The sequence below is a fragment of the Bradyrhizobium sp. USDA 4506 genome (genome assembly GCF_054058795.1).
Genome location: NZ_JBSSBM010000002.1, coordinates 1,490,807 through 1,606,149, shown reverse-complemented (window position 1 = coordinate 1,606,149; position 115,343 = coordinate 1,490,807). Strand labels below are relative to the sequence as shown.

Annotated in this window: 98 protein-coding genes and 1 pseudogene (2 of these 99 running past the window's edge); 44 read left to right on the top strand and 55 right to left on the bottom strand. The window is 63.6% G+C overall.

Annotation, left to right across the window (positions count from 1 at the left end; genetic code table 11):
• The 8 genes from ACVIHF_RS09630 to ACVIHF_RS09595 all read right to left on the bottom strand — a co-directional run.
• Positions 1 to 2,612, bottom strand: partial view of a molybdopterin-dependent oxidoreductase gene (locus tag ACVIHF_RS09630; protein WP_456791977.1) — the 5' portion only. 331 nt of this gene lie to the left of the window's left edge; the window shows 2,612 of its 2,943 coding nt (coding positions 1-2,612); the start codon lies at positions 2,610 to 2,612; its stop codon lies off the left edge, out of view.
• 2 nt (positions 2,613 to 2,614) lie between these two features.
• The gene (locus ACVIHF_RS09625; protein ID WP_028334130.1) at positions 2,615 to 2,833 is read right to left on the bottom strand and encodes a twin-arginine translocation signal domain-containing protein; all 219 of its coding nucleotides are present in this window, start codon (positions 2,831 to 2,833) and stop codon (positions 2,615 to 2,617) included.
• A 29-nt stretch (positions 2,834 to 2,862) separates the two neighbouring features.
• The gene (locus ACVIHF_RS09620; protein WP_456791976.1) at positions 2,863 to 3,642 is read right to left on the bottom strand and encodes a Cro/CI family transcriptional regulator; all 780 of its coding nucleotides are present in this window, start codon (positions 3,640 to 3,642) and stop codon (positions 2,863 to 2,865) included.
• 129 nt (positions 3,643 to 3,771) lie between these two features.
• Entirely contained in the window at positions 3,772 to 4,392 is a 621-nt protein-coding gene (locus ACVIHF_RS09615) for a DUF3306 domain-containing protein (protein WP_456791975.1), read from the bottom strand.
• The gene (locus ACVIHF_RS09610) at positions 4,389 to 4,904 is read right to left on the bottom strand and encodes a DUF3305 domain-containing protein (RefSeq protein ID WP_456791974.1); all 516 of its coding nucleotides are present in this window, start codon (positions 4,902 to 4,904) and stop codon (positions 4,389 to 4,391) included. Before ACVIHF_RS09610 ends, ACVIHF_RS09615 begins: the two co-directional genes overlap by 4 nt.
• Positions 4,901 to 5,908 carry a DUF6352 family protein gene (locus ACVIHF_RS09605; protein WP_456791973.1) on the bottom strand — a complete coding sequence of 336 codons (1,008 nt, stop codon included), beginning with the start codon at positions 5,906 to 5,908 and terminating at the stop codon, positions 4,901 to 4,903. Before ACVIHF_RS09605 ends, ACVIHF_RS09610 begins: the two co-directional genes overlap by 4 nt.
• Positions 5,905 to 6,444: a DUF6505 family protein gene (locus ACVIHF_RS09600; protein ID WP_456791972.1), complete on the bottom strand. Its 540-nt coding sequence runs from the start codon at positions 6,442 to 6,444 to the stop codon at positions 5,905 to 5,907. The genes ACVIHF_RS09605 and ACVIHF_RS09600 overlap by 4 nt, the downstream gene beginning before the upstream one ends.
• Positions 6,441 to 7,196, bottom strand: a complete 756-nt coding sequence (locus ACVIHF_RS09595) for a biotin/lipoate--protein ligase family protein (protein WP_229189510.1) — start codon at positions 7,194 to 7,196, stop codon at positions 6,441 to 6,443. Before ACVIHF_RS09595 ends, ACVIHF_RS09600 begins: the two co-directional genes overlap by 4 nt.
• A 152-nt stretch (positions 7,197 to 7,348) precedes the next feature.
• Between ACVIHF_RS09595 and ACVIHF_RS09590 the strand changes: the two genes are divergently transcribed.
• Both ACVIHF_RS09590 and ACVIHF_RS09585 read left to right on the top strand, forming a co-directional pair.
• Positions 7,349 to 9,319 carry a 4Fe-4S binding protein gene (locus ACVIHF_RS09590; protein WP_456791971.1) on the top strand — a complete coding sequence of 657 codons (1,971 nt, stop codon included), beginning with the start codon at positions 7,349 to 7,351 and terminating at the stop codon, positions 9,317 to 9,319.
• Positions 9,320 to 9,323: 4 nt separating this feature from the next.
• The gene (locus ACVIHF_RS09585; RefSeq protein WP_456791970.1) at positions 9,324 to 9,617 is read left to right on the top strand and encodes a hypothetical protein; all 294 of its coding nucleotides are present in this window, start codon (positions 9,324 to 9,326) and stop codon (positions 9,615 to 9,617) included.
• Positions 9,618 to 9,681: 64 nt separating this feature from the next.
• Here ACVIHF_RS09585 and ACVIHF_RS09580 read toward each other — a convergent pair whose 3' ends face one another.
• Entirely contained in the window at positions 9,682 to 10,974 is a 1,293-nt protein-coding gene (locus ACVIHF_RS09580; RefSeq protein ID WP_456791969.1) for a c-type cytochrome, read from the bottom strand.
• A gap of 277 nt (positions 10,975 to 11,251) precedes the next feature.
• Here ACVIHF_RS09580 and ACVIHF_RS09575 point away from each other — a divergent pair, with 277 nt between their 5' ends.
• Complete coding sequence (locus ACVIHF_RS09575; RefSeq protein WP_057017128.1) at positions 11,252 to 11,491, top strand: hypothetical protein; 240 nt, start codon at positions 11,252 to 11,254, stop codon at positions 11,489 to 11,491.
• Between the two features lie 128 nt (positions 11,492 to 11,619).
• On the opposite strand, the gene ACVIHF_RS09570 is transcribed toward ACVIHF_RS09575, so the two are convergent.
• The 9 genes from ACVIHF_RS09570 to ACVIHF_RS09530 form a co-directional block, all read right to left on the bottom strand.
• The gene (locus ACVIHF_RS09570; RefSeq protein WP_456791968.1) at positions 11,620 to 11,808 is read right to left on the bottom strand and encodes a hypothetical protein; all 189 of its coding nucleotides are present in this window, start codon (positions 11,806 to 11,808) and stop codon (positions 11,620 to 11,622) included.
• A 135-nt stretch (positions 11,809 to 11,943) separates the two neighbouring features.
• Positions 11,944 to 13,248, bottom strand: a complete 1,305-nt coding sequence (locus ACVIHF_RS09565) for an acyl-CoA dehydrogenase family protein (protein WP_456791967.1) — start codon at positions 13,246 to 13,248, stop codon at positions 11,944 to 11,946.
• Between the two features lie 11 nt (positions 13,249 to 13,259).
• Positions 13,260 to 14,939: an AMP-binding protein gene (locus ACVIHF_RS09560; RefSeq protein ID WP_456791966.1), complete on the bottom strand. Its 1,680-nt coding sequence runs from the start codon at positions 14,937 to 14,939 to the stop codon at positions 13,260 to 13,262.
• Between the two features lie 111 nt (positions 14,940 to 15,050).
• The gene (locus tag ACVIHF_RS09555) at positions 15,051 to 15,710 is read right to left on the bottom strand and encodes a GntR family transcriptional regulator (protein WP_233285872.1); all 660 of its coding nucleotides are present in this window, start codon (positions 15,708 to 15,710) and stop codon (positions 15,051 to 15,053) included.
• A 145-nt stretch (positions 15,711 to 15,855) separates the two neighbouring features.
• The gene (locus ACVIHF_RS09550) at positions 15,856 to 17,397 is read right to left on the bottom strand and encodes a sugar ABC transporter ATP-binding protein (protein WP_456794077.1); all 1,542 of its coding nucleotides are present in this window, start codon (positions 17,395 to 17,397) and stop codon (positions 15,856 to 15,858) included.
• On the bottom strand, positions 17,394 to 18,446 hold the full coding sequence (locus ACVIHF_RS09545; protein ID WP_456791965.1) for an SMP-30/gluconolactonase/LRE family protein: 1,053 nt from the start codon (positions 18,444 to 18,446) through the stop codon (positions 17,394 to 17,396). Before ACVIHF_RS09545 ends, ACVIHF_RS09550 begins: the two co-directional genes overlap by 4 nt.
• Positions 18,447 to 18,515: 69 nt before the next feature.
• Positions 18,516 to 20,627: an ABC transporter permease gene (locus ACVIHF_RS09540; protein ID WP_456791964.1), complete on the bottom strand. Its 2,112-nt coding sequence runs from the start codon at positions 20,625 to 20,627 to the stop codon at positions 18,516 to 18,518.
• A gap of 115 nt (positions 20,628 to 20,742) precedes the next feature.
• Complete coding sequence (locus ACVIHF_RS09535) at positions 20,743 to 21,765, bottom strand: sugar ABC transporter substrate-binding protein (RefSeq protein WP_028334112.1); 1,023 nt, start codon at positions 21,763 to 21,765, stop codon at positions 20,743 to 20,745.
• 59 nt (positions 21,766 to 21,824) lie between these two features.
• Positions 21,825 to 22,811: an ABC transporter permease gene (locus ACVIHF_RS09530; RefSeq protein WP_456791963.1), complete on the bottom strand. Its 987-nt coding sequence runs from the start codon at positions 22,809 to 22,811 to the stop codon at positions 21,825 to 21,827.
• 509 nt (positions 22,812 to 23,320) lie between these two features.
• Here ACVIHF_RS09530 and ACVIHF_RS09525 point away from each other — a divergent pair.
• On the top strand, positions 23,321 to 23,914 hold the full coding sequence (locus tag ACVIHF_RS09525) for an alpha-ketoglutarate-dependent dioxygenase AlkB (RefSeq protein ID WP_456791962.1): 594 nt from the start codon (positions 23,321 to 23,323) through the stop codon (positions 23,912 to 23,914).
• Positions 23,915 to 24,128: 214 nt separating this feature from the next.
• Here ACVIHF_RS09525 and ACVIHF_RS09520 read toward each other — a convergent pair whose 3' ends face one another.
• Both ACVIHF_RS09520 and ACVIHF_RS09515 read right to left on the bottom strand, forming a co-directional pair.
• Positions 24,129 to 24,401 (bottom strand): DUF2312 domain-containing protein, encoded by a 273-nt coding sequence (locus tag ACVIHF_RS09520; RefSeq protein WP_016842183.1) that lies wholly within the window; start codon positions 24,399 to 24,401, stop codon positions 24,129 to 24,131.
• Positions 24,402 to 24,510: 109 nt separating this feature from the next.
• The gene (locus ACVIHF_RS09515; RefSeq protein WP_225646071.1) at positions 24,511 to 25,122 is read right to left on the bottom strand and encodes an exopolysaccharide biosynthesis protein; all 612 of its coding nucleotides are present in this window, start codon (positions 25,120 to 25,122) and stop codon (positions 24,511 to 24,513) included.
• Positions 25,123 to 25,188: 66 nt separating this feature from the next.
• On the opposite strand from ACVIHF_RS09515, the gene ACVIHF_RS09510 reads away from it, so the two are divergent.
• Positions 25,189 to 25,719 carry a hypothetical protein gene (locus ACVIHF_RS09510; protein ID WP_456791961.1) on the top strand — a complete coding sequence of 177 codons (531 nt, stop codon included), beginning with the start codon at positions 25,189 to 25,191 and terminating at the stop codon, positions 25,717 to 25,719.
• A gap of 8 nt (positions 25,720 to 25,727) precedes the next feature.
• Complete coding sequence (locus ACVIHF_RS09505; protein WP_253609283.1) at positions 25,728 to 26,090, top strand: hypothetical protein; 363 nt, start codon at positions 25,728 to 25,730, stop codon at positions 26,088 to 26,090.
• Positions 26,091 to 26,193: 103 nt separating this feature from the next.
• Here ACVIHF_RS09505 and ACVIHF_RS09500 read toward each other — a convergent pair whose 3' ends face one another.
• Entirely contained in the window at positions 26,194 to 27,114 is a 921-nt protein-coding gene (locus ACVIHF_RS09500) for a LysR substrate-binding domain-containing protein (RefSeq protein ID WP_456791960.1), read from the bottom strand.
• A gap of 100 nt (positions 27,115 to 27,214) precedes the next feature.
• Between ACVIHF_RS09500 and ACVIHF_RS09495 the strand changes: the two genes are divergently transcribed.
• The 21 genes from ACVIHF_RS09495 (at position 27,215) to ACVIHF_RS09395 (ending at position 51,299) form a co-directional block, all read left to right on the top strand.
• Positions 27,215 to 27,988: an ABC transporter ATP-binding protein gene (locus ACVIHF_RS09495; protein WP_253609284.1), complete on the top strand. Its 774-nt coding sequence runs from the start codon at positions 27,215 to 27,217 to the stop codon at positions 27,986 to 27,988.
• Positions 27,985 to 28,707: an ABC transporter ATP-binding protein gene (locus tag ACVIHF_RS09490; RefSeq protein ID WP_225159390.1), complete on the top strand. Its 723-nt coding sequence runs from the start codon at positions 27,985 to 27,987 to the stop codon at positions 28,705 to 28,707. The genes ACVIHF_RS09495 and ACVIHF_RS09490 overlap by 4 nt, the downstream gene beginning before the upstream one ends.
• Position 28,708: 1 nt before the next feature.
• Positions 28,709 to 29,623 (top strand): branched-chain amino acid ABC transporter permease, encoded by a 915-nt coding sequence (locus ACVIHF_RS09485; RefSeq protein ID WP_456791959.1) that lies wholly within the window; start codon positions 28,709 to 28,711, stop codon positions 29,621 to 29,623.
• A gap of 3 nt (positions 29,624 to 29,626) precedes the next feature.
• On the top strand, positions 29,627 to 30,700 hold the full coding sequence (locus ACVIHF_RS09480; RefSeq protein WP_253609285.1) for a branched-chain amino acid ABC transporter permease: 1,074 nt from the start codon (positions 29,627 to 29,629) through the stop codon (positions 30,698 to 30,700).
• A gap of 31 nt (positions 30,701 to 30,731) precedes the next feature.
• On the top strand, positions 30,732 to 31,919 hold the full coding sequence (locus tag ACVIHF_RS09475) for an ABC transporter substrate-binding protein (protein WP_456791958.1): 1,188 nt from the start codon (positions 30,732 to 30,734) through the stop codon (positions 31,917 to 31,919).
• A 90-nt stretch (positions 31,920 to 32,009) separates the two neighbouring features.
• Entirely contained in the window at positions 32,010 to 32,738 is a 729-nt protein-coding gene (gene pxpA, locus ACVIHF_RS09470; protein WP_028345053.1) for a 5-oxoprolinase subunit PxpA, read from the top strand.
• Positions 32,739 to 32,778: 40 nt separating this feature from the next.
• Complete coding sequence (locus ACVIHF_RS09465) at positions 32,779 to 33,021, top strand: acetyl-CoA carboxylase (protein WP_018270951.1); 243 nt, start codon at positions 32,779 to 32,781, stop codon at positions 33,019 to 33,021.
• 16 nt (positions 33,022 to 33,037) lie between these two features.
• Positions 33,038 to 34,438 carry an acetyl-CoA carboxylase biotin carboxylase subunit gene (locus tag ACVIHF_RS09460; RefSeq protein ID WP_456791957.1) on the top strand — a complete coding sequence of 467 codons (1,401 nt, stop codon included), beginning with the start codon at positions 33,038 to 33,040 and terminating at the stop codon, positions 34,436 to 34,438.
• A 42-nt stretch (positions 34,439 to 34,480) separates the two neighbouring features.
• Positions 34,481 to 35,356, top strand: coding sequence for a 5-oxoprolinase subunit B family protein (locus tag ACVIHF_RS09455; RefSeq protein WP_456791956.1), 876 nt, complete (start codon positions 34,481 to 34,483; stop codon positions 35,354 to 35,356).
• On the top strand, positions 35,346 to 36,323 hold the full coding sequence (locus ACVIHF_RS09450) for a 5-oxoprolinase subunit C family protein (protein ID WP_253609287.1): 978 nt from the start codon (positions 35,346 to 35,348) through the stop codon (positions 36,321 to 36,323). Before ACVIHF_RS09455 ends, ACVIHF_RS09450 begins: the two co-directional genes overlap by 11 nt.
• A gap of 218 nt (positions 36,324 to 36,541) precedes the next feature.
• Complete coding sequence (locus tag ACVIHF_RS09445; protein ID WP_253609288.1) at positions 36,542 to 37,507, top strand: LysR family transcriptional regulator; 966 nt, start codon at positions 36,542 to 36,544, stop codon at positions 37,505 to 37,507.
• A 105-nt stretch (positions 37,508 to 37,612) separates the two neighbouring features.
• A complete protein-coding gene (locus ACVIHF_RS09440; protein WP_057017110.1) occupies positions 37,613 to 38,572 on the top strand; it encodes an AraC-like ligand-binding domain-containing protein in 960 nt (319 codons plus the stop codon).
• A gap of 165 nt (positions 38,573 to 38,737) precedes the next feature.
• Positions 38,738 to 40,765, top strand: coding sequence for a hydantoinase/oxoprolinase family protein (locus tag ACVIHF_RS09435; RefSeq protein WP_456780926.1), 2,028 nt, complete (start codon positions 38,738 to 38,740; stop codon positions 40,763 to 40,765).
• 3 nt (positions 40,766 to 40,768) lie between these two features.
• The gene (locus tag ACVIHF_RS09430; RefSeq protein ID WP_253609290.1) at positions 40,769 to 42,730 is read left to right on the top strand and encodes a hydantoinase B/oxoprolinase family protein; all 1,962 of its coding nucleotides are present in this window, start codon (positions 40,769 to 40,771) and stop codon (positions 42,728 to 42,730) included.
• Positions 42,731 to 42,833: 103 nt separating this feature from the next.
• Positions 42,834 to 43,934 carry a TMAO reductase system periplasmic protein TorT gene (torT, locus tag ACVIHF_RS09425; RefSeq protein WP_057017107.1) on the top strand — a complete coding sequence of 367 codons (1,101 nt, stop codon included), beginning with the start codon at positions 42,834 to 42,836 and terminating at the stop codon, positions 43,932 to 43,934.
• Between the two features lie 72 nt (positions 43,935 to 44,006).
• Positions 44,007 to 45,545, top strand: a complete 1,539-nt coding sequence (locus ACVIHF_RS09420; protein ID WP_253609291.1) for a sugar ABC transporter ATP-binding protein — start codon at positions 44,007 to 44,009, stop codon at positions 45,543 to 45,545.
• The gene (locus ACVIHF_RS09415) at positions 45,542 to 46,558 is read left to right on the top strand and encodes an ABC transporter permease (RefSeq protein WP_456791955.1); all 1,017 of its coding nucleotides are present in this window, start codon (positions 45,542 to 45,544) and stop codon (positions 46,556 to 46,558) included. The genes ACVIHF_RS09420 and ACVIHF_RS09415 overlap by 4 nt, the downstream gene beginning before the upstream one ends.
• Positions 46,551 to 47,564, top strand: coding sequence for an ABC transporter permease (locus ACVIHF_RS09410; RefSeq protein WP_456791954.1), 1,014 nt, complete (start codon positions 46,551 to 46,553; stop codon positions 47,562 to 47,564). Before ACVIHF_RS09415 ends, ACVIHF_RS09410 begins: the two co-directional genes overlap by 8 nt.
• A complete protein-coding gene (locus ACVIHF_RS09405) occupies positions 47,561 to 48,448 on the top strand; it encodes an FAD binding domain-containing protein (RefSeq protein WP_456791953.1) in 888 nt (295 codons plus the stop codon). Before ACVIHF_RS09410 ends, ACVIHF_RS09405 begins: the two co-directional genes overlap by 4 nt.
• Before the next feature lie 16 nt (positions 48,449 to 48,464).
• Entirely contained in the window at positions 48,465 to 48,923 is a 459-nt protein-coding gene (locus ACVIHF_RS09400; RefSeq protein WP_456791951.1) for a (2Fe-2S)-binding protein, read from the top strand.
• Positions 48,924 to 48,938: 15 nt separating this feature from the next.
• Positions 48,939 to 51,299 (top strand): xanthine dehydrogenase family protein molybdopterin-binding subunit, encoded by a 2,361-nt coding sequence (locus ACVIHF_RS09395; protein ID WP_456791950.1) that lies wholly within the window; start codon positions 48,939 to 48,941, stop codon positions 51,297 to 51,299.
• A gap of 142 nt (positions 51,300 to 51,441) precedes the next feature.
• Here ACVIHF_RS09395 and ACVIHF_RS09390 read toward each other — a convergent pair whose 3' ends face one another.
• The 4 genes from ACVIHF_RS09390 to ACVIHF_RS09375 form a co-directional block, all read right to left on the bottom strand.
• The gene (locus tag ACVIHF_RS09390) at positions 51,442 to 52,329 is read right to left on the bottom strand and encodes a 2-hydroxy-3-oxopropionate reductase (protein WP_168856845.1); all 888 of its coding nucleotides are present in this window, start codon (positions 52,327 to 52,329) and stop codon (positions 51,442 to 51,444) included.
• A 125-nt stretch (positions 52,330 to 52,454) separates the two neighbouring features.
• Entirely contained in the window at positions 52,455 to 53,240 is a 786-nt protein-coding gene (gene hyi, locus ACVIHF_RS09385) for a hydroxypyruvate isomerase (RefSeq protein ID WP_057017099.1), read from the bottom strand.
• A 36-nt stretch (positions 53,241 to 53,276) separates the two neighbouring features.
• Positions 53,277 to 55,064, bottom strand: coding sequence for a glyoxylate carboligase (gene gcl / locus ACVIHF_RS09380; RefSeq protein WP_456791949.1), 1,788 nt, complete (start codon positions 55,062 to 55,064; stop codon positions 53,277 to 53,279).
• A gap of 181 nt (positions 55,065 to 55,245) precedes the next feature.
• Positions 55,246 to 56,094: an IclR family transcriptional regulator gene (locus ACVIHF_RS09375; RefSeq protein WP_253609298.1), complete on the bottom strand. Its 849-nt coding sequence runs from the start codon at positions 56,092 to 56,094 to the stop codon at positions 55,246 to 55,248.
• 238 nt (positions 56,095 to 56,332) lie between these two features.
• Here ACVIHF_RS09375 and ACVIHF_RS09370 point away from each other — a divergent pair, with 238 nt between their 5' ends.
• The 6 genes from ACVIHF_RS09370 to pyk all read left to right on the top strand — a co-directional run bounded on the left by ACVIHF_RS09370 (position 56,333) and on the right by pyk (position 62,808).
• Entirely contained in the window at positions 56,333 to 56,746 is a 414-nt protein-coding gene (locus ACVIHF_RS09370) for a CBS domain-containing protein (protein ID WP_253610049.1), read from the top strand.
• A gap of 85 nt (positions 56,747 to 56,831) precedes the next feature.
• Positions 56,832 to 57,851 carry a 2-dehydropantoate 2-reductase gene (locus tag ACVIHF_RS09365; protein WP_456791948.1) on the top strand — a complete coding sequence of 340 codons (1,020 nt, stop codon included), beginning with the start codon at positions 56,832 to 56,834 and terminating at the stop codon, positions 57,849 to 57,851.
• 5 nt (positions 57,852 to 57,856) lie between these two features.
• Positions 57,857 to 58,639 carry a fumarylacetoacetate hydrolase family protein gene (locus ACVIHF_RS09360; RefSeq protein WP_253609300.1) on the top strand — a complete coding sequence of 261 codons (783 nt, stop codon included), beginning with the start codon at positions 57,857 to 57,859 and terminating at the stop codon, positions 58,637 to 58,639.
• A gap of 65 nt (positions 58,640 to 58,704) precedes the next feature.
• Positions 58,705 to 60,063 (top strand): oxalate/formate MFS antiporter, encoded by a 1,359-nt coding sequence (gene oxlT, locus ACVIHF_RS09355; protein ID WP_456791947.1) that lies wholly within the window; start codon positions 58,705 to 58,707, stop codon positions 60,061 to 60,063.
• 30 nt (positions 60,064 to 60,093) lie between these two features.
• Positions 60,094 to 61,389 (top strand): glycerate kinase type-2 family protein, encoded by a 1,296-nt coding sequence (locus tag ACVIHF_RS09350; protein ID WP_253609302.1) that lies wholly within the window; start codon positions 60,094 to 60,096, stop codon positions 61,387 to 61,389.
• A 3-nt stretch (positions 61,390 to 61,392) separates the two neighbouring features.
• Complete coding sequence (gene pyk / locus ACVIHF_RS09345; protein WP_253609303.1) at positions 61,393 to 62,808, top strand: pyruvate kinase; 1,416 nt, start codon at positions 61,393 to 61,395, stop codon at positions 62,806 to 62,808.
• A gap of 81 nt (positions 62,809 to 62,889) precedes the next feature.
• Here the strand turns inward: pyk and ACVIHF_RS09340 are convergent, their stop codons facing one another.
• Both ACVIHF_RS09340 and dinB read right to left on the bottom strand, forming a co-directional pair.
• Positions 62,890 to 63,099: a hypothetical protein gene (locus ACVIHF_RS09340; protein ID WP_253609304.1), complete on the bottom strand. Its 210-nt coding sequence runs from the start codon at positions 63,097 to 63,099 to the stop codon at positions 62,890 to 62,892.
• A gap of 114 nt (positions 63,100 to 63,213) precedes the next feature.
• Positions 63,214 to 64,461 (bottom strand): DNA polymerase IV, encoded by a 1,248-nt coding sequence (gene dinB / locus ACVIHF_RS09335; protein ID WP_253609305.1) that lies wholly within the window; start codon positions 64,459 to 64,461, stop codon positions 63,214 to 63,216.
• A 33-nt stretch (positions 64,462 to 64,494) separates the two neighbouring features.
• Between dinB and ACVIHF_RS09330 the strand changes: the two are divergent.
• Positions 64,495 to 64,593: pseudogene (locus ACVIHF_RS09330) on the top strand (IS1 family transposase); the annotation flags it as partial.
• A 152-nt stretch (positions 64,594 to 64,745) separates the two neighbouring features.
• Here the strand turns inward: ACVIHF_RS09330 and ACVIHF_RS09325 are convergent.
• Positions 64,746 to 65,828 (bottom strand): IS630 family transposase, encoded by a 1,083-nt coding sequence (locus ACVIHF_RS09325; protein WP_253604297.1) that lies wholly within the window; start codon positions 65,826 to 65,828, stop codon positions 64,746 to 64,748.
• Between the two features lie 546 nt (positions 65,829 to 66,374).
• Between ACVIHF_RS09325 and ACVIHF_RS09320 the strand changes: the two genes are divergently transcribed.
• Together ACVIHF_RS09320 and ACVIHF_RS09315 are read left to right on the top strand one after the other, a co-directional pair.
• Positions 66,375 to 66,641, top strand: a complete 267-nt coding sequence (locus ACVIHF_RS09320; protein ID WP_016846025.1) for a hypothetical protein — start codon at positions 66,375 to 66,377, stop codon at positions 66,639 to 66,641.
• Between the two features lie 328 nt (positions 66,642 to 66,969).
• Positions 66,970 to 68,010: a hypothetical protein gene (locus tag ACVIHF_RS09315; RefSeq protein WP_456791946.1), complete on the top strand. Its 1,041-nt coding sequence runs from the start codon at positions 66,970 to 66,972 to the stop codon at positions 68,008 to 68,010.
• A 157-nt stretch (positions 68,011 to 68,167) separates the two neighbouring features.
• Here ACVIHF_RS09315 and ACVIHF_RS09310 read toward each other — a convergent pair whose 3' ends face one another.
• The 19 genes from ACVIHF_RS09310 to ACVIHF_RS09220 form a co-directional block, all read right to left on the bottom strand.
• Positions 68,168 to 68,734, bottom strand: coding sequence for a tetratricopeptide repeat protein (locus ACVIHF_RS09310; protein WP_456791945.1), 567 nt, complete (start codon positions 68,732 to 68,734; stop codon positions 68,168 to 68,170).
• 141 nt (positions 68,735 to 68,875) lie between these two features.
• Positions 68,876 to 69,277, bottom strand: coding sequence for a hypothetical protein (locus tag ACVIHF_RS09305; RefSeq protein WP_456791944.1), 402 nt, complete (start codon positions 69,275 to 69,277; stop codon positions 68,876 to 68,878).
• Positions 69,278 to 69,289: 12 nt separating this feature from the next.
• The gene (locus ACVIHF_RS09300) at positions 69,290 to 70,927 is read right to left on the bottom strand and encodes a type II and III secretion system protein family protein (protein WP_456791943.1); all 1,638 of its coding nucleotides are present in this window, start codon (positions 70,925 to 70,927) and stop codon (positions 69,290 to 69,292) included.
• 392 nt (positions 70,928 to 71,319) lie between these two features.
• Positions 71,320 to 71,730 (bottom strand): TadE/TadG family type IV pilus assembly protein, encoded by a 411-nt coding sequence (locus ACVIHF_RS09295; RefSeq protein ID WP_456791942.1) that lies wholly within the window; start codon positions 71,728 to 71,730, stop codon positions 71,320 to 71,322.
• Entirely contained in the window at positions 71,730 to 73,037 is a 1,308-nt protein-coding gene (locus ACVIHF_RS09290) for a pilus assembly protein TadG-related protein (RefSeq protein ID WP_456791941.1), read from the bottom strand. The genes ACVIHF_RS09295 and ACVIHF_RS09290 overlap by 1 nt, the downstream gene beginning before the upstream one ends.
• 9 nt (positions 73,038 to 73,046) lie before the next feature.
• On the bottom strand, positions 73,047 to 73,505 hold the full coding sequence (locus ACVIHF_RS09285; protein ID WP_456791940.1) for a hypothetical protein: 459 nt from the start codon (positions 73,503 to 73,505) through the stop codon (positions 73,047 to 73,049).
• Between the two features lie 6 nt (positions 73,506 to 73,511).
• On the bottom strand, positions 73,512 to 74,066 hold the full coding sequence (locus ACVIHF_RS09280; RefSeq protein ID WP_245311428.1) for a methyltransferase family protein: 555 nt from the start codon (positions 74,064 to 74,066) through the stop codon (positions 73,512 to 73,514).
• Between the two features lie 99 nt (positions 74,067 to 74,165).
• Complete coding sequence (locus tag ACVIHF_RS09275; protein WP_225159358.1) at positions 74,166 to 75,071, bottom strand: type II secretion system F family protein; 906 nt, start codon at positions 75,069 to 75,071, stop codon at positions 74,166 to 74,168.
• A complete protein-coding gene (locus tag ACVIHF_RS09270) occupies positions 75,068 to 75,994 on the bottom strand; it encodes a type II secretion system F family protein (protein WP_456791939.1) in 927 nt (308 codons plus the stop codon). The genes ACVIHF_RS09275 and ACVIHF_RS09270 overlap by 4 nt, the downstream gene beginning before the upstream one ends.
• On the bottom strand, positions 75,994 to 77,439 hold the full coding sequence (locus ACVIHF_RS09265; protein WP_456791938.1) for a CpaF family protein: 1,446 nt from the start codon (positions 77,437 to 77,439) through the stop codon (positions 75,994 to 75,996). Before ACVIHF_RS09265 ends, ACVIHF_RS09270 begins: the two co-directional genes overlap by 1 nt.
• Entirely contained in the window at positions 77,436 to 78,467 is a 1,032-nt protein-coding gene (locus ACVIHF_RS09260; RefSeq protein WP_456791937.1) for an AAA family ATPase, read from the bottom strand. The genes ACVIHF_RS09265 and ACVIHF_RS09260 overlap by 4 nt, the downstream gene beginning before the upstream one ends.
• Positions 78,468 to 78,637: 170 nt before the next feature.
• Positions 78,638 to 79,609 carry a Flp pilus assembly protein CpaB gene (cpaB, locus tag ACVIHF_RS09255; protein ID WP_283090314.1) on the bottom strand — a complete coding sequence of 324 codons (972 nt, stop codon included), beginning with the start codon at positions 79,607 to 79,609 and terminating at the stop codon, positions 78,638 to 78,640.
• Between the two features lies 1 nt (position 79,610).
• Positions 79,611 to 80,117, bottom strand: a complete 507-nt coding sequence (locus tag ACVIHF_RS09250; protein WP_456791936.1) for an A24 family peptidase — start codon at positions 80,115 to 80,117, stop codon at positions 79,611 to 79,613.
• A gap of 72 nt (positions 80,118 to 80,189) precedes the next feature.
• Positions 80,190 to 80,405 (bottom strand): Flp family type IVb pilin, encoded by a 216-nt coding sequence (locus tag ACVIHF_RS09245; RefSeq protein WP_050386273.1) that lies wholly within the window; start codon positions 80,403 to 80,405, stop codon positions 80,190 to 80,192.
• Positions 80,406 to 80,496: 91 nt separating this feature from the next.
• Positions 80,497 to 80,712: a Flp family type IVb pilin gene (locus tag ACVIHF_RS09240; RefSeq protein ID WP_028334082.1), complete on the bottom strand. Its 216-nt coding sequence runs from the start codon at positions 80,710 to 80,712 to the stop codon at positions 80,497 to 80,499.
• Positions 80,713 to 81,065: 353 nt separating this feature from the next.
• On the bottom strand, positions 81,066 to 81,617 hold the full coding sequence (locus ACVIHF_RS09235; RefSeq protein ID WP_456791935.1) for a hypothetical protein: 552 nt from the start codon (positions 81,615 to 81,617) through the stop codon (positions 81,066 to 81,068).
• A 251-nt stretch (positions 81,618 to 81,868) separates the two neighbouring features.
• Positions 81,869 to 83,230, bottom strand: a complete 1,362-nt coding sequence (locus ACVIHF_RS09230) for an HlyD family type I secretion periplasmic adaptor subunit (RefSeq protein ID WP_456791933.1) — start codon at positions 83,228 to 83,230, stop codon at positions 81,869 to 81,871.
• Positions 83,231 to 83,240: 10 nt separating this feature from the next.
• On the bottom strand, positions 83,241 to 84,953 hold the full coding sequence (locus ACVIHF_RS09225) for a type I secretion system permease/ATPase (protein WP_456791932.1): 1,713 nt from the start codon (positions 84,951 to 84,953) through the stop codon (positions 83,241 to 83,243).
• Between the two features lie 373 nt (positions 84,954 to 85,326).
• A complete protein-coding gene (locus tag ACVIHF_RS09220) occupies positions 85,327 to 89,274 on the bottom strand; it encodes a beta strand repeat-containing protein (RefSeq protein ID WP_456791931.1) in 3,948 nt (1,315 codons plus the stop codon).
• Between the two features lie 693 nt (positions 89,275 to 89,967).
• On the opposite strand from ACVIHF_RS09220, the gene ACVIHF_RS09215 reads away from it, so the two are divergent.
• The 6 genes from ACVIHF_RS09215 (at position 89,968) to ACVIHF_RS09190 (ending at position 97,976) form a co-directional block, all read left to right on the top strand.
• Positions 89,968 to 90,504 (top strand): LabA-like NYN domain-containing protein, encoded by a 537-nt coding sequence (locus tag ACVIHF_RS09215; protein WP_253609343.1) that lies wholly within the window; start codon positions 89,968 to 89,970, stop codon positions 90,502 to 90,504.
• 122 nt (positions 90,505 to 90,626) lie between these two features.
• On the top strand, positions 90,627 to 91,085 hold the full coding sequence (locus ACVIHF_RS09210) for a hypothetical protein (protein WP_456791930.1): 459 nt from the start codon (positions 90,627 to 90,629) through the stop codon (positions 91,083 to 91,085).
• Between the two features lie 270 nt (positions 91,086 to 91,355).
• On the top strand, positions 91,356 to 93,056 hold the full coding sequence (locus ACVIHF_RS09205) for a TolC family outer membrane protein (protein WP_456791929.1): 1,701 nt from the start codon (positions 91,356 to 91,358) through the stop codon (positions 93,054 to 93,056).
• A 294-nt stretch (positions 93,057 to 93,350) separates the two neighbouring features.
• Positions 93,351 to 95,477: a type I secretion system permease/ATPase gene (locus ACVIHF_RS09200; protein WP_456780975.1), complete on the top strand. Its 2,127-nt coding sequence runs from the start codon at positions 93,351 to 93,353 to the stop codon at positions 95,475 to 95,477.
• Positions 95,478 to 95,491: 14 nt separating this feature from the next.
• Positions 95,492 to 96,742, top strand: a complete 1,251-nt coding sequence (locus ACVIHF_RS09195; RefSeq protein WP_018270880.1) for an HlyD family type I secretion periplasmic adaptor subunit — start codon at positions 95,492 to 95,494, stop codon at positions 96,740 to 96,742.
• Between the two features lie 220 nt (positions 96,743 to 96,962).
• The gene (locus ACVIHF_RS09190) at positions 96,963 to 97,976 is read left to right on the top strand and encodes a transglutaminase-like cysteine peptidase (protein WP_253609347.1); all 1,014 of its coding nucleotides are present in this window, start codon (positions 96,963 to 96,965) and stop codon (positions 97,974 to 97,976) included.
• Between the two features lie 84 nt (positions 97,977 to 98,060).
• On the opposite strand, the gene ACVIHF_RS09185 is transcribed toward ACVIHF_RS09190, so the two are convergent.
• Positions 98,061 to 107,729 carry a DUF5801 repeats-in-toxin domain-containing protein gene (locus ACVIHF_RS09185; protein ID WP_456791928.1) on the bottom strand — a complete coding sequence of 3,223 codons (9,669 nt, stop codon included), beginning with the start codon at positions 107,727 to 107,729 and terminating at the stop codon, positions 98,061 to 98,063.
• A 174-nt stretch (positions 107,730 to 107,903) separates the two neighbouring features.
• Between ACVIHF_RS09185 and ACVIHF_RS09180 the strand changes: the two genes are divergently transcribed.
• Entirely contained in the window at positions 107,904 to 108,407 is a 504-nt protein-coding gene (locus ACVIHF_RS09180; RefSeq protein ID WP_253609349.1) for a hypothetical protein, read from the top strand.
• A 43-nt stretch (positions 108,408 to 108,450) separates the two neighbouring features.
• Here the strand turns inward: ACVIHF_RS09180 and ACVIHF_RS09175 are convergent, their stop codons facing one another.
• Together ACVIHF_RS09175 and ACVIHF_RS09170 are read right to left on the bottom strand one after the other, a co-directional pair.
• Positions 108,451 to 109,005, bottom strand: coding sequence for a DUF3617 domain-containing protein (locus ACVIHF_RS09175; RefSeq protein ID WP_253609350.1), 555 nt, complete (start codon positions 109,003 to 109,005; stop codon positions 108,451 to 108,453).
• A gap of 266 nt (positions 109,006 to 109,271) precedes the next feature.
• Positions 109,272 to 109,856, bottom strand: coding sequence for a DUF3617 family protein (locus ACVIHF_RS09170; RefSeq protein WP_253609351.1), 585 nt, complete (start codon positions 109,854 to 109,856; stop codon positions 109,272 to 109,274).
• 329 nt (positions 109,857 to 110,185) lie between these two features.
• Between ACVIHF_RS09170 and ACVIHF_RS09165 the strand changes: the two genes are divergently transcribed.
• Positions 110,186 to 110,560: a hypothetical protein gene (locus ACVIHF_RS09165; protein ID WP_456780980.1), complete on the top strand. Its 375-nt coding sequence runs from the start codon at positions 110,186 to 110,188 to the stop codon at positions 110,558 to 110,560.
• A 62-nt stretch (positions 110,561 to 110,622) separates the two neighbouring features.
• Here ACVIHF_RS09165 and ACVIHF_RS09160 read toward each other — a convergent pair whose 3' ends face one another.
• The 5 genes from ACVIHF_RS09160 to ACVIHF_RS09140 all read right to left on the bottom strand — a co-directional run.
• Positions 110,623 to 110,886: a hypothetical protein gene (locus ACVIHF_RS09160; RefSeq protein ID WP_076826182.1), complete on the bottom strand. Its 264-nt coding sequence runs from the start codon at positions 110,884 to 110,886 to the stop codon at positions 110,623 to 110,625.
• A 98-nt stretch (positions 110,887 to 110,984) separates the two neighbouring features.
• Positions 110,985 to 111,755 (bottom strand): SDR family NAD(P)-dependent oxidoreductase, encoded by a 771-nt coding sequence (locus ACVIHF_RS09155; RefSeq protein WP_456791927.1) that lies wholly within the window; start codon positions 111,753 to 111,755, stop codon positions 110,985 to 110,987.
• Positions 111,756 to 111,808: 53 nt separating this feature from the next.
• Positions 111,809 to 112,606: an SDR family oxidoreductase gene (locus ACVIHF_RS09150; protein ID WP_456791926.1), complete on the bottom strand. Its 798-nt coding sequence runs from the start codon at positions 112,604 to 112,606 to the stop codon at positions 111,809 to 111,811.
• Positions 112,606 to 113,994 (bottom strand): transaminase, encoded by a 1,389-nt coding sequence (locus ACVIHF_RS09145; RefSeq protein WP_456791925.1) that lies wholly within the window; start codon positions 113,992 to 113,994, stop codon positions 112,606 to 112,608. Before ACVIHF_RS09145 ends, ACVIHF_RS09150 begins: the two co-directional genes overlap by 1 nt.
• On the bottom strand, positions 113,991 to 115,343 hold the 3' portion of the coding sequence (locus ACVIHF_RS09140; protein ID WP_456791923.1) for an aldehyde dehydrogenase. Its footprint extends 132 nt past the window's final position; 1,353 of the gene's 1,485 nt are visible here — the last part of the coding sequence; its start codon lies beyond the right edge, outside the window; it ends in the stop codon at positions 113,991 to 113,993. The genes ACVIHF_RS09145 and ACVIHF_RS09140 overlap by 4 nt, the downstream gene beginning before the upstream one ends.

Genomic DNA, 115,343 nt, shown 5'->3' with positions numbered 1-115,343 from the left:
AACTCGGCGAGCCACGGGTTTGTGCGCGTCTCCTCGCCGCCGCCCTCATATTCGACCAGACGGCCGGACGAGAGGATGAGCGGAAACTGCTTTGCAATGCCCTTCTCCACCGCGGCCTTCTGCACCGAGAATCCGATATTGGGCATCCGGAACTGCTTGGCGTCGGGCAGCGTCGGGTATTTGGCGACGAGATCGACGCGTGGCGTATAGATCGGCTCGCGGTGAACGGGGATCGGATCCGGCAAGCCGAAGGCATTCATGCGCGCCTTGCCGTTGCCGTAGGGTACGCAGCCGTGCGCCAGCGCGACGCGCTGAATGCCGCCCGACAGATCGAGCGACCACGACACCGTGTCCGGATTGGCCGGATTGATCTTGTTGATCACGGCCATTTCCGCTTCGGTGAGCTCGGTGTCCCAGCCGAGCTTCTTCAGGCTCGCCAGCGTGAATTCCGGATAGCCGTCCTGGATTCCCGACCCCAACGAATACGAGCTGTCCGCGAGCAGGCTTACCTTCCGCGTCGTTCCGTCCGGCAGCTTCTCCTCGCGCTCGACGCCGAACCGCGGCCGGAACGTGCCGCCGCCGTCCATCACATGCAGATTGGTGTTGTAGAGCAGCGGCGTGCCGGGGTGCTTGACCTCGGGCGATCCCCAGCACGGCCAAGGCAGGCCGTAATAGTCGCCGCCAACCTCGGGATCGTCCTTCGGCGCCCGCATCGTCAGCATGTCGAACTTCGCCTGGTTCTTCATGTGCGCCTTGAGGCGCTCGGGCGATTGTCCGCAATAGCCGGTCGACCAGCTGCCGCGGTTCATCTCGCGCAGCACGTCCTCGGCCTCGGGCAGGTTGTTCTCGACCTTGATCTTCTTGAACATCTGGTCGGCGAAGCCGAGCTTCTTCGCCATCAGATAGATGATTTCGAGATCGTCCTTCGACTCGAAGATCGGCTTCACGATCTGCTCGCCCCATTGCAGCGAGCGGTTGGAAGCGACGCGCGACCCCTTGCATTCGAACTGGGTGGCGACCGGGAGAATGTAGACGCCTTCCGTGCGTCCCGCCTCGACCGCGAGCGAGGCCCAGGTCGTCGGATGCGGATCGGCGATGACGAGCAGCTCGAGCGCCTTCAGGCCGTTGAGGGATTCAGGGATACGCGTGATGCTGTTGGAGGCGTGTCCCTGCACGAACACCGCCTTCACGTTGTCCTTCTGGGCAACCTGCTCCTTCGGCAATGTCACCGCTTCGAACCAGCGGGTCAGCGGAATGCCGGGGGTTTCCATGATCTGCTTGGAATCGAACCGCGACTTCAGGAAGTCATAGTCGACCTCCCAGACCCGCGACCAGTGCTTCCAGGCGCCTTCGGCGAGACCGTAGTAGAACGGCAGCGTGACGATATCGAGCCCAACATCGGTCGCGCCCTGCACGTTGTCGTGGCCTCGGAAGATGTTGGCGCCGGCGCCGGCCTTGCCGACATTGCCGGTCATCAGCAGCGCGATGCAGCTCGCCCGCACATTGGCGGTGCCGACGGTCTTCTGCGTCTGGCCCATGGCCCAGATCAGCGTTGCCGGCTTCTCGGTGGCGAACATCTTGGCGACACGCTTGAGCTGCTCGCCGGGAATGCCGGTGACGCGCTCGACTTCCTCCGGAGGCCATTTCTCGACCTCCTTCTTGAGGTCGTCGAAACCGTAGACGCGCTGCCGGATGAACTCCTTGTCCTCCCAACCATTCTGGAGGATGTGCCACATCATGCCGTAGAGCACCGGAATGTCGGTACCCGGCCGCATCCGCACATATTCGGTCGCGTGCGCGGCGGTGCGCGTCAGGCGCGGGTCGATGACGATGAAGTTGGCCCTTTGCAGCTCCTTGCCCTCGAGCAGATGCTGCAGCGAGACCGGATGCGCCTCAGCCGGATTGCCGCCCAGGATGACCTGCGTCTTCGCATTGCGGATGTCATTGTAGCTGTTGGTCATCGCGCCGTAGCCCCAGGTGTTGGCGACGCCGGTGACGGTGGTTGAATGGCAGATGCGGGCCTGGTGATCGGTATTGTTGGTGCCCCAGAACGCGCCGAGCTTGCGGAACAGGTAGGCCCCTTCGTTGGTCATCTTGGCTGAGCCAAGCCAATATACGGAATCGGGACCCGACTTCTCACGAACAGCCTGAATCTTGTCGCCGATCTCATTGATCGCGGTGTCCCAGGAGACGCGGGTCCACTGCCCGCCCACCAGCTTCATCGGATAGCGCAGCCGCCGCTCGCTGTGCACGAGCTCACGCACGGAGGCGCCCTTGGCGCAATGCGAGCCGCGATTGATCGGAGAATCCCAGCTCGGCTCCTGGCCGATCCATACCCCGTTCAAGACCTCGGCCGTCACCGTGCACCCAACCGAGCAATGCGTGCAGATGCTCTTGCGCACGGTCGCTCCCGCCGTGAGCGGACCGGCCGCCGCGGCTTCCGCCTTGCGCACGCTGCCGAGCGGCAAGGTGCCGAATGCGGCAAGCGCGCCGCCGGCAAGACCGGATTTGCGCAGGAAGCTGCGGCGGTCGAGGCCACCGGCCTGATCTGCAAGGGAGCTGGCGGCGGAGCCTTGGCGCAGGGAACGCTGGTTTGTTCGCTTGATCAGCACGGTCAACCTCCCTTGGCCGGATAACGATTGACGCGGTAGAACGCCTTGACGTGATCGGTTTCCTTGTAGCGCGCCTTGCGCTTCTCATCGTTGGTTTCGCTGTCAGCCTGCGCAGAGCCGACCAGCGGCGTTGCCAGTGTCGCGCCGGCGCCCACCGTACCGACGCCGACCTTGCGCAGGAAATCGCGGCGCCCGACTGTGGTAGTCCTGTCTTCACTCATCGCATCTCTCCTGGACCCGCGGATGCAGGTCAGTTCGCGAACGTGAATGCTTCTGTCTCGATCTCGATAAAGGCGCGACCAAGCGCACCGACCGCACGATAGAAGACGGCGCTCTCCGCGCGCTCGATGTCGACGAACAGCCGCCCCATCCACGGCGCGACGTGTTTGCCGAAGAAGGCGCGCTGCGCGTCGAACGGCGCCGGGAAACGCCCTCCCGCGAAGCCTGCCATGATCTCGCACAGGATAGCCGCGTGATCTTCCGGCTCGGAATTGTTCGCGATGCGCTCGATCCCGGAGGCAGCGAGGTCGGCGCGCAGCCTCGACAGCGGCCGCTCGTTGAGAAAGCCGGTCAGATAGTAGGAGGCGTAGGGCAAGAGCTCGCCGCGGCCTAGACCTGTGAACAGATCGAAATATTCGCGTTCGACCGTCGCCGCGACTGCATTGGCGGCGGATTCGGCCAGCGCGGCATGCGCGCGCCCAAGCGGCGTGGCATCGGCGGTCAACGCGGCCAGTTGATCGAGCAGTTTCTTCGATGGTGCGGCGGACAACAGTGTCGCGAGCAGCAGATATTCCTGCGCACGCGCGACATCGACAGAATCAATCGGCGCTTCGGCATGAAGCGGCTCGCTGTACAGATCAGGCCGCAAATGATCGCGCGAGATGCCTGTGGCGGCTTCGACGGCGATCACCCGTTGCGCGGGCACCTTGTTCCAGTTCGAAACAGAGGGCTGGCTGATGCCGATTTTGCGCGCAAGCTCTGCAACGCCGCCGGCGGCGTCAATGGCTCGCTCAAGGCCAGCATCGCGCACGTGGACCTCCATCCAAGTCCCGGGTGCTGATTTTGCTTTTCTTACAAAGCGCTAGCGAAGCCTAGTCCCGGCCCAACGGGGGGTCAATCAGCTCGCATAGTCTGAGGCTATGGCCTTTCGTCGCGGTCCCTAGCGGGGCAGCGCACTGCCGTGCGTGCGGCGCTCAACCGGCACCTGTTCGCCGTCGGCGCTTTCCGCGACCGTTCGTTGCGTTGCAGCAGGATCAGGCGCGGATCCCGTGGTCGCGGCTTCTTCGGCCGCGATGCCCGGCAGTTCGACCTCGCGCAATTGCTGCGAAGAATCCGCGACTTCAACCGAACGCTCGGGCGGTGCCTCGGCCGGCTTGCCGAGGCCGCCGACGATCCTGTCGATGAGCGCGGCCAGTTCCGGCTCGGAGCAATCCAGCGGGCCAAAGCCCGGCATCGCGGTCGGGTCGTTGAAGTCCCAGGCGTTCTCGGCAAGCCCGACAAAGTCGCGGATGACGGGATCGGCGCTCCAGGCGCGACGAAGCGCCGCACGCGTCAGCTCCTGCGGAATTCCCTTGCGCAGGAACGCCGTGATGTCGGTCGCCGACGTAATCGAGTCAATCGAAGGCAGGCTCGAAAGGTCGAATTCCGTGTCATCATCGTTCACGGCAGGCGGCGGCATCGACTGCATGTCGTCGCGCATTGCCGGGTCCGGTGGCGTGGCGTTCGCCTTTGCCTCCTGCTTGCGACGGGACCAGCGTGTCAGGAACTTGTCCTCACTCATTCGTGTCCGCCTTCATGCTGCCGGCGCGCGAGCGCCTCCGGATCGGCCTGCCGTCGCTTGCGCTTGAAGAACTCACGTTCGACGTGGTGCTCGGCAATGAAGCTTTCAATCTGCTCACGCAGCATCTCCGGCATGGTGACAGCCTCGACCAGATTCGCACCGGCCTCCGTGAACGCCTCGCCCTCCGAAGGATCGGCGGTCGCGGCAGCCACCGAATAGGGCCAGGCGCCTTCCGCCGGCGACAAGACCGTCCAGATGGCCGGACTGCCCGAGGCGAGATTGTCGCGATAGCGCGCCGTCTCGGAACCATAGAGATCGACCGTGGCACTACCGGCATAAAACAGCGTCGTCCCGTTCTCTTCGCGAAGCACCGTCCAGGGTTTTGTGTCCGGCTCGTCGGGCAGCACGGCAACCGCGCGCCAGACAAAGTCGGTCCACGGCGAATCCGCCTGGTGCCGCTCCACCACGACGCCGACGGGAACGCGCACAAGCGGCAGCGCAGCCGGACTCATGTCGCCATCTCCAGATGTTTGACCGGCAGCCCCGTCAGCAAATTCTGCGGCTTCATCCGGAGCTTCTGGTCGGCGTTCATCGACAGAATGAGATAGACCGGCTCGCCCCGCATCTCGTCTGCGGCCACGCTGGCGTCCGCAAACGTCAGGCGGAACAATGAGAGCACGCGTCCGGCGCTGCGGTCGTCGAGCTGCTCGCCATGCCAGAGACGGTCGCCGAGCCTGGTCGCATCGGCGTCGAGCCCGACATACCAGGTGAGACGTGCATCACGCAGTTCGCGCAGCGGCTCAATGCTGACGTCGATCCCGAGCAGATGGGAGATCCAGCGCGCCATCGCCTGCGCCAGCGCCGCCGGCCCGCGGCCGCCTGCGGTGAGGTCGAATGCCATGTCGAATTGATCGCTCCGGCGCCAGTAATCGCCGGCATTGTCCTCGCGCAAGACGTCGAGCTCGGCATCGGTCAACGCCCCCAGCATCGACATCAGCGAGAGCACCGGGGGCGGAGTCTGTCCCCCGACGACCTCTTCATCACCGAGCAGCAGGGCCTGCTCCTGCGGCAGGATGCGCTGCGGGCGGAAGAACAGCTCGGCTGCGCGCAGCACGAACGGATCATCGCAGCCATCGAGCGCATTGCGCAGGATCACGTGCACGAGCTGATTGACGAACAGCGGCGGCAAATCGCTCGTCCCGGACCGGACGGTTGCAAGATAGGCCTGCTCCAGCGTCGGATGCCGCAGGAGGAGATCGCGGAAGGCAAGCACGAGCCGCCAGTTCTCCCGAGCATCCGCATCGACGATCGCGTCAATCTCTTCCGCGCCGACCGGCCTGCGGGGAGCCGCGAGCAGCGCGCGGTGCAGCCGCCGCTCGACCGGGCATGCTTCGTCCGGCGGAACCAGCTCCGGACGAGCAAAACAGGCCTTCAGGAACTCGTCGGTGACGCAAAGCCCCCCGCTCTCGTCGCGATCGAGCAGATGGTGGCCGCACGCGATCCAGAAATCATTCATCGGTGCCGCGACTCCCCATTCATATCGGCAAGCTTGAGATCACCGTCAGGCTCGACATCGTCTTCGACTTCCATGAACGAGAACGCCTTGCCGTGTCCCTGACCCTGACGCAGCTGCAGCCTGCGGAACGACTCCCGGACTTCGCCGTCGCTCACCGAACGGTGAACGGCAATGAGCGAGCTGACCGGATGGTTGCAGAGCGACTGCGCGAAGGCGACCTCCTCTTCCGCCGCCGTCCGCGCGGTCGCCAGATCCGGCGCTCCGAAACGATCGATCAATTGCCTGGCGAGGCGGTCGATCAGCGCGCTGCAATCGTTCTCGGTCGCAGGCACAATCTGCACCAGCGTCGACCAGCCCCAGGACTGCACGCCGAGGAAGCCACTGCGGAACGCGACGCGGGCCTTGCCGGTCAGCTTCGTCGGATCCTGATCGCAGAAGCGGAAGGCACCGGAGACGGCCCATTCGCCCGGCTCGGCCGCCACATCGAATACGAAGGTGTCGGAGGGATCGAGCGCGATGCTGCGGAGCAGTTTCACAGTCGCGGCCCTCCGAGCTTCGGATCGAACCAGGACGGCGTTCCGAGCGCCTTGACGAGTACGCTGCGTTCGATCCTGTCGGCGCCGACGCGGCGCGTGAGGAGATCGCCGCCGTCATCGATCCGCAGCACGGTTCGCCGCTCGCGGGGGATCCGGCTGAGATAGTCGCGCGCGAGGCTGCCAAAGCCATCGGTCTGCCAGCTATCGATCGCCCGCATCAGGTGCCGCGCAAAGCTCTCGGTCACCTGCACGGCTCCCGCTTCGCCAAACCCCTCCTCATCCAGCGCGGACGCGAGCGGATGGACGCCTGGTCCCTGATCGGCCATTGCGACCGTCCGGATCATGGCGCCGAACACCAGCCAAGCAGGCGGCTCGTCCTCGCGCGCAGACGTCGGCCATCCCATCCGTCCGCCGCCCACCAGCCCACCGTCGATCGCGACGGTGTCGGGCCAGCCGATCGCGACCGTCTTGTGCGGCGGCGCATAGGCGCGCAGGGCGTCGGTGAGCGCGACCATGCCAGCATAGAAGGCGCGCCGTGCGGTGGCCAAGGGCTCGCCCGGCTCGAGCACCACGGCGAATTCGGCAAGATCGAACCGCCCGACATACACCAGCGTGCCGGCACCGCTTTTGGGTGCAATGCGGCAAGCGTGAGCAAAGGCGTCTCCGCTCTCACGCAACCGGACGAGCGTGAATGGCGGCGGCAGATGGATCGCTTCCGTCACGGAGACGCGGCTGGTCGGGGTCGACCGCAAGGGCCGTCCTCCACTTTCCTTTTCCTTCCGATAGTGAATATCTATACGAGGTGAAGGAATGGCGCGAGTCCGCAAGACGGCGCCGCACCCGCGGAGGGATCGACCTGGAGCAGCCAGCGAAGACCGTCCTGATCTGCTCGTGTGAAGACACGATGCGCCTTGACGTGGCCGCGATCCAGCGTGGATGTCCCAACTGCGAGATCAGGAGCCATCGTCATCTCTGCGGCGCCGAGCTCGAAGATTTCCGCAACGCCGCGAAAGCCGACGACCCGCTGACCGTCGCCTGCACGCAGCAGGCCGGCCAGTTCACCAATGAGATGGGCGAACGCGCCGGCCCGATCAGCTTCGTCAACATCCGCGAGACGGCGGGCTGGTCGCGCGATGGCGCGAAGGCGGGCCCGAAGATGGCGGCGCTGCTTGCAGCGGCGGCGGTTCCCGCGCCGGACTATCCGCTGGTCACATTGTCGAGCGATGGCATCATCCTGATCTATGGGCGCGACGAGACCGCGATCGAGGCTGGCCGGCTGCTGGCGGACCATCTCGACGTCACGGTCATGCTCAGGAAGCCGGCGGACGTCGTGCCGCCTGCCGCGGCCGTGTTCCCGATCGTGCAGGGCACGATCCGCAATGCGCGGGGGCACTTTGGCGGCTTCGAGCTCGCGATCGACGACTACGCGCAGCCACGCCCGTCCTCACGCGCCCGCTTCGAGTTCGAAGCCCCGCGCAACGGCGCGATCTCGCGCTGCGATCTCGTGCTCGACCTCTCCGGCGAGCCGCCTCTGTTTCCCGCACACGATCTGCGAGACGGCTATCTCCGCGCGGATCCGCGAGATCCCGCGGCCATGCTGCGTGCGGTGCTCGCCGCCCGCGATCTCGTCGGAAGCTTCGACAAGCCGAGATATGTCGACTTCACACCCAGCCTCTGCGCGCATTCCCGCTCGAAGCTGATCGGATGCCATCGCTGCCTCGATTTGTGCCCGACCGGCGCGATCACGCCGGACGGCGACCATGTCGCAGTCAACGCGGAGGTGTGCGCAGGCTGCGGGCAATGTGCGGCCGCCTGCCCCACCGGAGCGGCATCCTACGCGCTGCCACCCGCCGATACCCAGTTGCAGATCCTCCGCGCCATGTTGCGCGCCTATCGCGAGGCCGGCGGCACACATCCGGTCCTGCTGCTGCATGACAGCCAGCACGGCACGCCGCTGATCGATGCGCTCGCCCGCCATGGCGACGGATTGCCGGCCAATGTGCTTCCCCTCGCCGTCAACGAGCTGACGCAGGTCGGCCTGGAAGCCATCATCGGCGCCTTCGCCTATGGCGCGGCTGCCGTGCGGCTCCTGCTGCGCGCCAAGCCACGACACGACGTGACCGGATCGTTGCTGACGATCCGGATGGCCGAGACCATTCTCGCCGGACTCGGATTTGACGGCCGCCGCGTGAGCACGATCGAAACCGACGATCCCGACACTCTGGCCGAGCAACTGACGGGGATTGGCCCCCTCGCCGGCCTCGAAAATCCCGCGACTTTCCTGACGGTCGGCAAACGCGGCGATCTGCTTCGCTTCGGCTTGAGCGAACTGCATCGCCTCGCCCCCAAGCCGGTTGACGTGATCGCCTTGCCTGAGGGTGCACCTATCGGTGCGATCACCGTCGACGTCGCCGGTTGCACGCTGTGCCTGTCCTGTGTTTCGGCCTGCCCAACCGGCGCGCTCCGCGCCGATCCCGACCGCCCTGTCCTCAAATTCGTGGAGGACGCCTGCGTGCAGTGCGGTTTGTGTCAGAGCACCTGTCCTGAAAAAGTCATCAGGCTCACCCCGCAGATCGATTTCCGGGCAAGACGCGCGCCGGCGCGGGTGATCAAGGAAGAAGAACCTGCCCTGTGTATTCGCTGTGGCAGGCCGTTCGGCGTCAAGAGCACGATCGATCGGATCGCGACCAAACTCGAGGGACGGCATTGGATGTACCCTGCCGGGGACCGTCGGACCGAGGCCTTGCGGATGTGCGCCGATTGCCGGGTCATTGTCATGAGCGAACAGCAGTTCGATCCGATCCAGGACGTGCCGGAACGCGCGCCGCCACGAACGACGGATGACTACCTGCGTCAACGCGAGAACAAGGACTAGCCGCATGCCTCGATTCATGAAGGTTCTGTCGACGTGCCTTGTCACCACGGTCCTTGGCGGCACAGCCGTCGAGGCCGCCGCCCTTACCAAAGCGGAAAAGGTTGCACTCAAGCAGGCGGTCGTCGCCTGCAAGGCCGAGGCGAAGGGCAAGAAGATCAAGTGGCTGTCCGGCCGCAAATACGTCAACCAGTGCGTCGTGGCGGCGCTCAAGGAACATCCCAGCATTAGTATCGCCCGCATGCTCAAGGAGAACCCGGAGCTGACGAAAATTCCGGTGGAGCAATGGCCGGGGTATTAAAGTCTCATATCGCGGCTTGACGCCTTCGCTTGAGTATGCGCAAGGCGGCTAGCGCCAACGCGGGCTATTTCGACGTCGCACGCGCCAGGAAGTCTGTGAGCGCGCGGCGATCTTCGGCCGAGCCGATCTGCTGCTCCGGCATCTTCGTGCCGGGCGTATAGGCGTTCGGCCCGATCTCGAACAATTTTGAGACGGTCTCCGGCGTCCAGACGATGTCCATCGTCTTGAGTGCGTCGGAGAAGCGATAGCCCGGCAGCGAGGCGATCTTCCGACCGAACAGTCCGGCAAGGGTCGGACCGGCACGCTGCACCTCCGTCTCCGACAATGTGTGACAGGCGACGCAGGCCCTGAAGACTTCGGCACCGTGGTCGTCGGCATAGGCGGCGAGCGGGTCCCCCGGCGTGCCCACCACGTTCGATCCGATCGCCGCGCCGGTCAGTGCATTCCAGCGCCTGATCTTGCCGTCGGCGCCGCCGGTCAGGAGCGTCACGCCATCGGGCAGGAATGCAACCGACCAAACCGGCCCGCCCAGCCCGGCGAACGTGCGCAGCACGCTGCGCGCCTTGCGATCGACGATCGCCACCGTGCCGTCAATTGCCGCCGCGGCGATCAAGGCGCCGTCATGCGAGACCGCCAAGGCGACGACCGGCGTGGCGCCGGCGATGACCTCTCCGCTTGCCTTGCCGTCGGCCGTCATCATGCGCAGCTTGCCGTCCGCTGCGCCGGTGACGATTTCGCCGTCAGGCGAGATGGCCACGGCATTCAGCGGCAACGGCACCGTGACGACCTCGGCGCTGCCGTCCGGCAGGCGCCAGATCCGCACTGTCAGATCGTAGCCCACGCTTACCAGCGATTGTCCGTCGGGGGCAAAGGCCACGCCATTCACGTTTTGCGAGTGACCTTGCAGCACGCGCGAGCCCCCGTCGGACAACGACGAGAGCCGCACGGTATGGTCCCACGAGGCGGATGCGAGCTTGGATGCATCGGGCGAAACGGCGAGCCCGACGATGGGTCCCGTATGGTCCGCGAAAACCCGGTCCGGCTGCGGCCGGCCCGACGTCCAGATCGCAATCCGGCCATCCGCACCCGCCGTTGCCATTCTTCCATCGCCGAGGAAGGCGACCGCATTCACCGCACCCGAATGGAAACGAAGCACCTGCTCCGCCGACTCGGTTGCCAGCGACCATCGGATCGCCGCAGTGTCGAAGCTGCCCGACAGAACCGTCCTGCCGTCGCCTGAAACGGCGATCGCGCGGACAGGTCCGCCGTGTCCGGCCAATTGCGCTTGCGCGGGTTGCAGCGCAAGAAGCAACGATGCCGTCACAAGGAACGTGGCGAGGCGCAAAATCAAATCCATGGCCGTCGGAGACACTCGCAGCGAAGCCCCGGGCCATTCTGCCCGTTTTTGCTGCCCGGCCAAAGTGCTCCCTGGCGTCCATCGGCCCCGCCGGCGGTCATTCTGAAAATCTGGCGTGTCCATGGGCGACGGGCTTGGCCCCTGGCAACAACGTGCCCATTTCACCAGTAATCAACATGGGAGCTCGTATTCGGTTCGGGGTGCGACAAGCGGCGCCTTGAAGAGCGACCCACGCGGTCGCAGTCTTGGTAAAGGCGCCTCACAATCGAGGTCGAACATGCAAATACATCCGAAAGCATATCTGCAGTTCATCTCGCGCATTTGGCATTCTCGCGTGTTGCCGCCGCGGGATCGCAATCCCACCAGCCGGGACGCGTCGCCACTGCTGATCTACATCGCTGCGGTGTTGGCGCTGCTACTGGCAATTCTGATAGTCGATCGCCACGGTGCGCCGTTTCAATTCCCAGAACATGTCGGCGATCCCGCTGAGATCAACCCGATCTTCATGAGTTTTTGAAACACAGCGCGCGACGGGGGCTGCGCAAGCGAACAAGCCGTCCGACGCGTCGCGCTGTTCAACGCCAGACGATTTCCAGCCCGCTCATCCCGAACCGAATGCGTTCGGATGCGACGGCACCATTCTCTCTATTGCTGAGTTCCCCTCGGAAACACCAGCGATCGATCGTCGAAATCTTCAACCGGCAGCTTATCTTGCGCAGCGGGCATCCCTGCCACCGATGTGTGGCTCACGGACGATGGATGCGATCTCGGGACATTCGTCGCAGCCAGAAAAAGCGCGAGGGCGGTCAGGCTGGCGATCATCAGGAGCTTCATGCGAACCTCCGTTGGTTCTGAGAAATTCCTGACTAGTGCAGGACTCGACGTCCCCCTGTGAGATCGCTCACAACTCTCCTTTTGTTGATCAGCGCTGGAGCCGATGCCCTCGGCTCCAGCCCCCTCCCAACCCGCCTATGGCAAATCTTTCGGGCGCGGCCACAGGCCGCCTTCGGACCAGGATTCGGATTCATCGGGCGACAACGAATCCGCGCCACCGCCGGTTCGTGCGGGATCGACATTGAGCAATCGGCGCAATTCGAGCTTGCCGATCTGGTTGCGGTGGACCTCGTCGGGGCCGTCGGCCAGTCGCAACAAGCGAGTCGTCGCGAGCGCTGCCGAAAGGAAATGGTCGTTGTTGGTGCCGCCTCCCCCGAACGCCTGGATCGCCCAGTCAACAATGGTCTGCGCCATGTTCGGCGCAACGACCTTGATCATCGCGATTTCCTGCCGCGCTGCCTTGTTGCCGACCGTGTCCATCATGTAGGCAGCTCTGAGCGTCAGCAGCCGCGCCTGGTCGATCTTCATGCGCGCTTCGGCCACCCGCTCGAGCGTCACGGTTTGCTCGGCGAGAGGCTTGCCGAAGGCGACACGTTTCAGCGCGCGCCGGCACATGCGCTCGAGCACGCGCTCGGAGAGGCCGATCAACCGCATGCAATGATGAATGCGTCCGGGCCCGAGCCGACCCTGCGCGATCTCGAACCCACGCCCCTCGCCGAGCAGCATGTTGGCGGCCGGCACGCGTACATTGGTGAATATCACCTCGGATGCACGATCCGGTACGCCGTAGAAGCCGAGCACGGGCAGCGAACGGACGACATGCACGCCGGGCGTCTCCTTCGGCACGAGGATCATCGACTGACGCTTGTGACGATCCGGATTCTGCGGATCGGTCTGCCCCATGAAGATGATGATCTTGCATCGCGGATCGGTGGCGCCGGTGGTGTACCATTTGCGACCGTTGATCACGTAATCGTCGCCATCACGGACGATCGAGCTGGCCACATTGGTCGCGTCGGACGAGGCGACGTCGGGCTCCGTCATCGCAAAGGAAGAACGGATCTCGCCGGCCAGCAAGGGCTTCAGCCAGCGGTCCTTCTGCGCCTCCGTACCGTAGCGCAGGATGGTCTCCATGTTGCCCGTGTCAGGAGCACTGCAATTGAAGACCTCGGGAGCAAGATGCGAACGCCCCATGATCTCGCACAGCGGGGCATATTCGAGATTGGTCAGCCCGTCCTCGTGAGCGGGTAGAAACAGGTTCCACAGGCCGGCCTGTTGTGCGAGCGGCTTCAGTTCCTCGACAACCGGGTGCACAGCCCAGGGCCCGAGCCGCTCGGCCTCCTGATAGTATCGGCGCTCATTCGGATAGATGTGCTCCATCATGAAGCGCTGGAGACGCGCGGCCAGTTGCTGGCTGCGCTCGCTTTGGGTGATATCCATGTAGATTCTCCTTACCGGCCGCGTAGGCCGTCCCTGAGCGTGTTTCGGGTGATTTTTCCGGATTCCGTCTTCGGCAGATCGTCCAGCACGCGAATGTCGACCGGGCACTTGTAGGCCGCCAGTCGCTCGCGGCAGAAGCGCGAGAGCGCGGCAACATCGATCACGGTGCCGGGTTGAGCGGAGACGAAGGCGACCACCGTCTCGCCGCGATAGGGATCGGCGGCGCCGACGACGGCTGCTTCGCGCACGCCCGGAAAGCCATAGATCACGTCTTCGACTTCGCGCGGCCAGACCTTGAAGCCGGAGGCGGAGATCATGTCCTTCTTGCGGTCCACGAGGTAGAACCAGCCGCTCTCGTCAAAGAAGCCGACGTCGCCGCTATGCAGCCAGCCGTTGGTCAGCACCTCGTCGGTTTCCGCCGGCTTCCTCCAGTAACCGGCCATCACGCCTGAGCCACGCACAACCACCTCGCCATGCGCGCCGGGTCCGAGCGGGCGGCGCTCGTCGTCGACGACGATCGCATCGGCGCCCGAAGTCGGCCTGCCGATCGACAGCGCGCCTGAGTCGGGATCGACCGGAATCCGACCTTCGTTGGGCGCAAGATGGCTTGCAGAGGTCAGTTCGGTCATTCCATAGGAACTGCGGATCGCCCGTCCAAACCGTCTCGCAAAGGCATCGATGACCGAGGGCGCGATCGGCGCGCCGCCGGAATAGATATGTACGAAGCTCTCGAAATGCCGGCTCGTTGCGTCGGCCTGGTTCATCAGCGCGATGTATGCGGTGATGGCACCGACGATGAATGTCGGCCGCCATTCAAGGAAGGCATCGAGCGCGACCTGGGGCTGGAAGCGATAGGTCAGCACCATCGCCGCACGCGCGGCAAACGCCGCGACCATCTGGATTTCAAAGCCGGTGATGTGGAACAGCGGCGCGACCCCAAAGATGCGCGACATGCCGTTCAATTCGAAATGATCGCAACAGATCAACGCGGTCGCCACCAGATTGCGATGCGTGAGCACGGCGCCCTTTGGAACGCCCGTGGTTCCGGAGGTATACAAGAGAAGGGCGATGTCGTGGGAAGTCAGAACCGGCGCCGGTGGTGCGGCTGCATTTTCGGCGAAAACCGTCGCCAGCGCCCGGGCCGGCGGCGCTGCGCCCGGCACTGGCAGCACCCGGACATCGTTCCGCGTCTGGAATTCGCCAGCGCCGGTCCAGAACACCAGCTCGGAATCGACCGAACCGGCGGCCAGGAAAACGTTCTCCCATTGATCGTCGTGGCAGATCACCGCCTTCGGCTCGCAATCCCCGAACAGCTTGCGAAGCTCCGGCGTGCGGTACATCGGATTGAGGCTGACGACGATGGCCCCGACCTTCCAGGCCGCCACGCTGACGATGACGAACTGCGGCACATTCTGAAGAATGACGGCGACCCGATCGCCGCGCCCGACCCCTTTCTGCGCGAAGCGGGCAGCGAGCCGGTCGCTGAGCCGATCGATATCGGCATAGGTCTGCGTCGCATCGAAATAGAACACGGCCGGCGCCTCGCGCGGCGCGGCTTGAAACAGATCAAGCGCCGTCCGCCTTCCGGGATCGGGCGGAGCGACCGACGATTCCCCGAGCCGCGCGCGCTGCCGGCCCGCGGCTTCCTCGTAAGCGCGCGCACGCGACACAGAATCCAGGCCGAGCGTCATCGCCGCTTGCTACCAGTGTCGTAACGACGGCAGCCCCGTCCGGCCCGGCGGCCGCTATAGCCCGCCGCCATCTGGCGCCGCAGGAACCGTGGCAAAAGGCGTTCGCCGCCACTACTCATTGGCACTTTTTCCTCGATAGACCGAGCCGAGACGCGCATGCGGCAGCGCGGCACGGCTTGCAAGGGGCGGCTGGGCCGCCCCACTCTCTTTTGCTTGAATGACAACGCGCGTGCGCCGGATGTGGAGACGCACCAACACCTGTGCAGCTTCGACATCGCGCGCCCGGATCGCGTCCATGATCAGGACATGCTGGGGATCGGAGAACGGAAACCCGTCCTTGGCATAGGTCTCGCTCACAAACTGTCGCCGGAAATGCTGCGTGCTGTTCCAGAAGCGTTCGACCATCGCCAGCAGTTGCGGCATCCGCGCCCGCGAATAGGTCCGTAGATGAAACTCCCGATCAAGCTGGATGTATTCCTCGAGCGTGGTGACCTGCTCAAGTTCGCGCACAATGCGGTCAAGCGTCTCGATATCCTCGTCGGTCAGATTTGGAACGCTTTCGCCGATGGCAAGCGGCTCGACCGCTTCACGGATCTTGTAGATCTCGATCGATTCTTCCGAATTGACGTCCGCAATCCAGGCGCCACGGTTCGGCGCCATCACGACGAGCCCCTCGTTCTCGAGCTGCTTCAGCGCCTCGCGCACGGGAATGCGGCTGGCTCCGAAATGGGCCGCAAGAAGCTCCTGCCGAATCCGCGTGCCTGGCCGCATCTCGCCGCTCAGCACCGCGCTGCGAATCTCGCTTGCGATCCTCTCGCTCATCAGGCGACGGGACTCCGGATCGTCCTCATTGCCGTCCCGCGTCATGTCCTTCCAATGGGGAGGCCGCTGATAAGGACTCATGAAAGGCCCTCCTTCAATGAATGGCCGCGTACATGATCTTGTCCTCGGTCGCATCAGCCCGTGCCATTTCCTCGACGATACGTCCGCCGCGAGCGACCAGGATCCGATCCGAGATAGCCAGAATCTCCGGCAGATAGGAAGAAATAACGACAACCGCCTTGTTCTCGCGCGCCAGCCTGCGAATCGCCTCGTGAATTTGTGGAATGGCGCTCACATCGACACCACGCGTCGGTTCGTCGAAGATGACCACCGTAGGCTCCTGGGCCAGAGACTTTCCCACCACGACTTTCTGTTGGTTGCCGCCGGAATATTCGACAATCTTCAGCGTCCGCTTCAATGCAGAGATCGAGAGCGCCGAGATCCATTGATCGGCGATCCGTTTCATCTCGCGCGCGGAGTAAAGGAACCGCTTGACGCGCGGCGACGACAGATAGCCAAGATAGATATTCTGATCCACCGTCATCGTCTCGAAAAAACCGTCGACCTTGCGATCCTCGGTGATGTAGGCGATTCCGTCGCGCACCGCCTGCCGCGGCACCCGGTAGCGGACCGGCTTGTCCCGCAGATAGATCATCCCGCCGCGCAGGAAGTTGCGCTTGCGGGCGCCGCTGACGATCTGCGCGATCTCGGAGCGCCCTGCCCCGACCAGCCCGAAGATCCCGACGACTTCTCCGTTGAACACCGAGAACGACATATTCTTGACGATGCTGCCCATCGTCACGTTCTCGACCGAAAGCACCTTCTCACCGCGGGAGGCATGCGGCTTCGGCGCATCCGGATCAGCCCCGTGGGTCGCGTACTGCGCTGCGGTTTCCTCACGGCCAACCATCATCCGCACGAGCGCGTCCCGCGTGACGTCCTTCGCCGGTACGGTGGCGACCAGCTTGCCGTCGCGAAGCACGGTGATGCGATCGGCGATGTTCAATGCCTCTTCCAGCGCATGCGAGATGAAGATGATCCCGGCGCCCTTCTCCTTCAGGGTGTTGAGAAGATGGAACAGATGCTGCGTCTCTTCGGGGGTCAGCGATGCGGTCGGCTCATCAAAGATGAAGACCTGGGCGTTGTGGCGAACCGCACGCACGATCTCGACCATCTGCCGCTTGGCGGTTCCGAGATTCTCCACCAGCACCAGCGGGTCGACGTTGAAGTTCATCGATTGCAGCGACTGGGTCGCCGCGATGTTGATCTTGCTGTAGACCGTGACCCACTTCTCCATGCCGAGCTCAAGGTTCTGCGCCACCGTCATCGAGGGGACCAGGCTGGATTCCTGGTAGACCATCGCGACCCCACCCTCGAGCGCTTCCTTTGGCGACGCGAACGAAACCTTGCGTCCCTGGATCAGGTAGTCGCCGGAGGTCAGCACGATCGCACCGGCAATCGCCTTGCAGAGCGTCGATTTCCCCGCGCCGTTTTCTCCCAGCAGCGCGTGAATTTCGCCCGGCCGCAGATCGAAATTGACAGCATCGATCGCGTGCAGGCCGCCATAGACCTTGCTGCCATTGACGATCTGAAGCAGCGGGGTTCCTGCCTGTTGTTCGGCCGCCATGGCGTTCATCCTTCTTGCATGCCGCGACCAGGCGGCAGTTCGACGAGGCAATCGCGTCCCTTGGACACCGCCAGCACACGCGAGCCGACCGGGCGGACGGCGGTGATTCCATGAACCCGACCATCGACGCGACTGTGCAGCGTCTCGGTCGCCGTGCCCCTGTCGTCGAGCCGGGCGACGAGGCCATAGGAACGCGGCGGGGCCCACGGCTTCTGGATACCGAGTTTCTTGATGCGGCCGATCTGGGTCGGTTCGCGCGGATTGAGGCGGCCATCCAGCGCCGGCCCGATCCAAAGCTCAGGTGGCACCGTCCGCATCATCTCTTCGCAGAATGTCCGCTCGCGCAGGACGAATTCGGTCAATTGCGTGCGGAGCGCGAGGAAGGCCATCCAGACCTCACCATTCTCGCCTCGGGCAAGACGCGCCGGGTAGCCGGTATGATTCTTGACGATCACGCGCCTGTCGTCACCCGCACGTGAAAAAGCGGTCAGGCGGTGGGCCCAGGACTCGGCGACCCACACATCTTTGCCGTCACCGGATACGACCACGCCGAGCGGCCATGCGAGCTTGTCCGCACGCGCGCTCGCACCGCCGAGCGAGGAATTGCAGGCAATGAGCCGGCCCGACGGGGCGCGGTTCTGCATCAGGTCGGTCAGCCAATGCTCTGGCCGATTGTTTCGCGAACCGTCGGTCAGGTAGATCGCCCCGTCCGGCGCGACCGTCACCGACAACGGACAGGCAATCTTCTCACCACCGACGCTTTCGAGCTTGCCGGCGATCTCGCCAGTTGGCGAAAGCGCCACCAACCCCACGCCGGAGACGCAGGCGAGCAGCCGGCCGTCCGGCGTGCAGGCAAGCCCGCCGACCGGGCCGTCGAGCGTCGCGAACTCCGTGCGCGTGTTGAAGTCGTCTCCCGCGCAACGCAGAACGCGGTTGCCGGTCGAGACATAGAGCGCACCGTCCTGCCCGAGCGCGATGTCGTCCGGTCGCTCGATCTCGTCGCCGAGCTGGCGCGCCTGGTCGAGCCGCTGGTTCGGCGAGAAGGCGCCGTCGAGCACCGGAATGCCGTGAATTTCCCGGTTCGGGGACAGCACGCGATCGATGATATCGCCAAGCAGAGACATGGCTCAGGCCCTTCCCCAATAGGACTTGTGCGCTTCCCAGGTCGGGTCGGCGTCCTGCAGGCGGATGCGGCCGATGCGGTTGTTCTCCAGCCCCCCGATATAGAGATAGCCCTTGTGTTCACGGACCGACGTGATGGTCGGATGCGAAAGCCCGCCTGGATCCCAGAGCGATTCCGTCACCACGCCATTGTCGTCGAACTTGACCACGCAGCCGTAGTTGATGCCGGGGCACAGCCACTCGTCCGGCGGGATTTGCTTGACCATGCGGGTGCGGAAAACAGGGTTGCGCATCGCAAGGTCATAGACCGGCGTGCGCAGGCCGACGAAGGCGAGCCAGTACTTGCCGTCGGAGGCGCGGTTGATGTTGTCGCAATAGCCCGGAAGGTTGTCGATCAGGATTTCGCTGGTGCCCGCCTTCGGGCCGGCGATCCAGAAGCGGTTGATCTGGCATAGCCAGGTGCTGGCCCACAGCACCGACTGACCGTCATGCGAGATGCAGATGCCGTTCGGGAACGTCAGGTTCTTGAGGACTGTCCTGGTGGTGCCGGTCTTCGGATCGTGGCAGATCAGCCGGCCGTTGCCGCGTCCCTCAAAGCCGTCGAGCGCCCAGTCGGTCAGTTCATATCGGGTCGAAGCCTCGCTGAAATAGATCTTGCCGTCCGGCGCGACGTCGAGATCGTCAGCGAGATAGAGCCGTGAATCGTCCTTGAGGCGCGTACGCGTGCGCGTGGTGCGATCGGTGACCTTGAAGACCGAGCGATCGGGCTTCACGCCGTAAACGCCCATGCCCGCGATGCAGACGAGGAGGTTCTGATCCCGATCGAACGCCAACCCGAGCGGCCGGCCGCCGATGCGCGCGAATTCCTCGCGCACGGTATAGTCCGGTGCGAGAAAGCGGATGATCGAGCCGTTGCGGTTGACGGTGTAGAGGTTGTCCTTGCGGTCAAGGATGATGTCTTCCGGGCCCTCGATCATGTTGAGCGCGATCGCTTCCGCGTTCTTCAGGCGGTCGTTCTCCGCGAACGGCGTGCCGCTGCCCCGCTCGACCGACGGCGGCGGTTCGAAATCAACCCAGCTTGGGGTGACATAGACCTTTTGCAGCATCTTGCCCTTGTTCTTGACCCACTTCACGTTGAAGCCGACCGCAAGCAGCAGGATGATGCCGATGATGGCGGTTGTCAGGTTGCCGGAGATCCCGAGCCGGACCATGCCGCTGGTGAGCATGAAGATGATCGCCGCGCCCATGACGGCGCGCGCGATGGTACCGCGGCCGCCGGCCAGGCTGATGCCGCCGAGCACCACCGCGGCCAGCGCGTTGATCTCCCAGCCGACGCCGGTGTCGGTGCCCGAGCTGCTCTGCCGCGCGGCATAGAGGATCCCCGCCAGCGCCGCGATCGCGCCCGACATCACATAGGCGGAGAACAGCACGCGCTTGACGTTGACGCCGGCGTGGCGGGCCGCCTTGCGGCTCGACCCGACCGCCATGATGTGGACGCCGGGCTTGATGCGGGTGAGGAAGAAGTGGGTTCCGACCGCAAGCAGGATCAGCACCAGCATGTTGAAGGGAATGCCGAGAACCCTCCCCGAGCCCATGAAGTCCCACGTACTGGACCCGCTGTCGATGCTCGCGAGTTCGTTCGTGAACGCAACCGTCACCTTGTTGTAGGCGGCGCGGACGATGATGAGGACGACGAGCGTCGTCAGGAACGGCCGGGTCTTGCCGTAGGCAATCAGGCCGCCGTTGATCGCGCCCATCGCCGCACCGAACAGGACCACAAGCACGATCGTCACGGGCAGCGGCAGCCCGAGGATGAGATACAGATAGAGCGCGAGGAAGTTCGACATCGCGAACACCGCGCCGACCGACAGGTCGATGCCGCCCGACAGCACGGAGAAGGCCATCGCGACCGCGACCATGCCCTGCTCCGCGAAATTCCGCATCAGTTCCTGCAGGCTGCCCGCCGTCAGGTAGCGCGGGATCATGATCGCGAAGGCCAGGAAAACCGCGATCGTCAGCGTGAATGGAATGATCGGCTCCATCCAGCGCTTCTCAAGCAGTTCGCCCAGGAACAACTGGGGCGAATGGCGGTGCCAGGCTCGTTGCAGGCTCTTCATCAACAGACTCCGGCGGGCTCGGCGCAGCAGCAGCCGAACGGCGGGACGACACGGGGGATTTGGATCGACAGCTCCGGCCTGCCCGCGCCGCGGTGGGCGCGGGCGCCGGAACGACTTACTTCGCGCCCTTCGGGATGCTGAAGCAGTACATGCGATCGTCCTTCGACTTCACCCAGGCGGGGGTCGTGTAATAGGCGATGTTCTTCGCGCCCGGCTTGTCGCCGCTCTGCAACAGCGCAATCACCGCGTCGGCGATGGTCTGGCCCTGCACGTCGGCGCGATACGACAGGTTCGCGGAGAACGCGCCTTGCTCGAGCAGATCGCAATCCGCAGGTTGGCCGTCGCTGGCGACGAACACCTTCACCTTGTCGCCCATGTTGGCGGCCTTGATCGCCTGCGCCGCGCCCGCGGTTTGCGGTCCCCAGACGCTGAGGATCCCGCACAGCTTGGGATGCTGCTGCAACACGGTGGTCGTGATGTCGCCGGCCTTGTTGGCGTCCCAGCTGGTCGGCTGCGACGACACGACCTTGATCGACGGGTCGGTCTTGAACACCTCCATCGCGCCATTCTTCATGTCGAGCGAATAGGCCGCGGTCGCCTCACCTTCGAGGATCGCAACCTCGCCGGAGCCCTTGCCGCCGCCACACTGATTGATGACCTCGCGCGCGATCTTGGTGCCGAGATCCTTGGCATCGACGCCGACATAGGCGTCGGTCAGGGTGTTCGATGCCATGTTGACCTGCACGACATAGATGCCCGCGTCCATTGCACGCTTCAGCTCCTTGGCGAGCAGCGTGACGTTCGGATTTTGCACCACGATCACGTCGGGCTTGTCGTTGATATAGTCGCTGACGGTCTGAAGCTGGATGTCGGACTTCATGTTGGCGTCGCGGGTGACGAGCTTGATGCCGTAATCGTCGAAACGATCCTTCATCACGCGCGTCCATTCGGATTCCAGAACACCCATCCAGACCGGCGACCAGGCCACCGTCTTGCCCTTGAGCGACTTGTCGAATTTCTCGCGCAGCTGGTCGCGCGGCCCGGCCGCCTGCGATGGCGCAGCCACCAGCGCGGCGGTTGCCACCATCGCGGCCAGCCCGATGCCGGCAAACGCCCTCCTGTGCACAGCTTTCGTCATGTCAATTCCTCCCCTGTTATGTCGGCCGACTGTTGCGGCCCGTTGGTTGATGCAGAGCTTTAATCGCCCTGCTTCGACGTCTCCTCGTCGCGCGGATGCAGCCGGGAATCGAGCAGGATCGCGATCAGCAGCACGACACCCTTGACGATGTTCTGGGTCTGCACGTCCATGTCCATGATGGTCATGCCGTTCAGCAGCACGCCGATCAGCAGCGTTCCGGCGATGACGCTCATCACGTTGCCGCGGCCGCCGACGAGGCTGACGCCACCGAGCACCACAACCATGATGACGTCGAAAATGATCGTCGATTCCGCGACCTGGAGATGCATCAGCGCCGTCTGCGCGACCATCACGACACCGCCGACATACCCGATCGCGGCGCACAGCGCGTACTCGATCATGGTCAGCGGGCGGGTCGGCAGACCGGTCTGACGCGCGGTATCCGGATTGTCGCCATGGGCATAGACGAAGCGCCCGATCACGGTGCGCGACAGGAAAAGATGCACCACGACCGCGGTGGCCGCGAAGATCAGGATCGAGATCGGAACGCCGCCCCAGATGTTGCCGCCGAGCCGCAGGAATTCGTCATGCCCCTTGGAAAGATAGACGACATAGTGCTGCACCGCTGTGGTGCGCACGATCCCCAGCACCGCCAGGCTCGACGCCAGCGTCGTCAGCAGCGGCGGCATCTCGATCACCGAGATCAGAAACCCGTTCAGGATGCCGATGGCGATCGCCATCACGAAGCCGATCAGCAGCGCGACCGGCGTCGCGTAGCCCGAGTTCATCAGGATGATCGCGATCGCGGTGGAAGCGGCAAAGGAGGCGACTTGCGACAGATCCAGTCCACGCCCGATCACGACCACGGCCATGCCGAGCGCGAGAATGCCGAGTATCGAAATGTTGCGCGCCAGCGCGAACAGATTGCCCAGCGTCAGGAAGCCCTTCAGGAAGATCGAAAAAATGACGATCAGGACCGCGCACATCACCAGCACGGCCGTCGTCTGCGTCAATTTCGCCCCGCGCGCGCCCGAACTGCCGGTCACCGGGTCCTCCCAGGATTGATTTTATTGTGGGCGGAAATTGAACAGAATGTATCCAGAAGTCAACATCCGTATCCAAGATTTGGACAGCAGCTGGTTTGACCGGAGGATATATTCACACCTGACCCCCCCATAACTGTCTATATCTACATGGATATATGTATGTTCTGGCGATCCGCGATCGAAGCGCATTTTCCGAGTTCGACCGGTCCTTTTGAAGCCGACATTGCTATATTGGATACATTCGGCTTGAGAGCCTGTCCCTAAGGCCAACTGGTCCTCATAGCGCCGTCACCCGCGGCGACGGAACGAAGCCGACGACGTTGCGGCAATCGCTCCTGGCCAAGGCCTGAAGATCGTGGCGAAAGAGAATGCCGAGACCGAGCTTTGACGCCGCCTTTCGCCCATCGAAGCCGCGCCAGATGGAAGACCGAGCGACCTGACGGCCGGTTTAAATTCAGTCTCGGCGCGCCCATATGCGTGGCAGGTTCGCAATCACTGACGGCACCAGATTGTCCGAGCAACTGTCGATGTTCGATGCGCCCGCCGCAGGACCGGCGGGTCTGCGCTACGCGCCGGATTTCATCTCCAAAGCAACCGAGGGCGAGCTCATCCGCCACATCCGGGCACTTCCGCTTGCCCCCTTCCAGATCGGACAGTTCGAAGGCAAGCGCCGCGTGGCCTCGTTCGGTTACCGGTACGACTATGGGTCGCGCCGACTGGAATGTACCGAACCGATCCCCTCCTGGTTAAGCGACATCGTCGCCGCGATCCAATCCTTCGGCGGCGCGTCGACCGAGATCGGGCAGATCCTGTGCACCGAGTATGATCGCGGCGTCGGTATCGGCTGGCACCGCGACAAGCCGCATTTCGACAGGATTTTCGGACTGTCCCTGGGATCCGCATGCAAGTTCCGCTTCCGACGCCGGACGGAAAACGGGTGGGAGCGGTTCACGCTCGAGGCGGCGTCCCGATCACTCTATCTGATGGCCGGTGATGCACGGCAGATATGGGAGCACAGCATTCCGCCGGTCGAGGCCCCCAGATATTCGATCACTTTTCGAACCATGGTCGAAACGGCGCGGGGCGCCAAAGCGTCGCGATGACCTTGGATTGCCGGTTCCAGCGATCCGCTGCGCATCGCCGCATCAACCCTGATCGAGCGCTACTTCGATCCAATCGGAAGACGCAATCATGAGCGGAAGGTGCGACCAACGCCGCGCGAATGGTTGATGGGACGGGGGCGGACGAACTTGGGAAGTTCGTCCGCCGAGAGATCGCGCGTCCCCGGAGTCGATCGCGGGGAACGCACCGGGCTTCTCACGCCGCTTTCGCAGCAGCCTTGTCCGCCGGTGCCGTTTCCATGGCGCGCATATAGAGATCGAGCAGGGATTCGCGCTCGTCACGCTCATCCTGATCCTGCTTTCGCAGTTTGACGATCTCCTTGAGGATCTTCACGTCGAAACCCTCACCCTTGGCTTCCGAAAACACTTCCTTCTTCTGCTCGTTCAGTTCCTGCAGTTCAGCGTCCAGATTCTCGATCCGCTCGATGAAGGAACGAATTTTTCCGCCGGGAATGGTGATGTCAGACATGGTGCCTCTTTGTTGAATGAGGCGGTGAAAATGAAAGCAAAGTGATAACCAATGTCTTAAGCTTCATCGGTTCCTGTAGCGCATCTATCCCGCGGCTTGCCGCGGTATTTCAGACCGCGATCCAGCTGATCACGGCTGCGGCCGACGTCCAGAGTGTCCATCCAAGGCCAAGCAGGGACATCACCGCGGCCGCCATTGCTACGGCCAGCAGCAGACCATCTTCCTGCAGGTAAGCGATCGCGATCAGGACGACCACAATTCCGGGAATGACGTTGACCAGAGGCAGGGGCCAGCCCGCCAGCAGACCCAACAGGAACACGACCAAGCCAACAAGCCGGTCAGTCACGTCATGGCGCGCGTTCCAGCGCGGCCGGCTGATGTTCTCGATCGCGCGCAGCAGCGGACCCGCCCTGACGGTGAACCGCTTGAATCGCTTGAAGTCGAACGGCCGCTTCGACAGGAAGCGGGGAAAAGATGGAGCACTGTGCCCCAACATCATCTCGACCGCCGGAAACAGGAGGGCCAGCGTCGCAATTGTGGCCACGCCGGGGACGATCACGAGCAGCCCCAGCAACAGCAGGAGCAACCCGAACGAGCGCCTGTCCAGATGGCTGAGGAGCCATTCGAGGTCGACGGGGCCGTCAGGTGCTTGCGCGACGAGTTCTTCGAGGAGCTGGGAAGTACGGGTAGGCGCTGAGAGGGGAGCGGGCAAATGAAGCATTACCCGGTAACATGGTCGAACTCCGTATCGATTGCAACGAATGCCAGAGGCGCCTAGGAAGCATTGATGGACAACGATTCCGACCAGGCGTGGCACGGCCATGCGCCGAACAGCCCCCTGCCCGCCGGTCGCCGCCGCTGGCCATGGTTTCTTCTGATCGTCGTCGTCGCCCTTGTCGGCGCCGGCGGCGTCTACGCTTGGCCCGAAGTCGCGGCATTGGTCCCCGCCATAAGCCACGAATCGTCCGGCGGAGCGATGACGACGAGCGACAAGGAGGCGTTGCCAACTCTCCTCGCGGCCCAACAGAAGCTCGAGGAAGACCTCGCCGCACTCGATCGGTCAGTAGCCGACGGGCAGGCGCAGTTGAAGGCCATTACCGACCAGTTGGCGGTCCTGACCTCGAAGGTCGAAGAGTTGCAGCATCTGCCCCCGCCGACAGCGCCGCCGCCACCTGTTACGGCCGAGGCGCCGCGTGCCCCGATCCCGCCACCCGCCCCGCAGCCGAGAAAGCCGCCGCCTCGGGCCGTCAGGCCTTCAGGTCCCGTTTCGACTGGCGGCGCACCGCTCAATGTCGCGCCCGGCGGCATGGCCCGTTGAGTTCAGAAATGCCCCAAACCGTATTCCGATATTTGGCTTGGGGTTTGATCCTGGGCCTCTTCATCGTCACCGATACAACGCTGGCATTTCGTCCCCACACGTTGATATCGCCAAACGCCGATCGCTTTGCGGCGCTCTTCGTCGTCGGTGCCGTTTTTTCGCTCGCCTATCCGAAGCATGTCCTGCCGATCCTGCTGGCACTGCTCGCCGTCATCGTCGGCTTCGAACTCATTCAAAAGCTGCTCGCCGGCAGGCATGGCTACATAAAAGACATATTCGTCAAAGGTGCCGGCTGCTGCGCAGGCGTTGTCGCCGCCAATGCCCTGAGACGCGCGCTTTCAGCGATGTCCAAGCCGACAGGTACCTCCTGACATCCTGCGCCGCCTTTGCCCTGTTCGACGTTGGCGCAGAGGCACGTGTCGGCAACCTTCGGTCCAATCCATCATCAAACCTGCCTTGGCACGTGCAAGTCCGCTATTCAAATTGGACCGGCTCGGATCCGGGATAGGAATGAGCGACGAACTCGCAGAACGCGCGAGCCGCCGGAGAAAGCTTCGCCTTGTCCTTCCAGGCAAGCCCGACATCCATGGTGTGGACGGCGTCATCGAGCGTCTTGAGATCGATGCGATGTCCTTCGAGCGACCAGGGACGGTAGACCATGTCGGACAGGATTGTAATTCCCATGCCGGTTGCGACCATGCTGCGAACCGCTTCGACCGACAGGGTCCGGAAGATGACGTTCGGCACGTACGCCGTATGCTGCCAGTAACGCATCGCGGAGCGTTCGGCTTCATCGACGGTCAACATCAGATAGGGCTCGCTCACCAGGTCCGCCAGCTTGATGCTGTCCTTGCGAAGCAACGGATGATTGACGCAAGTCCACAAGCGACGCGGCGAGCGCAACAAGAGCCGCGAGCGAATGGAGTGCCGGTCATGCAAGTTCGCAACCAGCATGATGGCCGCATCGACGCTACCGCTGATCAAGCTCTGCTCGATCGCGTCACGCGGAAACTCGTGGAGACGCACCGTGATGCCCGGAAATGATCGCCAGAAGCGCGACAACAAGGGCGGCAGGAAATATCCGGCGATGGTGTAGCTGACGGCGACATCGACGGTGCCGTCCACCTGCATTCCCCAGCGATGCGGCCCGCGTATCGCATCCGATACGCTGGCCTCGATCGCGCGGGCACGCTGCAAGAACTCCCGTCCGTCAAAGGTCAGCGTCACGCCGTTCGAGTGACGGTCGAACAGCTTGTGGCCGAGCTCGGCCTCGAGCGCCTTGATGGACGCGGTGACCGCAGATTGCGTCACGCTGAGCGCCGCCGCGGCAGCCGAAACGCGCCCGGTCTCGGCGGTTGCGATGAAATGCCGAACCTGACGGAACGTCAGAGACATAAAAATTTCCGATATCAGCGAACGATATTTCGAATTTTACAATCCCCCGGCGGACCGGAAAAATCAATCCATCGGTTCGCGAGTGAGAGGCATTGAGGTCATGTCCGATGGTTTGGAGTTGGTCGCTCGCGATATCAGCGTCCAATTCGAAGGCCTGAAGGCGCTGTCCAACGTGACCTTGACCGTACCGCGGGGACGTATCGCCGGACTGATCGGTCCGAACGGAGCCGGCAAGACCACCCTTATTAATGTGCTGACGGGTTTCCAACCGGTTGGCGCCGGAACCGTGGAACTGGAAGGCGAGACGCTGAGTGGCATTGCAGCGCACAAGTTGCGCCGCAAAGGCGTGGCGCGAACCTTCCAGTCGGGCCGACTTTTCCGCGACCTGCCGGTGATGGACAACCTTGAGGTCACCGGCGTCGGCCTGGGCCAATCCCGTCCGGAGGCGATCGGTGAAGCCGAGCGCGTCATGGCCTGGCTCGGCATTTCGCATCTGTCCAACACCATCGCCGGCGCCCTGCCCTATACCGACGAGCGCCGCGTCGCGATCGGCCGCGCCATCATGTGCACACCGCGCTATCTGCTGCTCGACGAACCGGCGGCAGGAATGTCGGAGCATGAGAGCCACGAACTTGCCGCCATCATCCGGCGGATCGCGGGCGAGCTCAATGTGGGGGTGCTGCTGATCGAGCACAATATCGGCCTCGTGCTCGAGCTCTGCGAGCGCATCTACGTCCTCGATTCCGGCGAGGTCATCGAAGCCGGCCCGCCTGCTCAGATCCGTGACAGCGACGCGGTCAGGCACGCCTATATGGGCACGCAGCGCGACGAGCCGCTTCCGCCGGTCGGCGCCGAACAGGCCGTCGCGTCATGACGCTGCTTGCCGTCGACGACATCACCGTCAGCTATGGGCGCCTGACGGCTCTCCGCGGCCTGACGCTGAAGATCGATGAAGGCGAAATCCTGTTCGTGACCGGCCCGAACGGCGCTGGCAAGTCGACCTTGCTGAACGCCATCGCGGGCGTCGTGCCACCGGGCTCCGGGTCCATCATGATCGATGGCGCAAAGATCACGGGTGCCGCACCCGAAGACATCGCCCGGCGCGGATTCTCCCTGGTTCCGGAGGGACGCAATGTCTTTGGCGCGCTGACGATCGAGGAGAACCTGAAGGTCGGAACCGGCATGCGCGCCGACCGCAAGAAGATCGCCGACGACCTGGATCAGGTCTACGAGGAATTCCCGATGCTGGCCGAGCGCCGCCACACCCCGGCGGGCATGCTCTCCGGCGGCCAGCAGCAGATGCTCGTCATTGGCCGCGCCTTGATGGCCGCGCCCCGCATCATGGCGATCGACGAGCCGTCGCTCGGCCTTGCGCCAAAGATCATCGACCAGGTCTACGAGATCCTGGTGCGGCTGCGGACGCAGCGCAAGCTCACCCTCCTGATCGTCGAGCAGAGCTCGACACGCGCCATGATGACGGGCGGACGGATGGTCCTGATCCGCGGCGGCCGCATCGTGCTCGAGGGCCCTGCGGCCGATATGGTCAGGGATGATCGTCTGAAGCAGTCCTATTTCGGCTTCGGAGATCATTGAGATGCGCGAACTGCTCCAGATCATCTTCGATGCCCTCAGCCTCGGCAGCCTCTACGCCCTTGGCGCGCTCGGCATCGCCCTGATCTTCGGCGTGATGCGGCTCGTCAACTTCGCCCACGGCGATTTCATCGCATTTTGCGTCTTCGCCATGCTGTGGCCGTCGATCGATGCTGCGGCGATCGTCTTTGCCGGGCAGCTGCCGTTCCATCTGTTGATCCCGCTGCTGCTCTTGATCGGCGCCGCGCTGTCGATCCTGTCGGAGATCGTCGTCTTCCGCCGCTTCCGCAATGCCAATCCGGCGACGATGATGATCGCATCCTTCGCGCTCGGCTTCGTGATCCGGCATCTCCTGCTGATGCTGTTTTCCAGCCGGCCGAAGTCGATCACGCTGTGGCCGAGCCTTGGCCTGCCGGTCGAATTCCTCGGCGCTCACATCCCGATGCTCCAGGTCGTGACCATCATCATCACGCTGGCCGTGCTGGCGGTCCTCGTCCTGTTCCTCAAGCGCACGCGCTACGGGCTCGAGATGCGCGCGGCCGCCGACAATTTCACCATGGCGCGCATGCTCGGGGTCCGCGCCAACGGCGTGATCCTGCTGGCCTTCGCTATCAGCGGCATGCTGGCGGCGGCGATCGGCCTGATCCTGGCGACCAATTCCGGCACCGCCGACATCGGCATGGGCGCCAATGTGATGCTGATCGCGTTCATCGCGACCGTGATCGGCGGCCTCGGCAGCATTCCCGGCGCCGTTGCCGCCGGCTTCCTGATTGGTGCGGCCAGCGTCGTGTTCCAGGCGACCCTGCCGCATGACGCCAGGGTATTCCGCGACGCCTTCGTCTACGGCGCCGTCATCGTCGTCCTTCTGGTGCGGCCGCAGGGCCTGTTCGCACCGAAATCCGCCAAGCAGAGGGTCTGATCGATGTCGCAGCGGCCGTCCGTCATCCGGCAAACGATCATCACGCCGATCGTGCTGATCGTGGCGCTGCTCATCATGGCGGCCCTCTCCTATCAATTCGGCAGCCGGGCCTTCAACCGCACCGTGGTCGAGATGTTCATCAACATCATGGTGGTGGTCGGGCTCTACGTCTTCGTCGGCAATTCGGGCCTGCTGTCGTTCGGCCATATCAGCTTCATGTGCCTCGGCGCCTACATGACCGCCTGGCTCACGATTCCGCCGGTGATGAAGTCGATCACGCTCAAGGGCCTGCCGGCGTGGCTGCTCCACGCGCAACTGCCGATGTGGGTGGCGACGCCGATATCCGGACTGTTTGCGGCACTGTTCGCGCTGATCGTCGGCCGCGTCATCATGCGCCTGTCGGGCATCGCCGCCTCGATTGCGACCTTCGGCCTGCTCGGCGTCATCAACAATGTCTATTCGAACTGGGATTCGGTGACGGGCGGACAGGGTTCGATCGTCGGCATTCCGCCCACCATGACCGTCTGGACCGGATGGATCGGCGGCGCCGTGGCCATCGCGATCGCCTATCTCTACTCGATCTCGCGCTCCGGACTGGCACTTCGCGCCACGCGAGACGAAGCTGTCGCGGCCAGCGCCTCCGGCATCGACATCGTCCGCGAACGGTTGATCGCCTTCGTCGTCAGCGCGTTCATCATCGGGCTCGCCGGCGCGCTGTACGCGCATTTCCTGAGCATCGTCAATCCCGGCGCATTCTATCTGCGGACGACGTTCATCACGCTGTCGATGCTGGTGGTTGGCGGCATGTACAGCCTCAGCGGAGCCGTCTCGGGCGTGGTCGCGATCTCCGTGTTGATCGAGCTGTTCCGCAATCTCGAGAAGGGCATCAGCCTCGGCGGTCACACCGTCGGCCTGCCGAACGGTGTCCAGGAGATCGCGATCGGCATCATCACCATCGCGATCCTGATGTACTTGCCGACGGGACTGACCCGCAACCAGGAATTCTCCTGGCGTCGATGGCCGTTGCAGCGCCGCCTGACGCCACCGGTCCAGACCGCGCTGAAGGAACTGCACTGACGCTTGTTTGTACAATTGGAGGAGTGGGGATATGCGCTTTACGACATTACTCAGCATCTTGGCCGGAGCATCCGCGCTCTGGTTCACGCCGGCCCGGGCAGCCAACGAGATCGTTGTTGGGTTTGCGACCGCGGCATCCGGATTCATGCAAGCCTACGACAAGCCGGCGCAGGACGCGGCGCTGATCCGGATCGAGGAGATCAACAAGGCGGGCGGCCTGCTCGGCAAGAAGATCAAGCCCGTCTTTGCCGACACCAAGACCGATCAGGCCGAGGGTGCCAAGGCCGGCCTTGCGGTGCTCGACCAGGGTGCCGACCTCGTCATCGTCTCCTGCGACTATGATTTCGGCGCGCCCGCGGCGCTGCAGGCGCAGGCCGCCGGCAAGGTTTCCTTCTTCCTCTGTGCCGAATCGATCAAGGCCGGCATCCCCGGCGTCGGCCCGTTCTCGTTCTCGGCCTCGGTGCTGGCACCGGTGCAGGGAGCGACCATGTCCGAATGGGCTTACACCAAGAAGAACGCACGCAGCTTCTATCGGCTGCTCGACAGCTGGACCGTCTACAACAAGGGCATCTGCGACGGCTTCGACTGGATGCTGCCGCGCCTGAAGGAGGCCAAGCTGGTCGGCAGCGACACCTTCAAGAACGACGATGCCTCGATCGCCTCGCAGATCACGCGCATCAAGAGCCTGCCGAAGGAGCCTGACGCCATCATGCTCTGCACAATGATGCCGGGCGCTGTCTCCGCCATCAAGCAGATCCGTGCCGCCGGTATCAAGTCGATGATCCTCAACGGGTCGGGTGTCGACGGCAGCTACTGGATGAACGCCGTTCCTGATCTCTCGAACTTCTACGTCCCGGTGCAGGGCTCGGTCTATGGCGACGATCCGAACCCGAAGGTCAACGAGTTCAACAAGAAGTACAAGGAGGTCACCGGCGGTGACCCCTCCAGCCAGTACGTCTATCCGGGTTACGTCCTGATCGACGTCTGGGCCAAGGCGGTCGAACGCGCCAAATCGACCGATGCGGCAGCCGTCGTGGCCGAGCTCGAGAAGATGAACAACGAGTCCACGCTGTTCGGGCCGCGCACCTTCACCAAGGACATCCACCACCAGAACCAGGGTCGTTACCTGATCGTCGACACCGAGACCGGCAAGCCGCAGGTGATCGACCAGTGGACGATCTCGGAAAAGATTCCGCTCGACTATCTGGTGTCCAAGTAACCCGGCAATGCGCCGCCCTGGGTGCGCCAGTGATACCCCGGGGCGGCCTTCGCCGGTCATGTGCAAAGCCAGTTGGAAGGAAATCAGGAGATGGTCGTGATCAACTGCGACATGGGCGAGGCCTACGGCCTCTACAAGATGGGCGACGACAAGGCATTGATGCCTCATATCGACGTCGCGAACGTCGCCTGCGGCTTTCATGCCTCCGACTTCAATCACATGCGCAAGACCGTGCAGCTCGCCAAGCAATTTGGCGTCAAGGTCGGGGCGCACCCGTCGCTGCCCGATCTGCAGGGATTTGGTCGCCGGGAGATGAAGATCGACCGCGAAGAGCTGGCCAATTGCCTGCTCTATCAGATCGGCGCACTCAAGGCCTTCCTGGATGCCGAAGGCATGGCGCTCAATCACATCAAGCCGCACGGCGCACTCTACGGCATGGCATCGCGCAACGAGGAGATCGCCGAAGCCGTGGCTGATGCCGCCGACGTCTACAAGGTGCCGTTGCTCGGCATGAAGGGAACGTTGCACCAGAAGGTCTACGAGCGGCGCGGTCATGCCTTCGTCGCCGAATACTATGCCGACCTCGACTACAATGCCGACGGCAGCCTGATCATCACCCGCGAGCACGAGGCGAAGGATCCGGCCGACGCCGCCACCCGATGCGCAAGGGCGGTCAATGAAGGCAAGACGCGCACGGTGGCCGGAAACGACATCGTGGTCGGCTCCGATTCGATCTGCATCCACTCCGACACGCCGAACGCCGTCGCCATCGCCGAGGCCGTCCGCGAGGCGGTGCGCCCCTATCTCACCGCGCGCTGAACCGTCGCGGCAACGAACCAAAGACTCTCAAGAGGAAACAATGGCAACGCAGCAGATCTTCTCGCCGCTCCCAGGCATCTTTTATCGCAAGCCCGCACCCGACAAGCCGGTCTACAAGAACGACGGCGACGCCGTCGCCGAGAGCGACACGATCGGGCTTATCGAGGTGATGAAATCGTTCAACGAGGTGAAAGCCGGCATCGCTGGCAAGATCGTCCGCTTCCTGGCCGAGAATGAAGATGCCGTGATGGCCGGCCAGCCGATCGCCGAAATCGACGTTTAGGGCTCTTCGACCAGCCATGGCGATCAAGAAGCTCCTCATAGCCAATCGCGGCGAGATCGCGGTGCGCATCATCCGCGCAGCGCGCGATCTCGGCATTGCAACCGTGCAGGTCTACAGCAAGGCCGACCAGGCCTCGCTTGCGGTCAGGCTCGCCGACGAAGCGGTCGATATCGGTCCGCCGCAGGCGTCGAAATCCTATCTCAACCAGGCCGCGATCCTCGCCGCGGCGCGGAGCACCGGCGCCGACGCCATCCATCCCGGCTACGGCTTCCTCGCCGAGAACGCCGAGTTCGCCGCCGCAGTCGAAGCGGCGGGATTGATCTTTGTCGGTCCGACCGCGCAATCGATCCGGCTGATGGGCGACAAGGTCGCGGCACGCGAGGCCGCCGCCGCGGCCGGGGTGCCGACCGTCCCCGGCAGCCAGGGGCGGCTGGAGTCGGCGGACGCGGCCTTCGCGCTGGTCGAGAAAACCGGCTTCCCCGTGATGATCAAGGCCGCTGCCGGAGGCGGCGGACGCGGCATCCGCATTGCGCGGTCGCCCGAGGAGTTTCAGCATCTGATGCCGCAGGCACAGGCCGAGGCGCTCGCGGCCTTTGGCGACGGCGGGCTTTACGTCGAAAAGCTGATCGAAGGCGCGCGGCATATCGAGGTGCAGGTGCTCGGCGACGGACACGACGTGATCCATTGCTTCGAACGCGAATGCTCATTGCAGCGCCGCCGCCAGAAGGTCTGGGAAGAAGCCCCCTCGCCCTCGCTCACCCAGGCCGTGCGGGAGAGGCTCTGCACCTCGGCTGTGGCACTCGCCCGAGCGGTCAATTATCGCGGCGCCGGCACGCTCGAATATCTCTACGACGACGCCACCGGTGAATTCTACTTCCTGGAGATGAACACCCGCATCCAGGTCGAGCATCCGGTCACGGAAATGATCACGGGCATCGACCTCGTCCGCGAGATGATCCAGATCGCCGGCGGCGAGCGCTTGCGCATCAGCCAGAACGAGATGCGCGTCAGCGGCCATTCGATCGAAGTCCGTATCAACGCCGAGGATCCCGCCAGAAACTTCCTGCCGAACCCGGGCACGGTGAGCGCACTCAGCCTGCCCGTCGGCGACGGCGTTCGCTTCGACAGCATGCTCTATCAGGGCTACACGGTGCCTCCCTTCTACGACAGCCTGCTCGGCAAGCTGATCGTGCACGACAAGGATCGGCCGAGCGCCATGAAGAAACTCGAGCGCGCGCTTGCCGAGCTCACCGTCGAAGGCATTTTCACGACCAAACCCCTGCACCAGGCGCTGGCGCGCGACGCCGACGTCCAGGCTGGACGCTTCCATACGGCATGGCTCGAACCCTGGCTTGAGTCCCACGCCGCCACGCTTGCCACCGCTCAGCCGCCATCAGCTGCGAAGGTCGCCTCATGATGGCGAGAGAATCCGCCCCGTCAGCAACAGGAGGCCGCTAGCATGCAAACTCGATTTTCCTTCGGCGGCGATGAGCACATTTTCGCCGAGGTCGGCGAAGCGATGTCGCTCGAGGCCTTTTTCAAGAGCCTGTTCATCACCAATGCGGTGCGCGATGCCAGGATCAAGGGTGTCACCGAGATCTGTCCGGCGAACGCGTCCTATCAGGTCAAGTTCGATCCGGAGCGGATCAAGCCCGACGATCTCCTCGCCGAGCTGAAGCGGCTGGATTCCGCATCCGAGAAATCGGAACCGGTGATCAAGACGCGGATCATCGAGATTCCCGTGCTCTACAACGACCCCTGGACCCGTGAGACCTTGATGCGCTTCCGCAAGCGTCACCAGGATCCTGACGGCACCGACCTCGAATACGCCGCGCGGATCAACGGCCTCGACAGCGTCGATGCCTTCATCAAGGCGCATTCCAGCGCGCCCTGGTTCGTCTCGATGGTCGGCTTCGTCGCCGGCCTGCCTTTCCTCTACCAGATGGTCGAGCGCAAGCGGCAGCTTCAGGCCCCGAAATATCTGCGCCCGCGCACGGATACGCCAAAGCTCACCGTCGGACATGGCGGCTGTTTCAGCTGCATCTATTCGGTGCGCGGCGCCGGCGGTTACCAGATGTTCGGCATCACGCCGATGCCGATCTATGATCCCAATCAGACCATCAGCTATTTGCGCGACTTCATGTGCCTGTTCAAGCCGGGCGACATCGTGAAATGGAAACCGATCGACCGGGCAGCCTATGACGCCGCGGTCGCCGACGTCGACGCCGGCCGGTTTGCGCCTGTGATCCGCGACGTCTCATTCTCGCTGACCGAGTTCAACCGCGACATTGATGGCTACAACAGCAAGCTCGATGGAGTTCTCCATGGCCGTTAGGGTTTTGAAGCCGGGTCTTGCGACCACCGTCCAGGACCTCGGACGTCCCGGCTATTATCACATCGGCATCCCGCTCTCCGGCGGCATGGACCGTCACGCGCTGGTCGCCGCAAATCTGCTCGTCGGCAATGATGCGGGCGCAGCCGTGCTTGAAGCGGTGTTCATGGGGCCCGAGCTCGAATTCACCGAGGACGCCACGGTCGCCGTCACCGGCGCGGAGCTGCCGCCGAAACTCGACGGCGAGCCGCGCGAGACCTGGACCAGCTTCAAGGTAAAGCGTGGCCAGATCCTCTCCTTCGACTTCCTCAAGCGAGGCGCACGCGGCTACATCGCGGTCGCCGGTGGCATCGATGTGCCCGTGGTGCTCGGCTCGCGATCGACCTACGCACTCGGCGCGCTCGGCGGCTTCAAGGGCCGCAAGCTCGAGGCCGGCGACGAATTCCCGGTCGGCCGTGCCAGCGTGACGGTCAAGGACGGCCGCACCGTCGCCAACGATTTGCGCGGGCAACCGGCGGGAATGCCGACGGAGCTGCGCGCCATGCCCGGCCTCTATTGGCACCGCATCACCGAGGCCGCCGGCAGCGGGTTCTTCTCCGACACCTGGAAGGTCGCGCCGGAAGCGGACCGCATCGGCTACCGCTTCAAGGGTGGCAAGGCGCTCGAATTCGTTCCGCGCGAACCGCCGTTCGGCGCCGGCTCCGATCCGTCCAACATCACCGATGCCTGCTATCCCTACGGCTCGATCCAGGTTCCCGGCGGCACCGAACCGATCGTGCTGCATCGCGACGCCGTATCCGGCGGCGGCTACTTCATGGTCGGCACCGTGATCGCCGCGGACATGGATCTGATCGGTCAGCTTCAGCCCAACACGCCGGTGAAGTTCGTCAAGGTCGACATGGATCAGGCGCTTGCGGCACGCAAGAGCCGGACCGAGCTGCTGGGCAAGCTTCGCAGCGCCATGGCGTAATCGCGAGGGGGCCCACCGCATCTGCCAACGGACCTCGGCCGCGGGCGCCGGAGCGATCGCGCATGGTCAAGTCTAAACCTGTGGCTGTCGATTGCGCGCTCGCACATCTGAGGTCTGTGCCACGGTGTGCTGTCCGCCGGACGGCACGAGAGTTGCAGCGGACACATTCGGGCTGAGAAACACTGCTCATGAGTTGTGCAAACATCGGAACAACCGCGATGTCCGTTTCTCTGAAACAGATCCGCTACTTCGTCGCCGCCGCCGAGACCGGGCGGATCAGCCAGGCGGCCATCGATCTCAACGTCTCGCAATCAGCGGTCACCGCGGCGATCCAGCAGCTCGAGGCCACCGTCTGCGCCCGCTTGCTGGAGCGCACGCCGAACGGCGTAACCGTCACCATGGAGGGCAGCCGCTTCCTCTCCCAGGGCCGTCATATCCTCGCCGCCGTCGCCGAGGCGGTGCGCGACACGCAGATGTCCGCCGGCCCCCTGTTCGGGACGATCCGCGTCGGCGTCACCTACACCGTGTCGGGCTACTTCCTGCCGCGTCATCAGATGCGCTTCAAGGCGAGTTTCCCCGGGATCACGATCGAGCTGTTCGAGGCGCCGCGCGACGTGCTCGAGCGCGCACTCGTCGATGGTGCCCTCGACCTCGCGGTGATGCTGGTCTCGAACCTGCGCGACAACGCCATGCTCACCAGCGAGACCTTGCTGCGATCGCCGCGCCGGCTGTGGCTTGCGCCCGAGCATCCCCTGACCCGTGCCGAGCGGGTCCACCTCGCTGACATCGCGACCTATCCCTATGTCATGCTCACGGTCGACGAGGCCAAGCACACCTCGATGCGCTATTGGAACAACGCCTCACTCGAACCGAAGACGGTGTTCCGCACCTCCTCGGTCGAAGCCGTCCGCTCCATGGTCGCCGGCGGCATGGGGATCGCCATTCTGTCCGACCTGATCTACCGGCCCTGGTCGCTGGAAGGACAGCGGATCGAGACCCGCGTCATCGAGGACGAGGTGCCCAGCATGGACATCGGTCTTGCCTGGCGTCGCGACACCAAGCCATCGGAGGCTGCGATGGCTTTCCGCGATTTCATGCGCTTTGCGGTTGCCGGCGTCGGGCCGGCCCGGCCCCCCGTCAGCATCGATCACCGGCACCAGGCCGAGGAGGCCATCGAAATCTAGAATATCAGTTTCCGTTTTATTCGACTTGACGCCGTCCGGCTGTCCTCGCCAAACTTTGCCCGGGGACACGACGACCGGAGGCACAGCCGGCGGCGGGAGTGAGACATGCAAGTCACCTACACGACCAACGACATCCCGTTGCAGACCCGCCGCCAGTACTGGCAGGAGGTCGTCTCGAAGACCTATTACTCGCTCGACCTGCGTTTCCCGAGCACGCGCGACTTCAATGCGCGCCTTGGCGCCTGGTCGATGGGCCCTGTCTCGGTGTCCCGCAACATCGCCAACGGCCTGCTGTACAAGCGGCATGAGCGGCATCTCCTGAGCGAGCGGGAGGAATCCTTCCTGATCACGGTGCCCGAACTCGCCGAAATCCGTTTCGAGCAGGACGGCAAGGTGGTGCATTGCCGCCCGGGCGCGTTCCTGATCGAGCGCAGCCACCTACCCTACGAGTTCAGCCATCAGGATCCGACGGCGCTGTGGTGTCTGAAGATCCCGAGCGCGGTGCTGCGCGCCCGCATTTCCCGGCCCGAGCGCCTCGCGACGCTGCAATTCGACGCCAGCCGCAGCGTCGGCGCGCTGTTCGTCGACACGCTGCGCCTGTCCGGTGAACGGATCGAGGAAATGGACGAGACGGCGCGCACGATGATGGGCAAGCACCTAATCGAGCTGCTTGCGATGGCCATTGAATCCGACGACCGTGTGTTGACCGGTCACTCGTCCTCCGTGCGCAACGGCCATTTGCTGCGTTGCGAGCAATTCATCCGGGCCCGTCTCGACGATATGCGGCTCACGCCGCAGATGATTGCCGACGGCTGCGGCATCTCGCTGCGCTATTTGCACCAGATCTTCGAGGGCGAAGGTCTGACCGTCTGCGCCTACATCCGCAACCAGCGCCTTTCAATGTGCGACGCCCTGCTGCGCGATGCGAACTGCCGCAAGAGCATTTCGGAAATCGCCTATCAATGGGGCTTTGCCGACCAGGCGCAGTTCAGCCGCAATTATCGCGGCCGGTTCGGATGCACCCCGAGCGAGGCCCGCGCCATTTCGCGCACAGCCAACTCCTGAAGACTGGCCTGCTGATCGATTCTTAGGCACACCGCCGCCGGTCTGGGCATGCATGGGCACCGGCACGGTTCGCTCTCTCGCACAAATCTTCCTGCGCTCAGCGTCAAGAACGAAGGCCGCCGCTCTGCCTAAGATCGGCGAAACGCTCGTTCGAAAGGAAGAGGCATGGCGCAGAACCTTCGTGTGGCCGTCGATGTCGGTGGCACCTTCACCGACATCTGCATCATGGACGAGACGACCGGTCTCGTGCGCATCGAGAAGACCTCCTCCACGCGCGATCCGATCGAAGGGATCATGGGCGGCGTATCCAAGGCCGGCATCGACCTGTCCAAGGTGGCGCTGTTCTCGCACGGCACCACGATTGCCACCAACGCGCTGATCACCCGCCGCCTGCCGCGCACCGCGGTGGTCACGACCAAGGGGTTCCGCGACGTCATCGAGATCCGGCGCGCCAACAAGGAAGACCTCTGGGACACCTACAAGGACGTGGTCCGGCCCTATGTGCCACGGCGCGACCGCCTCACCGTGCCCGAACGCGTCGATGCTGCCGGCACAGTGATCGAGCCGCTCGACGTCGAAGCCGCGCGCAGCGTCGCCCGCATCCTCAAGCGTCGCGGCGTCGCCGCAGTCGCGGTGTGCTTCATGAACGCTTATCTCAACAGCGCCAATGAGCGCGCCATGCGCGATATTCTGCTGGCCGAGATGCCCGATATTCCGGTCTCGATCTCCTCGCAGGTGCTTCCCGAGATCTTCGAGCACGAGCGGTTCTCGACTACGGTCGCCAATGCCGTGGTGAGCCCGGTCGTCGTCAACTACACCAGCCGGCTCGGCGAACGCCTCTCGGACGAGGGCTACACCCGCGATCTTCTGCTGCTGCACACCGGCGGCGGCGTGATGACGCCGGCGAGCGTGAAGGATTTTGCGGCACGCCTTGCCGGCTCCGGCATCGCCGCCGGGGCCATCGCCAGCCGCCATATCGCCGGTCTTTGCGGTTTCCCCAATTCGATCGGCCTCGACATGGGCGGCACGTCGACCGACGTGTCGCTCGCCTATGAGGGCCAGTCGCGGATCACCAAGGACTGGCACATCGAGTTCGGCTATCCGATCCGCTTCGCATCGATCGAGGTGCTCACCATCGGTGCCGGCGGCGGCTCGCTGGCCTGGACCGATCCGGCCGGCTCGCTGCGCAACGGCCCGCAATCGGCCGGCGCCTATCCGGGACCGGCCTGCTACGGCAACGGCAATACGCAGCCGACCAACACCGATGCCAATGTGACGCTCGGCCGGCTTGGCACCGATCTCGCCGGTGGCAAGGTCAAGCTCGATCCCGAGCTGGCACGGCAAGCGGTCGAGGGCGGCGTCGCCAAGCCGTTCGGCCTCGGCCTGCATGAAGCCGCGGATGCAATCGTCAAGGTCGCCAACGCCAACATGTCGGATGCGGTGCGGCTGATCTCGATCAGTCGCGGCTACGATCCACGCGATTTTGCGCTGGTGGCGTTCGGCGGCGCCGGTGCCCTGCATGGGGTCGACGTCGCACGCGAGCTGGCGATTCCCGTCGTGATCGTACCGCCCAATCCCGGCGTGACCTCAGCGCTCGGTTGCCTGCTCGTCGACATGCAGCACGATTTTTCGCAAAGCTGCATGGTCGACGCCGCCGAGGCCGACGCCACCGAGATCGAGGCACAGTTCGCCGAGCTCGAGAAGGCTGCGCTCGCACGGTTGACCCATGAGGGCGTCGCGCAGCAGGACATCGTGCTGCAGCGCTCGATCGACATGATGTATCGCGGCCAGTGGCGTTCGCTTGCCGTCAACGCGCCGCGGCCGATCGGCGCGATCGCCGATCTGGTGCAGAGCTTCCATGCCGAGCATCAGCGCGAATACAATTTCCGCCGCGACAGCGCGCCGGTCAGCTTCTTCCGTCTCAATCTGAAGGCAGTGGGCGTGGTCCCCAAGGCCGAGTTTGCCGTCCACGAGCCGATCGGCGCTAGCCCCGAGCCGGTCAGCCGCCGCAGGGTCTGGTTCGAGGGCAGCGGGCTCGATACACCCGTCTATCGGCGCGACAACCTGCCCTGCGGCTTCTCCTTTCAAGGCCCCGCGATCATCGAGCAGGTCGATGCCACCACGGTCGTTCCGCCCGGCGCCGCCGCCGAGGTCGACAGATATCTCAACATCATCATCCGCGTGAAGGAGTGAACCATGGCCGGAGCTCTCCCGCTCGACCCCGTGACCTTCGAGGTTTTGAAGAACTCCTTCATCACCAGCGTCGACCAGATGGGCGAGCAGGTCCTGAGGACGTGCTACTCCTTCGTCATCTACAATCGCGATTTCTCGAGCGCGCTGCATGACGCCAACGGCGAATGCGCGGCGCAGGGCAACCAGGATATCGCCGTCCACGTCGGCACGCTGCATTTCACGTGCAAGGATGTCATGCGCCATTTCGAAGGCGACATACATGAGGGCGACGTTTTCGCCATCAACGATCCCTATGCCGGCGGCACGCACTTCTCCGATGTCCGCCTGATCCGTCCGATCTTCGCCGACGGCAGGATCATTGCCTTCAGCCAGTCCAACGGACACTGGTCGGACGTCGGCGGCAGCGTGCCGGGATCGTTCGACGTCGCCGCCCGGGAGATGTTCCGCGAGGGCCTACGCATCACGCCGGTCCGCCTGTTCGACAAAAATGGCCTGCGCAAGGACGTCGCGCATCTGATCGCCTCGAACACGCGCGACCCGGCCTCGATCATCGGCGACATCCAGGCACAGGCCGAAGCCACCGCCGTCTGCGAACGCGAGATCCTGCGCCTGGTCGGCAAATATGGCCGTGATACGGTCGAGACCGGGCTTGCCGCCGTCCAGGACTATGTGGAGCGTTCGGCGCGCCAGCGCATCGCGGCGCTCCCCGACGGCGAATGGGAAACCGTCGACTTCATCGACCGCGATCCGGCCGGCGGCGAAGGCATGATCCCGATCCGCATCAAGATGACGATCAAGGGCGATCGCGCAATCTACGACTTCACCGGCAGCCATCCAACCATCGGCTCGATCTACAATTCGGCGTTCGGTGCAACCTTCTCTGCCGTCGCCGCCGGCATGAAGACTTTCTTCCCCGACCTGCCACTCAATTCCGGTTTCTACCGCTGCTTCGAGATCATCGCCCCCGAAGGATCGATCGTCGACGCCAAATGGCCGATCGCGGTCACCGGCTTTCTGATGCCGTTCGAGAAGATCATGAACTCGATCTACGAAATGTGGTCGAAGCTGATGCCGGAGCGCGCGCTTGCTTGCGCGTTCAATCTCGAATATCTGCTCACCGGCGGGCTCGATGCCCGCAGCTCCGACAAGCCGATCTTCATGTTCTATGACTGGCTGCCCGGCGGCTGGGGCGGGCGCAACGGCAAGGATGGCAGCAATGTCACAACCGCCTGCTTCGGCACCGGCTTGATGTCGCAGCCGGTCGAAGGCCAGGAGCGCGCCAACCCGATCCTGACCACCGAATGCGAGATCCTCAAGGACTCGCCCGGCCCCGGCAAGTGGCGCGGCGGCGCCGGCGTGGTGAAGACGTCGCGGATGCTGCAGGCCGAGAAAACCGTGATCTCCTATATCTGCGACCGCGAGCGCGCGATCGTGTGGGGCATCGAGGGCGGCCTGCCGTCGATGCCGCACGGCCTGACCCTGAAGCGCGCCGGCAGCACGGCCGCGGAGCGGCTCGGCTCGATCTTCTCGGACGTCCCGATCGGCGAAGGCGACACTTTCTCGCGTCCGACCGCCGGCGGCGGCGGATTTGGCGATCCGCTGGAGCGCGATCCGAACCTCGTCGTCGAGGATATCAAGGACGACTATGTCTCGGTCGAGCGTGCCGCCAAGGACTATGGCGTCGTGGTGCACACCATCGACGCCGAGCTCTGTAACTACGAGGTCGACAAGGTCGCGACCGAGGCGCTCCGTGCGAAGATCCGCTCCGAGCGTGTCGCCAATGTCCGGCTCGATCCGGAGTTGGTGGCGCAACGCTATCGCAGCGGGGCAATCGACGCGCTCGACGCGATCCGCAAGCACGCGGTGATCCTCGATTGGGGCACCGGTGCCTTGCTTCCCGAATCCACGCGCCAGTTCCGCGAGGTGTTTGAGCGGCGCTCGGTCGCAACGTGGAAAGCAGGCTGAATGCCATCGCCGGCCGCGACGTCGGCAGACCGCACAGAGCGTTCACGAAAAACTGGATCCGACACCGCCCCTCCACTTTCATTCGAGCCATGAGGATTGTGCTATGACGAGTACGACGTGCCTTTCCCCCAATCGAGTTTGGCCAATCCGCCCCGCACTCGGCCTTGCCGCAGGCCTCGCCCTTGCCGCTGCGGTCGCGCCGGCTGCGGCCGAGACGCCGTGGTTTCCGATGAAGGTCTACGACGCGTCGTCCGGCACACCGAAGCCGGCCGAGTACACGCCGCTGCCGAAGGCCGAGAAGCCCTACAGGCTCTGCGTGCTGTTTCCGCACATGAAGGACAGTTTCTGGGTCGCCGTCGCCTATGGCATCGTCAAACAGGCCGAGGCGATGAACGTCAACATGAACCTCTACGAGGCCGGAGGTTACGAGAACCTGCCGAAACAGCTGTCGCAATTCGATGACTGCATGGCGAGCGGGCCGGACGCCATCATCGTCGGCGCCATCTCCGGCGCAGGCCTCAGCAAGAAGTTCGAGGAAGCCAAGGCCAAGGGCGTGCCGGTCGTCGGCGTCACCAACCCGCTTCCGCCGAACGCGCTGCCCGCGGCCAACTACGTCGACTTCGTCGCCATGGGCGAAGTCACCGGCGCCGGCCTGCTGGCGCAATCCAAGCCCGGCGACAAGCTCAACATCGTGACGTTCCCCGGTCCGGCCGGCTCTGGCTGGGCGGAGTCGTTCAACGAAGGCTTCAAGAAGGCCGTTGCCAAGAACCCGAATGCCAAGATTCTGGCTGAGAAATTCGGCGACTCCGGCGTCGCCGTGCAGCTTCAGCTCATTCAGGACGCCTTGCAGGCCTATCCCGGCATGAACGTGATCTGGGGTACCGCCCCCACCGCTGAAGCCGCCATCGGCGCCGTTGCCGAGGCCGGCCGAAGCGACCTGAAGATCGTATCGTCTTACGAAAACCAGGCCATGCTTGACGCGCTCAACCGCGGCGACATCCTCGCCTTCGCAACCCAGTATCCGGTCGGAGAAGGCGCCGTCGCGATCGATCAGGCGGTGCGTCTCATCGAGAAGAAGCCGGTCATGAGCCTTGTCCAGCCGATCGCCGCTGTCATCGACAAGACCACCGTACCGAAATTGCAGATGGACCTCGTGCTGGCTCCGGCGAGTTGGACACCGGTCTATTCGGTCAAGGCCAAGTAAGCCGCTCGCGAATGATGCCGGGTGGGAGCACCTGCTCCCACCCGTCTTGCTCACGGCCCAACGGAGACGCGGATGGATGTCGAGATTGACCCGAAGCCTGCCGAGCCTCTGCTTCGATTGCGGGGGATATCAAAGCGCTTCACCGGCGTTCGCGCGCTCGACCGGGTCGACCTCGACGTTCGTGCCGGCGAGCTTCATGTCCTGTTCGGCGAGAACGGTGCCGGCAAATCGACCCTGATCAATGTCGTCTCGGGAACGTTTCCGCCGGACGAGGGCACGTTCCATTTTGGCGACGAGGAGATCCATCATCTCACGCCGCAGCGGGCCCGCACGATCGGCATCAGCCCGGTCTTTCAGGAGTTCTCGCTGATCCCGAGCCTCACGGTGGAAGAGAACCTGTTCCTCGGCCGCGAGGTCACCCATGGCGGCGTGCTGCGCTCGCGCGAGATGCGCAAGCGCGCCAGAGCGCTGATCGACGAGCTCGGCTTCGATCTCGATCCGGCGCAGCGGATCGACGACCTTTCCCGCGCGCACCAGCAGATGGCCGAAATCGCCAAGGCCCTGCTCGGCCGCGTCCGTCTTTTGATCCTTGACGAGCCGACCGCCTCGTTGACCGAGCGCGAGACCGGACGGCTGTTCGAGCTGATCGCGCGTCTGAAGAGCCAGAATGTCGGGCTGATCTATGTCTCGCATCGCATGCGCGAAATCCGCGCCCTTGCCGACCGTGTGACGGTGCTGCGCGACGGCCGCCACATCCAGACCCTCGACGCCGCCGGCTCGACCGACGGCGAGCTGGTGGAGCTGATGACCGGCCGCAGGATCGACCTGCTGTTCCCGGCCATCGCCCACCGACCTGACAAGGTGATGGTCGACATCGAAAACCTGACGCTCGCGGACGGCAGCGTTCAGGAGGTGAATTTCCATGCCCGCGCCGGCGAGATCACCGGCATCGCCGGTCTCGTCGGCTGCGGCAAATCGGAGCTGATCCGCGCGGTCTACGGCATCGAGCCCGCGGCATCAGGCGTGATCCGGATCGACGGTCTGCCTTACGAATTCCCGACCCCGAGGCAAAGCCTCAAGCGCGGCATCGCCTATTTTCCTGCCAATCGGGTTGCCGAAGGGCTCGCGCTGTCCCGTCCGATCCGCGAGAACGCATCCATGACGGTGCTCGACCTGCCCGCGTTCGCGCGCTTCGGCGTGCTGCGGCAAGCCGCCGAACGCGCCACGATCGCGGACATCATGGAGCGGTTGCAACTGAGGCCGCCGAACATCGAACGGAGCGCCGGCGCGCTGTCCGGCGGCAACCGTCAAAAAGTGATGCTGGCACGCGCGCTCACGCGTGAGCTGACCGTGTTCCTGTTCGACGAGCCGAGCGTCGGGATCGACGTCGGCGCCAAGCTCGAGGTCTACCAGTTCATGAAGCGCCTGGTCGAGGCCGACGCCGCCGTGATCGTGGTGTCGTCGGAATTGCCGGAGGTTCTGGCGCTGTCGAACCGGCTCTACGTCATGCATCACGGCCGCGTCGCCGCCGAGCTGAGGGGCGCCGAGAAGACCGAGCAGAACGTGCTGTCGAGCTTCTTCCGCGACCATCTCGCCGCGGAGGTCGCGTGAACACCGCGCTGGTCACCGCAAACCCGCAAGGCGCGATCGGCCTGCGATCGATCGCAGGCCGTGTCGGGTTCCTGCCGGCCCTGCTGGTCTTGCTCGTCGCCGGCATGTCGGCGATCGATCCGCAGTTCTACGGCATCATCAACATCCTCAACATCCTGCGCAACGCTTCGCTGCTCGCGATCGTCGCCTGCGGTCAGGCGCTGGTCATCATCGCGGGCGGCTTCGATCTTTCAGTCGGTGCCGTCGTGGCGCTCGCGAGCGTCGTCACCGCCAAGACCATGGCCGCCGCAGCCACCGCGTTTCCCGGCAACAACGCCCTCATCATTGCCAGCGGGATGGCGGCCGGACTCGGCTCCGGGGCCGTGGTCGGGCTCGTCAACGGATTCTGCGTGGCGAAGCTCAAGGTATCCGGCTTCGTGGTGACCCTGGGCACGATGTCGGCGACTGCGGGCGTCGGCCTGATGATCACCAACGGAATCCCGGTTTACGGCATGCCCGATATCTTCGTGAAGGGCTTTGGGCGCGCCCAGGCGCTCGGCCTGCCGACCGCCGTCCACGTCGCGCTGGTCATCATCATCGTGATGGTGTTTGCGCAGCGGCGCACGCTGTTCGGCCGTTACGTCTACGCGATCGGCGGCAATGTCGATGCGGCCATCGTGTCGGGCGTATCGATCCAGCGTCACGTCGTCGGCACCTACGTTGTCTCGAGCATGCTCGCGGCATTGACCGGCATCCTGTTGACCGCGCAGGTCGGCTCCGGCCAGGCCAGCTTCGGCGGCGACCGGATGATGCTGCAATCGATCGCGGCCGCCGTGATCGGCGGCGTGAGCTTGCGCGGCGGCGTCGGGCGCATCGAAATCGTCGCCATCAGCGCCCTGTTCCTGACCATCCTGGGCAATGCGCTCAACCTCCTGCACGTCGACTCCCGGCTGCAGCCGGTCTTCCTCGGCGTCATCATGGTCGCTGCCGTGGCGCTGGACGAACTCAGCCGACGGAGCAAGGCTCGTGTCTGACCTCGAATTGTCCGTCGCCGCCAAGAACGCGGATCGCCCGAAATTGGCGCCGGGTCGCTGGCTCTGGAGCGCAGTGCTGCCGGTCGCGTTGGTGGTCCTGTTGCTCGGCTTCGCCGCGGTCGACCGCGGCGTGTTGTCGCCGGCCAACCTGCTCAACATCGCGCAGCAGACCAGCTATCTGGCCCTGTTCGCGATGGCCCAGACCGTGGTGATCCTGACGCGCGGCTTCGACCTCGCACTCGGCCCGACCGTATCGATGGTGAGCGTCGGCACCGCGCTGGCGATGGCCGGCGCGACGGCGTCGGGCCATGGTACAGGCGCCGTGCTGCTCGCCGGGCTTGCTGCCGGCTTCGTACTCGGCACCGCGTGCGGCCTCTTCAACGGCGTGGTTATTGCGCTGCTCGGGGTCAACCCCTTCGTCGCAACGCTCGGCAGCTACAATATCGCGATCGGGATTGCGACCACACTGTCGTCCGGACGGCCCGTGCAAGGCGTGCCGGCGCCGTTCTCGCAGATCTTCTACGGCGGCAGCGTCTTCGGAATTCCGGCGGCCATCGCGATCACGGTCGGGGTCGGCGCCGTGCTCCATTGGACCCTGACGCGGACCGTGTTCGGCCGTTCGCTTTACCTCATCGGCACCAACCCGCGCGCAGCGGCGGTCGCCGGCCTGCCGGTCAAGCGCACCCTGATCGCGACCTATGTGCTGTGCTCCGGGCTTGCGGCGCTCGGCGCGATCATGATGACGGCGCGGACCGGATCGGGCGAGCCGAACCTCGGCGGAGCGCTTTCACTGCAGGCGATTGCCGGCGCCGTGGTCGGCGGAACAAGCCTGGCAGGCGGGCGCGGTGGGGTCGGCACCGCGGTGCTCGGCGCCCTGTTCATCACCATTCTGTCCAACGGCATGAACCTCACCCGGATCGACGGGTACGTCCAGATGGTCGTGCTCGGCGCGATCGTCATCGTCGGCGTTCTGCTCGATCGCCTGCGACTGGAGCGACGCCAATGACGACGGGTTCTCCCATGCAGAGCGTCGCGGGCGAGACTGCACCTGCCTCGATCTACGTTGCGCCCTCGCTCGCTTCCGCACTCGACGCACTGAGCGAATTCGGCACGGCCGGCGCTGCCTTTGCCGGCGGCACGTGGATCATGCGGTCACCGATCCGCCATGAGCGGTTGAAGCCACATTATGTCGCGATCGGCAAGATCGCCGAGCTGACCACGGTTCGTATCGACAGCGATGCAATCGAGATCGGCGCGGCGGTTACGCATGCGGCACTCGCGGCGGCCCTGGCCCATCATGCGGAATTCGCGGTCCTGGTCGACGCCGCCGGCCGCTCCGCCAATCCCGCGATCCGCGCGATGGCGACGATCGGCGGCAACCTTGCGACGTCGGAATTCGCCGCCGCGGATTGCGTGCCGGCGCTGCTCTGCCTCGATGCCCAAGTTGAAATGTCGGCCCGCGACGGCCGCGAGCGCATCGGCCTGGCGCATTTCCTGAAGATCCGATCGTCCCTTCCCCCCGGTCATCTGGTGACGCGGATCATCTTGCCGCGGTCGGCGCGCAGAAGCGCCCATGCCCGCCTGCCGCTGCGTAAATCGGGTGACTACCCGGTCGCCATCGTCAGCCTGTCGGTCAGCATCGATGCAGCGGGCCGTGTCCAGGCGGCGCGCGTCGCGGTCGGTTCAGTCGAGCCGGTGGCGCGCCGCTGGGAGCGGCTCGAGGCAGCGCTGATCGGACGCCTGCTCGATGCGGCGGAGGCAGCGCAGAGTGCGGCCGCGTTGGCGGACGACTTCGTCGGCCGCGACAGCGTCGATGCCCCTGCCTGGTATCGGGTCAGCGTGCTACCCGGTCTCGTCCGCCGCGCTGCGATCGCAGCGCTTGGCTCCTGAACTGGAGGGGATCGACATGGGATTCAAGCTGACCGTAAACGGCGATCATCTTTCTTCCGCGGCCGATCCCGCCACTCCGCTGATCGACATTCTGCGTGAGGAGATGCATCTGACCGGCGCGAAACCGGTCTGTCGCGAAGGCTTTTGCGGTGCCTGCATGGTGCTGGTCGACGGCGAGCCGACGCCATCGTGCCTGCTGCCCGCCGCGCTGGCCGATGGCCGCGAGATCCGCACCGTCGAAGGCCTTGCGCCTCACGGCGAACTGAACCGCGTCCAGGCGGCCCTCGAGGCCGGTGATGCCGTCCAATGCGGCATGTGCTTTCCCGGCATGGTGGTGAGCCTGACGCATCTCTTGACGACCCGGCCCGACGCCACCCGTGACGATATCCGGGCGGCACTGACCGGGAACATCTGTCGCTGCACGGGATACGAACGCATCGTCGAGGCGACGCTGCTCGCCTTGGTCACGGCATAATCGGGAGGCGCAAGCATGTCCGACGTTTCCGCGACGATGGATCTGCGCCGGCGGGACGCCGCCGACAAGCTGCGTGGCCGCACGCGCTACACCATCGATCGATATCTGCCGGGCATGCTGCACGCCGCGGTGCTGCGCGCCGGCGTGCCCTCGGGGCGGATCATTCGTCTCGACACGTCGAGGGCTGCCCGCATGCCGGGGGTACGTGCGATCGTGACGGCAGAAGACGCGCCCGGCATGATCGGAATCGGCATCGCCGATCACCCGCTGTTCGCCCGCGATGTCATTCGCTACGACGGCGAACCGCTTGCCGCGGTCGCAGCTGTCACGTTGGCGCAGGCGCAGGCTGCGCTTGCGGCGATCGACGTGGAGATCGAGCAACTCCCCGCGGTGCTGACCATGGCGCAGGCGCTGGCACCAGATGCGCGGCTGGTTCATCCGGACTGGCGCGGCTATGAGGTCCTGGTCGAAGGCGGCGCGCGTGCGGGCAATGTCGCCTGGGAGGCGACCGTCGTTCGCGGCGACGTCGACGCCGCCTTTGCGCGGCCTGACGTCGAGATCGTCGAAAGTTTCTATCGCGTCGGCCGGCAGAACCACGTGGCCTTCGAGCCGCGTGCGGTCGTCGCAAGCTACGAGGACGTCCGCTTCCATATCGAGACGTCGACGCAGGTTCCCTGGAGCGTCCGCAATGCAACCGCGCGCGCGTTGGGCGTGCCGGCATCGCAAGTGCGCGTCACTGTGCCGCCGGTCGGCGGCGGCTTCGGTCTCAAATTCGATCTGGCGGTTGAGCCCTTCGCCGCCCTCCTCGCCCGCGCCAGCGGCCGGCCGGTTCGCCTCGTCAATTCCCGCGAGGACGAGATGCTGACCTGCCTGTTCCGCGAGAACGCCGATATTCGCATCCGCTCGGCGGTGACGCGCGACGGAGAAATCGTGGGCCGCGAGGCGGTCGTGCTGATGGACTGCGGCGCCTATGGCGGCGAACAGATCTTCCTGACCACCATGACCGCACACACGCTCGGCGGAAACTACAGGCTCGGCAGCGTGCGCATGGTCTCACGCGCGGTCTACACCAACACGGCGCCGAACGGTGCGTTCCGCTGCTGCAACGGCGTCTACAACACCTTCGCGCTCGAGCGGCACACCGACGAGATCGCAGCGCGGATCGGAATGAATCCGCTTGCTTTCCGGCGCCGCAACGTGCTCGGCGACAAGGATCTCGGCGCCACCGGCCAGGTATTCGAAGGCGATGTGCTCGGCCCGATGCTCGACCGGATGGATACGTTGCGCGACGCGGCAGCGCCGCTGCCGGCGCGCACCGACGGCAAGCTCCTTGGACGCGCGACCACCGTCGGCACCTGGTTCGTCTTCGTCGGCCCATCGGCCGCGACGGTGAACATGAATGCCGACGGCACGGCGACCCTGGTCACGTCGGGTGTCGAGATCGGATCCGGCTCGATGATGCAGAGCCTGCCGCAGATCGTTGCCAGCACGCTCGGCATCGCGCCCGAGCAAGTGATCGTCCGCGCCGCCGATACCGATGCGGCCGGTTATGATGTCGGCGTCGGTGGCGGCCGCACCACCGTCTCGCTCGGCGCCGCCAGCCTGTCGGCGGCACAGGAGGTCCGCACGAAGCTTTTGAGGATCGCCTCCGAGATGATCGAAGCCGCGCCCGGCGATCTCGTCATGCGCGATGGTCGGATCGAGATCGCGGGCGCGCCGGGCTCCGGCCGCACCGTCGCGGAGGTCGCGACCCGCGCTCAAGCGCTGGGCGGACCGGTCGCCGGCACCGGCGCCTTCACCGGCGCCGGCGTGCCGGCGATGCCCGGTTGCGTTGCCGGTCATTTCATCGACGCGATCGACATCCCCGTCTTCGCCGTCCACGACTGCGAGGTCGCCGTCGATCCGGAGACCGGGCATGTCGAGGTGCGAAGCTATCGCGTGGTCCAGGACGTCGGCCGTGCGCTGAATCCACGCGCAATCCACGGCCAGATCCAGGGCGGCGTCGTGCAGGGCCTGGGCTATGCCCTGCACGAGGAGGTGACGATCGGCAGCAATGGCCGTGTCGGTCAAAGCGGCTTCGAGACTTACCGCGTACCGCTTGCGCTCGACGTCGTACCGGTGGAGATCAGCCTCTATGAGGGCGCGCCGTCGGTGGGGCCGCTCGGCACCAAGGGCGCCGGCGAGGTGCCGATCCTCAATGTCGGCGCCACCGTCGCCTGCGCCGTTGCCAACGCGACAGGAAAGCGGGTGCAGGAATTACCCCTAACGCCGCCGCGCGTGCTCGAGCTTCTGCTCGAGCGCAAGCCGGGTCTGGCACTGTCTCACATTGCCGAGGTGTGGGCGGACAACCTTGTTCGTCCTCACCAGTGGCCCTAGGGACATCAGAGAATGCCCAGCAAACAATCCGAACGCTGAGCGACCGACTTGGGCGCCAGGCGCCTGATCCGTGGCAGGTAGGCGCTACCGTCCCCGCACCGACCAGGCCCACGATATTTTCGTCCATTCCCCTCCGCGGCGCTCAGGCAGCCGCGACCTCGTGGCCCGCCATGACCTCCAGCGCTCTCAGAATGCCGGAATGGTCCCAGCTTTTGCCGCCGAGGGCGGTACAGGCGTTGAACAGCTGCTGGGCTGCGGCAGTGCCTGGCAGCGACAAGCCGAGCGCGCGCGCCCCTTCCAGCGCGAGGTTGAGGTCCTTCTGATGCAGCTCAATGCGGAAGCCCGGATCAAAATTGCGCTTCAGCATGCGATCGCCGTGCACTTCGAGGATCCGGGACGACGCGAAGCCGCCCATCAACGCCTGGCGCACCAATGCGGGGTCGGCCCCGGCCTTGGAGGCGAACAGCAACGCCTCGCTCACCGCCTCGATGGTCAGCGCCACGATGATCTGGTTCGCAACCTTGGTGGTCTGGCCGTCGCCGTTGCCGCCGACATGCGTGACATTCTTCCCCATCGTTTCAAACAGGGGCTTCATCGCATTGAACGCCCGCTCCCGCCCGCCGACCATGATGGTCAGGCTGGCCGCCTTTGCACCAACTTCGCCGCCGGAGACCGGCGCGTCGAGATAATCGGCCCCGAGCGCATCGATCCAGCGTGCAAACTCCTTCGTCGCCAGCGGAGAGATCGAGCTCATATCCGTCACGATCATGCCTTTGGAGATGCCCTCCGCGACGCCGCCTTGACCGAACAGCACAGCTTCGACATGCGGAGTGTCCGGTACCATGATGATCACGGCGTCCGCCTCCTGCGCCACCTGCTTGGCGGACTCGCAAGCGATACCGCCGGCCGCGATCAACTCAGGCGCAACAGGTACGACGTCGTGCAGGAACAGGCGATAGCCGGCAGCCAGGAGGTGGCCGGCCATCGGACGTCCCATGGTGCCAAGTCCGATGAATCCGATGTCTTTCATTGTCGTTGCTCCCTGTCAGCCGGATGAAGGCGTTTTTCCGGCGAGCGACTCTCGGCTCGCGTGAAGAAACCGCGTTAAATAAAATTCCAGAGCTCCGTCCCGATTCAATCGCAACGGAACAGGCTCTAGGTCACGAAAGTCTGTGCGGCGTGCCAGCCCAGGCTCTCGAGCGTGGTCGTCCGCGGCTTGTATTCGCACCCGATCCAGCCCCGATACCCGATGCTGTCGAGATGCTTGAACAGATAGGAGTAGTTGATTTCGCCGGTTCCCGGTTCATAACGGCCCGGATTGTCGGCGAGCTGGACATGCGCGATCCGGCCGAGATGCTTCTGCAGGGTCCGCGCGATATCACCTTCCATGATCTGCATGTGATAGATGTCGTACTGGATGAACAGATTGGATGAGCCAACCTCGGAAATGAGCTGCACCGCCTGTTCCGTACGGCTCAGGAAGAAGCCGGGAATATCGAGCGTGTTGATCGGTTCGACCAGGAGCTTGATGCCATGCTGGGCGAGCGCGCCTGCGGCGAAGCGCAGGTTGGACACGAGGACTTCCTGCAGGTCTGCCCTATCCGTATCGGCTGGAGCGATGCCGACCAGGCAGTTCAGCTGCCGGCAATCCAGCGCCTTTGCGTAGTCGATCGCGCGCACCACGCCGTCGCGAAATTCGTCGACCCGATTGCGCAGGATCGCAATGCCACGCTCACCGGCGGCCCAGTTGCCGGCTGGAAGATTGTGCAGCACCTGGGTCAGCCCACAGCGCGCCAATTCCTCCCGCAACGCGCCCTTTTCGAAGTCATAAGGAAAAAGATACTCGACTGCGTTGAAGCCGGCCGCCTTGGCGGCCGCGAACCGATCGAGGAACGGCAGCTCGTTGAAGAGCATGGTGAGATTGGCGGCAAATTGAGGCACGGGTCGTATCTCCGCTTGAAGCGCTGAAAGATGTGGTCAGGCCGGCAACAGCGTGCCGGATCGTGACGCACTCGGCACGTCATCGAGCGGAAGATCGAGCACCTCCTCGAACTCGACGATGTTGTCGATCTCCGTTCCCATGGCGATATTGGTGACTCGCTCGAGAATGAACTCAACCACCACGGGCACGCGATGCTTCGTCATCAGCTCGCGTGCGGTCGCGAACGCCGCCTGCGCGTCATTCGGATCGGTGACCCGGATCGCCTTGCAGCCCAACCCCTCCGCGACGGTCACGTGGTCGACGCCGTAAACGCCGATCTCGGGCGCGTTGATGTTCTCGAACGAAAGCTGGACGTGATAGTCCATGTCGAAGCCGCGCTGCGCCTGCCGGATCAGGCCGAGATATGAATTGTTCACGACGACGTGGATGTAGGGCAGATTGAACTGCGCCCCGACCGCGAGCTCCTCGATCAGGAACTGGAAGTCGTAGTCACCCGACAGCGCGACGATGTCGCGGTCGGGATCGGCGGCACGCACACCAAGCGCGGCCGGCAGTGTCCAGCCGAGAGGACCGGCCTGCCCGGCGTTGATCCAGTTGCGCGCATTGTAGACGTTGAGGAACTGGGCCCCAGCGATCTGCGACAATCCGATCACGGTCACGTAGCAGGTGTCGCGGCCAAAGGCCTTGTTCATTTCCTCGTAGACGCGCTGGGGCTTGATCGGGATGTTTTCGAAGTGGCTCTTGCGCAGCATCGAACGCTTGCGGTCGCGACAGGCGGCGGGCCAGGCCTGCCGATCGCGCAGCCTCCCGGACTTCCGCCACTCCCTGGCGACGCTCACGAACATTTCCAGCGCGGCCTTGGCGTCGGAGACGATACCGAGGTCCGGATTGAAGACCCGTCCGATCTGCGTCGGCTCGATGTCGACATGCACGAATTTGCGGCCCTTCGTGTAGGTCTCGATCGAGCCGGTATGCCGGTTGGCCCAGCGATTTCCGATGCCAAGCACGAAATCGGATTCGAGCATCGTGGCGTTGGCGTAGCGATGGCTGGTCTGCAAGCCGACCATGCCTGCCATCAGCGCATGATCGTCAGGAATAGCGCCCCATGCCATCAGCGTCGGAACGACCGGAACGTTGACCGCTTCGGCGAAGGCGACCAGCAGCTCGGACGCATCGGCGTTGATCACGCCGCCGCCGGCCACGATCAGCGGCCGCTCCGCGGCGTTCAGCATCTCGAGCGCCTTCTCGATCTGCTTGCGCGTCGCCGTCGGCTTGTAGACCGGCAGCGGTGAATAGGTCTCGTCGTCGAACTCGATCTCGGCCAATTGCACATCGAGCGGAAGATCGATCAGCACCGGTCCCGGCCGCCCCGACCGCATGACATGGAAAGCCTGGCTGAACACGCGCGGCACCAGCGCCGGCTCGCGCACGGTGACGGCCCATTTCGTCACCGGCTTTGCGATCGACTCGATGTCGACGGCCTGGAAATCCTCCTTGTAGAGCCGCGCCCGCGGCGCCTGACCGGTGATGCAGAGGATCGGAATGGAATCCGCGATCGCCGAATAGAGGCCGGTGATCATGTCGGTGCCGGCCGGACCCGATGTGCCGATGCAAACGCCGATATTGCCCGCCTTCGCCCTGGTATAGCCTTCCGCCATATGCGAGGCGCCTTCGACGTGCCGTGCCAGGATATGACTGATCGATCCGTTGCGCTTCAGCGCGGAGTAAAGCGGATTGATCGCCGCGCCGGGAACGCCGAATGCGCACGTGATCCCTTCGCGTTGGAGAATGCGCACTGCTGCATCGACTGCTCGCATTTTCATGTGATGATCCCGCTTCGCTATGAGTTGGTCTGAGCAGGATCATCAGGCCCGCGAGCATCGATCTCAACGCAATCGATTGGAATTTCCGCGCTGTGGCAACGCTCGCGATTTCTTGCGCGTCTTCAAACGATTAGCGTCAGTGTAGAAATGGAAATTGTTGCGGACGGAATTGCAGCCCGCCCTACGCCTGCGTTTGCTGCGTGCGGTTCCCGCGAAGTTCGGCCGTGAGTTCGGCTGCGATCCGGTGCACGATCGTACCGATCTCGGGCAAGCGTTCGTTCGTCAGCCTGTCCGCCATGCCGGATACCGAGATCGCGGCATATGGCTCGTTGCAATCGTTGAAGACGACCGCGGCCACGCAGCGCAGCCCGAGGCGCGCCTCTTCATCATCCACCGCATAACCCTGACGCCGCACGCTCTCCAATTCCTTGAACAACTCGCCGGGCCGCACGATCGATTTTTCCGTCAGCCGCGGCATGCCCTGACGGCGAATGATCGCATTCACGTCGGCATCGGAATAGGTAGCCAGCACCGCCTTGCCCACTCCCGAGGCGATCATTGCGACGCGCCCGCCCACCTTGGTCAGCGAGCGCATGATCTCGCGGCTTTCGATGCGGGACACGACGATGATGGATTCGTCATCGACCACCGCAAGGTTGGCCGTTTCCCTGGTCTGGTCGCGCAGCTTGCGCAGATAAGGCAGCGCCTGCGCGGCAAAATTCCGCCGGCGCACGAAGGTAGAGCCGACCACGAAGCTTTGCGCGCCGATGTGCCACTTGGACTCCTCGCGGTCGAACTGCACGAACCTGCGGTTCTCGAGCGTGGTCAGCAGACGATGAACGGTCGAGGGCGACAGGCCGGTACGGATCGCCAGATCGGTCAGCCGATAGCCTTCATCATCCTCTGCAAGTGTCTCCAGGATTTGCATGGCGCGATCAACGGACTGAACACCGCCGTCGCGCGCGTCCGGCTCCGGCTGCGCGCGAAGATCGGGGTCGGACGGCTTGCGCCGGATCGGCTCTCTTTTCATCACGACTTGCCCCTAACCGGTTGCAGTTCAGAACGAAATTGCTCGTCGAGAACGAGTGCCACAATTGGCATATGGCATACCAAAAGACCCTGGAGTCAAGGCGACAATATTCGCGAATAGGTCAGTATTTTTGCCATTCTTCTTACCAAATGGCTCGATTCTTTTGTTTGACTTCTGGGATAATGTATACCACGATCATTTCACGACGATCCAAACAAACAACCGGGAGGACGATGCCATGTACGTCGGGGACATCCTTCGCGCCAACAATGCGCACGTGGTGACGATCGGCTCGAACGAAACCGTAAGCATTGCGGCGAACCTGATGTACGCGAGCAATGTCGGCGCCCTCGTGGTCAGGAACGCCTCGCGCAGCAAGGACGCCGCCGTGATCGGAATGTTCAGCGAGCGCGACGTCGTCGCTGTGATCGCCGAGCGCGGCACCAATGGACTTGCCATGAAAGTCGCGCAGTTCATCTCGCCGCGGCCGCTGCTATCCTGCAATTCGCAAGATGCGCTCACGGATGTCGAGCGCCTCATGGCCCGTCATGGGATCCGCCATGTCCCCGTCATCGACAACGGCCGGCTCGTCAGCGTCGTGAGCATGCGGGACATCACCCTTGCTTACGAGGAAGCCGCCTGCGCGGCCTGACGGACTTTCCCAAGGCCATTGCCACGCTACTCGGTTCGAGCCGCTGCGGCTCCTGCTGTGTCCCCACTCTGCTTGCGAGGATCGAATGAGAATCTGCATCTACGGCGCCGGCGCGATCGGCGGCTATCTCGGTGTCGAATTTGTGCGCGCTGGTGCCGACGTCAGCCTGGTCGCGCGGGGTGCGCATCTCGCCGCAATGCGGCAGAACGGCCTGAAGCTCCTGATCGGCGACGAGGAGCGCGTCGTGCATCCTCGCTGCACCGATAACCCCGCCGAACTCGGCGAGCAGGATTACGTCATCATTTGCCTCAAGGCGCATTCGATCACTGGCGTCATCGAGCCGATGCGGGCGCTGCTGGGCGATCGGACCCGCATCGTCACCGCCGTCAACGGCATTCCCTATTGGTATTTCCACAAGCACGGTGGTCGGCACGAAGGATCGACGCTCGAGAGCATCGATCCTGGCGGTCAGCAGTGGAACGAGCTCGGCCCCGAGCGCGCCATCGGCTGCGTGGTGTACCCCGCCACCGAAATCGAGGCGCCCGGCGTGATCCGCCATGTCTACGGCAACAACTTTCCGCTGGGCGAGCCCTCCGGCGAGATCACATCCGACGTCCAGAAACTTTCCGAGCTGTTCGTGGCCGCGGGCATGAAAGCTCCGGTCCTCGACCGTATCCGTGACGAGATCTGGCTCAAGCTGTGGGGCAACGTCTGTTTCAACCCGATCAGCGCCCTCACCCACGCGACGCTCGACGTGATCTGCAGCAATCCGGGCACGCGCGCGCTGTCCCGGGCGATCATGCTGGAGGCCCAGGCGATCGCGGAAAGCCTCGGCGTCAAGTTTCGGGTCGATGTCGAACGCCGCATCGAAGGTGCGCGCAAGGTCGGCGCGCACAAGACCTCGATGCTGCAGGATCTCGAGCGCGGACGTCCGGTCGAGATCGATCCGTTGATCACCGTGGTGCAGGAGATGGGCCGGATGACAGGAATCGCGACGCCCGCCCTCGATGCGGTGCTGGCCCTGGTCGCGCAGCGCACCAGGCTGGCCGGCCTCTATGACGGGGCGGCCGGCGCCGCAGCAGCAGAAACGCTGGCGGTGGCGTGATCCCGATGAGCAATGTTACGCGCTGGGTCCGCTTCCGCCACCATGCCGAAATCGGCTTCGGGCAACTCATTCCATCCGGCATCTCCGTGCACGAAGGGGACATGTTCGGCGACATGCGACCGACTGGACAAACGCTGGCGCTGGACAACGTCGAGCTGCTCGCCCCGACGCAACCGAGCAAGGTCATCGCGCTCTGGAACAATTTTCACGCGCTTGCGGAGAAGCTGAAATCACCTGAGCCTGCCGAACCGCTGTACCTGTTGAAGGCGCCGACCAGCGTCACCGCGCCTGGTGCCGTCATCAGGCGTCCCTTGGGCTATGATGGCAAGACGACCTACGAAGGTGAACTCGGCATCGTCATCGGCAAGAGCTGCACGGCGGTCGCGCCCGAGCAGGCCGACGCCTTCATCTTCGGCTACACCTGCACCAACGACGTCACCGCCGCGGACATCCTCAATCGCGACCCGACCTTCCCGCAATGGGCGCGGGCCAAGGGCTTCGATGGATACGGCCCGTTCGGCCCCGTGATTGCGTCAGGCCTCGACCCCGCACGCCTCGTGGTGCGCACCATTCTGAACGGCGTCGAGCGCCAGAACTACCCGATCGCGGACATGATCTTCAGCGCACAGACGCTGGTCAGCAAGATCTCGCACGACATGACGCTGTTGCCGGGCGACCTGATCTGCTGCGGGACATCGATTGGCGTCGGGGTGATGAAGGAGCCCGTCAACACGGTCACCGTCGCGATCGACGGAATCGGCGAGTTGACCAACGAATTCCGTCAGTAGGCTGCGGCGGGACGACAACCCGACGCAGCCGGCCCAAACGACGATTATCTGCCTTAGGAGCGTACATGATCTCCACGAACCCGGCATCATCGCCCGGCGGCTTCCGCTGGCTGCAACTGGCGATCGGCATCGTCTGCATGGCGATGATCGCCAACCTGCAATATGGCTGGACGCTGTTCGTTGATCCGATCGACGCGAAGTTTCACTGGGGCCGTCCGGCCATCCAGCTCGCCTTCACGATTTTCGTGATGACGGAGACTTGGCTTGTGCCGGTGGAGGCCTGGTTCGTGGACAAATACGGCCCCCGCATCGTCATCATGTTCGGCGGGCTGATGATCGGGTTGGCCTGGATCATGAACTCATACGCCTCCTCTCTCGTCACGCTTTATGCGGCAGCTGTCGTCGCGGGCATCGGTGCCGGCGCCGTCTACGGCACTTGCGTCGGCAATGCCCTGAAATGGTTTCCGGACCGGCGCGGCCTGGCCGCAGGAGCAACCGCCGCCGGGTTTGGCGCCGGTGCGGCCCTCACCGTCGTACCGATTGCCAACATGATTGCCGCCAGCGGCTACCAGAGCACCTTCCTGACCTTCGGGATCGGACAAGGCCTCATCGTCATCCTGCTGGCCTGGTTCGTCCGGCCACCGCATGGCGTCGAAGCACCCAGGAAAAAGCGTCTCAATCTGCCGCAGAGTGCGATCGACTACACTCCGCCCCAGGTGTTGCGCACCCCGGTCTTCTGGGTCATGTACGTGGTGTTCGTCATGGTGGCTTCCGGCGGCTTGATGACCGCCGCGCAAATCGGGCCGATCGCCCATGACTTCAAGATCGCGGACGCGCCGGTCACTCTGGCGGGCTTCCAGATGGCGGCACTGACGTTTGCCATCTCGCTCGATCGCGTCTTCGACGGTTTCGGCCGTCCGCTCTTTGGCTGGGTCTCCGACAATATCGGGCGCGAGCACACGATGTTCATCGCGTTCGCGACAGCGGCGCTGATGTTGCTGACGCTGTCCACCTACGGTCACATTCCGGTTGTCTTCGTGCTGGCCACGGCGATCTATTTCGGCGTCTTCGGCGAAATCTACAGCCTGTTTCCCGCGACGTCGGGCGACACGTTCGGCGCCAAATATGCAACCACCAACAACGGCATGCTCTACACGGCGAAGGGCACGGCGGCGCTGCTCGTGCCGCTCGCGAGCATCATCTCTTCCCAGCTCGGCTGGCAGGCCGTGTTCATCGTCGCGGTTGCACTCAATGCGACCGCTGCCCTCACCGCGTTGTTCCTGATCAAGCCGATGCGGCGCGCGTTCATTCTCGGCAGTGAAGCGACGGCAAGTGCCGCAATCGCTCGCGCAAAGGTCTTTCCCGGTGAAGGCGGTCGACTTGAGGCACCCATGTCTTACGACCGTCTCGAGAAGGCGCCATAACAAGAGACCTATCGGCCGGAGCGCAAGCGATTGAACGACAGATGGACGGATGTGCGGGCTCGGACCGCCCTGCGGCGAATCTTCGACGCCGCCATCGCCAGCGCCGATCCGAGGATCACGATTGCCGACGCCCTGCCGGCAAAGCCGAGGGGCAGATGCATCGTCGTCGGCGCGGGTAAGGCGTCGGCGGCAATGGCTGCGGGCCTCGACGCGGCATGGCCTGACGTCGCGCTTTCCGGCGTCGTCGTCACGCGCCACGGCCATTCGGTTCCAGCCGGCCGTATCGAAGTGCTCGAAGCGTCTCACCCCGTGCCGGATGACACGAGCAAGGCCGCGGCCCTTCGCATGCTGCACGCCGTCGAGGGGCTTTCAGCAGACGATCTCGTCATCGCCCTGATGTCCGGCGGTGGCTCGGCGCTGATGACCCTGCCAGCATCTCCGATGACTCTCGCCGACAAGCAGGCGGTCAACCGGGCACTCCTTGCAAGCGGCGCGACGATTGCCGAGATGAACGTCGTCCGCAAACATCTGTCCGCGATCAAGGGCGGTCGGCTGGCGCTGGCCGCCCGTCCCGCCCGCGTCACGACCCTTGTGATCTCAGACATTCCCGGCGACGATCCCGCGGCGATTGCCTCCGGTCCCTCGCTGCCGGACAGCAGCACAAAAGCCGCTGCGCTGGAGATCGTTGGCCGGTTTGCCATCGACCTGCCGGAAGCGGCGCGGCTTGTGCTTGAACAAGCTGACGAGACACCCAAGCCCGGCGAGATCGATGCCGACGTCCGCATCCTTGCCGCTCCATTTCATGCGCTTGACGCTGCGGCCAACGCCGCCCGGGACGAAGGCCTGACGCCGATCATCCTTGGAGACGCGATCGAGGGCGAGGCACGGGAACTCGGAACCGTGATGGCCGGCATCGCCCGGTCGGTCGCGGGGCATGCACAGCCGGGCCCTGCCCCCGCGGTGCTGCTGTCCGGAGGCGAGACGACGGTGACGATCGGGCGCGGTCCGGCGGGACGCGGCGGCCGCAACACCGAATTCCTGCTGGGGCTTGCCGTCGCCCTGTCCGGCGCATCCGATATCTGGGCCGTTGCGGGCGACAGCGATGGAATTGATGGAACGGAAGATGCGGCTGGCGCTTTGATCGGTCCGGATACGCTGCGGCGCGCCGCCGCGAATCTGCTTGACGCGCGGGCGCATCTGGCTGCCCATGACAGCTACACGTTCTTCGACCGCCTTGGAGACCTCGTGCGCACCGGGCCGACGCTTACGAACGTCAATGATATCCGTGCCGTGCTGATCGCAGCCGGCCAACCACCGACGAGGTGATCCATGCGTCGTCATCGACGAGCCAAGATCGTTGCAACCGTTGGTCCAGCAAGCAGTTCCCCCGAGATGCTCGAGGCGCTGCTGCTGGCTGGCGTCGATACGTTCCGCCTGAACTTCAGTCACGGAACGCAGAGCGATCACGCACGCATTCACGCAGCGATCCGAAAGCTGGAACAGGAGGTCGGCCGGCCGATCGGCATCCTGATGGACCTCCAGGGCCCGAAGATCCGCGTCGGCACCTTGCGCGATGGAAAGATCACCGCGGTGGCCGGAGAGACCATTCGGTTCGTCTTGTCCGGATCGGAAGGCGACCGAACCGCAATTCCCCTCCCGCATCGGGAGATCTTTGCCGCCGTTGCCCCCGGCCATGACCTTCTGATCGACGACGGCAGGGTCCGCGTTCGCGTTACCGGGCTCGGTGACGATTTCATCGAAGCCAAGGTGATCGTCGGTGGCACGATCTCGAATCACAAGGGCGTCAATCTGCCGGGGACGGTCCTCGATCTTTCACCGCTGACCGCGAAGGATCGCCTCGATCTGGAGTTCGGCCTGAAACTTGGCGTGGATTGGGTTGCCCTGTCGTTCGTGCAGAAGCCCTCGGATATCATCGAAGCGAGAGGCCTCGTTGGGGACCGCGCCGGTCTGATGGCCAAGATCGAGAAGCCGGCAGCGCTCGAACGGATCGACGATATCATCCAGTTGTGCGACGCCATCATGGTTGCGCGGGGAGATCTCGGCGTCGAAATCCCGCATGAGGACGTGCCGGGGCGCCAGAAGGAGTTGGTGCGGGCCTGCCGTCTCGCGGTGAAGCCCGTGATCGTCGCCACGCAAATGCTGGACTCGATGGTCGCCGCCCCGACGCCGACGCGTGCGGAAGTCTCCGACGTTGCGACCGCCATCTATGACGGCGCAGACGCAGTGATGCTGTCGGCGGAGTCCGCGACAGGCCGATATCCGCGCGAGGCGGTCGAGATGATGGACCGCATCATCCGCAGCACCGAACAACACAAGATGTACCGCTCGATCGTCGAGGCGACCCAGCCCGGCGAAGAGCAGACGCCACCGCATGCCGTGGCCACGGCAGCGGCCGATCTCGCCTCCGTCGTTCACGCCGCGGCCATTGTGGCCTACACCTCGAGCGGTACCACGGCCGCACGCGTCGCGCGCAAGCGGCCGAGCCGCCCCATCCTCGCCATCACCCCAAGCCGCGAAGTGTCCCGCCGCTTGTGCCTGCTTTGGGGCGCTCACAGCGTGCTTTCCGGCGACGTTCAGAGCTATGAGGAGATGGTCGAGCGTGCAACTGCATTCGCGCATGCAGAGCAGTTTGCATCGAGCCGCGATCTGCTGGTCGTTGTCGCCGGCATTCCCTTTGGACAAGCGGGAACAACCAACAATCTACGGGTCGTATCGCTGCCCTGAGAGTACCGTCGGCCCGAGCGATTGCATCATCAGCGCACAGTGCGGCAAGGCGAACGCGACGGTCGCGCGCATCCCGATCGCCTAGGTCAGCATCGAGATGATCGACTGAAGCTGATCGGATGCCGACGTCACGAGCCCGTCGAACGATGTCTGGCCGTGAGCTGCGGCTCGCAGGATGCATTCCGCAACAGCGGCCTTGAGACCGAACACGGATTGATCCGCCGGCACGCTTGCCATGACCGCATCCAACGCATTGCGCATCGTCTGGATCAGTTCGGCGCTGTGCTTCATGGCTGTCCCTCCGCAGGCTCAAAATAGGCCGGCCGTACGGGGTCGCCACTCACAAGCGCGCGATTCCAAATTGCCTTTTCTTAATGCAGTGACGGATACGTGAACCGGCGAGCGTTAAAGGTCTCTCTCGGCAAGCTTGCGAAACGCGTCGGGCACCGAATGAACCGCCTCCAGCGCGACTGAACCATATCCGATCGCCTCCCAGCCAAAGCGATCGCGGATCCTGTCGATCGCACGGTCCGCTGCCCAGCGGGCCATCCCTGTCGGACTTCCAGGCCGAAGCGCTTCGTCCTCCAGTCCGAGTGGAAGCTCCAATGCAAGATCCCAATGCTCCTCGAGATGCGAAACCGAGATCGCCAGCAGCGAGATGATCTTCTCGCCGGGATGGTCGGCAAGAGCAGCGCGCACGAGATTCTCGGCGAGCCGGGCCAGGACGATGGTCGTGCACACCGGCGCATCGAGCGTCATCGAGCGCGTCACCGACTTCAGGTCGGCGAAACGGACGCGCACCGTCACGGTTCGTCCAGGCCGTGATTTCGCCCGAAGCCGCGTGGCGACGCGGTCGGCGAGATGAAGCAGCGTGGGCCGGATGACTTGCTCGATCGCAGGCTTTCGGCCAAGCGCCGATTGTGCCCCCGCCGATCGCGCGCGCCGGTGTGGCTTGAGCTGTCGCGGATCGCGATTCCAAGCCAGCGCGGCGAGTTTCTCGCCCGCTGCCGGACCGAGCAAGTGGGTCAGCGACCGTTCCGACAATTTGGCGAGCTGACCGATCGTCGCAACGCCGATCGCGTCCAACCGGGTCTTGGTCACCGGCCCTACCCCCCACATCAACTCAACCGGCAATTCGTGAAGGAAGCTTAGCTCGGCGGCGGGATCAACGACGACGAGTCCGTCGGGCTTTGCGACCTGCGAGGCGATCTTCGCCAGATGCTTGGTGCGGGCGACGCCGACCGAGATCGGAAGGCCGAGCTCGCTGCGCACGCGCCACCGGATCGACGCGGCTATTTCGGCAGGCGTTCCGAACAGGTGAGTGCAGCCGGCAACATCCGCAAACGCCTCGTCGATCGAAATTCGCTCGACCAGCGGCGTGAAGTCGCCGATCACCTTGATGGCCGCGTCACCCAGCCGCTGGTAATCGCTGAAATGGCCGCCGACGAAAACGAGTTGCGGGCACAGTTGGCGCGCTTCCCGCCCCGACATGCCGCCATGCACCCCGAAGGCCTTGGCCTCATAGGACGCCGCCAGCACAACCCCGCCCCCGACCGCGATCGGCTTGCCGCGCAGCGAGGGCTCGAGCAGTTGCTCGACCGATGCGTAAAATGCATCCAGGTCCGCATGAAGGATGGTGGCTGCGGCTGCCATCTCGACCCCTCATCCCTGACCTGACCGAAGCCGCCGGTGGAAATGGCTGATATCGTGACGCTGATCGACAAGCGCGAAGGGGCACCGAAGAAGCGCGGCCCCTATAAAAAACATCTAACGACCACGAACTGAGGTGGTTTTGCCGCGAAGTCTCGCCAAAGCTCTCCTCGATCGGCGCAGTACAACTGTGCTTTGCGCAAGCACCCTATAGCTGTGTTCAAGCGACTCAAGCACGTATCGATCGGATCGGTCCCTAGTGTCCTGAACCAAAAGTTCATGGCATTTTATGCCTTGGCGGGCAGATTGTAAGCGCAGAAGCGTTCGATTGAGCCGAGAATGTCGTCAGCTGATTTGGTCCATCGGAACGGCATTGGGTCAGCGTTGTGATGGTCGATGAAGGAGGCAATCTCGGCCCGTAGCGCCGCCACACTGCGATAGATGCCGCGCCTAATCTTACGCTCGGTGATGAGTGCAAAGAAGCGTTCGACCTGATTGAGCCAGGATGAACTGGTTGGCGTCAGGTGGACGTGCCAGCGCGGCCTCTTTGCCAGCCAGTTGCGGATCAACGGCGTCTTGTGGGTTGCGTAATTGTCCATGACGAGGTGGACGTCCAGATCGTCTGGAACCGCAGCTTCGATCTCATCGAGAAACTTGCGGAACTCTTTGGCACGATGGCGTCCATAGCATTTGCCAATGACCCGGCCGGTTGCGACGTCGAGGGCGGCAAACAGCGAGGTGACGCCATGGCGTTTGTAGTCGTGACTACGGCGCGCCGGCTGGCCAGGTCGCATGGGCAGCATGGGCTGGCTGCGATCCAGCGCCTGGATTTGCGACTTCTCATCGACACACAGTACGATGGCGCGCTCGGGCGGAGCTACGTAAAGGCCGACGATGTCGCGAACCTTGGCGACAAAGTCGGGGTCGGTTGAGAGCTTGAAGGTCTCCAACCGATGCGGCTGCAAGCCGAAAGCGCGCCATATACGCTGTACTGTTGAGACTGACAGCCCGCTGGCCCGCGCCATGCTGCGCGAACTCCAGTGGGTGGCCCCGGGAGGCTGGGTCTCAAGGGTGCGAACGATCACCGCCTCGATCCGGGCATCCTCAATCGTGCGTGGCGTCCCCGATCGCGGCTCGTCCCAAAGACCTTCAAGCCGATGCTCGGAGAACCGCCGCCGCCATTTGCCGACCGTGTCGGGATCGACAGCCAAACGGGCCGCCACGACCTTGCTCTGCTCGCCCTCAGCACAGGCCAGGACGATCCGAGCCCGCAGCGCCAACGCCTGAGCAGTGCTTCGACGCGACGCCAACGATGTCAACTCAGCACGTTCCACCTCATCAAGCTCCAGCGGAGCAAAGCGCCGACCCATCGCCAATCCTCCCCAAATCAGGAGAGTCCGCTATCATCGAGTCGATTTGGAGTCCGCCGAACTTTTGATTCAGGACACTAGTATCGAGTTTTGCGCTACGGCAACGCTCAGCCAGTTCTAGGTATTCTTTCAGGACGTTCATGGAACGTGAAGCCAGCACGCGTCGGTTAGTTCCTAACTGACATTAGAACAAAATAGGAACATTCTGAAATCGTGTCAACCCACCAACGTCGTCGCGGCCGCTGGCGCCGCGAACGACGCCAGGTCGTCAACGCGCGTTGCGACCCGCGCGCGCGTACCGCGCCGCGATCTGCCGGCGCTTCGTTCAGCCGGGTTCGCCCCATCGCCCCCGATCTCGGCCCGCGAGAGATCGAAGTGGGAGTTGCTGCGAGGCATCGACGCGAGGCACATCCGTGGATCGTTCGAGAGCATGACGGCGGCTTCTGCGATGCACGACCGCACGCAGCTTGCGCGTATTGCCGCACCAGCTCACTCACCAGCCGGCTGACTTTGCCGCGCAGGGCTTTTTCGGGTAGATATTTTGCAATGACCGACCAATCCCATCAGGTGGACTTCCAAGCTGCGGCCCACCTTTACAAATGGCCTTCTCTCAACAACTCCAGGCGAGAGGATCGCGCGCCCTATATGGTCGTCAACGGAACGCTCGACCAATGCATTCGGGATTTCATGGGCAAGCCCGAGAAGACGCGACATCTTTACGAGATCCGGACCAAGTCGCAGCCTCCCCTCGTCCCCGACGTGCTGTCACCCGAGCATGTGATCGAGCTTTCCAGGCTTCGCGAGTTTCTCTGAGGCGCGCAACGAACGCGATCCCGACGCGTGTCGTTTGCGGGCCGACTTATCCATCTGTCGTAGGTCTGGTGCCGGATTGTTTGCCCCTCGGCGAGCCGGTACACTTGCTTGACTCCCTGACTGACCGACGTCCGCGCCGACATGATTGATCCGCTTCGACCCCGCTGAGGCTCGCACGTCGCCTGCACGGGAGCGGAACGGCGGCACGGCCGGTTGATGGGGTATCGCGAGGCGCCGCATGAGGTTCAATCTGGCGATCCTGAGTGTGCTGGCCGCAAGGCCCGGGCAGCGGATCGCGATCGACGAGGTCAGCCGCGAGGTCAAGCGCATGATCGCGGCCGGCGATGAAGCCACGCAGTCGAAGCGGCCGTCCGAGCTTGGCGACGCCGACGTCTTCCAATCGGGATGGGCATCGATCAACGACGCGGGCCTGCAGATCACCGATTCGGGGCTCTCGCTGTGGCGCTCGCTTGAAGCCGCCCGCATCGAACACGGACCCGATCGACAGGAAACGGAACGATTGGACGCCGCTGCGGCCGACACGCGCCATTACGTTGCGGATACTGCGATCGACCGTCCCGACGACGTTGATCTCGAGCTCCCCGGCATGACGCGCGAGGACCACGATGGCCGCCAGCCATCCGGCGAGGGCCGTTCGACTACTGCTCCCGACATTCCCTCGGCGCACTCTCCGATCGTCCCGGCGCCTGCATTCGGCTCCTTTCAAGAGGCGAACCGGGCGGTGGCTGCGCGGCTGTCCGGTCTGGTCAGCTTCCTCGGCACGATCAAGCCGAAATTCGCCGCCGCGCGGCAACGGCGATCCGCGGAGGATGTCCGGGATCGTCGTGCCGATCGTCGAGGCGGATTGACGGGGCTGGCGGTGGCTTGCCTCAGCCTGATCTCGGTCGTCGCTTGCGTTGCCGCCGCGATTGCGCTTGGTCAGCTTTCTTCGCTGAAGTCGGACATGGCCGCGTTGCGGCGGGAGATCGCGCCGCTGAGGGAACGCCTCACCAGACTCGAACAGGTCGAAGTCGCAAAACGCGAGGCTGCCCAGCAGCAAGATGCGCAAGACAAGGCCGAGGCGGAAAAGAAGCTGCCTGACGGCGCAGGCGAACAGGCCGCGCTCAGCCTCTCGCGTGAAGAGATTCAGTTGATAAGAGAGTACATCAAGGCCGCGCCTTCGGCCGGCGCAGCTGTCGCGCCGATCAATGTCGGTGATCCCATCACCGGCGGAATGATTCCGCTGCCTTCATCGCTGACGGAGAAGGTGCCGCGGCTTCTCGGTGCGAGATTCGCCACCCGCAACGGCGCCATCGTCATCAGCACACGAAACAGCCGCCGCGTCGATGCCGTGCTGATGCCGAACTAGATCGTGGCGAGGTCAAGTCGCAGGGGCGAGCTGCCAAAATATCGAAAACAACCCCATGCAAAGGAGCCGGCGGACCCGGCAACTCGACGCGCCGGGCAAAATTTGGTATTATCATACCCCTAAGAAATCATGCAGAGGCTCGTGAACCGCTGTCAACCTACGGCTGATTGTTCGGCGGCCGCTCGATGAAGCGCCGGCTGCCGTTGAGAAGCTCGAGGTTGTTGGCGATGACGGGGTTGCCCGGATCGAGCGAATACGCCTTCTCGAACTTCCGCCGCGCGCCGCTCAGATTGCCGCGCAGCATGAGGGAATAGCCCTGATCGTTGAGGATCTGGACGGTCTCGCCGCCAAGCCGGATCGCCTGCGCATAGGCCTGATCGGCAAGGTCGAAGCGGCGCAACTTGTCATAGCTCGCCGCGAGCCCGACCCAGGCCGTCACGTCCTTCGGCGCCTTCTCGACCGCTTCCTTGAAATAGCGCTGCGAGATTCCGTAATTGCCGCGGTTGTAGTGCTCGAGCCCCATCCGCACCGGTTCGTCGGAGGGATAGTATTTGACGTCGGTCGGCTCCTGCACCGGGTCGCCGCCCGGCGGATCCACGGGGGCGACGATCGCCGCCTCCCGCGTCGTGTAGTCACAGGCCCCAAGGCCGGTCGCCAAGCCGCAACAGATCAACGCCGGTGCGAGGCGATGCAATCCTCGCCCCGTTCCCCAAGTCCAGCGCATCCCCCGCACCATTCGAAGATCCATCGCAAAACTACCTACGAAAACAGACGGCACGATCGAAATACCGAGGTCCGCCGAAACCCAACGTCGCACTTCCCTTCCGAATCCCCGCCCCGGCACCTGGCCGACGCTGCAAGGACACTACCTGCCGCCTCCTCCGACCCCGACGGCCACCGATCCTCCGGTCCCTGCTCCCAATCCGGTCGTGTTGACGTTCTGAATCGTGGTGACCGGCGGTGCCTGGCCCATCGCCGTCGTCGGAGCGCCCATGTCGGGGAGCTGATCCAGCGGGCGTTGCTGAGTGCCATAGCGCTGCACGGCACCGTTTGTACGCCGCGCGTCATACGCGATCCTGCGATCGCCGACATAGGCCGGCCATGGGTGGATCGTGTGCGTAGCGGCGTTGACCTCTTTGGCGTTGCCGGCGCTCATCGTGATGGTGTCGGAACGCTGGACGTAGCGGTCCATCTCGTCATGCCCGTAAACGCCGTAGCAGCCGCCGAGCAGGAAGGGCGCGAGCAGAGCGAGGTATCTGACGGTCATCTCTCGCCTCCCCTAGTTCAAGGTCTTCACGACCGGCTGGTTCGCACCGACAGCCGGTGGCGGAGCCGGTACAACGGCGTTTGGCGCGATGATGTGACCATAGGGTCCCTTCACGTCGCCGCCGGAATTGACGTAGTCGTCGTAACGCTTGCGAACTTCCATCTGGCCATTGAGGAAGAAATCGACGTCGTTGGCCGGCAGGCGGGAATCGAGCGGCGACGCCAGTTGCTGGCCGGGCGCCGCCGGCGCGACGAGGCGCGGCGTCACGATGATGACGAGGTCAGTTTCCTGCTGCTGGTACGACTTGCTGCTGAACAGGGTTCCGATGACAGGCACCGAGCCGATCCACGGCAGTTGCGAGACGTCCTGCCGGTTGCGGGTTTGCAGCAGGCCGGCGATGGCAAAGCTCTGGCCGTCGCGCAATTCGACCGTGGTGCGTGCGTCACGGCGGGTCAGCGCCGGGATCGTCGTTCCAGCGATGCTCACCGCGTTGGTAAAATCAAGTTCGCTGACCGAGGGCTCGACGCGGAGATTGATCACTCCGCGCGACAGCACGGTCGGCACGAAGGCCAGTTCGACGCCGAACTTCTTGTAGTCGATGCTCACGGTTGGCAGTGCGCCCGGGACCGGCGACGAGGCGACCGGCACCGGGATCTCGCCACCCGCTAGGAATCGCGCAGCATCGCCCGACAGCGTGGTCAAGTTCGGCTCCGCCAGCCGGCGGGCCAGCCCCTTCGTTTCCAATGCGGTAATCAGAAGGTCCACCGAACTGCCATTGCTGGTTCGAAGAATGCTCGTCAACAGGCTTCCGAATGGGGGCGCAGCTACGCCGCCGGCGGAACCAACAAGCGTTCCGATCGTTCCGAGCAGCGGAAGACTGCCAGTGGGAGGAGCGCCGACGTTGCCGTTGACACCGCCAATGGGCGCCCGCCCTACGGCCCCCGGCACTGCCCCACCCAGCCCCGTGTTCGCAACATTGGTGCCGTTGGCGTTTGCTGCATAAAGATTCACGCCGAGGTCGCGCCCGGCTTCGCGGCTGACCTCGAGGAAGCGCACCTCGAGCATGACCTGCTGCGGCGCCGCAACGCTCATGGCATTGACGACGATGGCGTCCTTGGGAACGCTGCCCTGGGCAATCGTCATCGCCCGCTCGGCGGAGACGGCATCGGCGGCCATTCCGCTCAGCACCACCTGCCCTTCGGAGGCGGACACGCGAATCCCGCGTGTGCCGGTGCCGGCCTGGATGTTCTGCTGCAGATTGCCGATATCGAGCGTCACCTCGACATCGAGAATGCCGATCTGCTTCATCGAGCTGTCGAACAGGATGACGTTGGTGGTGCCGGTCTTCTTGCCCTGGACATAGATCAGGTGGTCGCTCAGCGACTTCACGTCGGCGATTTCGGGCGAGCCCGCGACGATCGACGAGAACGCCGTATCGACCCTGAAAGTGCGCGACTTGTTGACGGTCACCCTGACGCGCTGGACGTCGCTCATCTCGCTGACGAACACGCCGCTGGACGACGGCGCCCGCCGGTCGGCGGCGGCGGCGGGATCGGCGAAATGAAACAGGGCGATCGCAGCGCCAAACGCCATCGCGCTCAAGGCAACCAGCCCAAGTCCCGCATCAACCGAAACGCGACTTCCCATCATCCCAATCCCCTTCGCCGCGTCTCCGCGACGATCCCCGTAAATCTACGACCTCGGCGTCCCGATCACTCCCGTTCGTCCACCACGCCGTAGAGTTTACAGTCTGTCCGACTACAAATCGTTACTCGCGAAAATTCCCATTTCCCCGCGCACCGAGTACTCACCCGGGTCGCAAGGCCGCTAATGGCGGCTCAAAGATCATCCCCCGCCATGCACCTCGATTGCAAGAAGAGAGGTCCGCCCGGCTGCGGCAACGCCGGAGAAAACTCCCCGTTGTTGCCAGCGCGCACCACTTCCATAGCCCGCCCGGGCTATTTCCGGCCGCCCAACGGGCCGAGCCGCTCCGCCGGCCGCCAGGCCGGCGCCGCCGATCAGCCTCGCCGAATCGAGGCTCCTCAGAAAGGAATCGTGGTGGACGCGCTCGGCGCGTTCAAGGACGTGCCCCAGATCGGCATGATCATGGCGAAGCCCGACTGGGATGCCGTCACCGTCAGCGCCGAGGCGCCCGCCGTCGTGGTCACCGTCGGCGTGAGACTGGCGCCATACAGGAAGGGAGCAGCGTCCTGCTTTTCTGCGGCCGACAGGTAGTCACCGGTACAACCGGATGGCGATGTGCCCCCGACTACAGCAGGGTTGTAGCACCAGACGATGTTTGCCCGAGCGGCAGCAGCCGCAAGCATGCGTAACGATTGCATCGTGATTGCGTACCGTCCGAAATCAAAGATGGCGAAGATCAAAGTGAACAGAGGCACGGCGACCAGGCAAAATTCCAGTGCCGCCACGCCTCGCTGATCGAGCTTCCTCATCATGGCACCAAAAGAACAACTTGGGTTTTCGCAACTGTACCGGGAACGCAGCCGTTCGTGTTCAAATAAGCATTGCCTGTCATTGTCAGAGTGTTGGCTATGACCTGTGAACAAGTCGTATTCGCGTTCGCGCTTGTACCGCTCCAAGTCACATCCACATTTGGAAAGTACATGGCGCCACCAAGGTTGACGGTGGCACCATTGCCGTTGACGGTGACAGCATTGTTGCTCTTGTTCGGCGCCTGATCATCAATCAGAACTCCGGCGAGTGCCGGGTAAGTAGAGTTGCTGGAAGGGGCTGAAAGGCTAACCGAAGCGCCGCCGCTGATAGAGATTGACGAGTCCCCGAGCAATACAAGGGTTACGCCCGTGCCCGAGACGGTGCCGCCGTTCAGTTTGATCGTTGCGTTATAAAAGAAATAGGTTCCCGGGTTAAGCGTTACCGTATCCCCGGTCGTGCAGGTCAGATCGCCGTACAGATTGGCAGTGGTGTTCGGCGACAAAGAACCGCTACATGACAATTTGGTTGTTTTGCCTGTCGCAGAATTGAATGAAGCCGAATCCAGCGCCTGAAGTGGATTCATCGCAGTTGGCATGAAGTAGTTGTACGGGACACCGGGACTGCCACACTGATTGGCGTTCGGGAGGCAGCCTTTTGCGGCGTCGACGGCCCAACCCGTTCCGGTGAAAGTTGGAGCGCTCGAATATTTGACGGTGTCGTTGGACATCAATCCGCAACCATTTCCGGTGTTGGTGACATTGCCGCCGATTGTAAGCGCGCTGTTGTTCGGCCACCTGCCGAGGCCCAATGCGCACAGGTCTTTCGGGTTCTGCACTTGGGCAACGGCCGTCGCAGCTATGTTGACAGTGGACAAGCCGAGTACCGCCGCCAAGTATGCGCCCTGCTGCTGGCTTACGGTGGCCTGTACGAATTCTCCGCTGTTGCCCTTCCATGATGCAAGCGAAGCAATCGTGACGACCTGCGAGACGCCGGTCGGAAGGCTGGGCACACAAATGGAGCCCGGATACGACGTATCACCCGAGTTACAGAACGCGTTCTGCGCGGCGAATTGTTTGCCGCGATAATCCATTGTCTGCGTATCCGCGCACGTTAATGATCCAAGAGAACACGCCAGTCGCAAGGCGCCTGAATAGGCTGCCGCATCAGCGGCATTCTGCGCACGCTGCTTGATAACGTACCAAGATCCCGCCTCGGCGCCGAGCGCCATCACTCCGATCAGAGGTATCAAGGCGACGACCGTCGCGAACGCGACTGAACCTTTGCGGCAATGGAGCATGTTGCTCATCGAATACACCTATTGAAACCGTTCAGAATAAGACAGCGTGTACGTGCAGGAACTGCTGCAAAGCACCGATCTTAACACCATAGGCGCAAAGGTAATTGTCGTCGTATATGAGTAGTATTTGGGCGAGAGCGAAGCATCAGAACAGCCGGTCTGATTGTCGCCGCAAATGACGTTCGGATCGCTCATAGGATAACGCGGATCAGCACTTGCCCTCGAACGCACAGTTGTGAGCCAAGTCGACGTGCTCGTGACATCAGTCGGCTGATTGTATTGCAAATATTGTCCAAACCCACGTAATGCCGCGAACGCCTGGATATATTGAAAGCCCGCCAGCGCCAGGTCGGCAAGCGGCAGCAGAATAACCAGGAACAGGAAAGCGAAAACGAAGAGCATCTCGAACGCGACGGCGCCGCGTCGATCCGCGATCAGAGAACGCTTGCCGTTCACACGGATTTTCCAGCTTCGCATGGCCGCTCACCAGACATAGGGAATCAATCTCCAGCGCGACGCCTCGTAGCTGGAATATTCAGGAAGCGTGCGCCGAAGCACGTCCTCCTCGTAATGAATTCGCCAGACCTGGATGCAGATGTGCAGGATCAGCAGGCCTACGGTCATCCAGCTCAGATGCTGCAGCACGACACCAAGGAACACGATCTCTTCCGACAGATAGAGCGGATGCTTGATCCACCGGTACGGCCCGGTTTGCACCACCGAACGCGCCTGCGGCACCAGGCTGAACGACCGTCCGAGATGGCGGACGGTCACGAGGATCATGATCATGCCGGTCAGCACGCAAACCGCGGACAGCAAATTCGGCAATGCGCCCTCGGTCTTCTCGAAAAACGTGATCGTCCACGGCCAGTAGGTGCCGACGAACGCCGCAATCCTCGGCAGCAGGCCTTCGGCCTGCGCCTTTGCGGGACCGCGGATCAGGATCAGCAGCGCCAGCATCAGGTAAAACACCGCGACGAGAAAGTTCGAGACGAGCGACGGCCATGGCTGCCCCGTCTTCGCAAGATTGGTTGTCACGGCAAGTCCCAACAGCAGGAACCATGCGCTGCCCAAGAATCGGGTCGCCCGATCGTAGGCCAGGTTCGTCGAAAGACTCATTGCAGCTGCGCTCATGGCTCAATTGCCGAGGTTGGAGAATGTACGGATCAAATGAAGGAACGGGCTTCCGCCCAGAATGACGAACATCGCCGGAAGCAGAAACAGCACCATCGGAACGGTGAGCTTGGCGCCCAGTTTGTGCGCCCGCTCCTCGAGCTTGGTGATGCGTTCCCGGCGCAGGTCGACTGCGATGCTGCGCAGCGCCTGACTGAGCGGCGTGCCATATTGCAGGCTCTGGCTGACCATGGTGCCGAAGCGACGGAGGCCCTCCGACGTGGACGCGAGCTTCTCGAAGGCGTCGGCACGGTTCGGCAGGATCCGGAGATCATCGAGAAGACCGCGCAGCACGTGGGTGATAGCGGGATTGGTCTCCCGCATCTCCTCCGCCACACGCTCAATCGCGCTCTCCAGGCCCATGCCGGCTTCGCTGCAAACCACAAGCAGATCGATGGTGTCCGGCGTGCCGAGCCGGATCGCGGCATCGAAGCGTCGCTTCACGACCAGCAAGATCAGGCGCGGAATCATGATTCCAAACGCCAGGCCAAGCAGCGTGAAGATCATCACGTCGGTGAACGGCCGTCCGAGAATCTGCGAAACAGAGAAAGCCGCGATCGGAAACGCAAACGTGCTGACCGTCTTGAAGCCGATCCAGATGGGCAGGGTTCGATAGTGATTGAACCCTGCCGACTGAAGAACCATCCTCAGCTGGTCGAGATTCTCCTGGGCGTAGTAACGCCTGTAGCGCATGCCGACCGATGAAAGCCAACCGATCAGATCCTTCGAATTCGATCGATCGGAAATGCCCAGCACGGCATTCGAGACACGCGTGTCCAGGGTGCGCAGATGTATCTCGCGAATGACCAGCAGGAAGGTCGCGGCCGCGAGTGCGACGGCAAGCGTGGCAAAACCGAGAACAGCCGTCATAGGGTGGTTTCCCTTCTGACCATCCAACGGATCACGAAATGCCCGATCAGGACCGAGCACGCCGCATAAGCGAGCAGCACGTTTCCTTGTGGATCGAACAACAGCAGGTCGACCGACTGCGGATTGATCAGGTAAAGCATCCCGCCGATAACGACCGGCGCGCAGGTGAGCGCACGCGATGAAAAGATGACCTCTCCGGCCAAGGCCTTCGCACGCGCCGCCAGCGCAACCCGCTGACTCACGGTCTCACCCAACGTCTGCAGCGTTTCCGCCAGGCTGCCGCCGGTCTTCAATTGCACCGCGAGGGTTACCGCAAACATCGCATACTCCGACACCTGCGTTCGCTGATAGATCTCCTCGACGGCCTCCTCGGGCGACCTGCCCAGGTTCAATTCATTACAGACGATGGCAAATTGCCCGGATGTCGGTTGCGGCATCTCGCGGGCGATGGTGCGAAAAGCTTCGTGGACGGGCAATCCGGACCGGACAGTGCTCGTCACCAGCTGGACCGCATCGGGAAGCTGCTGGAAGAGCTGGTTTGCAAAGCGCTGTTGCTGCCATCCGAACAGGCCGCGCACGACCAGGATGGCGACGCCGGCAGCCGCAATGGCCCCATAGGAGCCAGGGAACCGCAGGAATCCATTGACGTAGAGAATTCCCGCCGCTGCCATTCCCCCTGCAAGCAGCACATAGACCGGCCGAACGACATACACCATATCAGGGCGGTAATTGGCGAAGCGCTGGAGCGCGCGCCAACGCGACGTCTTGGCCGCGCGACGGATGGACACCAAGGCTGCTGCTTCAGCCGTCGGCAGCGCAATCTCGAGCTGGCGCTCCATTCGTCTCTGTCGTGCGTCGAGCCAAAGGGTGTTGGCCCCAGCACACAACAGAAGCACCAGAACGATGATCAAGGGCGTCGACATCAGATGTGCCTCATCGCTTCTGCCCAGGCCCGATCGAGCCCGTAATAGACGAGGCGGCTCTTGAACTTCGGAACCGCATTGGTGGAGCGATAGGTGCCGGATATCCGCCCCTGGACATCCTCGTCCTTGTACTCGAACAGCGCGATGTCGTTGGTGGTGATCACCTCACCCTCGAGGCCGATCACCTCGCTGATCTGCACGATACGGCGCTGACCATCCCGCATGCGCTCGACTTGCACAATCAGATCCAGGGCGGCGACGATCTGGGAGCGGATTGCGCGCGACGGCAGATTGACCTGCCCCATCTGCACCATGTTCTCCACGCGCGTGAGCGCGTCGCGGGTACTGTTGGCGTGCACGGTGGAGATCGATCCATCATGGCCGGTGTTCATCGCCTGCAGCATGTCGAACGCCTCGGCGCCGCGCACCTCACCGACGACGATGCGGTCCGGACGCATACGAAGTGCGTTCCACAGAAGGTCGCGCTGCGTCACCTGGCCGGTGCCCTCGAGGCTGGCCGGACGGGTCTCCAGACTGATCACGTGCGGCTGCTGAAGCTGCAGCTCCGCCGCGTCCTCAATCGTGACGATGCGCTCACTATGGTCGATGAACTGACTCAAGGCGTTCAGCAGCGTCGTCTTGCCGGAACCGGTGCCTCCGGAGACCAAGACGTTAAGCCGGCAGCGGGAGGCGATCTCCAGCAGCTGTCCAAGCGCGGCGGTCATCGAGCCGTTTTCGATCATCCCGGCGATGTTCAGACGCCGGTTCGGAAATTTTCGGATCGAGATGCAGGGGCTATGAATAGCCAGCGGCGGCAGGATGATGTTGACACGGCTGCCGTCCGGCAGACGGCAGTCCACCATCGGGCTGGATTCATCCACCCGCCGGCCGACCTGCGAGGCGATCTTCTGTGCGACCGAGGCGATATGGTCATTGTCGCGAAACCGGACCGCGACCCGCTCCAGCTTGCCGGCCCGCTCGACATAGACGTTGCTCGGCCCGTTGATCATGATGTCGTTGATCGTCTCGTCGAGCAGAAGCGGACGCAGCGGCCCGTAGCCGGTCATGTCGTCGGCGATCTCCTCCGCCAGGAAGAGCTGCTCGCGGCCCGACAGCTCCAGCCGCTCCTGGTTGGCGATGCCGTGGATGATTTCCTCGATCTGCCGCCGCAGGACGTCGCGGGGAACGGTCGCGGCCACCGACGGCTCGATCTGCTCGATGACCCGTTCGCGCAGGGATGCCGACATCACCGGATGGTGGGTCGCAGGTTCTTCATGCTTCGGCGCCGATGCAAACAGGCTGGACGCCGGTGACGCCACGCTCGGTTCCACCGGCGGCAAGGGTGGCGGCGCCGGCCGCGCGCTTGGCGCCGCTGCCGGGGCGTCCGGCACCGCTGCGGGCATCCGCACTGGCATTTCGTCTGCGCGCCTGCCGAACTTTTTCATAGCCCGAGCCACCTCTTCCACCCGGCCCTTTTCTTGGCACCGACGCCGGTGATTTCCCGTACGATCGGGGCAAGGTGGCGCCGCAGACCGGATACGTGCTTCAGAGCCGGAACGCCGAGGTTGACCGCCTGGGTCATTCCCTTGCCGAGATCCGGGATCACCATGTCCGGCTCGGCGCCCAACGCCTTGACGATCGTCGCCCTCGGCAGACCGCCGGCGCGGTCGGCACGATTGAGCAGGGTAAACACCCGATCCTTGCCCGCGATGTTGGTGACGGCGTTGCGCAGCGCATGGGCATTGCGCAGGCCGGTTACTTCGGCCTCCAACAGCACCAGCACATGACGGGACATCTGAATGACCGGATAGATCGATGCCGGGAACGGCACCGGCACATCGACAACGACGTAGTTGAACCGCTGACGGAGCAGGCCCAGCACGTGCCGCACGCCGGCTTCGGCGATGTCGAGCTTGGCATCGAGCTCCTCGTCGCCGGAAATCAGGCAGACCCGATCGTTCACCTCGATCGCGGCCCGTTCGAGAAACAGCGTGTCGGCCCGCATCGGGTTTTCAAGGGCGATGCGGAGGCCGGGTCCAGGACGAACGCCCAGCATCACCGCGGTCTCGCCGCCCTGCAGATGCAAGTCGAGCAGCGCCACCTTCGCCTTGGTGGTTTCGGCCAGTTGCAGCGCGAGGTTGATCGCGACGCTGGTCGCTCCGGCGCCGCCCTGCGCACCGCAGATCGACACCACGTGCCCGCCGCGGTCGTTCTGGGCCGGCGCGACGTCCCCGATCAGCTTGGGACGTAGCTGGTCGAGCACCATATCCCTAGTGATCGGCGTCGGCAGGTATTCAGTAAGGCCGATCTCCATCAGCTCGCGGTAGAAGATGATCTCCCTGTTGTCGCCGATCAGGGCCACCTTCACATCGGGCGGACAGACACTGGCGAGGCGCTCCAGTTCAGTGAAGGGATCATCGATCCCGCTGATGTCGGTCACCAGCGCGTACAGATCGGTGTCGGTCTCGAGCATGCGTGTCGCATGACGGATCGTGCCGCGCCGGATCACCAGATTGCTGCCGTCGAGACCCTTGCGGAGGGCTGCCGCGCTCAGCTCGTCATTGACGAAGCAGACGATGCGGTTGCGCGCGACAAGAGACGTCGTCTCTTCGGGTTGTTCCACCACTGCCATGTTCGCACTCATCAACGTTTCTCCGGTCCCTTGCCGACGTCACTCGCTGCCGCTGTGGTCTGACGATCGAGTTCGGACGGCACGTCGCAGCCCGCGCGGGCGTCGTCGTCAAAATCCTGTCTCCTGACCGAGTATTGCTTGACCTCGCTGCCGGTATAGATCGCGACCGTCGTGCTCTGGCCGGCAACTGCACTCTGGCGCGCCAGTTCCGGCGATACGTCGCAGCTGGACGTTACGCTTGTGTCGGCCTTGTCCCACTGCTCGGCCGCAGCGCGGATGACGAGCGACAGCGTTCCGAGTTGCTTTGCGACGGCCACCTTCTTGACCTGATCCGGCTTGAGCTCCAGTGACACGGTCTGTGCCGTCTTGCCCGGGACGGCATTGGTGATCGGACGCCCGCCTTGCGCAATCTCCTGGTCGATCGCGATCACGCGCACATTGGACAGAACGGTTTCGCTGACGGCTCGCTTCACCGGCGCGGCCTTCTCGAACACCTGGGTCAGCACCACGTCGACATTGTCGCCCGGCCTGATCAGACCGGACACACCGGTCTCCTCGTCGACCTTGATGCTGATGGCGCGGCTGTCCGGCGCCAGGACGCTGGCAAGGAAGCCGCGATCCTTCGGACGCAGGATGTCGTCCAGTGTAATCGCGCTGCCGGCGTCGACGAACTTGCGAACCAGCGAACCGGGCAGCCCGGCCTTGGAGTCAGGCGTTTCGAGGATCGCCCCCGCGGGGACACGGTTCGGTGCCGTCTGGCGCACCGCGAAATCTTCGTCCCGCGCGAGCGTTCCCTTCGACAGCGGGCGTGTGGCGACAAAGTAGCCGACCGTCGCGGCCGCAGGCACAGGCGCAGGCTTCTCTTCGACTGCCTGCGCAACAACCGGATCTGCGGGGCGGTTCATGCTGTAGGCGATCATTCCAAGCGCCGTAGCCGCAAGCAGCAGCACCATGATGATCGAGACACGGAGAGCGGACGACATGTCAAATTCCTTTGCTCAAAATGGCCCAGATACCGCCGCATGCGATGGCGACCCCGTAGGGAAGCGGTGCATGTCGCAAATGACGCCAGCGCTCGACCGCGTAGACCCGGCGCATCAGCGATGATCCGGCGGGCGCCAGCTTCGGTTGGGGCAGACGGCGCATCATCAGATGCACCGCGGCCAGAACGCCGCCGGCCAGTGCAGTTGCCGTCAACAGTTCAATCACGCCGGTCAGCGGCAGACCGATCGCCAGGGCAACCAGCAACTTGACGTCGCCACCGCCGATCGCTCCGCGTTGGTAAATCACGAAGAGCGCCAGGAACAGGATTGCGGCAACGATCAGCGACTGGCCGATCTGCATCGGACTGGCCAATTGGCCGACGATCCCAAGGAACGCCAGCGCCAGACAAATTTCGTTTCGGATCAACCGTGTCGCGATATCGATCGTTGCGACATACAACAACAATGCGATTTCCAGACACAAGGTCGTGGACGCAATCCAATTCATGAAATAATCGCCTTAGAAAAATGGCGGGGGGCAAAAAATAATGCCCCCCTCCGGAGCGCCGTCCCTCTGGACTTAGGCGCTAACCGCGTTGGCAACCGCGGTGCCGATCGAAGTGAGCGAGGTGGTCAGAACACTGCCAATGCCACTCGCGGTACCCGTACCGAACGCTGCGGAAACGGCGGCGACGATACAGGCGGCGACGATCACGTACTCGAACGACACAACGCCGTCCTTGTCCGTGCGCAAACGCCTCAATACTTCTGTGACCTTGATATATGACTGCAACATAGGAGAAAGCCTCCTTAAGGCTCGCGCACATCGCAATCCGGTTGACCGCTGTTGACAGAAAGAATCTGCCAACAGCATTCAACATCCGGAGTTAAGCGGAGACTGCGGTGGCGACCTTGCTGGCGATCGTGGTGATGGAGGCGTTCAGAACCGAGCCGATGCCGCTGGCGGTACCCGTACCGAACGCAGCAGAGACGGCGGCCACGATGCAAGCGGCGACGATCACGTACTCGAACGACACAACGCCGTCCTTGTCCGAGCGGAGACGCTTGAAGGCTTCGGTGGTCTGGATGTACAGCTTCAACATAGGAAAATATCCCTTTTACGATGAAATTTACTCAATACGTTGGCGGGGGGCAAAATCCGGGTGCCAACTAGCATTTTCTTATAATGCGTCGCGAGAAAACTGTCGATTGGTAATCCTTTATTAACCCTACCGGCGTAGCGGCGCACACCTTCTCCTCGGCGAGGCGCTCCGACAACGATGCACGAAACCCCTTAAATTGTAGGACTTTCGACATTTCACACTATTTCAACTTCGCTGCTCCGTGCGAATACGGTGACAGCGTCGGACGTGATGCTGTCACGACAACGACCTCGGAGGTGACGGTGTCACGATCCGGTTCCATTCCCCGATGGCCGTTTGCAGGATTGCTCGTTTCAGTAGCAGGTCCCCGAATCCCCTCCGAGCCGGCCGCAACTCTCCCCATTGGATTGCCGCCACTGCGTGACGGCCAGCGGCGGCTTGCTCCCGTCCGCGGGCGCGGCCGATAGCCTGCTGCGCTCCTCTTCGAGGAGCTGCGAATGCAGCTTCTGGATCTGGATGTTGCGCTCGAGCAGGGACATCGTTCTTGTCTGAACCTGCTCGGCCAGCGCCTTGCGCAGGGCGTTCTCCCGGTCGAGCAGTTCGGGAAACGGCAGCAGCGGACGTACGAGGTCGGTCGCCTTGATCACGCAGGACGCCCGCGCCACGGCTTGCGCGATCTGATCCGGAAACGCGCTCCGGCATTCCGCGAGCGCGCCGCTCAGGTTGACCGTTGCCGCCGTCGGTGTCGGTACCGGTGTCGCCTCCGGTATCGTTGTCGCCGCTGGTGCCGGCTCTGTGGGCGCTGTTGCCGTCTCCGTTGTTGGCTCCGCTACCGGTCCCGCCTCCTTTTCGATGGCCTGGCGAGGGGCGCCGCAACAGGACAGCAGGATGCAGAGCGAAGCCACGAGTGTGCACCGAAAGGAGCCCCTTAGAGCTTGCAGGACCCTTGACCAGGTCACCCCACGTGTCATGGGCTCAGTTGGTGACGCCGAGCGCAACCGTCAGCCCGCTCAGCGCAACCACGAGAACGCAACCACTCCGCGTTGCCACGCCGGCGCCCCACGCCAAGCCATGTCGCGGCTGAGCCGCGAGCGGTGAACTGGCAGCCGCCACCCTGCCCCCGATCCAGCTCAATCATCGCAAACCCATGTCGCGGTCATTTCTGTCGGAACGAATGGTTGAACGACATGATGAGCGGCCCGACGATATACTCGAATGCGGTACGCTGGACGGTCGGGATCATGACGGTGGCCGGCATGCCTGGATAGAGGTGGATATTGGGCATGCTTGCGAGTTCGCTCTCATCGATCCGGACGAAGGCGACGTAATACGGATTGTTGGTCTTCGGGTCGGTAAGACGATCGGCCGAGACTTGTGTGACATCACCATGGATGATCGGCACGATTCGCTGCTTGTAGGCCGTCAGATGAACCTCGGCTCGCATGTTCGGGCGCACATCGCTGATGTCCTCGACCGCGATCTGCGCCTCGATTGTCAGGAGATCCTGATCAGGAACGATATCCAGGATCTTGTCGCCTCGCTGAATGACGCCGCCAACCGAGAATACCGAGAGGCCAACGACCCGGCCCGCGTAAGGAGCCCGGATTTCCATACGCCCGAGCACGGCCTTGGCGTTCATCGTCTTCGGGATCACCTCAAGGATCTTTGCCTGGGTATCGCGCAAATCCCTGGTGACGTCGGTCATGCGATCATTGTCAAGCTGCGCGATCTGTTGATCTTGTTCGGCAATCGCCTGGCGTGCTTTGGCAATGCTGGCGTTGGCGTCCGCGATCTGCCCCTCGAGACCAAATGCGGAGCGTTCAAGCTGCAGAATTCGCGGGCGTGCGATCAATCCACGCGCGACCAGTGGCGCGATGTCCTTGGCTTCCGCACGGACCGACGTGATCTGGTCGGTAAACGACTTGACCTGGGCTTCGGCGCCGGTGATCTGCGATCCAAGCTGGTTGATCTTTTCCCGGATGACGCTGCGCTGGCCCTCAAGGGCGGACCTGCGGCTTTCAAACTGGCTGACCTGCCCGTTCCAGACGCTCTTCAGATAGGGGTCGCCGGCACGCGCATTGAGGTCGTCAGGCATCGAGAGCATCGAACCGTGATCGAGCTCCGTGAGCAGGCGTACCTCAGTGGCCCGCAGCACGAGATATTGTTGGGAAAGCACATCGTACTCGGCCCGCGCCTGGGTCTCGTCAAGGACGATCAGCGTATCGCCAACGTGGACCTTGTCGCCCTCCTTGACGCGCAGCTCCTTGACGATGCCGCCATCGAGATGTTGTACGCTCTTGCGGTTGCCGTCGACCTTCACAACGGCGTTGCCGACGACCGCACCATTCAGCGGCGCGGTCACGGCCCATGTGCCGATGCCACCGAAAAAGACCGCAATGATGATCCAGCCGACCAGCGCGACCCCGCGGATGGAATCGCTCGGCGCAGAATCAGCAAGCTTTCTCGGAGGCGCTGGCGCCGCGGGAGCTCCCTGAACGTTGACATCCAAGATGGCCATGAGCTGCCCTTTAAATCGCCTTACCCTGGACCGCAGGGACCGGCACAGGACGCGTTAGACGCGCCAGGATCTCGGCTCGGGGACCGAACATCTCGGCGACGCCATCTCTCAGCACCAGGATCTTGTCCACAACCCCGATCGTGGCCGGCCGGTGAGACACGATGACAACCGATGTTCCCAGCTTCTTGAGCTGCAAGACACAGTCCGCAAGCGCCGCGTCCCCGTCCGCATCCAGGTTCGAACTTGGTTCGTCGAGCACCACGACGCTGGGATTTCCGAACACTGCGCGCGCCAGCCCAATCCGCTGGCGGTACCCACCCGAGAGGATCGATCCACCGTCGCCGACCTGCGTGTCATAGCCCTCGGGCAAATGCAGGATCATCTCATGCACGCCGGCCATTTGCGCCGCACGGATCGTCTCCCGATCCTGGCCTTCATGAAAGCGGCTGATGTTGGCGGCGATCGTATCCGCGAACAGCTCGATATCCTGCGGCAGGTAACCGATATGCTCGCCCAGCGAGGTTTTGACCCAGCTGGAGACCTCAGCGTCATCGATACGCACCGCGCCGGCAGTCGGCAGCAGGACGCCCACCAAATGCCGCGATAGCGTCGACTTGCCCGCACCCGACGGCCCGATAATGCCAAGCACCTCGCCCGGCTCGATCGCAAAGGTCACGCCTTTGAGGATCGGCTTGTTGGACCTTGGGGGGACAAAGGTCACGCCCTCGACCGACAATCTCCCTGTCGGCCGAGGCAGCGAAAGTCCGGGACCTTGGGCAGGACTGGCCGACAACAGGTCCCGGATCCGCAGAAAAGCGGCTCGTGCCGACACCAGATTGCGCCACGAGCCGACGAGCTGCTCCACCGGCTGCAGGGTGCGTCCCAACAAGATGCTGGCTGCAAACATCGAACCGGCGGTGGTCATCCGCTCGATGACGAGATAGGCGCCAAGGCCGAGGATCAGGGATTGCATCGCGAGCCTGAGAAAGCGGATCAGGCTCTGCATCGTTGCCGCGCGATCGCTCGCCACGACCTGTCGCTCGAGCATCCTGTCGCGATCGCGACGCCAACGCTGCAGCAGACCATCGGTCATGCCCATCGCGCGCACGACCTCGGTGTTTCGCAGACTCATCTCGGTAAAGCTATAGTTGCGCGCGGAGCTCTCGCCAGCCTCCATCAAGGGCAGCTTCACTCGCCATTCGTTGAGTACCGCCATCAGGATAAGCAAGCACGTGCAACCGAGCGCAAAAGCGCCAAGGAACGGGTGCAGCACGAAGATAACGGCAATGTAGATCGGTGCCCACGGCAAGTCGAAGACCGCGTTGATGCCGGGGCCGGTGATAAACTGCCTGAACGTATCGAGATCCCGGAGCAACTGGCTGCGCGCGCCGCCGGCATTGGCAGACCGATCAATGATCGCCGTCATGACGCGCGCGGCGACCTGCTGATCGAGCCGGACGCTCGCTCGGGTCAGCACGCGGGCACGGACGGCGTCCAGTCCGGCGAGCGCCATAAATGCCAGCAAGAGGGCTATCGTGAGCATCAGCAACGTGGTCTCGCTGGCGCTCGAGATCACACGATCGTAGATCTGCAGCATGTAGAGCGGGCCCGCCAGGTACAACAGGTTGATGGCGAGGCTGAACATACCGGCCGTCGCGAAATATCCCTGGCAAGTCTGCAGCAGGCGCCTAAGCTCGTCCGGCCTCTTGAAATGCGCGCTCACACAATCCGGCGGATCTCCGCCCCTCTTATCAAGATGACCGCCGGACCACCCGGCAAGGCTAAGAACCAATTGGCGATAGCTAAAGTTTTTGTGTAATTCGGCCCGTTGGTTAGCATGGGCATCGCTGGTCGAGAAAGCGATCCATGCTCGAAAGGTAAAGACGCCCGTAGAGCTACGGAGCTTCCCATCGCCGCAGCCTGCCCTCATTCTGCCTTGCGGGCCGATCGTTCGACCAGGTGGGTCGGAGCGCAAAGACGGCGTGCATCCAGCACCTACCCTGACGCGGTCTGCCGTCAGGTCCGGGATCTTTGCCAAAACAGGCACCGCATCGGTTGGATCGATACGGTGCCTGCATCTCTCGCGCTGACTATCGTCAGACCAGGTGCTCCTGGCTCAACGTATGCCAGAAATTGTCCGTGGCATTGGTATGAAGGTTTTCGAACGTGCCGTTGTTATTCCAGGCAACGTTCGCGCCATCCTGACTCACCACCAATTGCCCCTGATTGAACCACGCCAGCGCGTTCGCGATGTCCTGGCCGTTGACCATGATCGGTCCGCTCCCGTCCGCGGGGAAGACGGCCTTGTCGGATCCCCACGTTCCATTCCAGCTGCCGCCCCCGGCTCCAAGCACCACCTGGTTCTTGGAGACGGTAGCCTCCGAGTTCGAGAGCACATCGTCAGCGAGAATGCCGCCAGTGTCCTTTAGCCAAGTAATCGCTTCGACAACCAATTTCTGGGGTTCGAGGTCTGCAACGCCATATTTATTCCAGTCGTTGTTGATGTTGAGCTGCGTCGCGATCAGCTGGGCCAGCATGATAGCCCGCGGATCGCCGAGCTTGGCGGATGACTCGAGCGACTGCGCAAGCTTGAGATCGATCGTCAGATTCACGCCGTCGTCGGCGTTACCGTCGTGGTCGGTATCTCCCAGTATCAGCAGGTTGTTCTTGTTCGGGTTAGCCTCGGCCCCAACGTCTGAAGAACTTGTCGTCTTTCCGAGACCGTCCTTGCCATCCCAGGCGTCAGTGTGAGACCCCCAGTAGCCTTGGGTCAAAGTATAGGCCGGCTTGAACAGATAATTCGCGAAGTCGAGCCCGGTCTCGTCATGGCCCGATGTTCCAACGATGGTGTAACCATCCTGTCCAACGGTCTGCACATAGCCGCTCGGTAACACCTCGTAGACCGTCTTGCCCGCATAGCCGGGACCGAGATCATGGAACGACCATGTGCCATCGGCGGCTGTCGTCGTCCATTGATCGCCCTCGCCGGAATCCCATACGCCATTGTGGTTGGAGTCGGTCCAATTGAAGACCTTGTTGTCGTTCAGGTCGATGTAGATCTTGATCTTACCAAGCCCGACATCGTCTGCCGTGATCCCGTCACCGGTCTTGTCGAGGTACTTGGTGCCGGAGATGTCGAACTTCTCGAAGTTCGCGAAGTTGTTGCCGGTGCTGTCGGTTCCGCTGGTCGGCGTGATCGTGTAGCCGGCCGTGCCGTAGGTCTGCGTCCAGCCGTTCTCGCCGATCTCCTTCACATAATACTTCGCGCCGGCGGCAAGCGGACCGAGGTTGTCAAACGACCACGCACCCGTCGTGGCGTCCGTCTCCGTCGTATCCAGCTGCGTCAGCTCGCCGTCCTGGACCTGGCCGTCCCCGGTGTCGACCCACTTGTAGAGGTTGATCGTGAACGTCTGGCCCGGCGTGCCCGCATGATCGTCGCCGCCGAGCGCTGCATTGTTGTCGAGCCCGTCGACGTCGGTGTACTTGGTGCCGGAGATGTCGAACTTCTCGAAGTTCGCGAAGTTGTTGCCGGTGCTGTCGGTTCCGCTGGTCGGCGTGATCGTGTAGCCGGCCGTGCCGTAGGTCTGCGTCCAGCCGTTCTCGCCGATCTCCTTCACATAGTACTTCGCGCCGGCGGCAAGCGGACCGAGGTTGTCAAACGACCACGCACCCGTCGTGGCGTTCGTCTCCGTCGTATCCAGCTGCGTCAGCTCGCCGTCCTGGACCTGGCCGTCCCCGGTGTCGACCCATTTGTAGAGGTTGATCGTGAACGTCTGGCCCGGCGTGCCCGCATGATCGTCGCCGCCGAGCGCTGCATTGTTGTCGAGCCCGTCGACGTCGGTGTACTTGGTGCCGGAGATGTCGAACTTCTCGAAGTTCGCGAAGTTGTTGCCGGTGCTGTCGGTTCCGCTGGTCGGCGTGATCGTGTAGCCGGCCGTGCCGTAGGTCTGCGTCCAGCCGTTCTCGCCGATCTCCTTCACATAATACTTCGCGCCGGCGGCAAGCGGACCGAGCTTGTCAAACGACCACGCACCCGTCGTGGCGTCCGTCTCCGTCGTATCCAGCTGCGTCAGCTCGCCGTCCTGGACCTGGCCGTCCCCGGTGTCGACCCACTTGTAGAGGTTGATCGTGAACGTCTGGCCCGGCGTACCCGCATGATCGTCGCCGCCGAGCGCTGCATTGTTGTCGAGCCCGTCGACGTCGGTGTACTTGGTGCCGGAGATGTCGAACTTCTCGAAGTTCGCGAAGTTGTTGCCGGTGCTGTCGGTTCCGCTGGTCGGCGTGATCGTGTAGCCGGCCGTGCCGTAGGTCTGCGTCCAGCCGTTCTCGCCGATCTCCTTCACATAATACTTCGCGCCGGCGGCAAGCGGACCGAGGTTGTCAAACGACCACGCACCCGTCGTGGCGTCCGTCTCCGTCGTATCCAGCTGCGTCAGCTCGCCGTCCTGGACCTGGCCGTCCCCGGTGTCGACCCACTTGTAGAGGTTGATCGTGAACGTCTGGCCCGGCGTGCCCGCATGATCGTCGCCGCCGAGCGCTGCATTGTTGTCGAGCCCGTCGACGTCGGTGTACTTGGTGCCGGAGATGCTGAAGTTGTGGAAGTTGATGAAGTTGAGACCTGATTGCGTGCCATTGGCGGCCACGGTCACGGTAAATTCGTCGGGACTCAGCGGTGAGAGCTGGGTCCATCCCGACGGGAGATCTTCGCGGATCGTGTAAGTCCCTGCAGCAAGCCCCGTGAACGAAAAATTGCCGTTGGCATCTGTTGTCGTCGAGACTTCACCAGCGTCCAGTTGGTTGTTGTCGTTCCCGTCGATATAGATCGTCCAGCCGGCAAGATGGGTCTGGTCGCCGGTGGTCTGCAGGCTGCCGTCGGCGTCGACCAGCTTGGACCCTGAAATTGTCGCGGTGCCCGTGTTGATCTTCGCGACGCTCCATTCTTCGAACGTGCTGTCCTGCACGTAGCTAATGCCGTCGACTGTGCCCTGATAACCAAACGCCGAATACAACAGCACCTTCGACGTCGCGTCCGCCCCTGCGGCGGTGAAGTCAGAATTCGGGATCAACACCCGGTAATTGGTCTGGCCGTTGCCTGCATTCAGATCCTTGAGAGCTATCCATCTGTCGGCGCCCGCATCGAGATCGTAAACGAGGGTGCCGCCAGTCACCCCGGTCGAGGCCGTGCCGTCCTGTTGAAGCGGCCGGTCCACGCTCGAGACGGTCGCGAGGCCCGCACCACCGATGTAAACCTGAAGCGAATCCAGCGAAATATAGGCTTGGGCGTTGTCGCCATTGCCCGCTTCACCGAGATCCAGACGAAATTCCCGATATTGGATGCCGCCGACCGTCACGATCGGCACGTCGCTCAACGAAAGCGAGTGCGTGAAGGTCAGATTGTCGATGTCGTCCAGCGGCGCTTTCGGCGGGGTCCGATAGTCGGTGTTGAACCCCTCCTCCGTTGTTGACGAACCGTCAGTGTCATTCGGTGCGCCATTGATGCGAACGAAGGCGGTCACCGAGCCGCTGCCGGTGCCGCTACCTGTCACTTCCTGGAAGATCGCGTTGCCGACGTTCCCCTGGGAGCCGGCTGTCGTCAAAGTAAGCGCTGCAGGGTTCGCGTTCGGGGTGGCGAATTGGACGACGGGCGTATTGCCGTTACCGGCATCCGTGAACGTGGTCGTCGCAAGCAACCCCGCGGTCTGGTCCATCGCGCTGAGCACGAACGACTCTCCGGCCGCGTCCTGGCCGACCGCCCACGTCGTCTGGATCACCCCGTTTGCGACCCCATCGAGGTCCCCTGCTCCGCCATCGGTCACCGTCCAGGGCTGGCTCGTGCCGGAGACGTCCTTGCCGAGCGTGTCGCTCACATTGAAGGTGACGGTGTCTCCGATTCCGCTTTTCGCTGTGAAGTATGCGGTCGAACCTGGCGCGTAGTCGGGAAGATCTGTTGCAACCGAGAAGTTGGCTAGATCGGTGCCAAGAAGAGTCGAGTCATCGACGAGCACAAATGCGTTGGTGCTTGGGTCGTATTTGTAAACTGACATGACCAAAATCCTTTTGATACCAACACGACAATCCCAGGCACGTGTCGGCCGTAATCGGCTCGCTATCAGTGAGGGCGAAAAGTCCTATTGAGACGACAAAACAGACGTGCCGCCTTGCGTCACGCCTGTCGGTAGCAACAAACTGTCTAGGCAATCAGGACGCAAAACCGTCCTTCCTCTATGGCGAAAAGTTCGGCGACAATCGGCATCTGCAAAAGCACAAGAAAATCGCGTCGGCGCAAAATGGCACCGACACGGTGAAGTTGATTTTAGGTGTATTTCTGTTGGTGACGCAATAGTAACCATCAGTGGCCGCCCAATGTGGCCGCCCAGCACTGCTGCGGTGCACAATTCCCAGCACTGTCCCCGGCGGCGGCTTCCCTCTCCTGGTCTGCGGCATCATCGATCGCAAATGGCCGCCCCGAACGCGCTTCGCCGGCGCGAACTGCCGCATCCTTGGTCAACGACGACCGTTGCGTTTTGCCGGTCGCGTCCAGCCGCGCGCTTCGCGCTTATCAATAGGCGCACGACTGGTACGGCATGCGCCCGTGGTGGCGAAAATTTCCGCTTCTTCCCGGCCAAGCCCTTGCTCTAGGATTAGTCATTTCAGCTAGGGTGCTCACCCACGATGCGCCCGTGGAATTTCAGAACCACAGCATACAGTGACTGATCCGGGCGTCATGGGGATTTGAGATGGCCGATCGCATTGCACTTTTCATTGATGGTGCGAACCTCCACACCACGGTCAAGAACCTCGGCTTCGAAGTCGACTTCCGGCGACTGCTGTCGGAGTTCGGCAAGCATGGACAGATCGTCCGCGCCTACTTCTACACGGTCGTGAGAGACGACGACGAGTTCAGCAGCCTTCGGCCGCTGGTGGATTGGCTCGATTACAACGGATATGCGGTCAGGAGAAAGTTAGCCAAAACGCACGATGACGGCGAAGGGCGGCGGCGAATGAAGCGCAGCATCGGCATCGAGCTCGCGGTCGACGCATTGGAAATCGCGCACCGCATCGACCACGCGTACCTGTTCTCTGGCGACGGTGATCTGCGCGCCGTTGTCGAAGCCGTCAGGCGGGCTGGTGTCCGCGTGACGGTCGTTTCCAGCATCCGAACAAAGCCTCCCATGATCGCCGATGAGCTTCGCAGGCAAGCTGACGTCTTCCTCGAACTCGAAAGCCTCAGGGCATCGATCGAACGTCCAGCGCACCCGATCGCGCCCGAGTAAAATCGCGGGCGCCTCTTCCGGCGAGGAAGCAAAGCAGCTCTGTTTGTCCGTAAATCACCGAGTTGCGCGAGTCAGGCGCTGACATCACTATCCTCCAAACAACGAAACAGAGGGTAACACCCATGTGGAGGTCGGTTGGCTGCCTGTTGCTGTTCTTGGCGGCGACGAGCGCTGCGATCGCCGAACCTTCCCGGTTCACCTGCGACACGCCGCGGGGCAAACGGGTCGAGCTCGGCCCGTGCGGCAAAGGCGGCGACGCCCAGTGGATCGATGACGATCTCGATACGGTCCGGCCCGCCGTCGTGATCGATGGCGACACCTTCACGGTCACTTGGGGGACATCTGTCGCGGCAGAAGGCAAGGGAGGAGCCAAGCTCACGACCTACGTCTTTGCGGCCGCCCGCCGTACCGCCGCGTCGATCTTCGCGACCCGCACGGACGACACCACGGCCGAGATCTTCCGGTTCTATTTTGGCGACAAGTCGCTCTACAAACTAACGAGCCGACTGGGAGGCCCCTCCGCGGACACCAAGGCCGCGCCCTTCGTTGCAACCTACCTGGCGACCTGTCGCCAGCAGTAGCCGGCTGCCGCCAACCTTAAGATGGGCTTAACTGATCTTTCATGTTCCGGTCCCCGGTGTTGCGGCTCGGCACCAGTTCGCGCGATCACAGAACATCATATAAATCACTGAATTTTAATAAAAATGTTTAGATTTGCGCGCACCGGACCTCGGATGGTTCGGCCCCCACTTAGGCCGCCTGTGTGGCTGAAATGTCATAGGTCGCGGAACTGTCCTTTGTTACCCTTTGGAGGATTCTACATAATATTTTTGTGAGTAGGGGCTGAGATTATGAAGTCGGCATACACGGTCATAGCGTGCCTATGTCTGGCGGCAACGCCAGCATGTGCCGAGGTTTTTTCTATTAATGATGCTTTGCGCCAGGCCATGCAGACCAACCCGGGTATCGGCGAGGCTTCGGCGAACCGGCGGGCGACGGAAAGCGAGCTGCGGCAAACCCAAAGCACACTGCTGCCGCAGGTGCGCATTGACGCCAGCTACGGCCCGGAAAAATTCGATCAATCGCCGGGCTTCATCACCCCGAACATTCAGGCGGCGCCGACCGTGGGTTCAGGACCATGGCGCAATGGCAGCCAGGAATCGGTCGTGGTGCGCCAGCTGCTGTGGGACGGTTTTTCGTCGATCTATGACGTCTGGCGCCAGACCGCGCGGGTCAATGCCGCCGCCTCCCGCGTCAAGGAGAGAACCGAGCTGCTGGCCCTCGACGCCGCCGAAGGCTACATCGACGTCACGCGCTACATGCGGCTGGTCAGTCTTGCCCAGCAAAACGTCGCCAACCACGAAAAGATCTTTTCAAACGTGAACTCCCGCTTCTCGGGCGGCCGGGCGGGCGAAGGCGATCTGGAGCAAGCCCGCGAGCGCGTCGAGGCTGCCCGTGCGGCACTTGCCGAATTCCAGCGCAGCCTGGATGACGCCAGGGCGAAGTACCGCAAGACGGTTGGCCTCGAGCCGATCAATGTTCGCTTCCCCGCCCCTCTCGCGGGATTGCCGCACAGCCGCGACGAAGCGTTGGCGACCACGCTCCGGTTCAACTCGACGATCGCGGCGGCACAGTCCGACGCCGACGCCGCCAAGCACGCGTTCAAGGCCACCGACGGCACCTTCGGTCCGAAATTCTATCTCGAGGGACGGGCAACCCATTACGACAACTCCTACCCATACGTGGCGGCCCCGGGAACTCCCGCCATCACGCATGAGGACTACAGTGGGAAGGTTGTCATGTCGTGGGACATCTTCCGCGGCGGCCAGGACGCGTGGAATCGGTCAGAGAAGGCCGAGCGCTACACCGAAGCCACCATGCGCCACGCTCGCCTGCAACGCGACGCCTATGAGTCGATCGACAAGGCGTGGAATGCCCGTACGATTACGGCCACGCGCATCGGTGCTCTGACCCGTGAGCTGGAAGCAGCCAGGAAGACCATCACGGCCTACCAGAAGGAATACGAACTCGGTCAGCGCTCCCTGATCGATCTCTTGAACGCGCAGAACCAGTTCTTCAACACGTCGGTCTCGCTCACCTCAGCCCGCGGCGTCGTGGTCTTCGCGGACTACCAGCTGCTGGCCGCGATGGGGACCCTGATCGAGTACCTGAAGGCTCCGCCGCCGGTCGATGCTGCGCCGACGGACATGCTTTCGATTGGCCTGCCCCGCTACTCGTTCCCGACCCTTCGCGTGAACCTCCCGCAAACCGGGTCCGAGCCGCTGCGCGTCGCCGTTCCGGCGCCTGTCGCCCGTCCTGCCAAGACCTATGCGGCAGCCCAGCCGAAGGATGTTGGCTTTGCGGACCGCTTCACCGGTGCGACGACGACCGCAGCGGTGCCCGGTTCAGCGGAATGGATGCAGCAGCAAAAGACCGCTGCGGACGGCCCGAACGTCATTTACGCGGACCCTTCAGTCACGGCGAACGCGAGCTCCTATGCGTCGACCAAGCCCCACTGGCTGCTGTCGGCCTTCCCGAGTTCCGCTCGATAGCGACCGCCAACAAGCTCAGGACAGGACTGCCGGAAGGGCCCCAAGTCGGGGCCCTTTCGATTCCTTATTAATCGTTAAGATAAGTTTCGCTGAATTTGTTCGCTGTTTGTTGTAGTCTGCCCGAAATCTAATGCGATTGCTGCATTTCCATTTTGCTTGTCGAGGTTTCAGTTGTTGTTTCGAACCCCCAGCGCGGCGGCCGACGCCGTCCGCCCCTCGCCGGATGACTCAACCTCAAAGCCTGTCGCGATAAATGGGCCACGCGCGCTGGGCGACGATCCCCTCACCGCATCGTTGACTTATCTCGCCGCCCATCACGGCCGCGCGGTCAGCCGCGAAGCTCTGCTCGGCGGACTTCCGATCACGGACGGACGCTTGTCCGTTTCGCTCTATGACCGCGCGGCCAGGCGCGCCGGTCTGGAGACCGAGGCCGTCAAGCGCGACATTTCAGACATTCCCGCGCTGGTCCTGCCGGCCGTCCTCGTCATGAAGAACGGCTCTGCGCTGATCCTTCTGGGTGTGGACCCGGCGAACAGGTCGATCAAGGTCGTTGATCCGGCGACGCCGAACAGCCCGCGCGTCGCCGACATCGGCTCGCTCGCCACGGACTATACCGGCTATGCGTTCCTGGTGAGAAGCGCGCCGCAGGCCGATGCGCGCGCCGTCGCCGCAGGCGACATCCCCAAGAGCCACTGGTTCTGGTCGGTGGTGAAAACGCATTGGCGCAGCTACGGGCACATCGCGGTCGCGGCCTTTCTGACCAACATCCTCGCGCTGGCGACGCCGCTGTTCACGATGAGCGTCTATGACCGTGTCATCCCCAACGGGGCGATCCCCTCCCTGATCGCGCTCTCGATCGGCATGGGGCTCGGCATCGTATTCGATTTCATCTTCCGCATGGTCCGCAGCCGCATGATAGACGTGACCGGCAAGACGATCGACGTTGTGCTGGCCGCAAACATCTTCGAGCACGTGATGTCGGTGAAGATGGCGCAGCGGCCGACTTCGGTTGGCATCCTGGCCAATCAGCTCCGCGACTTCGACTCGGTGCGCGAGTTCTTCACCTCCGGAAGCGTGGTTTCGGCGACCGATCTGCTGTTCGCCATTCTCTTTGTTGGGGTGCTGTTCCTCATCGCCGGACCGCTGGCCTGGATCCCGCTGATCATGCTGCCGCTGGTCATGCTGATCGGCTTCTTGCTGCAGCGCCCGCTCGATCGCGCCATCAAGCGGCTGCAGGCCGAATCCGCCGCCCGGCACGGCGTGCTGGTCGAGTCGCTGTCCGGCCTCGAAACCGTCCGTGCAACCGGCGCCGAGGCCCGCATGCAGACCTTGTGGGAACGCTCGGTTGCCGCGACCGCCCGATCCGGCGAGGACGTTCACTTCTGGTCGTCGATGTCGCTGACGAGCGCGAGCACGGCCCAGCAGATCACGAGCCTGCTCCTCGTCATCGTCGGCATTTTCCTGATCCTCGACGGCAAGCTGAGCGTCGGCGCGCTGGTCGCCGCAAACATGCTCGCCGGGCGCGTCCTGGCGCCGATCGCCGGGATCGCCTCGGTGATCACCAAGGGTACGCAGACGATCACGGCCCTCAAGGCGATCGATCGCATCATGTCGATCGAGCGGGAACGCTCGCCGACCCGGTCCTACGTCGCAAGACGAATCGAAGACGGCAAGGTCGCCTTCGAGAACGTATCGTTCGCCTACCCCAACGCGCCGGGTAACGCGCTCGAAAAGGTCAGCTTCAAGATCGAGGGCGGAGAAAGGGTCGGCATCATCGGCAGGGTGGGCTCTGGCAAGACCACGGTCGGCAGGTTGCTGCTCGGATTTTACGAGCCGAAGGAAGGCCGCATCCTGGTCGATGGCGTCGACTCGCGCCAATACGATCCCTCGGACCTGCGCGCCGGCATCGGCTTTGCGATGCAGGATACCGACCTGTTCTTCGGCAAGCTGCGCGACAACATCGCCCTTGGCAAGCCGGAAGCAACCGACGAGGAAGTCCTGCTTGCCGCGCGGCTTTCGGGCGTCGAAAGCTTCATCGCCGGTCACCCGATGGGCTATGACATGCCCATCTCGGAAGGCGGCCGCAGCCTGTCGGGCGGCCAGAAGCAGGCCATCGGACTCGCGCGCGTTCTGATCCGCAAGCCTCGCGTGCTCTTTCTCGACGAGCCGACGGCGCACTTCGATATTCGCAGCGAACAGGAGTTCCTTGAGCGGCTCAAGGGCCTCAATGATGATCGCATGACCATCATCATTTCGACCCATCGCTTATCATTGCTGAATATGGTCGATCGCTTGCTGCTGTTCGACAATGGCCGCCTGGTTGCCGACGGCCCGCGCGACAAGGTGCTCGCTTTGCTCCAGGGCCGGCCGGCGTCCGCGGCCCCGTCGCCGGAGAATACGATTCAGCCGAAATCCGCATAACGAGCAAATACATTATGGCGTCTTCCGATTTCACATTTGCAAATGATATCCGGTCCGCGGCGCTGCTGCGCACGCCGCGCACCTCCCGCATGCTGCTGTGGACGTCGTGCGCGCTGCTTGCGACGTTCTTGATCTGGGCTCATTTTGCCGTGCTGGACGAGGTCAAGCGCGGCAGCGGCCGCGTCGTGCCGTCGCGGCAGATGCAGGTGGTTCAATCGCTCGAAGGCGGGATCGTCGGCGACATCCTGATCCGGGAAGGCGACATCGTTCAGCAGGGCCAGTCCCTGATGCGGATCGATGATACGAAATTCGCTTCCGAGTTCGGCGAAATCCGCGAGCGCCGCGCGGCGATGGCGGCGCGGGTGGCCCGCCTCGACGCCGAGGCGCGCGGCCGAGCCGAGATCACCTTCCCGGACGATCTCGACAAGATGGTTCCCGCCGCCGTCGCGACCGAGACCAGCGTGTTCAAGATGCGGGGTCAGAAGGTCGCGCAGGACATCGACGTCCTCAACCAGCAGGTCACTCGCCTCACCGGCTCCCTCAAGCTCCTCGAGCGCGAGCAGACCCTGACGCGCAGGCTGTATGAGCAGAAGGTGGTGCCCGAGATCGAGATGCTGCGACTTGATCGGCAGGCAACCGAAATGAAGGGACAGCTGGCCGAAGCGCAGTCGAAGATCGCGAACATCACCGCGTCGTTCCGTTCACAGGCCGACGAGGACCTGGCCAAATCGCGTGCCGACCTCGCCGTGCTCGACGAGAATATCAAGTCCGCCCAGGACCGGGTGCGCCGCACGGATCTGAAGGCGCCGGTCCACGGCATCGTCAACAAACTGAACATCAGCACCATCGGTGCCGTCGTGCAGCCGGGCGCCAACCTGATGGACATCGTGCCGCTGGACGACACGCTGCTGGTGGAGGGCCGGATTCGTCCCCAGGACATCGCGTTTATCCGTCCCGACCAGGACGCGGTGGTGAAGATCAGCGCCTATGATTCCTCGGTCTACGGATCGCTGAAGGGCAAGGTCGAACGCATCAGCGCCGACACCATCGTCGACGACAAGGCGGAAAAGACCGAACGCCAGGAGACCTTCTACCGGGTCATGGTGCGTACCGATAAGAACCATCTCGGCACCGAGCAGCATCCGCTGCCGATCATTCCGGGCATGGTGACCACGGTCGAGGTCTTGACCGGCGAGAAGTCCGTGCTGGACTACATCGTGAAGCCCGCCCGCCTGCTGCGTGACGAGGCCCTGCGCGAACGCTGATCGGGACCACGGATTCCGTGGTTAACCGATCGTGACCTCGGTTCGTTCAATTTCGAACGAACCGGCAAACCCCGGATTGACCGCCTTTTCGACATTCGAGGCGGCGCCCCCCTCCACTTAACTCCGCTTAAGCGGCCAAGGCGCCAGTTTGCGTCCCGATAACAGCGGGGACGCAGATCGACGCACAGACGTTGACGGTCCCCGACATTGGGGACGTCATATGAAGTCGCTGAACTTTGCTTCGTCGGCGGTCATGGCCGCGGCTGCGCTGACAATCGGTCTTTGCGCAGCGCCTGTCGCATTTGCCGCGGACGGGCTCTCTGTCGGAAAACCCGCCGGCGAGCTCGCGCCCGCTGCGGACGCCGCGTCAAACCGCCCGCCTGCCACCTTCTTCACCATCGCCGACGTCCTGGCCAAGCTCGACCGGCAGCGCGGCCGGGGTCCGAACGCCATTCGCACCGCCTCGCTCACACCGCCAAATACCGCGACCGACGCGGTGCCCGCGGCAAAGCCGCTTCCGCCTGTCGGCGCCGAGCCGTTTGGCCTGTTCACCTTCCGCGCACCGGAAAACGGCCTGTGGCGCAAATGGCGCGGCCTCGAATCCGATCTCGCAAAGGAGGCGAGCGTTCTCGAGCAATGCCGCGAGAGCGCGACCGGCTGCCCGTCGCAAGCCGCGCAATTCCTTCGCCTGATCGGCGCGGTCAAGTCCAAAGCCGGACGCGACCGGCTGGATGAGGCCAATCGCGCCGTCAATCAGGCGATCCGCTATGTCAGCGACTTCGCCCAGCACGGCGAGGCCGACCGCTGGACCGCCCCGCTCGCCACCTTCGCGACCGGCAAGGGCGACTGCGAGGACTATGCGATCGCAAAATACATCGCGCTCAGCGAAGCCGGCTTCCCGCGCGAGGATCTGCGCCTGGTGCTGGGCCGCGATCGCGCCATCCGCCAGGATCATGCCGTGCTGGCGGCGCGCCTGGACGGCCATTGGCTGATCCTGGACAGCCGCCGCTCCGAACTGATTGATGACGGCGAGCTCGGCAACTTCACGCCGATGTTCGCGATCAACGACCGCGGCGTGCAGCTGTTTGCGGCACCTTACGCCAAGCGGCTCCCGCTCGGCGATGAACTTGACGCGGCGCCGGCGGCCGCCAATGCGGCGGAGACCGAATGGACCGGCGTGGAAGCGCTGGACGCGGCAAGCCCGCTCTTGGGCTTCCTGCCCGTGCTGATGTGATTGCGCGCAAGAAAGGCGACAATTCAATCAATAAAAATCCGCGGAGAGGTCTCCGCGGATTTTCGATTTTGCTGCAAGCCTAGCCTAGAAAATATGAACGTTCGTGGCCGCCGGCAAGCCGGTGCTCACATGTGCGAGGTCCACCTTGTCGGAGCCTGTACCATTTGCCGAGTACCAGAGCTCATGGGTCGTATTGTTGAAGAAGAATTTGTTCGTGCTTGCACTTTCGTTCCAGGCGCTGGCGTTGTTCTCGGTCCCGCCGGTGACTGCCGATGACGTGAACTGGCCAGCCGTAAGGGCGTTTGAAACGCCCGTCGGCAGGCTCAGGCCGGCCACGTCGAGAAGGAGTGTATCACCGCTGTTGAAATCACTGATGATATCGTGGGCGGTCAGATTGAGAACAAACTTGTCGTCCCCACCATTGCCAGTGAGCGTCTCGTTGGTTGGTCCGGCGACAATGACATCATTGCCGGCCGTGCCCAGCAGGGTCGTGGTGCCATTGATGTTGATATTGATGGTGCTCGACGCCGTGTCGCCGTCACCGTCAATCGTCGACACGTTGAAGCTCAGATCCTCGGAGACGTTCGTGGTCGACGAAACTCCGACGCCAACCAGGTCGACCTTGCCGCTGCCTGTCACGTCCGTGAACTGGACAGTGTAGAGCTGCAGGCCGGCCGGCGCTGTGGGCGTCGACCATTCGGTGGCGACCGTGGTGTGGGTGGAAGGATCGAAATCACCGGATACCGATGTGATGGAGGCGGCGTGCACTCCGTCCCAATAAGATACGACGTAATGGATTTCGTCCCCGCCCTTGTAGTTGGAGAACGTGTAGTTCGCGACCGATTCGTTTGCCGGCGGATGGAACGCCGCATTGCCGACCGGACTGGCGATTGCGCCGCTCGTGAAATCGAACAGCAGCTTTTCATTGGGGTCGAAGTTATTGTTGTCGACGCCCCAACCGTTGGTAGATCCGTTCACACCGCCTTGGCTGCCGCCGGAGGTCGTTCCCGAAACAACCGCCAGTTGATCGGTGTTCGACGAAAGAACCTGCTCTTCCGATGGTCCCGAGCCGAAGGAAGATGAACTGCCGACATTCTGGATCGTTGTCTCCGTGAATGGCTGAAGCAATGTGAATAGGTAGTGACCGGTTGTGTCATCCAGATTCAGCGTGAAGATATTATTCGCTGCTGATGGGGCCGCACCGATATAGGCCGTCAAATTCTGTCCAAACGCGTCGATGGAATAGTGCACGGCCTGGCCATTGAACGTCAGGCCGGCCGGCGCCGTGTTTCCAGTCAAGGTGAAGTCATATGCGCCAAAACCATCGGCGCCGGAGAACACGGGTAGGTTACCTAGCACGGACATTCCCGCGTAATCGGCAATGATTCCATGCTCGATCGTGCCGAAACTCGGGCCGTCGTCGAGGAAGCTGATATGAGTGCTGATGTCGGCGGTGGCCGTCACATGATCGCCATCGGCGTCCGTCAACGTGACCGTCGCGCCGATCTTGCCGGCCGTCATCGTCAGCAGATCGTTCGAACTGGCGGTGCTGTTGTGGTGGAGCGAGAGATAGTCCGCCACATAGAGCTGACCGGTGATCGGATCGATGGCGATCGCGAAGGCCGTTTGGCCCGTCAGGCTGGGGTTGGCGGCATCGTTGCCCACAGTACCGATGATCCGGCCGCTGGCATCCAGCGACAGCGCGATCCCCGTGCCATCCGTCAATGTCAGGCCTGACGCAGCGCTGAGGACGCTCAACGCATAGGTCGTAGACCCCGCGCCGTCAGAGCCGAAGCTGCCGCCGGCCACCGTCAGGATGCTGCTCGCGCCCGTCGAGGCAAAGCTGAGCGCACCGTTGTCAAGTGACGCTGCCGACACGTCGGTGTCGACGCCCTTGTTCGCAACCGTGCTGAACAGCGCGGCGACAGTGCTGGCGGCACCGTTGAACGTGATCGCAGTGGAGCCGAGCACGTCGCTCGCGCCGCCGGTGGTCTGCACGCCGGGCGTCTCGTCCACGCCGATCGTAGCTGCGCTGACCGTCGCTGTCGGCGCCGTCGGGCCGCTATCCTGGATTATGAACACGCCGGTGCCGAGGTCGAGCGGCGTCGACACGCTGTCGCCGTCGGCATCGACGATGGTCTGCATCACCTGCAGCAGGTTGGCGCTCGAGAGCGTCAGCGTCGCCGCATCGTCCGAATTGTTCGGATCGGAGTGCCAGATGTTGTTGACCTGGGTGAAGGTCACGATCCCGGTTGCGGGATCAATGGTGATCGTGAAGTAGGTCGTCGCGCCAACCGAACCGGTGATGGTGTTGCCGGACTGGTTCAACAGAATCTGCGCACCTTGTCCGATACCATCGCCGTCGCCGGCAGTCTTGTCGGTCGCATCGAGCGCATAGAGACCGGAGGCCACGTTCGAGCCCGTCAGCTTCAGCGTGTAGGTCGTCGAACCAGCACCGTCGCTGCCATAGCTACCGCCGGTGAAGTTGTCGGAGAAGTTCGCCGTCACGGAAACAAGCCCGTTCGGCGCCGTGCCGCCCGCGGTGTCGGTGCCAACAGGACGCGTCTCGTCCAGCACGAGCGTGTCGGTCGGGCCGGTCACCGTGCCGGCGGTCGGACCGCTGTCCTGGATCGTGAACACGCCGGTGCCGAGGTTCAGCGGCGTCGTCACGCTGTCGCCGTCCGCATCGGTGATGGTCTGCACCACCTGCAGCAGATTGGCAGCCGACAGCGTCAGCGTCGCCGCATCGTCCGGGTTGGTCGGATCGGAGTGCCAGATATTGTTAAGCTGGGTGAAGGTCACGATGCCGCTCGAAGGATCGATCGTGATCGTGAAGTAGTTGGTGCCGCCGACCGAGCCGGTGATGGTGTTGCCGACCTGGTTCAGCAGAATCTGCGCACCCTGTCCGATACCATCGCCGTCGCCGGCGGTCTTGTCGGTCGGATCGAGCGCATAGAGGCCGGAGGCCACGTTCGCACCGGTGAGCTTCAGCGTGTACGTCGTGCTACCAGCACCGTCGCTGCCGTAGCCGCCGCCGGTGAAGTTGTTGGAGAAATCCGCCGTCACGGTGTCGAGTCCGGTCGGCGCTGTGCCGCCCGCGGTGTCACTGCCAACAGGACGCGTCTCGTCCAGCACGAGCGTGTCGGTCGGACCGGTCACGGTACCTGCCGTCGGGCCGCTGTCCTGAATCGTGAACACGCCGGTGCCGAGGTTGAGCGGTGTCGACACGCTATCACCATCGGCGTCCGTGATGGTCTGCACCACCTGCAGCAACTCAGGGCGCGTCAGCGTCAGCGTCGCCGCATCGTCCGGGTTGTTCGGATCGGAGTGCCAGATGTTGTTGACCTGGGTGAACGTCACGATCCCGGTCGTCTCATTGATCGTGATCGTGAAGTAGGTCGTGCCGTTCGCCGAGCCGGTGATGGTGTCACCGACCTGGTTGAGCACGATCTGCGTTCCCTGTCCGATGCCGTCGCCGTCACCGGCGGTCTTGTCGGTCGGATCGAGCGCATAGAGGCCGGAGGCCACGTTCAAGCCCGTCAGCTTCAGCGTGTAGGTCGTCGACCCAGCACCATCGCTGCCGTAGCTGCCGGCGGTGAAGTTGTTGGAGAAGTCCGCCGTCACGGTGTCGAGCCCGGTCGGCGCCGTGCCGCCGGCGGTATCCGTTCCTGTGGGACGCGTCTCGTCCAGCACGAGGGTGTCGGTCGGGCCGGTCACCGTGCCGGCGGTCGGGCCGCTGTCCTGGATCGTGAACACGCCGGTGCCGACGTTGATCGGCGTCGTCACGCTGTCGCCGTCCGCATCGGTGATGGTCTGCACCACCTGAAGCAGGTTCGCGGCCGACAGGGTCAGCGTCGCGGCATCGTCCGGATTGGTCGGATCGGAGTGCCAGATGTTGTTGACCTGGGTGAACGTCACGATCCCGGTCGTCTCATTGATGGTGATCGTGAAGTAGGTCGTGCCGTTCGCCGAACCGGTGATGGTATCACCGACCTGGTTGAGCACGATCTGCGTACCTTGGCCGAAGTGGGTCGGGTCGGTGTCGGTCGGATCCAGCGCATAGAGACCGGAGGCGACATTCACGCCGGTCAGCTTCAGCGTGTAGGCCGTGTTGCCCGGGCCGTCGCTGCCGTAGCTGCCCGCCGAGAAGTTGTTCGAGAAGTCCGCCGTGACGGTGTCGAGCCCGGTCGGCGCCGTGCCGCCGGCAGTATCCGTTCCTGTGGGACGGGTCTCGTCCAGCACCAAGGTGTCGGTCGGGCCGGTCACCGTGCCCGCGGTCGGACCGCTGTCCTGGATGGTAAACACACCGGTCCCGAGATCGAGCGGCGTCGACACGTGGTCGCCATCCGCATCGGTGATGGTCTGCACCACCTGCAGCAGGTTGGCCGCCGACAGCGTCAGCGTCGCGGCATCGTCCGGATTGGTCGGATCGGAATGCCAGATGTTGTTGACCTGGGTGAACGTCACGATCCCGGTCGTCTCATTGATCGTGATCGTGAAGTAGGTCGTGCCGTTCGCCGAACCGGTGATGGTGTCACCGACCTGGTTGAGCACGATCTGCGTACCCTGCCCGAAATGGGTCGGGTCGGTGTCGGTCGGATCGAGCGCATAGAGGCCGGAGGCCACGTTCACGCCGGTCAGCTTCAGCGTGTAGGCCGTGTTGCCCGCACCATCGCTGCCGTAGTTGCCGCCGGTGAAGTTGTTGGAGAAGTCCGCCGTCACGGTATCGAGCCCGGTCGGCGCCGTGCCGCCTGCGGTGTCGCTGCCAACAGGACGGGTCTCGTCCAGCACCAAGGTGTCGGTCGGACCTGTCACCGTGCCCGCGGTCGGACCGCTGTCCTGGATGGTAAACACACCGGTCCCGAGATCGAGCGGCGTCGACACGTGGTCGCCATCCGCATCGGTGATGGTCTGCACCACCTGAAGCAGGTTCGCGCCCGACAGCGTCAGCGTCGCGGCATCATCCGGGTTGGTCGGATCGGCGTGCCAGATGTTGTTGACCTGGGTGAACGTCACGATCCCGGTCGTCTCATTGATCGTGATCGTGAAGTAGGTCGTGCCGTTCGCCGAACCGGTGATCGTGTCACCGACCTGGTTGAGCACGATCTGTGCACCTTGGCCGAAGTGGGTCGGGTCGGTGTCGGTCGGATCGAGCGCATAGAGGCCGGAGGCCACGTTCACGCCGGTCAACTTCAGCGTATAGGCCGTGTTGCCCGGACCGTCGCTGCCGTAGCTGCCGGCCGAGAAGTTGTTCGAGAAGTTTGCCGTCACGGTGTCGAGGCCGGTCGGCGCCGTGCCGCCCGCCGTATCCGTGCCGACGGGACGGGTCTCGTCCAGCACGAGGGTGTCGGTCGGACCGGTCACCGTGCCGGCGGTCGGGCCGCTGTCCTGGATTGTGAACACACCGGAGCCGAGGTTGAGCGACGTCGTCACGCTGTCGCCGTCGGCATCGGTGATGGTCTGCACCAATTGCAGGATTTCCGGACGCGACAGAGTCAGCGTCGCGGCGTCATCCGGGTTGGTCGGATCGGAGTGCCAGATGTTGTTGAGCTGGGTGAAGGTCACGATACCGGTCGAGGGATCGATCGCGATCGTGAAGTAATCGGTGCCGCCGACCGAGCCGGTGATCGTGTTTCCGACCTGGTTCAGGAGAATCTGCGCACCCTGCCCGAAATGGGTCGGGTCGGTGTCAGTCGGATCCAGCGCATAGAGGCCGGACGCCACGTTGGCGCCGGTGAGCTTCAGCGTGTAGGCCGAATTGCCCGGGCCATCGCTGCCATAGCTGCCGCCGGCGAAGCCGTTCGAGAAATCCGCCGTGACGCTGGCAAGGCCGGTCGGCGCCGTGCCGCCCGCGGTGTCGGTGCCGGCAGGCCGCGTCTCGTCGAGCACGAGCGTGTCCGTTGCGCCAGACAGCGCGCTCGCCGTCGGGCCGCTGTCCTGGATGGTGAACACACCGTTGCCGACATCGAGCGGCGTCGACACGTGGTCGCCGTCCGCATCGGTGATGGTCTGCACCACCTGCAGCAGGTTGGCCGCCGAGAGCGTCAGCGTCGCTGCATCGTCCGGGTTGGTCGGATCGGAATGCCAGATGTTGTTGAGCTGGGTGAACGTGACGATGCCGGTCGTCTCGTCGATCGTGATCGTGAAGTAGTTGGTGCCGCCGGCCGAGCCGGTGATGGTGTCACCGACCTGGTTCAGCAGAATCTGCGCACCCTGCCCGAAATGGGTCGGGTCGGTGTCGGTCGGATCCAGCGCATAGAGGCCGGAGGCGACGTTGGCACCGGTGAGCTTCAGCGTGTAGGCCGTGTTGCCCGCGCCGTCGCTGCCATAATTGCCGCCGGTGAAGTTGTTGGAGAAGTCCGCCGTCACGGTATCGAGGCCGGTCGGCGCGGTGCCGCCTGCGGTGTCGCTGCCGACAGGCCGCGTCTCGTCCAGCACAAGGGTGTCGGTCGGACCTGTCACCGTGCCCGCCGTCGGGCCGCTGTCCTGGATCGTGAACACGCCGGTGCCGACGTCGAGCGGCGTCGACACGTGGTCGCCATCCGCATCGGTGATGGTCTGCACCACCTGAAGCAGGTTCGCGCCCGACAGGGTCAGCGTCGCGGCGTCATCCGGATTGGTCGGATCGGCGTGCCAGATGTTGTTGAGCTGGGTGAACGTCACGATCCCGGTCGTCTCGTCGATCGTGATCGTGAAGTAGGCGGTCCCGCCGACCGAACCGGTGATCGTGTCACCGGATTGGTTCAGCACGATCTGTGCACCTTGGCCGAAGTGGGTCGGGTCGGTGTCGGTCGGATCGAGCGCATAGAGGCCGGAGGCCACGTTCACGCCGGTCAACTTCAGCGTATAGGCCGTGTTGCCCGGACCGTCGCTGCCGTAGCTGCCGGCCGAGAAGTTGTTGGAGAAGTCCGCCGTGACGGTGTCGAGGCCGGTCGGCGCGGCGCCGCCGGCAGTGTCGGTGCCGACAGGACGGGTCTCGTCCAGCACCAACGTATCCGCCGCCGCGACCACCGTGCCGGCGCTCGGGCCGCTGTCCTGGATCGTGAACACGCCGGTGCCGACATCGAGCGGCGTCGTCACGCTGTCGCCGTCGGCATCGACGATGGTTTGCACCACCTGCAGCAGGTTGGCGCCAGACAGCGTCAGCGTCGCCGCATCGTCCGGATTGGTTGGGTCGGAGTGCCAGATATTGTTGAGCTGGGTGAATGTCACGATCCCGGTCGAGGGATCAATGGTGATGGTGAAATACGTCGTCCCGCCGGCCGAGCCGGTGATCGTGTTGCCGACCTGGTTCAGCAGAATCTGCGCGCCCTGCCCGATGCCGTCGCCGTCGCCGGTGGTCGTATCGGTCGCATCAAGTGCGTACAGACCGGACGCCACATTCGCGCCGGCGAGGTTCAGTGTGTAGGTCGTGTGGCCCGGGCCGTCGCTGCCATAGCTGCCGGGCGTGAAGTTGTTGGAGAAGTCTGCCGTTACGGAATCAAGGCCGGTCGGCGCCGTGCCGCCCGCGGTGTCCGTGCCAACCGGACGGGTCTCGTCCAGCACCAGGGTGTCGGTCGGGCCGGTCACCGTGCCGGCGGTCGGGCCGCTGTCCTGGATCGTGAACACACGGGTGCCGACATCGAGCGGCGTCGACACGCTGTCGCCGTCGGCGTCGGTGATGGTCTGCACCACCTGCAGCAGGCTGGGGCTCGACAGCGTCAGCGTTGCCGGATCGTCCGGATTCTTCGGGTCAGAATGCCAGATGTTGTTCGACTGCGTGAAGGTGACGATCCCGGTCGACGGATCAATGGTGATGGTGAAATACGTCGTCCCGCCGGCCGAGCCGGTGATCGTGTTGCCGGACTGGTTGAGGACGATTTGCGCGCCCTGTCCGATGCCGTCGCCGTCGGCAGTGGTCGTGTCGGTCGGATCCAGCGCGTAGAGACCCGAAGCCACGTTCGAGCCGGTGAGCTTCAGCGTGTAGGCGGTATGGCCGGGTCCGTCGCTGCCGTAGCTGCCGGACGTGAAGTCGTGGGAGAAGTCCGCCGTTACGCTGGCAAGCCCGCTCGGCGCAAAGCCGCCCGGCGTGTCGCTGCCAACCGGGCGCGACTCGTCCAGCACCAGCGTTTCGGCCGGGCCTTCCTTCTCGATCACCGTGCCGGCCGTCGGACCGCTGTCCTGAATTGTGAATACGCCCCCACCGAGGTTGATCGGCGTTGTCACGCTGTCGCCGTCCGCGTCAGTGATGGTCTGCACCACCTGCAGCAGGCTGGCGCTGGAGAGGGTCAACGTCGCCGCGTCATCCGGGTTGGTCGGATCGGCATGCCAGATGTTGTTGACCTGGGTGAAGGTCACGATCCCGGTCGTCTCGTTGATCGTGATTGTGAAGTAGGTCGTGCCGTTCGCCGAGCCGGTGATGGTGTCACCGGACTGGTTCAGCACGATCTGCGCACCCTGCCCGAAATGGGCCGGGTTGGTGTCGGTCGGATCCAGCGCATAGAGGCCCGAGGCGACGTTCGTGCCGGTGAGATGCAGCGTGTAGGCGGTGCTGCCGGCACCGTCGGCGCCGTAGCTGCCGCCGGTGAAATTGTTGGAGAAGTCCGCCGTCACGCTGGCGAGGCCGGTCGGCGTGGTGCCGCCCGCGGTGTCGCTGCCGACGGGGCGCGTTTCGTCGAGCACCAGCGTGTCGGTCGCGCCGGTCACCGTGCCCGCCACCGGACCATCGTCAAGGATCGTCAGATGCGAGCCGACGTCGACGCTCGCACTTGCCGACTGATTGTTGTTGTCAGTCACTGTGGCGGTCAGCGTGATCAGACCCGACGCCAGCGTGATCCCTTCATTGAAGTTGCCCGGTGTTGCCTCATGAACCGCGCGCAGATCGGTCAGCGTCACATGACCCGCGGTGTCAACCGAGACCGTGAGGACCAGATCGCCACTGATCGCCGTGCGGCCTTCCACGACGCCGGCCGCGTTGACCGTCAGCAGAACGTGCTGACCGGTCGCCGAATCGATCAGACCGGAATCTTCGTTCGGTGTCGTGACCGACAGCGCATAGGTCAGCGACTGCTGGCCGCCCGGTACCGTGACGTTGAACGACACCTGCACAGACGCGACCGTTGCCCCTGCTGGTCCGAGCCCCGAACCGGCGACACCATGGTTGGTGGCCGCGGTCAGGAAGCTCTCGTCGACAATCAGCGCCGACAGGGGGTTGCCCGAAATGGTCGGAGGCGGAGCAATGCCCAGCACGAAGCCGGTCGGCGGCACAGGGGTCACGAGGTTCGGCAACTCTTCCTGCGGCGCCAACACGTTGGTCGGCACAGGAGCTAGCGGATCAACCGCAAACGGGCGGAAATCCGCGCCGCTCGCCTGCGCGTTGCCGTTCGAGTTGCCGCCATTGTCGGCCGCCGGCAACACGGAGGCATCCGTGGTGATCGGAAACAGACTGGCGAATTCCTGGACCGAGACCTCGCGTCCCGGCGCCATCTCGATCGTGACATTCTTCTGTCCATCCGTACGGGAGTCGAAGAACGGCTCAACCGTGACGGTCGACTGGTTGTCGAACAGGATGATCAGCTTTTCGCCGACGTGGACCAGCGTGATCTTTTCATTGGCGATCGACGAAAAGTCGACCTTCACCTTCTGGTCGTATCCAAGATTGACGACCACCGCCTGATCGGTCAGCGGCTTGGTCAGCTTGTAAATTCGTACGGGAGCCGAATTGGTGGAATTGCCGGTGCCGGTTGCCTGAGCGACCTGAAACGAACCCTGCATTATCAACTCCGCAAAATGCGATTAGAGGAAAAGTTGTAGAAAAATTTAGTTTTAGGCTATTGTTAACCCTCCCCGCGGTCAAGAAATGTATTTGGTTAATCAATGCTTTCCGTCGAAGTGTGGTAAAGATCGGACAGGTCGAAGCAGAAAGAACAACGGCTTAGCGGGATTAACTTGGCCAAAGGCAGTATTTCCCCGGCCCCGTTCGTCCTTCCCGGCGATTTGGAGCAGCAGTCGATGCGGGTGATTCTTCAGGCGTGCGCCGCTGTCTTGATTTGGGGCTGTTTCGGCGCGGCCGCCGCGCAAGCCCCTGCACAACCTGTCCCCCAGGAGACCACGGTGGAGCGCCAGGTTCGCGCCCTGGCCAACCGGGACACCCAGATTGGCCTCTATCTCAACGTGTTACCTGATTGCACGTCGGGGCCGCTGCCGACCATCCGCCTGGTCACCGCGCCGGCTGCCGGAAAGGTTGTGGTGAAGTCGGCGAAGGCGAAGGCCACCAATTACAAGGCCTGCCTGGCGCTCGAGGTGCCAGCCTATGTCGCCTTCTACAAGGCGCCACCGGAATTTCTCGGCGACGACGCCTTGACTATTGAGGTCAAATATCAGGGCGGTCGAACCGAAATTCAGAAGATCACCGTCAAGGTGAGTGCACCAGGCGGGCAGCAGAAGATCTGATGGTGTTGCGGGCGGCCTGAGGCCCGCGCGCCGACCAATCGCCTTACAGCGGCTCGCCCTCGGCTTCGTCCTGCTGCAACGACACCTCGCTCGGTGCGGAGGCCGGCTGGCTGAGCGAAGCTCTATCCTCGTGGCAATCGCTGATTCGGCGGGCAACCACCCGGTCGGTCCGCGGCGCCTGACCAACATTGGTCTTGTTGACCTCGGTATAGGCCTCGTCGCTGAGAACCGTGATGACGGTGCTGACCGGCCCGAGATAGTCGCAGCGGTTGGAGAAGACGTATTTGTTGTTGATCTTTTCCGGCCGCGAAGAGTGGCAATTTCCAACGGACGGAGATGAGAAGGTCGCCTTCATCGCCTGGGTCGGATCGACACAGCGCGTCATTTCGCGCTCGAGCAGCGTTTGCCGGACGTTCGAGGACGAGGCGATTTCCAGCGTCCGCACGAAGCGCCACATCCCCTTTCGGAAGGTCGGTCCGCTGAATCCTTCCTCCGCCAGGGCGCTCGGGGAGGCGAGCACGAACACGGAAAGCGCGGTCACGACGCCAAGCGCGGATGCGAAGATCTTCGACGGGGCGAAGCCCTCACGCGATGTCATTTATTGAATCCCTAACCGGCCGATTGACGCGGATCGCGTGACTTCGCTTGAAGCACGTCCAACCTCACATCATTCAGGAGCATTTCGTGTTAAGACCCCGTAAATGCTTGGCCTTTGCTCGAAGTTCTCACGAGCTCTTGCGCCAAACACGGTGAATGCCCGGTTGCTTCAGGCCGGGGCAGCTTCGGCGCGAAAGGAAGCGCAGCGTCTGCGTCGTCGGGGACGAATGGACGCCTCGTCCGCCGCCACTGCCGTTTGATTGCCAGCTAATGCTGCAAAGCCGCCGCAGCGGACTTGTCAGTCTTGGCCTCGGACTTGGCCTCAATCTTGGCCGCGCTACCGTCGTCGCAGTCGCCGATCCTTGTCGCGACGACCGTGTCGGTCCGGGGATGCTCTCCGGTGCTGATCTCGTTCAGCTCGGTATAGGCCTCGTCGCTGCGCACGGTGATGACGGTGCTGACCGTCCCCATGTAATCGCAGCGGTGTCCGAAGGTGTATTGATTACCGACCTTCTCCGGCTTGTCCGAGACGCAGCTTCCGATCGATCCCGAGGCAAAGGTCGCCTTCATGGCGTGGGTCGGGTCGACGCAGCGCGTCGTCTCCGCGTTGACCACCCGATACTTGAAGTTCTTGTTGGCGGTCCTGACCACATCGAGCGTTCGCACGAAGCGCCACAGACCTTTGCGGAAGCTCGGGCCAGAAAAGGCTTGATCGCCCTGAGCCGGCTGCGCCGCCGCTGCCCGGCCGTTCGCCGGTTGAGGAGCCTGAGTCTGCGCATGAGCTGCCAGCGCAGGCAATGAGACAATCATCAGGGTCAGTAGCGAACGTGCAATGCCACCACGGAAGTCCATTCCCACCCCCGATGTCCGTCCGAATGCGTTCGTGATGCGATCCGGTCAGCGCATTGAAGCAATCTCCGGAACACGACTCAATACATCACACCACTTGCAGGGCGAATTGTGGCCAGTAAAGGCGCATTAACGCTACCGGGCAGCTTGCAGCCGAATTCAGACTCACTGCAGCAAACTTGCAACACCTGACACGCCATTCGCGATGGCGCCGGCCGATCTTCCCCGCACCGGATTGGGCAGAGAGGTTTGACCTCAGAGGTTTTTTTTGCTCATTTAGCGCGAGATATTTTCTTCAATTACTTAGCCTATCGCTGGACGAGGGGGCACTGATGCGTATTCGGTTTGGCTACACGGTCGCAGGCATTTTGGCGTTGGGCGCAACGTCGTTCGGCAACTCGGGGCCGGCGGCGGCAGCGGACCTTGGTCTCGTCACAAAGGCACCGGTCGGCACCTGCACCGAGATCGTCTTCACCTGCGAGAACGGCCATCAATATCCGCTGTGCCCGCGCGCCGTGTCGGTCGCGGGCGAAGTGGTCACGGCCTCCCTGCTCACCGGCCGTGGCGGCATCCATGTGCGGCACGTTCCGATGGGCGTCGGCTATCGCTATGCGGGCCGCGGCGTCTGGCTGGACGGCTTCCGGGAAAACGCGCTGCTCAACTTCGGCAAGCGCCACCAGGTGGCGTGCACCATCGCGCATTCATGAGTGCGCGCTCTGCGTCGCTGCAATCGGCGTGACGCAGAGCACCTCAAGCAGCCGAACTCTCCTCACCCCTTGGTGCGGAGCACGACGCGCGACGAGCGCGAGAACATATACGCCTTCGGATTGACGTAGACCGGGCAGTAGTCCTGCCACTGGTACAGCTGCCAATTCCATTTCCAGCAGCCCGATACGATCTGGGGCTCTTGCACGTAGTCCAGCCGGTACGGCGGATCGCCAAACGGATAGTAGTCGCCGCACCGCGCCGCCGTCGAAGACAGAACGACGATTGAAGCGGCCGCGGCAATGATCACAGAAAATGACTTGTTCATAACGCCCCTCGATGGAATGACGTGACCGCACGAGAGTGCCAAATCCGCCGGTCGTTATCAAGGTGCCGGCCGCCTGCCCCGAGACGTCAACCGGCCGCCTACACCGCGCGATTCTGCGTCGGCGCCCGGCCGCCGCCATCGGCGACCAGCACCGCGCCGGTCACGAAGGACGCCTCGTCGGAGGCCAGGAACAGGCAGCACGCGGCGATCTCGGCGGGCTCGGCCATCCGTCCCAGGGCAATGCGTCGTTCGACGCCGCGAATCTCGGCATCGACGGTGGTGCCGTTCTGGTCCGCGAGCAGCTGCATTTCATGGGCGCTCATCGGCGTGCGCACCCAGCCCGGTGCCACCGCATTGGCGCGGATGCCGTCGGCGCCGTGCGCATAGGCCAGCGAGCGCGTATAGGCGACGACGGCAGCCTTGCTGGCGGCGTAGCTTGCGCTGTCCGGGCTGGCATTGAACGCGGCAACCGAGGCGACGTTCACGATCGCGCCGCCGCGCTGCCGGAGCAGCGGCAGGGACGCGCGACAGACACGCATCGTCCCCGTGAGGTTGACATCAAGCGTTTTGGCCCAGACCTCGTCGGAGACGCTGGCGGGCTGATCCGGCACGATCAGGCCGGCGGCGTTGACTACGATGTCGAGCCACGCGCCGCAGGCGGTGATGGCCTTTGCGATGTCGTCCGGCCGGGTGACGTCACCATGGATTGCCTGCCCGCCACACTCCACTGCTGCGGCCTGCAACTCGGCGTCGCCGAGGCCGAACAGCACGACGCGCGCGCCGCTCAACGCCAGCAGCGCCGCCGTCGCCCGGCCGATCCCCGTGGCTGCGCCGGTCACCAGCGCCGTCTTTCCGTCGAGTCGCGGCATCAGGGCATGATCCGGAAAAGTGGAAACCGGTTTTCCGAGAAGATCATGCTCATCTAGGCTCCCCACTGCCGTTCGACGGCAAATCCGGTCTCCGGCAGCGTCGAGCCGCCGTCGACGACGATGGTCTGCCCGGTGACGTATTTGGCCTCGGTGGAGGCGAGATAGAGCATCGCGCAGGCGATGTCGTCGGCGCTACCCATGTGCCCCATCGGGATAAAGCGCTCGAGCTTCGCCTTGTTCTCCGGCGCGCTCATAGTGCCGCGGCCCGGCTTTTCGATGAAGCCGGCCTCGACGCCGTTGACCGTGATGCCGTCGCGCGCGAGCTCAAAGGCGGCGCCGCGGATGAATGCGTTGACGCCGGCCTTCGTCGCCGAGTAATGCGCGCCGCCGCCCATCGCGACGCGCGCGGAGACCGAGGATGTCACGAGGATGCGCCCGAACCTGACGGCACGCATGTGCGGAATTGCGGCCTGCGCGAGCCAGATGCTGGCGTTGAGGTTCAGCGCCAACGTATCCTCGAGCTTGGCTTCATCGAGCTCCTCAAGCGATGACCACGGACAGCCGCCGGCATTGTGCACGACGATATCGAGCCGGCCGTATCTCGCGGCCACACCGTCAACCAGCGCCCGCAAGCTGCCGCGATCGAGCCTGTCGAACGGAACGCAATGCGCCGCCCGTCCATCGGCCACGAGTTCGCGCGCCAACGCCTCGGCCACATCAAGAGTCCGGTTGGCGATCACCACGGTCGCGCCGGCCTCTGCGAGCCGTCTCACGATGGCCGCGCCGATCCCCCTGCCCCCGCCGGTGACGATGGCGACCCGGCCGTCAAGATTGAACGGAGCCGTCTGCATCAGATTGCCCCCGCGCCGCGCAGCAAGTCGATGAACTGCGCCAACGCCGCCGTGTGCTTGTCGACGTCGCGCGCCGACGTCGCCGGACACATCAGCAGCATGGTGTGGAACGGGGTCACCAGAATGCCGTCGTTGATGTAGAACGCATGCAGCAGGGTCTCGAGATCGGGTTGCCGGCCCGCAATGACGTCGGCGCCGCTGCGCGGCGGCTGCGGCATGAACATGATCTCGGCGCGCGCGCCGATCTGCGTCACGTGCCAGGGCAGACCGGCCGCCGCGATCAGGCGGCGCGCTTCCTGCGCGAGCCAGGTCGCGGTTCCGATCATCCGCTCGTAATTCGCAGAGGTCAGCACCTTCTCCAGCACCGCGCGCATGGTCGCGACCGTCAGCGCGTTGCCGGCAAGCGTGCCGCCGAATCCAAGATGCGCCGACTGCCGTTCGCGCGGATTGACGTGGGGAACGAGTTTCCAGAGCCGCTCGGCGATCTCGTAGCTGAGACCAAACACCCCGGCGGGGATGCCGCCCGCGATCGCCTTGCCCGCGACGAAAATGTCGGGATCGAGCCCATGGCTCTCCGTATAGCCGCCCGGTCCGCAGGACAGTGTGTGGGTCTCGTCGATGATGAGGACGGTGCCGGCGCGGCGGGTCAGGTCACGCAAGGCACGGTGAAAACCGGGATCGACCGGGATCATGCCGAAATTCGTCATCAGCGGCTCGGTCAGCACGCAGGCGACGTCGCCATGCGCAAGCGCCGCCTCGAGGCCCGCAACATCGTTGAATTCAACGACCCGGCTCACGGCATCATGATCGATGCCGTTGGGATGGATCATGTTGCGCAGGCCGACCCGGCCGTCGCGGATCTCGACATGCGCCTCCTCGACGCCGCCATGATAGCAGCCGGAGAACACCAGCACCTTGCGCCGGCCGGTGATCATACGCGAGATGCGGATCGCGGCACGGTTGGCGTCGGTCGCCGACGTCGTCAGCGTCCAGTATTTCGGGCCGAAGCGCCGCGACAGCTCGGCGCCGACCCAGATGCTGTCTTCCGTCGGCAGCATCATGGTCGCGCCACGCTTGAGCTGAGCGAGCGCCGCCTCGGTCACCGCCTCGGGCGCGTGCCCACACATGCCGCCGGTGTCGCCAAGGCAGAAATCGATGTAGTCGCGTCCGTCGATATCCCTGATATGCGCGCCCTGCGCCTCCTCGGCATAGACAGGGAAGCCGCCGGCCCAGCGCCGCATCCAGTGCGACGGGCCGCCATAAAGATAATGCTGCCTTCCCTCCTGCCAGGCCGCGGCCGAGCGCGGGTGCAGCGCGCGAAAGCGCTCCTGCTCGGCATCGAGCAATCGGTTCAGAACGCCGGCGCGTTCGGCAGCCAAAGATGTCATAGCGCGATCCAGGCGGTCTTGAGGTCGGTATAGGCGTCGAGGGCGTGCAGCGACTTGTCGCGTCCGAAGCCGGATTGCTTGAAGCCGCCGAGCGGCACCGTGATGTCGGCGCCGCCATAGGCGTTGACGTGCACGACGCCGGCCTTGATGGCGCGCACCATACGATGCGCCGTCGACAGACTTGCGGTCCACACCGCCGACGCAAGTCCATAGGGGGTCGCATTGGCGAGCGCTGTGGCATCTTCCTCGCCCTCGAACCGCGTCACTGCCAGCACCGGGCCGAACACCTCATCGCGCCAGACCTGCATCGACGGCGTCACTTCGGTGAGGATCGTAGGCGCCATGAAGTTGCCGCCGCTCTCGGCGCGGATTTGCTCGCCGCCGATCAGCCGCGTCGCGCCCTGCGCTTCCGCGCCGGCAACGGCATCCAGGTTCTTGCGCAACTGCGGCTTGCTCGCGATGGCGCCGATATCCGAGGTCAGTTCGAGGGGATCGCCGACGCGGAGCTTCGCGGTGGCGTCGCGCAGTTCGGCCATGAAGCGATCATAGATCGAGGATTGCACCAAGAGCCGCGATCCGGCCACGCAGACCTGGCCGGAGTTTCGGAAGATCCCGCTCGCGGAGACTTTGGCCGCATGCTTGATGTCAGGCACATCGGCGAACACGATGTTGGGCGACTTGCCGCCAAGCTCTAGATGGACGCGCTTCAAGTTCGATCGCGCCGAGCATTCCAGGAGACGCCGGCCCACCGCACCCGAGCCGGTGAAGGCAAGCACATCGACATCCATGTGCAGCGCGAGCACTTCGCCGGCCGTTGCGCCGCGGCCGGTGACGACGTTGAGCACGCCGTCGGGCAACCCCGCCTCGGTCGCGAGCTCGGCAAACCGCAACAGCGTCAGCGAGGCAAGCTCCGGCGGCTTGACCACGACCGAATTTCCGGCGGCGAGCGCCGGGCCGATCTTCCACGCTCCGATCATCAGCGGGAAATTCCACGGCACGATCACGCCGACGACACCAAGCGGCTCGCGATGCACGAGCCCGAGCACATCGCCTGAGGTCGGCGCGATCTCGCCATAGACCTTGTCGATCGCCTCGGCGTAGTAACGGATGGTGCCGGCGGCCGAGAGCGGTTCGGCCTTGTAGGCCATGCTGATCTCGGTGCCGTTGTCGCGGACGCCGAGCACCGCAATCTCGAGCGCATGCCGCTCGATGAGGTCGGCGAACCGCAGCAATACCTTCTTGCGCTGCGCCGGCGCCGCGCGCGACCAGCCACCCTGCTCGAAGGCCTGCCGCGCATGTCTCACCGCGGCGTCGACATCGGCCGCATCGCCGTCAGCGATGCTGGTCAA

Bases quoted from the DNA above. Each gene is read 5' to 3' on its own strand.
- ACVIHF_RS09625 (WP_028334130.1), bottom strand. From the start codon at position 2,833: ATGAGTGAAGACAGGACTACCACAGTCGGGCGCCGCGATTTCCTGCGC.
- ACVIHF_RS09615 (WP_456791975.1), bottom strand. From the start codon at position 4,392: ATGAGTGAGGACAAGTTCCTGACACGCTGGTCCCGTCGCAAGCAGGAG.
- ACVIHF_RS09610 (WP_456791974.1), bottom strand. From the start codon at position 4,904: ATGAGTCCGGCTGCGCTGCCGCTTGTGCGCGTTCCCGTCGGCGTCGTG.
- ACVIHF_RS09605 (WP_456791973.1), bottom strand. From the start codon at position 5,908: ATGAATGATTTCTGGATCGCGTGCGGCCACCATCTGCTCGATCGCGAC.
- ACVIHF_RS09590 (WP_456791971.1), top strand. From the start codon at position 7,349: ATGCGCCTTGACGTGGCCGCGATCCAGCGTGGATGTCCCAACTGCGAG.
- ACVIHF_RS09585 (WP_456791970.1), top strand. From the start codon at position 9,324: ATGCCTCGATTCATGAAGGTTCTGTCGACGTGCCTTGTCACCACGGTC.
- ACVIHF_RS09580 (WP_456791969.1), bottom strand. From the start codon at position 10,974: ATGGATTTGATTTTGCGCCTCGCCACGTTCCTTGTGACGGCATCGTTG.
- ACVIHF_RS09575 (WP_057017128.1), top strand. From the start codon at position 11,252: ATGCAAATACATCCGAAAGCATATCTGCAGTTCATCTCGCGCATTTGG.
- ACVIHF_RS09570 (WP_456791968.1), bottom strand. From the start codon at position 11,808: ATGAAGCTCCTGATGATCGCCAGCCTGACCGCCCTCGCGCTTTTTCTG.
- ACVIHF_RS09565 (WP_456791967.1), bottom strand. From the start codon at position 13,248: ATGGATATCACCCAAAGCGAGCGCAGCCAGCAACTGGCCGCGCGTCTC.
- ACVIHF_RS09560 (WP_456791966.1), bottom strand. From the start codon at position 14,939: ATGACGCTCGGCCTGGATTCTGTGTCGCGTGCGCGCGCTTACGAGGAA.
- ACVIHF_RS09555 (WP_233285872.1), bottom strand. From the start codon at position 15,710: ATGCGGCCAGGCACGCGGATTCGGCAGGAGCTTCTTGCGGCCCATTTC.
- ACVIHF_RS09550 (WP_456794077.1), bottom strand. From the start codon at position 17,397: ATGAACGCCATGGCGGCCGAACAACAGGCAGGAACCCCGCTGCTTCAG.
- ACVIHF_RS09540 (WP_456791964.1), bottom strand. From the start codon at position 20,627: ATGAAGAGCCTGCAACGAGCCTGGCACCGCCATTCGCCCCAGTTGTTC.
- ACVIHF_RS09535 (WP_028334112.1), bottom strand. From the start codon at position 21,765: ATGACGAAAGCTGTGCACAGGAGGGCGTTTGCCGGCATCGGGCTGGCC.
- ACVIHF_RS09520 (WP_016842183.1), bottom strand. From the start codon at position 24,401: ATGTCTGACATCACCATTCCCGGCGGAAAAATTCGTTCCTTCATCGAG.
- ACVIHF_RS09515 (WP_225646071.1), bottom strand. From the start codon at position 25,122: ATGCTTCATTTGCCCGCTCCCCTCTCAGCGCCTACCCGTACTTCCCAG.
- ACVIHF_RS09510 (WP_456791961.1), top strand. From the start codon at position 25,189: ATGGACAACGATTCCGACCAGGCGTGGCACGGCCATGCGCCGAACAGC.
- ACVIHF_RS09505 (WP_253609283.1), top strand. From the start codon at position 25,728: ATGCCCCAAACCGTATTCCGATATTTGGCTTGGGGTTTGATCCTGGGC.
- ACVIHF_RS09500 (WP_456791960.1), bottom strand. From the start codon at position 27,114: ATGTCTCTGACGTTCCGTCAGGTTCGGCATTTCATCGCAACCGCCGAG.
- ACVIHF_RS09495 (WP_253609284.1), top strand. From the start codon at position 27,215: ATGTCCGATGGTTTGGAGTTGGTCGCTCGCGATATCAGCGTCCAATTC.
- ACVIHF_RS09490 (WP_225159390.1), top strand. From the start codon at position 27,985: ATGACGCTGCTTGCCGTCGACGACATCACCGTCAGCTATGGGCGCCTG.
- ACVIHF_RS09485 (WP_456791959.1), top strand. From the start codon at position 28,709: ATGCGCGAACTGCTCCAGATCATCTTCGATGCCCTCAGCCTCGGCAGC.
- ACVIHF_RS09480 (WP_253609285.1), top strand. From the start codon at position 29,627: ATGTCGCAGCGGCCGTCCGTCATCCGGCAAACGATCATCACGCCGATC.
- ACVIHF_RS09475 (WP_456791958.1), top strand. From the start codon at position 30,732: ATGCGCTTTACGACATTACTCAGCATCTTGGCCGGAGCATCCGCGCTC.
- pxpA (WP_028345053.1), top strand. From the start codon at position 32,010: ATGGTCGTGATCAACTGCGACATGGGCGAGGCCTACGGCCTCTACAAG.
- ACVIHF_RS09465 (WP_018270951.1), top strand. From the start codon at position 32,779: ATGGCAACGCAGCAGATCTTCTCGCCGCTCCCAGGCATCTTTTATCGC.
- ACVIHF_RS09460 (WP_456791957.1), top strand. From the start codon at position 33,038: ATGGCGATCAAGAAGCTCCTCATAGCCAATCGCGGCGAGATCGCGGTG.
- ACVIHF_RS09455 (WP_456791956.1), top strand. From the start codon at position 34,481: ATGCAAACTCGATTTTCCTTCGGCGGCGATGAGCACATTTTCGCCGAG.
- ACVIHF_RS09450 (WP_253609287.1), top strand. From the start codon at position 35,346: ATGGCCGTTAGGGTTTTGAAGCCGGGTCTTGCGACCACCGTCCAGGAC.
- ACVIHF_RS09445 (WP_253609288.1), top strand. From the start codon at position 36,542: ATGTCCGTTTCTCTGAAACAGATCCGCTACTTCGTCGCCGCCGCCGAG.
- ACVIHF_RS09440 (WP_057017110.1), top strand. From the start codon at position 37,613: ATGCAAGTCACCTACACGACCAACGACATCCCGTTGCAGACCCGCCGC.
- ACVIHF_RS09435 (WP_456780926.1), top strand. From the start codon at position 38,738: ATGGCGCAGAACCTTCGTGTGGCCGTCGATGTCGGTGGCACCTTCACC.
- ACVIHF_RS09430 (WP_253609290.1), top strand. From the start codon at position 40,769: ATGGCCGGAGCTCTCCCGCTCGACCCCGTGACCTTCGAGGTTTTGAAG.
- torT (WP_057017107.1), top strand. From the start codon at position 42,834: ATGACGAGTACGACGTGCCTTTCCCCCAATCGAGTTTGGCCAATCCGC.
- ACVIHF_RS09420 (WP_253609291.1), top strand. From the start codon at position 44,007: ATGGATGTCGAGATTGACCCGAAGCCTGCCGAGCCTCTGCTTCGATTG.
- ACVIHF_RS09405 (WP_456791953.1), top strand. From the start codon at position 47,561: ATGACGACGGGTTCTCCCATGCAGAGCGTCGCGGGCGAGACTGCACCT.
- ACVIHF_RS09400 (WP_456791951.1), top strand. From the start codon at position 48,465: ATGGGATTCAAGCTGACCGTAAACGGCGATCATCTTTCTTCCGCGGCC.
- ACVIHF_RS09395 (WP_456791950.1), top strand. From the start codon at position 48,939: ATGTCCGACGTTTCCGCGACGATGGATCTGCGCCGGCGGGACGCCGCC.
- ACVIHF_RS09390 (WP_168856845.1), bottom strand. From the start codon at position 52,329: ATGAAAGACATCGGATTCATCGGACTTGGCACCATGGGACGTCCGATG.
- gcl (WP_456791949.1), bottom strand. From the start codon at position 55,064: ATGAAAATGCGAGCAGTCGATGCAGCAGTGCGCATTCTCCAACGCGAA.
- ACVIHF_RS09375 (WP_253609298.1), bottom strand. From the start codon at position 56,094: ATGAAAAGAGAGCCGATCCGGCGCAAGCCGTCCGACCCCGATCTTCGC.
- ACVIHF_RS09370 (WP_253610049.1), top strand. From the start codon at position 56,333: ATGTACGTCGGGGACATCCTTCGCGCCAACAATGCGCACGTGGTGACG.
- ACVIHF_RS09365 (WP_456791948.1), top strand. From the start codon at position 56,832: ATGAGAATCTGCATCTACGGCGCCGGCGCGATCGGCGGCTATCTCGGT.
- ACVIHF_RS09360 (WP_253609300.1), top strand. From the start codon at position 57,857: ATGAGCAATGTTACGCGCTGGGTCCGCTTCCGCCACCATGCCGAAATC.
- oxlT (WP_456791947.1), top strand. From the start codon at position 58,705: ATGATCTCCACGAACCCGGCATCATCGCCCGGCGGCTTCCGCTGGCTG.
- pyk (WP_253609303.1), top strand. From the start codon at position 61,393: ATGCGTCGTCATCGACGAGCCAAGATCGTTGCAACCGTTGGTCCAGCA.
- ACVIHF_RS09340 (WP_253609304.1), bottom strand. From the start codon at position 63,099: ATGAAGCACAGCGCCGAACTGATCCAGACGATGCGCAATGCGTTGGAT.
- dinB (WP_253609305.1), bottom strand. From the start codon at position 64,461: ATGGCAGCCGCAGCCACCATCCTTCATGCGGACCTGGATGCATTTTAC.
- ACVIHF_RS09325 (WP_253604297.1), bottom strand. From the start codon at position 65,828: ATGGGTCGGCGCTTTGCTCCGCTGGAGCTTGATGAGGTGGAACGTGCT.
- ACVIHF_RS09320 (WP_016846025.1), top strand. From the start codon at position 66,375: ATGACCGACCAATCCCATCAGGTGGACTTCCAAGCTGCGGCCCACCTT.
- ACVIHF_RS09315 (WP_456791946.1), top strand. From the start codon at position 66,970: ATGATCGCGGCCGGCGATGAAGCCACGCAGTCGAAGCGGCCGTCCGAG.
- ACVIHF_RS09310 (WP_456791945.1), bottom strand. From the start codon at position 68,734: ATGCGCTGGACTTGGGGAACGGGGCGAGGATTGCATCGCCTCGCACCG.
- ACVIHF_RS09305 (WP_456791944.1), bottom strand. From the start codon at position 69,277: ATGACCGTCAGATACCTCGCTCTGCTCGCGCCCTTCCTGCTCGGCGGC.
- ACVIHF_RS09300 (WP_456791943.1), bottom strand. From the start codon at position 70,927: ATGATGGGAAGTCGCGTTTCGGTTGATGCGGGACTTGGGCTGGTTGCC.
- ACVIHF_RS09295 (WP_456791942.1), bottom strand. From the start codon at position 71,730: ATGAGGAAGCTCGATCAGCGAGGCGTGGCGGCACTGGAATTTTGCCTG.
- ACVIHF_RS09290 (WP_456791941.1), bottom strand. From the start codon at position 73,037: ATGAGCAACATGCTCCATTGCCGCAAAGGTTCAGTCGCGTTCGCGACG.
- ACVIHF_RS09285 (WP_456791940.1), bottom strand. From the start codon at position 73,505: ATGCGAAGCTGGAAAATCCGTGTGAACGGCAAGCGTTCTCTGATCGCG.
- ACVIHF_RS09275 (WP_225159358.1), bottom strand. From the start codon at position 75,071: ATGACGGCTGTTCTCGGTTTTGCCACGCTTGCCGTCGCACTCGCGGCC.
- ACVIHF_RS09270 (WP_456791939.1), bottom strand. From the start codon at position 75,994: ATGTCGACGCCCTTGATCATCGTTCTGGTGCTTCTGTTGTGTGCTGGG.
- ACVIHF_RS09265 (WP_456791938.1), bottom strand. From the start codon at position 77,439: ATGAAAAAGTTCGGCAGGCGCGCAGACGAAATGCCAGTGCGGATGCCC.
- ACVIHF_RS09260 (WP_456791937.1), bottom strand. From the start codon at position 78,467: ATGCTCGAGACCGACACCGATCTGTACGCGCTGGTGACCGACATCAGC.
- cpaB (WP_283090314.1), bottom strand. From the start codon at position 79,609: ATGTCGTCCGCTCTCCGTGTCTCGATCATCATGGTGCTGCTGCTTGCG.
- ACVIHF_RS09250 (WP_456791936.1), bottom strand. From the start codon at position 80,117: ATGAATTGGATTGCGTCCACGACCTTGTGTCTGGAAATCGCATTGTTG.
- ACVIHF_RS09245 (WP_050386273.1), bottom strand. From the start codon at position 80,405: ATGTTGCAGTCATATATCAAGGTCACAGAAGTATTGAGGCGTTTGCGC.
- ACVIHF_RS09240 (WP_028334082.1), bottom strand. From the start codon at position 80,712: ATGTTGAAGCTGTACATCCAGACCACCGAAGCCTTCAAGCGTCTCCGC.
- ACVIHF_RS09230 (WP_456791933.1), bottom strand. From the start codon at position 83,230: ATGGCCATCTTGGATGTCAACGTTCAGGGAGCTCCCGCGGCGCCAGCG.
- ACVIHF_RS09220 (WP_456791931.1), bottom strand. From the start codon at position 89,274: ATGTCAGTTTACAAATACGACCCAAGCACCAACGCATTTGTGCTCGTC.
- ACVIHF_RS09215 (WP_253609343.1), top strand. From the start codon at position 89,968: ATGGCCGATCGCATTGCACTTTTCATTGATGGTGCGAACCTCCACACC.
- ACVIHF_RS09210 (WP_456791930.1), top strand. From the start codon at position 90,627: ATGTGGAGGTCGGTTGGCTGCCTGTTGCTGTTCTTGGCGGCGACGAGC.
- ACVIHF_RS09205 (WP_456791929.1), top strand. From the start codon at position 91,356: ATGAAGTCGGCATACACGGTCATAGCGTGCCTATGTCTGGCGGCAACG.
- ACVIHF_RS09195 (WP_018270880.1), top strand. From the start codon at position 95,492: ATGGCGTCTTCCGATTTCACATTTGCAAATGATATCCGGTCCGCGGCG.
- ACVIHF_RS09190 (WP_253609347.1), top strand. From the start codon at position 96,963: ATGAAGTCGCTGAACTTTGCTTCGTCGGCGGTCATGGCCGCGGCTGCG.
- ACVIHF_RS09185 (WP_456791928.1), bottom strand. From the start codon at position 107,729: ATGCAGGGTTCGTTTCAGGTCGCTCAGGCAACCGGCACCGGCAATTCC.
- ACVIHF_RS09175 (WP_253609350.1), bottom strand. From the start codon at position 109,005: ATGACATCGCGTGAGGGCTTCGCCCCGTCGAAGATCTTCGCATCCGCG.
- ACVIHF_RS09170 (WP_253609351.1), bottom strand. From the start codon at position 109,856: ATGGACTTCCGTGGTGGCATTGCACGTTCGCTACTGACCCTGATGATT.
- ACVIHF_RS09165 (WP_456780980.1), top strand. From the start codon at position 110,186: ATGCGTATTCGGTTTGGCTACACGGTCGCAGGCATTTTGGCGTTGGGC.
- ACVIHF_RS09160 (WP_076826182.1), bottom strand. From the start codon at position 110,886: ATGAACAAGTCATTTTCTGTGATCATTGCCGCGGCCGCTTCAATCGTC.
- ACVIHF_RS09155 (WP_456791927.1), bottom strand. From the start codon at position 111,755: ATGCCGCGACTCGACGGAAAGACGGCGCTGGTGACCGGCGCAGCCACG.
- ACVIHF_RS09150 (WP_456791926.1), bottom strand. From the start codon at position 112,606: ATGCAGACGGCTCCGTTCAATCTTGACGGCCGGGTCGCCATCGTCACC.
- ACVIHF_RS09145 (WP_456791925.1), bottom strand. From the start codon at position 113,994: ATGACATCTTTGGCTGCCGAACGCGCCGGCGTTCTGAACCGATTGCTC.